General features: G+C 63.2%; 84 protein-coding genes and 4 tRNA genes. 39 read left to right on the forward strand and 49 right to left on the reverse strand.

Features of this window, described 5'->3' with window-relative positions:
- Positions 1-136 precede the first annotated feature (136 nt).
- From IAE33_RS14145 to IAE33_RS14155, 3 genes are all read right to left on the reverse strand, one after another.
- A complete protein-coding gene (locus IAE33_RS14145; protein ID WP_201163958.1) occupies positions 137-1,000 on the reverse strand; it encodes a carboxylate/amino acid/amine transporter in 864 nt (287 codons plus the stop codon).
- A gap of 203 nt (positions 1,001-1,203) precedes the next feature.
- Entirely contained in the window at positions 1,204-1,803 is a 600-nt protein-coding gene (locus tag IAE33_RS14150; protein WP_201163959.1) for an FMN-dependent NADH-azoreductase, read from the reverse strand.
- 108 nt (positions 1,804-1,911) lie between these two features.
- Positions 1,912-2,226, reverse strand: a complete 315-nt coding sequence (locus tag IAE33_RS14155) for a hypothetical protein (RefSeq protein WP_028635455.1) — start codon at positions 2,224-2,226, stop codon at positions 1,912-1,914.
- Between the two features lie 47 nt (positions 2,227-2,273).
- Between IAE33_RS14155 and IAE33_RS14160 the strand changes: the two genes are divergently transcribed.
- The 4 genes from IAE33_RS14160 to IAE33_RS14175 all read left to right on the forward strand — a co-directional run bounded on the left by IAE33_RS14160 (position 2,274) and on the right by IAE33_RS14175 (position 6,468).
- A complete protein-coding gene (locus tag IAE33_RS14160; RefSeq protein ID WP_201163960.1) occupies positions 2,274-3,197 on the forward strand; it encodes a LysR family transcriptional regulator in 924 nt (307 codons plus the stop codon).
- Positions 3,198-3,210: 13 nt separating this feature from the next.
- On the forward strand, positions 3,211-4,023 hold the full coding sequence (locus IAE33_RS14165) for an alpha/beta fold hydrolase (RefSeq protein WP_201163961.1): 813 nt from the start codon (positions 3,211-3,213) through the stop codon (positions 4,021-4,023).
- A complete protein-coding gene (locus IAE33_RS14170; protein ID WP_201163962.1) occupies positions 4,017-4,574 on the forward strand; it encodes a peptidylprolyl isomerase in 558 nt (185 codons plus the stop codon). Before IAE33_RS14165 ends, IAE33_RS14170 begins: the two co-directional genes overlap by 7 nt.
- A gap of 61 nt (positions 4,575-4,635) precedes the next feature.
- The gene (locus tag IAE33_RS14175) at positions 4,636-6,468 is read left to right on the forward strand and encodes an ABC transporter ATP-binding protein (RefSeq protein ID WP_201163963.1); all 1,833 of its coding nucleotides are present in this window, start codon (positions 4,636-4,638) and stop codon (positions 6,466-6,468) included.
- A gap of 5 nt (positions 6,469-6,473) precedes the next feature.
- On the opposite strand, the gene IAE33_RS14180 is transcribed toward IAE33_RS14175, so the two are convergent.
- Positions 6,474-7,601 carry a GNAT family N-acetyltransferase gene (locus IAE33_RS14180; RefSeq protein ID WP_201163964.1) on the reverse strand — a complete coding sequence of 376 codons (1,128 nt, stop codon included), beginning with the start codon at positions 7,599-7,601 and terminating at the stop codon, positions 6,474-6,476.
- A gap of 262 nt (positions 7,602-7,863) precedes the next feature.
- Here IAE33_RS14180 and IAE33_RS14185 point away from each other — a divergent pair, with 262 nt between their 5' ends.
- A complete protein-coding gene (locus tag IAE33_RS14185) occupies positions 7,864-9,108 on the forward strand; it encodes a putative porin (protein WP_201163965.1) in 1,245 nt (414 codons plus the stop codon).
- A gap of 104 nt (positions 9,109-9,212) precedes the next feature.
- On the opposite strand, the gene IAE33_RS14190 is transcribed toward IAE33_RS14185, so the two are convergent.
- On the reverse strand, positions 9,213-10,334 hold the full coding sequence (locus tag IAE33_RS14190; RefSeq protein ID WP_201163966.1) for a beta-ketoacyl-ACP synthase III: 1,122 nt from the start codon (positions 10,332-10,334) through the stop codon (positions 9,213-9,215).
- A 153-nt stretch (positions 10,335-10,487) separates the two neighbouring features.
- Positions 10,488-14,393, reverse strand: coding sequence for an ATP-dependent RNA helicase HrpA (hrpA, locus tag IAE33_RS14195; protein WP_201163967.1), 3,906 nt, complete (start codon positions 14,391-14,393; stop codon positions 10,488-10,490).
- Between the two features lie 228 nt (positions 14,394-14,621).
- Here hrpA and IAE33_RS14200 point away from each other — a divergent pair, with 228 nt between their 5' ends.
- From IAE33_RS14200 to IAE33_RS14210, 3 genes are all read left to right on the forward strand, one after another.
- Positions 14,622-14,786, forward strand: coding sequence for a hypothetical protein (locus tag IAE33_RS14200; RefSeq protein WP_201163968.1), 165 nt, complete (start codon positions 14,622-14,624; stop codon positions 14,784-14,786).
- A gap of 85 nt (positions 14,787-14,871) precedes the next feature.
- Positions 14,872-16,236 carry a glutamine synthetase family protein gene (locus tag IAE33_RS14205; RefSeq protein WP_201163969.1) on the forward strand — a complete coding sequence of 455 codons (1,365 nt, stop codon included), beginning with the start codon at positions 14,872-14,874 and terminating at the stop codon, positions 16,234-16,236.
- 24 nt (positions 16,237-16,260) lie between these two features.
- Entirely contained in the window at positions 16,261-17,568 is a 1,308-nt protein-coding gene (locus IAE33_RS14210) for an NAD(P)/FAD-dependent oxidoreductase (protein ID WP_201163970.1), read from the forward strand.
- Between the two features lie 81 nt (positions 17,569-17,649).
- On the opposite strand, the gene fadD1 is transcribed toward IAE33_RS14210, so the two are convergent.
- Together fadD1 and fadD2 are read right to left on the reverse strand one after the other, a co-directional pair.
- Positions 17,650-19,347, reverse strand: a complete 1,698-nt coding sequence (gene fadD1, locus IAE33_RS14215; protein ID WP_201163971.1) for a long-chain-fatty-acid--CoA ligase FadD1 — start codon at positions 19,345-19,347, stop codon at positions 17,650-17,652.
- A 285-nt stretch (positions 19,348-19,632) separates the two neighbouring features.
- A complete protein-coding gene (gene fadD2, locus IAE33_RS14220; protein ID WP_201163972.1) occupies positions 19,633-21,321 on the reverse strand; it encodes a long-chain-fatty-acid--CoA ligase FadD2 in 1,689 nt (562 codons plus the stop codon).
- Positions 21,322-21,613: 292 nt separating this feature from the next.
- Between fadD2 and IAE33_RS14225 the strand changes: the two genes are divergently transcribed.
- Positions 21,614-22,084, forward strand: coding sequence for a MaoC family dehydratase (locus tag IAE33_RS14225; RefSeq protein ID WP_028635442.1), 471 nt, complete (start codon positions 21,614-21,616; stop codon positions 22,082-22,084).
- Between the two features lie 51 nt (positions 22,085-22,135).
- Here the strand turns inward: IAE33_RS14225 and IAE33_RS14230 are convergent, their stop codons facing one another.
- A complete protein-coding gene (locus IAE33_RS14230) occupies positions 22,136-22,777 on the reverse strand; it encodes a LysE family translocator (RefSeq protein ID WP_201163973.1) in 642 nt (213 codons plus the stop codon).
- A 129-nt stretch (positions 22,778-22,906) separates the two neighbouring features.
- Complete coding sequence (locus tag IAE33_RS14235) at positions 22,907-23,164, reverse strand: DUF2790 domain-containing protein (protein ID WP_028635440.1); 258 nt, start codon at positions 23,162-23,164, stop codon at positions 22,907-22,909.
- Positions 23,165-23,459: 295 nt separating this feature from the next.
- On the opposite strand from IAE33_RS14235, the gene IAE33_RS14240 reads away from it, so the two are divergent.
- Positions 23,460-23,861 (forward strand): GNAT family N-acetyltransferase, encoded by a 402-nt coding sequence (locus IAE33_RS14240; RefSeq protein ID WP_268933260.1) that lies wholly within the window; start codon positions 23,460-23,462, stop codon positions 23,859-23,861.
- On the opposite strand, the gene IAE33_RS14245 is transcribed toward IAE33_RS14240, so the two are convergent.
- A complete protein-coding gene (locus IAE33_RS14245; RefSeq protein WP_201163975.1) occupies positions 23,836-24,795 on the reverse strand; it encodes a YihY/virulence factor BrkB family protein in 960 nt (319 codons plus the stop codon). The two genes, IAE33_RS14240 and IAE33_RS14245, sit on opposite strands and share 26 nt — an antisense overlap.
- 157 nt (positions 24,796-24,952) lie before the next feature.
- Positions 24,953-25,141 carry a CsbD family protein gene (locus IAE33_RS14250; RefSeq protein ID WP_028635438.1) on the reverse strand — a complete coding sequence of 63 codons (189 nt, stop codon included), beginning with the start codon at positions 25,139-25,141 and terminating at the stop codon, positions 24,953-24,955.
- A 204-nt stretch (positions 25,142-25,345) separates the two neighbouring features.
- Here IAE33_RS14250 and IAE33_RS14255 point away from each other — a divergent pair, with 204 nt between their 5' ends.
- The gene (locus tag IAE33_RS14255; RefSeq protein WP_201163976.1) at positions 25,346-25,726 is read left to right on the forward strand and encodes a hypothetical protein; all 381 of its coding nucleotides are present in this window, start codon (positions 25,346-25,348) and stop codon (positions 25,724-25,726) included.
- Here the strand turns inward: IAE33_RS14255 and IAE33_RS14260 are convergent, their stop codons facing one another.
- Entirely contained in the window at positions 25,727-26,563 is an 837-nt protein-coding gene (locus IAE33_RS14260; RefSeq protein WP_028635436.1) for a CvfB family protein, read from the reverse strand. It abuts the gene before it with no gap.
- 164 nt (positions 26,564-26,727) lie between these two features.
- Between IAE33_RS14260 and IAE33_RS14265 the strand changes: the two genes are divergently transcribed.
- Entirely contained in the window at positions 26,728-27,588 is an 861-nt protein-coding gene (locus tag IAE33_RS14265; RefSeq protein WP_201163977.1) for a DUF6279 family lipoprotein, read from the forward strand.
- A 14-nt stretch (positions 27,589-27,602) separates the two neighbouring features.
- On the opposite strand, the gene aceK is transcribed toward IAE33_RS14265, so the two are convergent.
- Positions 27,603-29,312: a bifunctional isocitrate dehydrogenase kinase/phosphatase gene (gene aceK / locus IAE33_RS14270; RefSeq protein ID WP_201163978.1), complete on the reverse strand. Its 1,710-nt coding sequence runs from the start codon at positions 29,310-29,312 to the stop codon at positions 27,603-27,605.
- 168 nt (positions 29,313-29,480) lie between these two features.
- Here aceK and IAE33_RS14275 point away from each other — a divergent pair, with 168 nt between their 5' ends.
- Together IAE33_RS14275 and IAE33_RS14280 are read left to right on the forward strand one after the other, a co-directional pair.
- Positions 29,481-30,356 (forward strand): DMT family transporter, encoded by an 876-nt coding sequence (locus tag IAE33_RS14275; protein ID WP_060481352.1) that lies wholly within the window; start codon positions 29,481-29,483, stop codon positions 30,354-30,356.
- Positions 30,353-30,811: a DUF4265 domain-containing protein gene (locus IAE33_RS14280; protein ID WP_201163979.1), complete on the forward strand. Its 459-nt coding sequence runs from the start codon at positions 30,353-30,355 to the stop codon at positions 30,809-30,811. The genes IAE33_RS14275 and IAE33_RS14280 overlap by 4 nt, the downstream gene beginning before the upstream one ends.
- A gap of 48 nt (positions 30,812-30,859) precedes the next feature.
- On the opposite strand, the gene IAE33_RS14285 is transcribed toward IAE33_RS14280, so the two are convergent.
- Both IAE33_RS14285 and cysK read right to left on the reverse strand, forming a co-directional pair.
- Entirely contained in the window at positions 30,860-31,795 is a 936-nt protein-coding gene (locus tag IAE33_RS14285) for an aspartyl/asparaginyl beta-hydroxylase domain-containing protein (RefSeq protein ID WP_028635431.1), read from the reverse strand.
- A gap of 171 nt (positions 31,796-31,966) precedes the next feature.
- The gene (cysK, locus tag IAE33_RS14290) at positions 31,967-32,941 is read right to left on the reverse strand and encodes a cysteine synthase A (protein ID WP_201163980.1); all 975 of its coding nucleotides are present in this window, start codon (positions 32,939-32,941) and stop codon (positions 31,967-31,969) included.
- 132 nt (positions 32,942-33,073) lie between these two features.
- Here cysK and IAE33_RS14295 point away from each other — a divergent pair, with 132 nt between their 5' ends.
- The 3 genes from IAE33_RS14295 (at position 33,074) to IAE33_RS14305 (ending at position 36,324) form a co-directional block, all read left to right on the forward strand.
- Entirely contained in the window at positions 33,074-34,147 is a 1,074-nt protein-coding gene (locus IAE33_RS14295; protein WP_201163981.1) for a DUF748 domain-containing protein, read from the forward strand.
- Between the two features lie 140 nt (positions 34,148-34,287).
- Positions 34,288-35,133: an AAA family ATPase gene (locus tag IAE33_RS14300; protein WP_028635428.1), complete on the forward strand. Its 846-nt coding sequence runs from the start codon at positions 34,288-34,290 to the stop codon at positions 35,131-35,133.
- A gap of 12 nt (positions 35,134-35,145) precedes the next feature.
- A complete protein-coding gene (locus IAE33_RS14305) occupies positions 35,146-36,324 on the forward strand; it encodes a vWA domain-containing protein (RefSeq protein ID WP_201163982.1) in 1,179 nt (392 codons plus the stop codon).
- Positions 36,325-36,488: 164 nt separating this feature from the next.
- Here the strand turns inward: IAE33_RS14305 and IAE33_RS14310 are convergent, their stop codons facing one another.
- Genes IAE33_RS14310 through IAE33_RS14335 form a run of 6 tightly spaced genes read right to left on the reverse strand, consistent with a single transcriptional unit; the run spans position 36,489 to position 40,667 of the window.
- A complete protein-coding gene (locus tag IAE33_RS14310; protein WP_201163983.1) occupies positions 36,489-37,406 on the reverse strand; it encodes a biotin-dependent carboxyltransferase family protein in 918 nt (305 codons plus the stop codon).
- Positions 37,403-38,089, reverse strand: coding sequence for a 5-oxoprolinase subunit PxpB (pxpB, locus tag IAE33_RS14315; protein WP_201163984.1), 687 nt, complete (start codon positions 38,087-38,089; stop codon positions 37,403-37,405). The genes IAE33_RS14310 and pxpB overlap by 4 nt, the downstream gene beginning before the upstream one ends.
- On the reverse strand, positions 38,086-38,829 hold the full coding sequence (locus IAE33_RS14320; RefSeq protein ID WP_201163985.1) for a 5-oxoprolinase subunit PxpA: 744 nt from the start codon (positions 38,827-38,829) through the stop codon (positions 38,086-38,088). The genes pxpB and IAE33_RS14320 overlap by 4 nt, the downstream gene beginning before the upstream one ends.
- Positions 38,830-38,853: 24 nt before the next feature.
- Complete coding sequence (locus tag IAE33_RS14325; RefSeq protein WP_028635423.1) at positions 38,854-39,375, reverse strand: DUF2937 family protein; 522 nt, start codon at positions 39,373-39,375, stop codon at positions 38,854-38,856.
- A gap of 9 nt (positions 39,376-39,384) precedes the next feature.
- On the reverse strand, positions 39,385-40,158 hold the full coding sequence (locus IAE33_RS14330) for a class II glutamine amidotransferase (protein WP_028635422.1): 774 nt from the start codon (positions 40,156-40,158) through the stop codon (positions 39,385-39,387).
- Positions 40,159-40,172: 14 nt separating this feature from the next.
- Complete coding sequence (locus tag IAE33_RS14335; protein ID WP_201163986.1) at positions 40,173-40,667, reverse strand: MFS transporter; 495 nt, start codon at positions 40,665-40,667, stop codon at positions 40,173-40,175.
- Between the two features lie 91 nt (positions 40,668-40,758).
- Here IAE33_RS14335 and IAE33_RS14340 point away from each other — a divergent pair, with 91 nt between their 5' ends.
- Positions 40,759-42,798 carry a S9 family peptidase gene (locus IAE33_RS14340; RefSeq protein ID WP_201163987.1) on the forward strand — a complete coding sequence of 680 codons (2,040 nt, stop codon included), beginning with the start codon at positions 40,759-40,761 and terminating at the stop codon, positions 42,796-42,798.
- Between the two features lie 22 nt (positions 42,799-42,820).
- Here the strand turns inward: IAE33_RS14340 and IAE33_RS14345 are convergent, their stop codons facing one another.
- Complete coding sequence (locus tag IAE33_RS14345; RefSeq protein WP_028635419.1) at positions 42,821-43,099, reverse strand: hypothetical protein; 279 nt, start codon at positions 43,097-43,099, stop codon at positions 42,821-42,823.
- 132 nt (positions 43,100-43,231) lie between these two features.
- Here IAE33_RS14345 and IAE33_RS14350 point away from each other — a divergent pair, with 132 nt between their 5' ends.
- From IAE33_RS14350 to IAE33_RS14360, 3 genes are all read left to right on the forward strand, one after another.
- Positions 43,232-43,600 (forward strand): YajD family HNH nuclease, encoded by a 369-nt coding sequence (locus IAE33_RS14350; RefSeq protein WP_028635418.1) that lies wholly within the window; start codon positions 43,232-43,234, stop codon positions 43,598-43,600.
- A 66-nt stretch (positions 43,601-43,666) separates the two neighbouring features.
- Positions 43,667-44,137, forward strand: a complete 471-nt coding sequence (locus IAE33_RS14355; protein WP_028635417.1) for an RNA methyltransferase — start codon at positions 43,667-43,669, stop codon at positions 44,135-44,137.
- A gap of 95 nt (positions 44,138-44,232) precedes the next feature.
- Positions 44,233-44,574 (forward strand): YgaP family membrane protein, encoded by a 342-nt coding sequence (locus IAE33_RS14360; RefSeq protein WP_201163988.1) that lies wholly within the window; start codon positions 44,233-44,235, stop codon positions 44,572-44,574.
- Between the two features lie 19 nt (positions 44,575-44,593).
- Here the strand turns inward: IAE33_RS14360 and IAE33_RS14365 are convergent, their stop codons facing one another.
- The 6 genes from IAE33_RS14365 to IAE33_RS14390 form a co-directional block, all read right to left on the reverse strand.
- Complete coding sequence (locus IAE33_RS14365) at positions 44,594-45,802, reverse strand: hypothetical protein (protein WP_201163989.1); 1,209 nt, start codon at positions 45,800-45,802, stop codon at positions 44,594-44,596.
- A gap of 39 nt (positions 45,803-45,841) precedes the next feature.
- Complete coding sequence (locus tag IAE33_RS14370; protein WP_201163990.1) at positions 45,842-46,291, reverse strand: YcgN family cysteine cluster protein; 450 nt, start codon at positions 46,289-46,291, stop codon at positions 45,842-45,844.
- 112 nt (positions 46,292-46,403) lie between these two features.
- A complete protein-coding gene (locus tag IAE33_RS14375; RefSeq protein ID WP_201163991.1) occupies positions 46,404-47,336 on the reverse strand; it encodes a D-2-hydroxyacid dehydrogenase in 933 nt (310 codons plus the stop codon).
- Between the two features lie 2 nt (positions 47,337-47,338).
- Positions 47,339-47,632 carry a YcgL domain-containing protein gene (locus IAE33_RS14380; protein ID WP_028635412.1) on the reverse strand — a complete coding sequence of 98 codons (294 nt, stop codon included), beginning with the start codon at positions 47,630-47,632 and terminating at the stop codon, positions 47,339-47,341.
- The gene (gene rnd, locus IAE33_RS14385; protein ID WP_201163992.1) at positions 47,629-48,762 is read right to left on the reverse strand and encodes a ribonuclease D; all 1,134 of its coding nucleotides are present in this window, start codon (positions 48,760-48,762) and stop codon (positions 47,629-47,631) included. Before rnd ends, IAE33_RS14380 begins: the two co-directional genes overlap by 4 nt.
- An 89-nt stretch (positions 48,763-48,851) precedes the next feature.
- Entirely contained in the window at positions 48,852-50,495 is a 1,644-nt protein-coding gene (locus tag IAE33_RS14390; RefSeq protein WP_201163993.1) for a phosphoethanolamine transferase, read from the reverse strand.
- A 246-nt stretch (positions 50,496-50,741) separates the two neighbouring features.
- On the opposite strand from IAE33_RS14390, the gene IAE33_RS14395 reads away from it, so the two are divergent.
- Positions 50,742-50,978 carry a YdcH family protein gene (locus IAE33_RS14395; protein ID WP_201163994.1) on the forward strand — a complete coding sequence of 79 codons (237 nt, stop codon included), beginning with the start codon at positions 50,742-50,744 and terminating at the stop codon, positions 50,976-50,978.
- Between the two features lie 67 nt (positions 50,979-51,045).
- Here IAE33_RS14395 and IAE33_RS14400 read toward each other — a convergent pair whose 3' ends face one another.
- A complete protein-coding gene (locus IAE33_RS14400; protein ID WP_201163995.1) occupies positions 51,046-51,480 on the reverse strand; it encodes an MAPEG family protein in 435 nt (144 codons plus the stop codon).
- Positions 51,481-51,522: 42 nt separating this feature from the next.
- Complete coding sequence (locus IAE33_RS14405; RefSeq protein ID WP_060481336.1) at positions 51,523-52,704, reverse strand: trans-sulfuration enzyme family protein; 1,182 nt, start codon at positions 52,702-52,704, stop codon at positions 51,523-51,525.
- A gap of 92 nt (positions 52,705-52,796) precedes the next feature.
- On the opposite strand from IAE33_RS14405, the gene IAE33_RS14410 reads away from it, so the two are divergent.
- The gene (locus tag IAE33_RS14410) at positions 52,797-53,258 is read left to right on the forward strand and encodes an Lrp/AsnC family transcriptional regulator (RefSeq protein WP_201163996.1); all 462 of its coding nucleotides are present in this window, start codon (positions 52,797-52,799) and stop codon (positions 53,256-53,258) included.
- Positions 53,259-53,289: 31 nt separating this feature from the next.
- Here the strand turns inward: IAE33_RS14410 and IAE33_RS14415 are convergent, their stop codons facing one another.
- The gene (locus tag IAE33_RS14415) at positions 53,290-55,620 is read right to left on the reverse strand and encodes an FdhF/YdeP family oxidoreductase (RefSeq protein WP_201163997.1); all 2,331 of its coding nucleotides are present in this window, start codon (positions 55,618-55,620) and stop codon (positions 53,290-53,292) included.
- A 213-nt stretch (positions 55,621-55,833) separates the two neighbouring features.
- Between IAE33_RS14415 and moaA the strand changes: the two genes are divergently transcribed.
- Together moaA and IAE33_RS14425 are read left to right on the forward strand one after the other, a co-directional pair.
- On the forward strand, positions 55,834-56,838 hold the full coding sequence (moaA, locus tag IAE33_RS14420) for a GTP 3',8-cyclase MoaA (protein ID WP_028635405.1): 1,005 nt from the start codon (positions 55,834-55,836) through the stop codon (positions 56,836-56,838).
- Positions 56,839-56,858: 20 nt separating this feature from the next.
- On the forward strand, positions 56,859-57,758 hold the full coding sequence (locus IAE33_RS14425) for a bestrophin family protein (protein WP_201163998.1): 900 nt from the start codon (positions 56,859-56,861) through the stop codon (positions 57,756-57,758).
- A gap of 40 nt (positions 57,759-57,798) precedes the next feature.
- Here IAE33_RS14425 and moaB read toward each other — a convergent pair whose 3' ends face one another.
- Positions 57,799-58,338 carry a molybdenum cofactor biosynthesis protein B gene (moaB, locus tag IAE33_RS14430; protein ID WP_028635403.1) on the reverse strand — a complete coding sequence of 180 codons (540 nt, stop codon included), beginning with the start codon at positions 58,336-58,338 and terminating at the stop codon, positions 57,799-57,801.
- Between the two features lie 140 nt (positions 58,339-58,478).
- On the opposite strand from moaB, the gene IAE33_RS14435 reads away from it, so the two are divergent.
- On the forward strand, positions 58,479-59,366 hold the full coding sequence (locus tag IAE33_RS14435; RefSeq protein ID WP_060481332.1) for a LysR family transcriptional regulator: 888 nt from the start codon (positions 58,479-58,481) through the stop codon (positions 59,364-59,366).
- Here IAE33_RS14435 and IAE33_RS14440 read toward each other — a convergent pair.
- On the reverse strand, positions 59,354-60,136 hold the full coding sequence (locus tag IAE33_RS14440) for an AraC family transcriptional regulator (protein WP_201163999.1): 783 nt from the start codon (positions 60,134-60,136) through the stop codon (positions 59,354-59,356). The genes IAE33_RS14435 and IAE33_RS14440 overlap by 13 nt on opposite strands.
- Before the next feature lie 242 nt (positions 60,137-60,378).
- Between IAE33_RS14440 and IAE33_RS14445 the strand changes: the two genes are divergently transcribed.
- Genes IAE33_RS14445 through IAE33_RS14465 form a run of 5 tightly spaced genes read left to right on the forward strand, consistent with a single transcriptional unit; the run spans position 60,379 to position 66,842 of the window.
- The gene (locus tag IAE33_RS14445; protein WP_201164000.1) at positions 60,379-61,995 is read left to right on the forward strand and encodes an APC family permease; all 1,617 of its coding nucleotides are present in this window, start codon (positions 60,379-60,381) and stop codon (positions 61,993-61,995) included.
- 51 nt (positions 61,996-62,046) lie between these two features.
- Positions 62,047-62,973, forward strand: coding sequence for a 4-hydroxyproline epimerase (locus IAE33_RS14450; RefSeq protein WP_201164001.1), 927 nt, complete (start codon positions 62,047-62,049; stop codon positions 62,971-62,973).
- 44 nt (positions 62,974-63,017) lie between these two features.
- Positions 63,018-63,965: a dihydrodipicolinate synthase family protein gene (locus IAE33_RS14455; RefSeq protein WP_201164002.1), complete on the forward strand. Its 948-nt coding sequence runs from the start codon at positions 63,018-63,020 to the stop codon at positions 63,963-63,965.
- 49 nt (positions 63,966-64,014) lie between these two features.
- Positions 64,015-65,592 (forward strand): aldehyde dehydrogenase (NADP(+)), encoded by a 1,578-nt coding sequence (locus IAE33_RS14460; RefSeq protein ID WP_201164003.1) that lies wholly within the window; start codon positions 64,015-64,017, stop codon positions 65,590-65,592.
- Positions 65,593-65,594: 2 nt separating this feature from the next.
- A complete protein-coding gene (locus IAE33_RS14465; RefSeq protein ID WP_201164004.1) occupies positions 65,595-66,842 on the forward strand; it encodes an NAD(P)/FAD-dependent oxidoreductase in 1,248 nt (415 codons plus the stop codon).
- 19 nt (positions 66,843-66,861) lie between these two features.
- On the opposite strand, the gene IAE33_RS14470 is transcribed toward IAE33_RS14465, so the two are convergent.
- The 5 genes from IAE33_RS14470 to pcaQ form a co-directional block, all read right to left on the reverse strand.
- Positions 66,862-67,230: a hypothetical protein gene (locus IAE33_RS14470; protein ID WP_028635395.1), complete on the reverse strand. Its 369-nt coding sequence runs from the start codon at positions 67,228-67,230 to the stop codon at positions 66,862-66,864.
- Complete coding sequence (locus IAE33_RS14475; RefSeq protein ID WP_201164005.1) at positions 67,227-67,571, reverse strand: helix-turn-helix domain-containing protein; 345 nt, start codon at positions 67,569-67,571, stop codon at positions 67,227-67,229. Before IAE33_RS14475 ends, IAE33_RS14470 begins: the two co-directional genes overlap by 4 nt.
- A gap of 121 nt (positions 67,572-67,692) precedes the next feature.
- Positions 67,693-68,133 (reverse strand): YkvA family protein, encoded by a 441-nt coding sequence (locus IAE33_RS14480; protein ID WP_201164006.1) that lies wholly within the window; start codon positions 68,131-68,133, stop codon positions 67,693-67,695.
- Positions 68,134-68,430: 297 nt separating this feature from the next.
- On the reverse strand, positions 68,431-69,195 hold the full coding sequence (locus IAE33_RS14485; RefSeq protein ID WP_028635392.1) for an FKBP-type peptidyl-prolyl cis-trans isomerase: 765 nt from the start codon (positions 69,193-69,195) through the stop codon (positions 68,431-68,433).
- A 235-nt stretch (positions 69,196-69,430) separates the two neighbouring features.
- A complete protein-coding gene (gene pcaQ / locus IAE33_RS14490) occupies positions 69,431-70,363 on the reverse strand; it encodes a pca operon transcription factor PcaQ (RefSeq protein WP_201164007.1) in 933 nt (310 codons plus the stop codon).
- Positions 70,364-70,483: 120 nt separating this feature from the next.
- Between pcaQ and map the strand changes: the two genes are divergently transcribed.
- Positions 70,484-71,263, forward strand: coding sequence for a type I methionyl aminopeptidase (map, locus tag IAE33_RS14495; RefSeq protein ID WP_201164015.1), 780 nt, complete (start codon positions 70,484-70,486; stop codon positions 71,261-71,263).
- A gap of 91 nt (positions 71,264-71,354) precedes the next feature.
- Here the strand turns inward: map and IAE33_RS14500 are convergent.
- The 4 genes from IAE33_RS14500 to IAE33_RS14515 form a co-directional block, all read right to left on the reverse strand.
- A tRNA-Asp gene (locus IAE33_RS14500) sits at positions 71,355-71,431 on the reverse strand.
- 13 nt (positions 71,432-71,444) lie between these two features.
- Positions 71,445-71,520, reverse strand: a tRNA-Val gene (locus tag IAE33_RS14505).
- 169 nt (positions 71,521-71,689) lie between these two features.
- Positions 71,690-71,766: transfer RNA gene (locus IAE33_RS14510), tRNA-Asp, on the reverse strand.
- A gap of 13 nt (positions 71,767-71,779) precedes the next feature.
- A tRNA-Val gene (locus IAE33_RS14515) sits at positions 71,780-71,855 on the reverse strand.
- A 216-nt stretch (positions 71,856-72,071) separates the two neighbouring features.
- Between IAE33_RS14515 and rdgC the strand changes: the two genes are divergently transcribed.
- From rdgC to sugE, 3 genes are all read left to right on the forward strand, one after another.
- Positions 72,072-72,992 carry a recombination-associated protein RdgC gene (gene rdgC, locus IAE33_RS14520; RefSeq protein WP_028633683.1) on the forward strand — a complete coding sequence of 307 codons (921 nt, stop codon included), beginning with the start codon at positions 72,072-72,074 and terminating at the stop codon, positions 72,990-72,992.
- 110 nt (positions 72,993-73,102) lie between these two features.
- Positions 73,103-74,065 (forward strand): bile acid:sodium symporter family protein, encoded by a 963-nt coding sequence (locus IAE33_RS14525; RefSeq protein WP_201164008.1) that lies wholly within the window; start codon positions 73,103-73,105, stop codon positions 74,063-74,065.
- A gap of 137 nt (positions 74,066-74,202) precedes the next feature.
- Positions 74,203-74,520, forward strand: coding sequence for a quaternary ammonium compound efflux SMR transporter SugE (gene sugE, locus IAE33_RS14530; protein ID WP_028633685.1), 318 nt, complete (start codon positions 74,203-74,205; stop codon positions 74,518-74,520).
- Positions 74,521-74,527: 7 nt separating this feature from the next.
- Here the strand turns inward: sugE and IAE33_RS14535 are convergent, their stop codons facing one another.
- The 4 genes from IAE33_RS14535 to IAE33_RS14550 all read right to left on the reverse strand — a co-directional run bounded on the left by IAE33_RS14535 (position 74,528) and on the right by IAE33_RS14550 (position 79,523).
- The gene (locus tag IAE33_RS14535) at positions 74,528-76,405 is read right to left on the reverse strand and encodes a 1-acyl-sn-glycerol-3-phosphate acyltransferase (RefSeq protein WP_201164009.1); all 1,878 of its coding nucleotides are present in this window, start codon (positions 76,403-76,405) and stop codon (positions 74,528-74,530) included.
- A 130-nt stretch (positions 76,406-76,535) separates the two neighbouring features.
- On the reverse strand, positions 76,536-77,369 hold the full coding sequence (locus tag IAE33_RS14540) for an amidohydrolase family protein (protein WP_201164010.1): 834 nt from the start codon (positions 77,367-77,369) through the stop codon (positions 76,536-76,538).
- Positions 77,370-77,390: 21 nt separating this feature from the next.
- Positions 77,391-78,665: an MFS transporter gene (locus IAE33_RS14545; protein WP_201164011.1), complete on the reverse strand. Its 1,275-nt coding sequence runs from the start codon at positions 78,663-78,665 to the stop codon at positions 77,391-77,393.
- 126 nt (positions 78,666-78,791) lie between these two features.
- Positions 78,792-79,523 (reverse strand): GntR family transcriptional regulator, encoded by a 732-nt coding sequence (locus IAE33_RS14550; protein ID WP_028633689.1) that lies wholly within the window; start codon positions 79,521-79,523, stop codon positions 78,792-78,794.
- Positions 79,524-79,747: 224 nt separating this feature from the next.
- On the opposite strand from IAE33_RS14550, the gene IAE33_RS14555 reads away from it, so the two are divergent.
- On the forward strand, positions 79,748-83,224 hold the full coding sequence (locus tag IAE33_RS14555; RefSeq protein ID WP_201164012.1) for a hybrid sensor histidine kinase/response regulator: 3,477 nt from the start codon (positions 79,748-79,750) through the stop codon (positions 83,222-83,224).
- Here the strand turns inward: IAE33_RS14555 and rmuC are convergent.
- Complete coding sequence (rmuC, locus tag IAE33_RS14560; protein WP_161629588.1) at positions 83,196-84,569, reverse strand: DNA recombination protein RmuC; 1,374 nt, start codon at positions 84,567-84,569, stop codon at positions 83,196-83,198. The genes IAE33_RS14555 and rmuC overlap by 29 nt on opposite strands.
- Before the next feature lie 201 nt (positions 84,570-84,770).
- Positions 84,771-85,187, reverse strand: a complete 417-nt coding sequence (locus tag IAE33_RS14565; protein WP_201164013.1) for a sel1 repeat family protein — start codon at positions 85,185-85,187, stop codon at positions 84,771-84,773.
- A gap of 948 nt (positions 85,188-86,135) precedes the next feature.
- Between IAE33_RS14565 and IAE33_RS14570 the strand changes: the two genes are divergently transcribed.
- From IAE33_RS14570 to IAE33_RS14580, 3 genes are all read left to right on the forward strand, one after another.
- Positions 86,136-86,360, forward strand: a complete 225-nt coding sequence (locus tag IAE33_RS14570; protein ID WP_028633693.1) for a hypothetical protein — start codon at positions 86,136-86,138, stop codon at positions 86,358-86,360.
- A gap of 248 nt (positions 86,361-86,608) precedes the next feature.
- A complete protein-coding gene (locus IAE33_RS14575) occupies positions 86,609-87,091 on the forward strand; it encodes a hypothetical protein (protein WP_028633694.1) in 483 nt (160 codons plus the stop codon).
- Between the two features lie 146 nt (positions 87,092-87,237).
- On the forward strand, positions 87,238-88,503 hold the full coding sequence (locus IAE33_RS14580) for an OmpP1/FadL family transporter (RefSeq protein WP_201164014.1): 1,266 nt from the start codon (positions 87,238-87,240) through the stop codon (positions 88,501-88,503).
- Positions 88,504-88,769 lie beyond the last annotated feature (266 nt).

Raw genomic sequence — 88,769 nt, forward strand, 5'->3', positions numbered from 1 at the left:
GTAGGAGCGAGCAAAGCTCGCGATGCGCCGCGCGGGCGGCGCTCGGTCTCGCAGGCGAAAAACCCCTAAAGGCGGGCACCTGCATGCCCTCACACCCTGCTCCCGCCAATCATTCAGCAAAGCGCGCGCGTAGCGCTCAAACAGGTTGATTCACCCGCCCACCAACGCGGCTCAGCCATACCGAGGCCAGAATGATCGCGCCACCAATGAACAGCCGCCCCAGCGGCTCGTGCTGGTTCCAGATCAGCAGATTCAGCAGCAGCCCCACCGGTACATGCAGGTTGTTCATCACAGCCAGCGTGCCACCGGAAACCAGGCACGCGCCCTTGTTCCACCAATAAAGGCCCAGGGCTGTCGGGCACAGGCCCAGAAACAACAGCACCAGCCACTGCACCTGGGTACCGGGCAAATGCTGAGGGTTGCCGAATAGCAGGAACGCGGGCAAGGCCACCAGCAGCGCGCCCAGGTAGAAGTAGCCGAAGCGGGCATAGTGCGGCAGGTCGCTGGGGTTGCGGGCCACCAGATGGCGATACAGCACCTGGCCAGCGGCATAGGTGAAGTTGGCCAGCTGCAGCAGCAGGAAGCCCATGAAGAACTCACCGCTGATGCTGTCGAAACGGATCACGGCAGCCCCCGCCACTGCCACCAGCGCTGCCAGCAACGCCCAAGGGTTGAAGCGCCGGTTCATGGCGTCTTCGATCAGGGTCACGTGCAGCGGCGTCAGGATGGTGAACAGCAGCACCTCCGGCACACTGAGCACGCGAAAGCTCAGGTACAGGCACACATAGGTGATGCCGTACTGCAGCGCGCCGATCAGCAGCATCGAACGCATGAAGCGTGGCGGCACCTGGCGCCAGCGGGTCAGGGGCAAAAACACCAGCCCCGCCAGCAGCACCCGGGCCAACACGGCGAAATAGCTGTCGACGTGCCCGGCCAGGTACTCGCCGATCAGGCTGAAGGAAAACGCCTGGATCAGCGCGACGATAATCAGGTAGCCCATGGTTGCCTCTCTTGGATAAGGCCGCGACCTTAGCGGCTTGCACCGGCCCAGTTCAACCACTGGGAATGGAGGGATAACCACCCTTGCGCGGGTCGCCCCCACCAGCGCCCTTTTCGCACCCCATAAAAAAGCCCGGCCAGTGGCCGGGCAGGTTCACCCAAAGGAGCTAAAAACGGGTGCAAGGGTTGGGAATTCTGTACGCCTCAGGCGATCGCGGCCATCTGGGCCTTGGCCTGGTTCAGGCCCTTTTCGTGGAAATCACCGCTCATGTTCAGGCCTTCGGCGTGGATGAAATCAACATCGTGGATACCGATGAACGCCATCACCTGGCGCAGGTAGGGCTCCTGGTGATCGCTGGTGGCGCCGGCATGAATGCCGCCACGGGCGGTGAGCACAATGGCGCGTTTGCCGGTCAGCAGGCCCTGTGGGCCGGTTGGCGTGTACTTGAAGGTGACGCCGGCGCGCAGCACGTGGTCCAGCCAGGCTTTCAGGGTGCTGGGGATGGTGAAGTTGTACATGGGCGCGGCCATGACCAGCACATCGGCAGCCAGCAGTTCATCGGTCAGCTCGTTGGAGCGTGCCAGGGCGTCGAGCTCGGCGGCGCTGCGTTGCGCTTCTGGCTTCATCCAGCCACCCAGCAGGTGGGCGTCCAGGTGCGGTACCGGGTTGGCCGCCAGGTCACGGACGGTGATCTGGTCAGAGGGGTGGGCAGCTTGCCATTGCTCGATGAAATCCCGGGTCAGCTGGCGGGAGATCGAATCCTGCTGACGTGCACTGCTTTCGATGATCAATACGCGGGACATGGGTGCCTCCATCGGCAAAAAGGGTTGCGAGTCGATGGAGGGAAGACTAAAGCTTGACCTATCGATTAAAAAGCGTAAAAAGTGGGTGTAACATATCGATTAATTTGTTTATTCAGCCGAGCAGGCAACCGTGACACGCAGCTTGATGATCTGCCGGTTGAACTTGGCAGTGACGTCGGCGCGTTTGCCTGCCGGCACATTCACACGCCGCACCCTGGGGGCCTCGGGGCCATTGCGGAAGGTGACCTTGCAGGCAGCGGGCACTTGGCCATAGTTGTCCAGGGTGATGGCGCCGATATCGTAGGCGGTGTCGTAGGCAGTGGCATCGAGCTTCACCCCGTCGATGTGTTTTTCCACCTCAATGGGGTAGGCAAACGCTGCAACCGGCAGGCACAGCAGCATTGCTGCACATAATTTTTTCATCGGCGCTCTCCTTGAAAGAGCGCAGCTTAGGACAACAGGAGCACCACATGAAAGCGCCGCGCGTGACCCTAGACCAGTGGCGGACCCTGCAGGCGGTGGTCGATCACGGCGGCTTCGCCCAGGCAGCCGACGCCCTGCACCGCTCACAGTCGTCGGTGAGCTACACCGTGGCGCGCATGCAGGAACAACTGGGCGTGCCGTTGCTGCGCATCGACGGGCGCAAGGCAGTGCTCACCGAGGCCGGCAACGTGCTGCTGCGCCGCTCGCGCCACCTGGTCAAGCAGGCCAGCCAGCTGGAAGACCTGGCCCACCACATGGAACAAGGCTGGGAAGCGGAAGTGCGCCTGGTGGTCGATGCTGCCTACCCCAGTGCCCGCCTGGTACGCGCCCTGGCTGCCTTCATGCCGCAAAGCCGGGGGTGCCGCGTGCGCCTGCGCGAGGAGGTGTTATCGGGGGTGGAGGAAGTCATGCTCGAAGGCATCGCCGACCTTGCCATCAGCAGCTACAGCATCGGGGGCTACCTGGGTGCGGAGCTGAGCGCGGTGGAGTTCGTGGCGGTTGCCCACCCAGAGCACAGCCTGCACCGGCTGGGCCGTGAACTGACCTTCCAGGACCTGGAAAGCCAGTTGCAGGTGGTGATTCGTGACTCCGGCCGTGCCCAGCCCCGTGACGTGGGCTGGCTGGGCGCCGAGCAGCGCTGGACGGTAGGCAGCCTGGGCACCGCCACCACCTTTGTCAGCAGCGGCCTGGGCTTTGCCTGGCTGCCGCGGCACATGATCGAACGCGAGCTGCGCGACGGCGTGCTGAAACCTCTGCCGCTGGACCAGGGTGGCAGCCGCCACCCGCTGTTCTACCTTTATTCGAGCAAGGAAAAGTCCCTGGGCCCGGCCACGCAGATCCTCATCGACCTGCTGCGCAATTTCGACACGGCACCACTGGACGTGCCCTTCGCCGCCCCCGCCCAAGCCTGACAGGACCGCGCCCATGGCTTATTTCGAACACGAAGGCTGTGCACTGCACTACCGCGAGTATGGCCAGGGTGAGCCACTGGTGCTGCTGCACGGCCTGGGCTCCAGCAGCCAGGACTGGGAACTGCAGGTGCCGCTGCTAAGCCAGCACTACCGGGTGATCCTGATGGACATCCGCGGCCATGGCCGGTCCGACAAGCCCCACGACGGTTACCACATCGCCACCTTCAGCGCCGACCTGCTGGCCTTGCTCGAGCACCTGCACACCGGGCCCGTGCACCTGGTGGGGCTGTCCATGGGCGGCATGGTGGGTTTCCAGTTTGCCATCGACCACCCCCAGTGGCTGCGCAGCCTGTGCATCGTCAACAGTGCGCCCGAGGTCAAGCGTCGCACGCGCAGCGACTGGCTCTGGTGGCTGAAACGCCGTGGGCTGGCCACCGTGCTCAGCGTCGAAACGGTCGGCAAGGCCCTGGCCCAACGGTTGTTCCCCAAGCCAGAGCAGGCCGCGCTGCGCCACACCATGGCGCAGCGCTGGGCCCGTAACAACAAGCGCGCCTACCTCAAGAGTTTTGACGCCATCGTGGGCTGGGGCGTACAGGAACGCATCGGGCAGATCCACTGTCCTACCCTGGTGATTGCCGCCGACCACGATTACACCCCGATACAACTCAAGGCGGCGTACGTCGCCCTGATGCCCCAGGCAACGCTGGTAGTGATCGAAGATTCCCGGCACGCTACCCCCCTTGATCAACCCCAGGTTTTCAACCAGACCCTGCTGCAGTTTCTTGCAGCGGCTTGCTCCCCTGAAGGATCTTTGCGCCCATGCTGAAAAAACTCCTGCTTACCGCTTGCTCCGTTGCTTTTGCCACCAGCGTCATGGCTTCGGACAAGACGCCGCACGTGCTGCTGGACACCAGCTTCGGCCAGGTAGAAATCGAGCTCAATGCCGAGAAAGCCCCGGTCAGTACCAAGAACTTCCTGCAGTACGTCGACAGTGGCTTTTACAACAACACCATCTTCCACCGGGTAATCCCGGGCTTCATGGTGCAGGGCGGTGGCTTCACCGAGCAGATGGTGCAAAAGCAGACCAAAGACCCGATCCACAACGAGGCCAACAACGGCCTGATGAATACCCGGGGCACGCTGTCGATGGCGCGTACCTCCGACCCGGATTCGGCCACCAGCCAGTTCTTCATCAACGTGGCTGACAACGACTTCCTCAACCCGGGGCGTGACCGCGGCTACGCCGTGTTCGGCAAGGTGACCAAGGGGATGGAGGTGGTGGACCAGATCGTCAATTCGCCCACCACCATCAAGAAAGGCATGCGTGACGTGCCTGCCGACCCCGTTTTCATCAAGTCGGCCAAACGCATCGACTGATCGCGAGTCTCACAAGGACGTGCGCCGCTTCGCGGCTGGATGAACAGGAGTTGCATCGCCCATGCTGTACCGTCGTTTCGAACAACTGATCGATATTTTCCGCGACGCCCCGAGCGAGGCACCTCCCAGCCGCGTGTGGCCCTTCTACCTGTATTACCTGCGCCAGGTCTGGCCCAGCTTCCTGGCGCTGCTGGTGGTGGGCCTGGTGGCCTCGTTGATCGAGGTGGCCATGTTCAGCTTCCTCAGCCGCATTATCGACCTGGCCCAAGGCACACCGAATACCCGTTTTTTCAGCGAACACAGCGGCGAGCTGGTGTGGATGCTGGTGGTGGTACTGGTGTTGCGCCCGCTGTTTTTCGGCCTGCATGACCTGCTGGTGCACCAGACCATCAACCCGGGCATGACCAGCCTGATCCGCTGGCAAAACCACAGCCACGTGCTCAAGCAGAGCCTGAATTTTTTCCAGAGCGACTTCGCCGGGCGCATTGCCCAGCGCATCATGCAGACCGGTAACTCGCTGCGCGATTCTGCGGTGCAGGCGGTGGACGCGCTGTGGCACGTACTGATCTACGCCATCACCTCGCTGGTGCTGTTCGCCGAGGCGGACTGGCGGCTGATGCTGCCGTTGCTGGCGTGGATCGTGGGCTATATCGCGGCGCTGTTCTACTTCGTGCCGCGGGTGAAGGAACGCTCGGTGGTTTCTTCCGATGCCCGCTCCAAACTGATGGGACGCATTGTCGACGGCTACACCAACATCGCCACCCTCAAGCTGTTCGCCCACACCGACCATGAACAGCAATATGCCCGCGAGGCCATCAGCGAACAAACCGAGAAAACCCAGCTGGCATCACGGGTGATCACCAGCATGGACGTGGTCATCACTACCCTCAACGGCCTGCTGGTGGTGGCAACCACGGGGTTGGCGCTGTGGTTGTGGAGCCAGTCGCTGATCACCGTGGGCGCTATCGCCCTGGCCACCGGCCTGGTCATCCGCATCGTCAACATGTCGGGCTGGATCATGTGGGTGGTCAATGGCATCTTCGAGAACATCGGCATGGTCCAGGACGGTTTGCAGACCATTGCCCAGCCGGTCACCGTCACCGACCGCCCCGATGCCCAGCCCCTGAAGGTTAGCCGGGGCGCCGTGCGCTTCGACAACGTGGGTTTCCACTATGCCAAGGCAGCCAATGTGATCGAGGGGCTGAACCTGGATATCCGCCCTGGTGAGAAGATCGGCCTGATTGGCCCCTCCGGCGCGGGCAAGTCGACCCTGGTCAACCTGCTGCTGCGCCTGTACGACGTGCAGGCCGGGCGCATTCTTATCGATGGCCAGGACATCGCCGAGGTCAGCCAGGCCAGCCTGCGAGCTCAGATCGGCATGATCACCCAGGACACCTCGCTGCTGCACCGCTCCATCCGCGAAAACCTGCTGTACGGCCGCCCCGAGGCGAGCGACGCCGAGCTGGACGAAGCGGTGCGCCGCGCCCGCGCCGATGAGTTCATCCCGCAACTGTCGGATGCCCAGGGGCGCACCGGGCTGGACGCGCATGTGGGCGAGCGCGGGGTGAAACTGTCTGGCGGCCAGCGCCAGCGCATTGCGATCGCTCGGGTGCTGTTGAAGAATGCGCCCATCCTCATCATGGACGAGGCCACTTCAGCGCTGGACTCGGAAGTGGAAGCGGCCATTCAGGAAAGCCTCGAAACGCTGATGCAGGGCAAAACGGTCATTGCCATTGCCCACCGCCTGTCGACCATTGCCCGCATGGATCGGCTGGTGGTGCTGGACAAGGGCCGTGTGGTCGAGGTGGGCAGCCACAGTGAACTGCTACAGCAGCGGGGCTTGTACGCGCGGCTGTGGCATCACCAGACCGGCGGGTTTGTCGGGGTCGACTGACCCCTTCACCCCTGACGATAAGGCAACATGCCTCGCGCCTCTTCGGCATAGGCCATCACACCCGCACGCTCCTGCACCAGAAACTCGTCCACCGCACGGCGCAACCCCGGGTGCAACAGGTAGTGCCACGAACGGGTCAGCACAGGCTCGAAGCCACGTATCAGTTTGTGCTCACCCTGCGCCCCGGCGTCGAAGCGTTGCAGGCCCTCGGCAATGGCGTAGTCCATGCCCTGGTAGAAACAGGTTTCAAAGTGCAGCCGGTCGAATTCGTCCAGGCAACCCCAGTAGCGGCCAAACAGGCTGCCTCCGCCCACCAGGCTCAGGGCCATGGCCACGTCCCGCCCACCTTGGCGCGCTATCACCACGCGCAGCGCCTGGGGCATGCGTGCGGCCAACAGGCTGAAGAATTCACGGGTCAGGTACGGCGCGCGGCGGCGCACTGCGTAGGTGTTGGCGTAGCACAGGAACACGAAATCCCACTGGGCTTCCGTCAGCTCATCGCCACGGTACCAGCAGAAGTCGATGCCCTGCCCTGCCACCTGCTCACGCTCCTTGCGCATCTGTTTACGCTTGCGCGAGCTGAGGCTGTCGAGAAAATCCTGAAAATCACGGTACCCCTTGTTCTGCCAATGAAACTGGCACCCCAGGCGCTCCAGCCAACCGGGCAGCCCGGCAAATTGCTCATCCAGCGCGGTGTCGGTGAAATTGACATGCGCGCTGGACAGCCCCGCCTTGCCCAGGTACTCCGGCAGCGCCTGCAACAGCAGCAAGCCGTCCGCCGCATCCGCCGCCAGCAACCGCGGCCCGCTTACCGGGCTGAACGGCACCGCGCCCAACAACTTGGGGTAGTAGGCAATGCCCGCCCGTTCGCAGGCATCCGCCCAGCCATGATCGAATACGTATTCGCCAAACGAGTGCCATTTACGGTAAGCCGGCAGCAGCGCCCGCACCTGCCCGTCCCGCTCCAGCACCACGTGTTCGGCGGCCCAGCCGGTGGCACGGGCGACACTGCCACTGTCTTCCATGGCGCTGAGAAACGCGTGGCTTAAAAACGGCTGACCATCGGGCACCAGGGCATCCCAGGTGGCCGCAGGCAGATCATGCAATTGAGCAAGGCTGTACAGGCTGGTCACGGTTTTGGCTCACGGCAGAGAGGTACCCAGTATCCCCAAGGCAGGCGGGCGACTCAAATGGTGAACGCCCGGCTGACCGTAAAACACACCATCACTTAACAACAGTGCCACCATTCCGACATTAATCTGTCACCCGCCCCCGCAATACTTGCGCCTGTTTTCCGGAACACCAGAACCTGTCTATTCAGGCCCTTTCCGGGGACATGCCAACACAAGGGCGGGCGCTTGAGCGTCCCCCATCTTATTCAGTAGGGAGAACCTTATGCGTCTTGTTTCTACACTTACCGGAGTGAGCCTCACCGGCATGATGCTGGCTCTGAGTACTCCGGCCAGTGCGGCCGTCGACGCCAAGCTGCTCGAAATGCTCCGCGCCAACGGCTCGATCAACCAGGCGCAGTACTCCGAGCTGCAGGCGGACCTGGCTCAAGAAACCAAGGAAAAGGCCGCTCAGAAAGCTCAGTCCGACCGGATGAGCTCCTTTGAACAGAAAGTGGCATGGGCCGCCAAAACCCAGGTCAAGGGTGACGTGCGCCTGCGTTACGAAGACGTCAACGTCGACCACCCGATCTCGCGCAGTGGCAACCAGGACCGTGAGCGCGTACGTGCCCGTGTCGGCTTCTACAGCGAGATCAACCCGCAAGTGGATGCAGGCGTGCGTGTGGCCACCGGCAGCAGCGCCGATGCCCGCTCCACCAACCAGAGCCTGGACAACTACTTCGAGAAGAAATCGCTGTGGGTCGACCTGGCCTACCTCGACTGGCACCCCACCGCCGTGCCTAACCTGCACCTGATCGGCGGCAAGATGATGCAGCCGTGGGTAAGCATGGGCGACATCATCTGGGACAGCGACATCAACCCAGAAGGCGTGGCCGCCACCTACAAGACCAACCTGGGCGCCGCCGAAGTGTTCGGCAGCATCGGCCACTACAACCTCAAGGACAACGTAGACGGCGACGGCGTGCAGTTCAAACACGACGCCCAACTGTACGCGGCCCAGCTGGGTACCAAGTTCAACGCGGCTGATACCGTCAAGGTCACCGTGGGCGGCAGCATCTACGGTTACGACAACGACAAGGCCTCTGCTGCCCTGCGTTCGCTGGGCAACACCACCAACGAGTTCAACCTGGTGGAAGGTTTCGGCCAGGTGGACTTCACCGGCTTCGCCATCCCGCTGTCGGCCTACGGCCAGTTCGTCAAGAACACCGAAAGCACCGATGGCAAGGACAAGGCCTGGCTGGCTGGCTTGAAGAGCAAGATCGGCGCCTGGAGCCTGGACTACAACTACCGCGACGTGCAGCGTAACGGTGTGGTGAGCCTGTTCACCGACTCGGACTTCGGCAACGGCTTCACCGGTTCCCGTGGCCACAAGTTCAAGGTGGGTTACGAAATCGACAAGAACTTCGCCCTGGGCGCGGCCTACATGATGGCCAAGACCGACTACTCCAACCTGCCCAACAGCAATGCTGATGTAGACACTCTGCAGGTAGACCTGGAAGCCAAGTTCTAAACCGTACGCCCCTCTGCTTCACTTGAAACGGGAAACACCGAACCCCATCCGGTGTTTCCCGTTTTTTTGTGTGTAACGCCTAGGCGTAGCAAGCGCAGAAAGGATCAGCGCTTGCGCAAGATCACGCTGCCAATCGAATACCCCGCCCCAAACGAACTCAACACTCCCAGAGAGCCCTTGGCCAGGTCGTCCTGGTAGAGGTGGAAGGCAATCACCGACCCTGCCGAACTGGTGTTGGCATAGCGGTCCAGGATCACCGGCGCGTCTTCTTCAGCCACTTCACGCCCCAGCAGCTTCTTGACGATCAGGTGGTTCATGCTGAGGTTGGCCTGGTGCAGCCAGAAGCGCTTCACATCGCCGGGCTGCAAGCCATTTTCCTGCAGGTGCTCCCCTACCAGCTCAGCCACTTTGGGGCAGACCTCGCGGAACACCTTGCGCCCTTCCTGGATGAACAACTTGTCGGCGGCACCCTCGCCCTCTTCAGCCGCACGGTTGAGGAAACCGAAGTTGTTGCGGATGTTGTTGGAGAACTCGGTCCACAGCTTGCTGCTGACCACATCGAACTGGTGGTTGGAACTGGCCTGGTCGGCACGCTCAAGCAGTACTGCGGTGGCCGCATCGCCAAAAATGAAGTGGCTGTCGCGATCGCGAAAGTTCAGGTGCCCGGTACACACTTCCGGGTTCACCATCAGCACGGCCCGCGCTTGCCCCAAGGCCACGCTGTTGGCTGCCGTCTGGATACCGAATGTGGCGGAGGAACAGGCCACGTTCATGTCGAAGGCAAAGCCTTGAATGCCCAGGGCCTGCTGCACCTCGATGGCGATGGCCGGGTAAGGCCGCTGCAGGTTGGAGCAGGCGACGATGACCCCGTCGACATCGGCCGGTGTACGCCCGGCACGCTCCAGTGCCTGGCGCGCTGCCGCCACCGCCATTTCGCAGAGCACCGACGGCTCGTCGTTGCTACGCTCCGGCAGGCGCGGCTTCATGCGTTGCGGGTCGAGGATGCCGGCCTTGTCCATGACGAAGCGGCTCTTGATGCCAGAGGCTTTTTCGATGAAGGCAGGGTCCGACAAGGGCGCCGCTTCGACCTCACCGCGCGCGATGGCAGCGGCGTTGTCCTGGTTGAACTGCTGCGACCAGGCATTGAAGGACGCCACCAGTTCTTCGTTGGAAATGCTCTGGGCCGGGGTGTACAGGCCGGTGCCGCTGATCACGACATTATGCACGGTGGTTCCTCTGGTCGAAGGCCACCGCCACTGGGCGCTGGCTGGAAACATGACAGGTAGTGGCACTTTAGTGCCAATTGTAAAACGAGGGCTTTGCCTCAAGGGGCCGCGGGCGGCCCCAAATTGCCTCAATAGTGCCACAAGTCTGGAAGTTTAGCCTTCCACCTGGCTCCATTGCTTGCTCAGGCGCTTGTCAGAAATCGGCACCTTGGTGCCCAACTGCTGGGCGAACAGCGACACGCGATATTCTTCCAGCCACCACCGGTAAAGCGTCAGCTGTTCGTCGCGCTTGCCTTCCTGGGCATGCTTGTCGGCCCGCGCCTTGTACTGCGCCCACAGGTTGGCCAGCTCACCGCTCCACACCCGGTCTTTCTGCACCTGCGAGCCGAGTTTCTCCAGGCGAAGTTCCACCGCCTTGAGGTACCGGGGCAGTTCCTTGAACCAGGCCGACGGTGTTTCGCGTACAAAGCCCGGGTACACCAGGTTGCCCAGTTGCTGCTTGATGTCGTTCAGCGCCACGGCCTGGCTCAGGTCAATCTTGCCCTTGAAGCGCTTCTGCAGCCCGTGCCACAGCTTCAGCACCTCCAGCGTCTGGCGTGCCAGGCGTTCGGCGTGTTCGGCCCAGTTGCCACGCTTGCGGTCGGCCAGCGCCGCCAGCGCGGCGCCATCACGCGGGAGGGCCTGCTCACCCTCAAGCACGCAGCTGTCCAGGCTCGCCAGCAGGATGTCCTCGACCAGCGCTTCCACCCGGCCCAGCTCGCGGTACAGCAAGCCCAGTTCGGTCAGCCCTGGCAGCTTGCCGCGCAGGAACTTGGCCGGCTCGGCCAGTTGCTGCAACAACAGCCGCTGCAAGGCGCGACGGTGCTGGAACTGGGCTTCGGCCTGGGTCGAGAAACGCCCTTCGCGCACCGCGCCCTGCTCCTCAACCAGCGCGGGGTAAACCGTCATCGACAGGCCGGCGATGTTCTGCTGGGCCGTTTGCTTGACCTCATTGAACGCTTTGGCCTGCACCGGTTGGTCACCCTTGGCGTCACGCGGCACGGCCAGCGCAGCCTGGCTGGCGGCGGCAAAGCGTGCCGTCAGCTCGGCCAGGTCACGGCCTTCGCCCAGGAACTTGCCCTGGCCGTCGACCACTTCGATGTTCATGCGCAAGTGGCCTTCGACCAGGTTGATCGACTCCTCCCAGGCCTCGTCCGACACCCGCGCACCGGTCATGCGCAGCAGTTCCTGGCCAAGGGCCTGGGGCAGCGCACCCTGGCCGAAGGCCATGCGCGCCAGCGCGGCCTTGACGAAGTCGGGCACCGGCACGAAGTTCTTGCGCAGGGCCTTGGGCAGGTTGCGCACCAGTGCCACGCACTTGGCCTCCAGCAAACCGGGCACCAGCCATTCCAGGCGCTCGCCCGGCAGGCTCGGCAGCAGCGGTGCCGGCACCCGCACGGTCACGCCATCGCGGGCGTGGCCCGGCTCGAAGTGGTAGCTCAGCGGCAGGCGCAATTCGCCCACCTGCAGGCTGTCGGGGTACTGCGCAGCGGTGACTTCACTGGCCTCACGGGCCAGCACGTCTTCCTCGCGCATGATCAGCAAGTTGGCATCCTTCTGGCTGCCCATGCGGTACCAGCTGTCGAACGTGGCGGCCTGGTGGATCCCGGCCGGCAGGCGCGCTTCGTAAAACGCGTACAGCGTTTCTTCGTCCGCCAGAATGTCCCGGCGCCGGGCCTTGGCTTCCAGTTCATCCAATTCTTCAAGCAGGCGCTTGTTGGCCGCCAGGCACTTGGCCCGGGACTGGATTTCGCCGCCCACCAGGCCCTCACGGATGAACAGCTCGCGCGATGCGACAGGGTCGATGGGGCCAAAGTGAACCGGCCGGCGCCCTACCAGAATCAAGCCGTACAGGGTGATCTGCTCGTAGGCCACCACTTGCCCGCGCTTCTTCTCCCAATGGGGTTCGAAGTGGTTCTTCTTGATCAGGTGCCCTGCCAGGGGCTCGATCCAGTCCGGCTCGATACGGGCAACCACCCGCGCATACAGCTTGGTGGTTTCCACCAGCTCAGCCGCCATCACCCACTGCGGGCGCTTGCGCCCCAGGCCCGAGGAAGGGTGCACCCAGAAGCGCCGCTGACGCGCGCCCTGGTAGTCACCGTCTTCGGTCTTGTGGCCAATCTGGCTGAGCAGGCCACTGAGGATGGCCTTGTGCATCTTCGGGTAGTCACAGGGTTCTTTGTTTACCGTCAATTGCAGCTCGCGGCAGATCAGCGCCAACTGCCGATGGGCATCGCGCCACTCACGCAAGCGCAGGTAATTCAGGAACTGCTTGCGGCACCAGTTGCGCAACGGATTGGCGGTCAAGGCCTGGCGTTGTTCCTCGAACCCGCGCCACAGGTTCACCAGTGCAGCAAAGTCCGAATCCACATCCTTCCACTGGGCGTGCGCCTGGTCTGCCGCTTGCTGGCGCTCGGGCGGGCGCTCGCGCGGGTCTTGTACCGACAGCGCACTGGTGACGATGAGCACTTCCTGCAAGCTACCCAGGCGTGCGCCTTCGAGCAGCATGCGGCCCAGGCGCGGGTCGATGGGCAAGCGCGCCAGCTGGCGGCCGATGGGCGTGAGCTGGTTCTCGCGGTTGACCGCCGACAGTTCCTGCAACAGGTTGAAACCGTCGCTGATGGCCTTGCCATCGGGTGGCTCGATGAACGGAAACGCATCAATGGCGCCCAGGCGCAGGTGCAGCATCTGCAGGATCACCGCCGCCAGGTTGGTGCGCAGAATCTCCGGGTCGGTAAACGCCGGCCGGCTGTTGAAATCCTCTTCGCTGTAGAGGCGCACACAGATGCCTGGTTCCACCCGGCCACAGCGGCCCTTGCGCTGGTTGGCGCTGGCCTGGGACACCGCCTCGATGGGCAGACGCTGCACCTTGGCGCGGTAGCTGTAACGGCTGATACGCGCGGTGCCGGTATCGATCACATAGCGTATGCCGGGCACGGTCAGCGAGGTTTCCGCAACGTTGGTGGCCAGTACCACCCGGCGCCCGGTGTGGGGCTGGAAGATGCGCTGCTGCTCGGCCGGCGACAGCCGGGCGTAAAGCGGCAGAATCTCGGTATGGCGTAGCTGGGCCTTGCGCAGGATCTCCGCGGCGTCGCGAATCTCCCGCTCGCCCGGCAAAAAGATCAGCACATCGCCTGGCCCCTTGCTTTCACCGCGCTCGTGCTGGGCCAACTCGTCCAGGGTGGCGAGGATGGCCTGGTCGACGGTGAGGTCGTCCTCGATCCGGTTGCCCTCCTCGTCCTGCTCACTGGTCAGCGGCCGGTACCAGGTGTCCACCGGGTAGGTGCGCCCGGACACCTCGATGATCGGCGCACCGTCGAAGTGCCTGGAGAAGCGCTCCAGGTCGATGGTCGCCGAGGTGATGATCAGTTTCAGCTCGGGGCGGCGGTGCAGCAGGGTCTTGAGGTAGCCAAGCAGGAAGTCGATGTTCAGGCTGCGTTCGTGGGCTTCGTCGACGATGATGGTGTCGTAGCGCTCCAGAAAGCGGTCATGCTGGGTTTCAGCCAGCAGAATACCGTCGGTCATCAGCTTGACCAGCGTGTTGGCATCGCTCTGGTCCTCGAACCGCACCTGGTAACCCACCAGGCCGCCCAGCGGCGTGCCGAGTTCCTCGGCCACCCGGGCCGCCACACTGCGCGCAGCGATACGGCGCGGCTGGGTGTGGGCGATCAGGCCATGGCTGCCGCGGCCCAGCTCCAGGCAGATCTTGGGTAACTGGGTGGTTTTGCCCGAACCGGTTTCGCCGGCAATCACCAGCACCTGATGCTCGGCCAGCGCCTTCTTGATTTCATCGCGCTTGGCCGCGATGGGCAGGTTGTCGTCGTAGCGCACCGTGGGCACGCTTTGCTGGCGCGCGGTGACCTGGGCGCAGGAGGCCTGCACCTTGTCCACCCATTGCGCCAGCTTTGCCTCATCGGGGCGCTTGCGCAGTTCGTGCATTTGCCGGCGCAGGCGATGGCGGTCGGCAATCATGGCGTGGTCGAGGTTTTGCAGCAGTTTATCGATGGCGTGGTCAGTCATGGGGCTTTTGAGTGATGCAGGTGAGCCTGCTTTTTCATGATCGGCATGCGGAAAGTGGGTGGATTGTCGCAGATTTGCGGGTTTTCTGCTGCCTGTGCAGGCCCTCTCGCGGGTGAACCCACCCCCGAACGGCGCCGCCCAGCCAGCCTGAATGTTTAGCCATGCCCAACGTAAAGGTCGCCATTCACTGGTTTAATCAACCCAACATCGCATGTGAGTATCCAAGGCATGACCCCGTTCCAGCCCAGCAACCCGCCATCGCCCCGCCCTTCGCTGCCGAAGGCCAGGCGCCGTGCCGGGGAAAATCCGCTGGTGCATGTCATCCTCGCCTTCTGGGCCTTGTGGCACTGCCGCCACGCCCGCCCGCCGGATACCTCGCTTACGCCGCTGTGACCCAAACCGGCCACACCCTGGCCGATTGACTCAGTTGGGCCGCTTGCCAGCGCGGCGGCCCCGTGCGCCCGCGAGCGACTTCATCATGCACTTTGCCCCTGTAGAGCAGGCCAACCGTTTTCTGGCCGACAACCCTGATATCGAACTGTTCGAGCTGTTCATCCTCGACGCCAATGGCGTGCCCCGCGGCAAGCTGCTGCACCGCGATGAACTGCTGGCCGTGTACCAGAGCGGCCGTCCGCTGCCCAGCACCATCCTGGGCCTTACCCTCAATGGCGATGACGTGGAGAACTCCGGCCTGGTGTGGGACGTGGGCGACATCGACTGCCGTGCCTACCCACTGGAGAACAGCTTGGTGCGCCTGCCTTGGCGGCGCATACCCACCGCTGCGGTGCAGGTGAGCATGCACCCCGACGAGGGCCTGCCTGCCAGCGTCGCCGACCCGCGCCATGTGCTGGTACGCACTGTCGAGGCACTCAAGGCCGACGGCTATCACCCGGTGATGGCCTGCGAACTGGAGTTCTACCTGCTCGACCAGCAGCCCGACGCCCAGGGCCGCCCCCAGCCTGCACGGGATAATGACGGTGGCCGGCCGCGCACCACGCAGGTATACGGGCTGCGCGAGCTGGAGCAGATCGAGCCGTTTCTGGCCGACCTGTATGCAGCCTGCAAGGCCCAAGGCATTCCGGCGCGTACGGCGATTTCGGAGTACGCCCCTGGGCAAGTGGAAATCACCCTGGAGCACGGTGAAGCGCTGCAGGCCATGGACCAGGCGGTACGCTACAAACGCCTGGTGAAAGGTGTGGCCCATGCCCACGGCATGCAGGCCTGCTTCATGGCCAAGCCGTTCGCGCAACTGGCCGGGACCGGCATGCACATGCACCTGAGCCTGGCCGATGACGCCGGCCGTAATCTGTTTGCCAGTGAGGACAAGGCCGGCACCCCGCTGCTGCGCCAGGCCATCGCCGGCATGCTGCGCCACCTGCGTGATTCGCTGCTGCTGTTCTGCCCCAACGCCAACTCCTACCGGCGTTTTCAGGCCAACAGCTATGCGCCGCTGGCCCCCACCTGGGGTGTCGACAACCGCACAGTGAGCCTGCGGGTGCCGGGAGGCCCTGCGGCCAGCCGGCACGTGGAGCACCGGATCTGCGGTGCCGATGCCAACCCCTACCTGGCTGCCGCGGCAATCCTGGCCGCCACCCACTGCGGTATCCGCGAGCAACTCGACCCGGGCGCGCCTGTGCAAGGCAACGGCTATGCCCAGGCCACCGAACACCTGCCTACCGACTGGCTGACCGCCCTCGAAGCCCTGCAGCATTCAGGTTGGGCCCAGCAGGCGCTTGGCGAGCAGTTCCTTGGCGTGTACCTGAAGGTCAAGCGCGCCGAGTACCGCCAGTTCATGGCCGAAGTCAGCGAGCAGGACTGGCGCTGGTACCTGCACCAGGCCTGAGCCCCCATCAAACAAGGAATTGCCATGAATGCAGCATTGAACAAGGGCCCGGCGCAGCGCGCACCGTCCTACTACAGCGCCACCCTCAACGACCACACGCAGTACCCCCAGCTTCAGGGCACGGTGCAGGTGGACGTGGCGATCATCGGCGGTGGCTTCACCGGTGTGGCCACCGCCGTGGAGCTGGCCGAGCGGGGCCTGAAGGTCGCCATCATCGAAACCCACCGCATTGGCTGGGGCGCCAGCGGGCGCAATGGCGGCCAGGTCACTGGCAGCCTGTCTGGCGACGAAGCCATGCGTTCGCAAATGCGCCAGCACCTGGGCGCCGAGGTGGACGACTTCATCTGGCACCTGCGCTGGCGCGGGCACCAGATCATCGAGCAGCGCGTGGCGCGCTATGGTATCGATTGCGACCTCAAGCATGGCCACCTGCACGCGGCCATGAAGCCCTCGCACCTGCGGGAGTTGCATGCGTTCCAGGCCGAGGCCCAGCGCCGGGGCATGGGCGAGCAGGTACACATGCTCGACCAGGCCGCCGTGGCAGACCACCTGCAAAGCCCGCTGTACCTGGGGGCGCTGAAAAACCTGCGCAACCTGCACCTGCACCCGCTCAACCTGTGCCTGGGCGAAGCACGCGCGGCCCATGGCCTGGGCGCGCTGGTGTTCGAAAACTCCGAAGTGCTGGACATCGTGCACGGCCCGCGCCCGGCAGTGGTCACCGCCCATGGCCGGGTGGAAGCCCGCCAGGTGATGCTGGCCGGGGACGTGTACCACACGCTTGAAAAGCGCCAGCTCAAGGGCAAGATTTTCCCGGCCATGGGCGGCATCGTCACCACGGCGCCGCTGGGCGAGCTGGCCGAGCAGATCAACCCGCAGGACCTGGCCGTGTATGACTGCCGCTTCGTGCTCGACTACTACCGGCTGACCGCTGACAAACGGCTGTTATTCGGCGGCGGCGCCAATTATTCCGGGCGGGACTCGCGGGATATCGAAGGTGAGTTGCGGCCTTGTATCGAGCGCACCTTCCCGGCGTTGAAAGGCGTACCCATCGATTTCCAGTGGAGCTGCGCCATGGGCATTGTGGTGAACCGCATTCCCCAACTGGGCAAGCTGTCGGGCAACGTCTGGTACTGCCAGGGGTACTCGGGGCACGGAATTGCCACCAGCCACATCATGGGTGAAATCATGGCCGAGGCGTTGACCGGGACGCTGGAGCGGTTCGATACCTTTGCCCAGTGCAAGCATGTGCGTGTGCCGATGGGGGACTTGCTGGGCAACCCGTTGCTGGCCGCAGGCATGTGGTACTACCAGATGCTGGAGAAATTGCGCTGATCGACGGGCGATGGGCTGCGGAGCAGCCCTAGATCCCCATCTGCGCCCTGAGCCGTCCGCCCTGCCAACGGCGGACAGGGCTCAGGCAGTCTTCTTCAGACCTTGCTTTTTCAACTCTTCGTCACGCAACTCGCGGCGCAGGATCTTGCCCACGTTGGTGGTAGGCAGCACATCGCGGAACTCGATCTGGCGGGGCACCTTATAGCCGGTGACATTGGCGCGCATGTGCTCCATCACCTGCTCCTTGGTCAGGGTCATGCCCGGCTTGACCACGATGAACATCTTGATCACCTCCCCGGACTTCTCGTCCGGTATACCGATGGCCGCGCACTGGGACACGCCCGGCAACGCCACCAGCACGTCCTCCAGCTCGTTGGGGTAGACGTTGAAACCCGAGACCAGAATCATGTCTTTCTTGCGGTCAACGATACGCATGTAGCCATCTGGCTGGATCAAGGCGATGTCGCCGGTTTTCAGCCAGCCTTCGCTGTCCAGTATTTCGGCAGTGGCGTCTTCGCGCTGCCAGTAGCCCTTCATTACCTGCGGGCCCTTTACGCACAACTCCCCCACCTCGCCCAGCGGCAACTCATTGCCCGCGTCGTCGATGATCTTGCACAGGGTGGACGGTACCGGAATGCCAATGGTGCCCACCTGGTTGGCCTGGGCCGGGTTCACCGCCGCCACGGGGCTGGTTTCGGTCATGCCGTAACCCTCGCAAATGGCGCAACCTGTAACGGCCTTCCAGCGCTCGGCCACGCTCAGTTGCAAGGCCATGCCGCCAGACAGGGTAATTTTCAGGGCAGAGAAGTCCAGGCTGCGGAAGGCATCACTGTTGCACAGGGCCACGAACAGGGTATTGAGGCCGACAAAACCGGTGAACTTCCATTTGCCCAGCTCCTTGACCATCGCCGGCAAATCCCGTGGGTTGCTGATCAGCACGTTGTGGTTGCCGATGAGCATCATGGCCATGCAATGGAAGGTAAAGGCGTAGATGTGGTACAGCGGCAGCGGGGTGATGAGGATCTCGCAGCCTTCATGCAGGTTCGCCCCCATCAGGGCCCTGCACTGCAGCATGTTGGCCACCAGGTTGCGGTGGGTGAGCATCGCACCCTTGGCCACGCCCGTGGTACCGCCGGTATACTGCAGCACCGCCACGTCATGGGCCTGCGGGTTGGCTTCAACCACCGGCTGGCCCTTGCCCAGGGCGATGGCGTCGTTGAAGCGCACGGCCTGAGGCAGGTGGTAGGCCGGCACCATCTTCTTCACATACTTGATGACGCTGTTGATCAGCAGCCGCTTGATCGGTGGCAGCAGGTCGGCCACCTCGGTGACGATCACGTGCCTGACCTGGGTCTTGGTCACCACCTTCTCGGCCAGGTGGGCCATGTTGGCCAGGCATACCAGCGCCTTGGCACCGGAATCATTGAACTGGTGTTCCATTTCACGCGCGGTGTACAGCGGGTTGGTGTTGACCACGATCAGCCCGGCACGCATGGCACCGAACACGGCCACAGGGTACTGGAGCACGTTGGGCAACTGCACGGCGATACGGTCACCGGGCTTGAGGTCGGTATGCTGTTGCAGCCAGGCCGCGAACGCACCGGACAGCGCATACATTTCGCCATAGGTGATCGTCTTGCCCAGGTTGCTGAAGGCCGGTTTGTCGGCGAAGCGCTGGCAGGATTGCTTGAGTACCGCCTGGATGTTGGGGAATTCGTCCGGATCGATATCCGCCGTTATCCCGGCTGGGTACTTATCCTGCCAAAAATGGTCGATCATTCAAGCCCACTCCTTCAGCAACAGCGAAGTTCGGTTCGCGCATCGAGGCGCTTATTATTGATATGAGATGACGGCGCGTTGCAAACCGGATCATCTGAAAACGGGGCGAGATTAGCAGCTTTGCCTGGGGTCGACCAGAGGCTACGAAAGGCCGTAAGGTCACAAAAATGACTATTTGGCTAGTTATGGTCACATCTAGAGCAAGTGACTTCAGACAGCCTTCTTAAACCTGTATGCGGCAGCCTAGAGCATCCAAGCCGCCCTAACCTGCCGCATGCCTGGGGTTCAGCCGGCGTCGCGCAGCTCCCGGCGCAAGATCTTGCCAACCGGCGTCATCGGCAGCGCGTCGCGCAGCACAATGTGCTTGGGCACCTTGTAACCGGTGAGGTTGGCCTTGCAGTAGGCCTTCAGCTCATCCACGCTCACGCCACCCTCACGGGGCACCACGAACAGCTTGACCGCCTCCCCGGAGCGCTCGTCGGGCACACCGATGGCCGCGCAGCTGGCAACCTGTGGGTGGGCCATGACCACATCCTCCACCTCGTTGGGGTACACGTTGAAACCCGAGACGATGATCATGTCCTTCTTGCGGTCGACGATGCGGGTAAAGCCGTCCGGGTCGATCACGGCAATGTCGCCTGTCTTGAACCAGCCATCGGCATCCAGCGCCTGGGCCGTGGCTTCGGGCTGCTGCCAGTAGCCCTTCATTACCTGCGGCCCCTTGATGCACAACTCGCCCCGCTCACCCAGCGGCAGTTCGTTGCCCTCGTCGTCGATAACCTTGAATGCAGTACCTGCCACCGGGATACCCACTGTCCCCAGGCGCGCCAGTTGACCATAAGGGTTGGTACTGGCTACAGGAGAGGTTTCGGTAAGGCCGTAGCCTTCGACGATGCGACACCCGGTCAGTTGCTCCCAGCGCTCGGCCGTGGCCTTGACCAGGGCAGTGCCGCCAGAGTTGGTGACTTTCAGCGCCGAGAAGTCCAGTTGGCGGAACCCAGGGTGGTCCATCAGGGCAACGAACAGGGTGTTGAGGCCCAGCAATGCGGAAAACCGCCACTTGCCCAACTCCTTGATGAAGCCGGAAATGTCCCGTGGGTTGGTGATGAGTACGTTGTGGTTGCCGGTTACCATCATGCACATGCAGTTCGCTGTGAACGCATAGATGTGGTACAGCGGCAAGGGGGCGATCATCACTTCCTCGCCGTCCTTGAGCAGCTTCTGGCCATCTGGCCCATGCTGTGAGAAGCACGCCAGTACCTGCAGCATGTTGGCAACCAGGTTGCCGTGGGTGAGCATGGCCCCCTTGGCCAGGCCCGTGGTGCCGCCTGTGTACTGCAGCACCGCGATGTCGTCCAGGCCAAGCGGCACAGCCTTCGGTGAACCACCGCGCCCTTGGCGCAGCGCCTGTTTGAATGACAGGGCCTGGGGCAGATGGTAGGCCGGCACCATCTTCTTCACCTTGTCCACCACGGTATTCACCAGCCACCCCTTGGCCGTAGGCAACAGGTCGCCCATCTTCGCCTCGATCAGGTATTCGATACCGGTATCGGGCAACACCGCCTGAACCCGCTGGCCAAACATGTTCAGGTACACCAGCGCGCGGGCACCGCTGTCCTTGAACTGGTGGCGCATCTCGCGTTCGGTGTACAACGGGTTGGTATTGACCACGATCAGCCCGGCGCGCATGGCGCCGAACACGGCGATCGGGTACTGCAACACGTTGGGCATCTGTACAGCGATACGGTCGCCAGGTTTCAGGCGGGTGTGTTGCTGCAGCCAGGTGGCGAATGCCGCCGATAGCCGCTCCAGGTCGCCGTAGGTCAGCGTCACCCCCAGGTTGCTGAAGGCGGGGCGATCGGCAAAGCGCTTGCAGGAGCGCTCGAAGACTTCGACCACGGAGCTGTAGGCCTGAAGATCGATGGTGGAGGGCACGCCCGCCGGGCGTTTGTCGTTCCAGAAGTCGGCTTGCATTTATTATTGTTCCTCTGCCGGGACCTGCACTGCGTCCTTTTATCCAGGTGCCCGGGCGCGTAGCGGCCAGGCGTTGATTCGACGTTAGCAGGTAAGCGCAGCGCGGCCCACACGCCTGACACCGCCATTAACATTGTGAATCTTATTTGTGCCCTTCCTGCAATCTGGCCCGCTGGGCATACACTGTGTTGGGCGCGAATGTGATCCGGTCGACACCGGCAAGCGTCTCACCCGTCTTGGCCGACGCCCCGTGCGCGACCACCACCGACATGTACTGCTTAAGGAAGCCCCGATGTCCCAGGTCAGCAACACGCCTTACGAAGCCCTAGAAGTCGGCCAGAAGGCCGAATACAAGAAGTCTGTGGAAGAGCGCGATATCCAGCTGTTCGCCGCCATGTCCGGCGACCACAACCCGGTGCACCTGGACGCCGAATTCGCCGCCAAGAGCATGTTCCGCGAGCGCATCGCCCACGGCATGTTCAGCGGCGCACTGATCAGCGCGGCAGTGGCGTGCACCCTGCCCGGCCCTGGCACCATCTATCTGGGGCAGCAGATGAGCTTCCAGAAACCGGTGAAAATCGGCGACACCCTGACCGTGCGCCTGGAGATTCTCGAAAAACTGCCCAAGTTCAAGGTGCGTATCGCCACCAACGTGTTCAATCAGAACGACGAACTGGTCGTTCAGGGCGAGGCCGAGATCCTGGCACCGCGCAAGCAACAGACCGTAGAACTGGTATCGCCACCGAATTTCGTTGCCAGCTGAACCTGGCTTGCGGCATGGCCGGGGCTGCCTGCGCAGCCCCTGCAAGCGCGCTTACGCTGCGCGCCCGAGGATGAATTCCTGGTAACCCGATACGATCACGTACACTGCGAAATAACAGAAGATCAGCGCAGACAGCACGTACGACCACGTCAGCAAGCGATCACCCAGCAGGCGCCCGCCGTGGCTGGCAATGCCGCAGAGGCTCATGCACCACACCAGCCCGGCCACGAAGAACCCTGCCAGAAACAACCCCGCGTCCACCAGGCTGCCGCCGCCAGAGCGGGATATCAGCACGCCCCCTACTGCCGCGAACCACAAGATGGCGCTGGGTGAGGACATCGCCAGGAAGATGCCGCGTAAAAACTCGCGCCAACCAGATTCCACGGCCACGTTGGCGCTCGCCTGCATATGCCCGCCGCGCCAGGCGGCCAGCACCATCTTGATGGCAAACCACACCAGCAGCGCCGAACCGCCCAGCCACAAGGCCCAGCGCACGGCTTCGAATTGCAGCAACACGGTCATGCCTGCTAACGCGGCGATGGCATACAGCAAATCACCCACACACGTGCCAAGGCCAAGCCAGAACCCTTGCAGAAAGCCACGCTGCATGGCCAGCGTAATCATGGCGATGTTGGCTATACCGATGTCCAGGCACAGGGACAGGCTGAGGAGAAAACCATTGGAAAAAGGCATTGGAAGCTCTGCGACGGTGTAAATGGGCGGCGTAGAGCCTGCCACGACTGCGCAGTAGCTGGGAAGAGTCAACCCGTGGGCCGGGCGCTGCCGCCCCACGGGTCGACGCCAAGGCGTATACCTGAGCCGTCATCCCTGCTGGCAGCCGCCGCCCATGGCACGGTATTGAACGGTGTGCACCTGGCCTTGGTGGTCTTCGTAGGTCATGGTGGCAGGCACCACTTCGCACACGTTGGGGATGGTCGACAGGTTGATGACACGCTTGATGTCGAGGTTCATGGAGTAGTCATACTGCTGCGCCACCGGCTCATTGGAAGCAGGCGCAGAAGGGTCTGCGAGGGCGAACGAGGACATACCGACCAACGCAAGTATCAGTAGTGGTTTCATGTTGAATGCCTTCATGTTTCAAGCTGATCGATTGACTTCTGATGCCGTCGCCGGCCCGGAGAAGTTGCCATCGGGCTACCGATGGCACGAAGTACCGATCCCGCTTCTTACTACAGGGGGGATGAGGAAATTCTACGCCTGCCAGGTAATAGTTGAACCCCGCAGTCGGATATTCACCCTTGCCGTATTTGCAACAATCTGCGACAACGTACGCGCCATCCGTCATCGCCATTTCCAGGAGCGCGCTATTTCACAGCCTCTTGCTTGCACACAGCTTTGCCACACGCAACACCGGCTGCTCGACCATTTCTACCGCCAGCAGGGGTCCCGCATGCGTGCCTCTGGCGACGGTCAACTGTGGGTGGCGAGGGCGCCAGAGATCGTTGCGGGCCTAAGCCTGTCCTGTATCGAGGGTGGCTGGTGGCTGACTGGCCTGTTCGTGGCGCCACAACGGCGAGGTACGGGAATCGCACGTGCGCTGATCGAAGCAGCATTGTGCCAACCGTATGGTACGGCCTGGCTGTTCTGCCACCCGACACTGCAGCCGTTCTATGCAAGTGTTGGCTTTGGCCCTGCCGATCACCTGCCCCAGGCGCTGGCCAGCCGGCTGCAGCGCTACCAGCGCAGCAAGGCGCTGGTAGCGCTGCAACGCCGCCAGTATGGCGATGCTGTCAGCGTGGTTGAGGCTCGGCAGTAGCAGGCTCTGTGGGCGCCGGGTGCTCATGCCCCAGCACTTTTACATTCTCTTGCGACTTCTCACCGTCGAAGTCCTTCTCCCCAGGGTCCTTGCCCTCGGCAGACATGTGCTCGATTACCGCATTCATTTCAGCGCCAAGCAGCAGCACGGCGGCTGAAATGTAGAAGTACAGCAGCAGCACGATGATTGCCCCGATGCTCCCGTACATGGCGTTGTAGTCGGCAAACGTTTTCACGTAGTAGGCAAAGCCCAACGAAGCCACGATCCACACCACCACCGCCAGTACCGAGCCTGGGGTAATGAAGCGAAACTTCTGTTTCACATCCGGCATCACGTAGTAGATAAGCGCCACCGCCACCATCAGCAGAATGACGATCACCGGCCAGCGCAGAATGGTCCACAGCGTAACGATGAACTCCTGCATACCGATTTGCGAGGCGATCCACTCCATCACCTGCGGCCCCAGTACCATCAGTGCTGCTGCGGCCAGCAGCATGCCGGCCAAGCCGACGGTATAGAAGATCGACAGCGGGATACGCTTCCATACCGGCCGCCCCTCGGGCACATCATAGGCGGCGTTCATGGCGCTCATCATCAGCCGCACACCGGCCGAGGCGGTCCACAAGGCAATCACGATACCCACCGACAGCAAGCCACCCTTCGACTGCTGCAACTGGTCGATCACCGGGTTGACCTGTTCCAGTGCCTGCGGAGGCAGCACCAGCTCGGACTGCAAGCGCAGCCACGAGAAAAAGTCAGGCAGGTGCAGGAAGCCGATGAGGGCGATCAGGAACAGCAGGAAGGGGAATAACGAGAAAAGCGCCTGATAAGCCAGCGCGGAGGCGTAGGTGGACATTTCGTCATCAAGGAACTCCTTGACGGTGCGCACCAACACGCGGTGCAGGGGCAGGCCCTGCAGGGCGGAAAAAATCATAGCGTCTCCTTTCGCCGCTCTATCGATGTGACTGTTAAGTCTAATAGACCATGCGCTGAGCGCGCTGCTCCCGGCAGTGTTACAAAAAATGCAAAAAACTCACGCAGCTTGTTGCCGCCCTCTGCGCACGGGCATGAAGGCGGCCAAGCATCGGGCATTACTTGTCGGTTGCCTTTTTAACAGCGTCCTTCACATCGCCTTTGACCTGCTGCGCTTCACCCTTGAGTTCCTGCGCCTTGCCTTCGGCCTTGAGCTTGTCGTTGTCGGTCACCTTGCCGATGCCCTGCTTGACGTTGCCCATCGCTTCGTTGGCCAAGCCTTTCGCTTTATCTCCAGTACCGCTCATGGCAAAACTCCTGTGATGTGACACGCGTATCGTGCCGACAAAGGGTGGACTCGGCCGCTTGCGCAAGAGTTTCAAGAAATTTTGCACACAATGCCAAGCGGTAGGCGCAGCGCACCTGCACCACACCACAGCCCCAAGCCTTGCCGCGCCCGGTGCCACCCCTCACAATGCAGGCTTTGAAGGCTTCAACCCGCAGGAACCTGCATGAAACTCGACAAACCCGCCGCCATTGCGCGGCGCAACGATGCACTGGCCCGGCCAGTGCTGACCAGCGCCAACACCCTGTTCGCCATCCTCGACCACAAGCGCAACCTGTGGTGGTTCGACGTGCCGGTGGCACTACTGCGCAAGGGCCAGCCAGATTGGGTCAACCTGTTGCTTCACACCCCGGAAAGCGACGAGTTGCAACACCTGAAAGTGCCCGTCAACTTCCTGCGCGCGCACCAGGAGCAGATGGAGGTGCGCAACCCTGGCAAGCGCCGCTCCACCATCAGCCTGGCCCTGAGCGCCGACCGCGACTCACTGCTGCGCGACACCCGCCCAGGCGGCGAGCACCTGGATTTCCGCAGCTTCGTACAGGGCTGATCAGGCCTTCTCGATGCGGTCGTCATGGATGACGATGCGGCCCTGCTTGAACAGGCCACCAATGGCTTTCTTGAAGTTGCCCTTGCTGACATTGAACAGCTTGCTGATCAGCGCCGGGTCGCTCTTGTCAGACACGCCCAGCACCCCACCTTCGGCCTCCAGGCGGGCCATGATCTGCGCCTGCAGGTCGTCGGACAGCGCCGCCCCCACCGGCTGCAGGCTCAGGGAGATCTTGCCGTCGGCACGTATTTCCTTGATGAAGCCTTTCTCGTGCATGCCAGAGCGCAGGAACTTGAACACCTCATTCTTGTGGATCAAGCCCCAATGGCGGTTGTTGATGATTGCCTTGAACCCCATGGGCGTTTCACCGGCAACCAGCAACTCCACCGGCTGGCCTGGCTTGTAGTCCGCAGGCGCAACGTCCAGGTAGCGGTCCAGGCGTGAGGTGGCGGTGATGCGCCGGGTGCGTTTGTCGAGGTAGACGTGCACCACACAGTAGTCGCCGATCTTCAGCGGGCGGGCTTCTTCGGAGTACGGCATCAGCAGGTCCTTGGACAGACCCCAGTCCAGGAAGATACCCGCACCGTTGATGTCCTTGACCTTGAGGCTGGCGAACTCGCCCACCTGCACCTTGGGCTTTTCGGTGGTCGCGATCAGTTGGTCTTCGCTGTCCAGGTAGATGAACACGTTGAGCCAGTCGTCCACCTCGGTTTCTGCGCCTTTCGGGATGTAGCGCCCTGGCAGCAGAATTTCCCCGTCGGCACCGCCGTCCAGGTACAACCCGAAGTCCACGTGTTTCACAATTTGCAAACTGTTGTAACGCCCAAGCAGAGCCATTTCGGTACATCCTCAAGTCAAGGGGGCTATTTTCCGGATAGACAGCGGGTGGTGTCAAAGCTTCCGGACGGTTACCGGCCTCCCATGCTACAGGCAGATGACCCGGTTGAACCGTCGCCACCCTGCTGCGTCTACCGATTGGCCGCCACTGCAAGGAACAGCTTATGCCGCTTCGCCTGCTCAAGACCGCGCTTGTCACGCTGGGGGTGGTTCTGGCCCTGGGCGCCTGCAGCCGGATCGACCTGGCCTACCGCAACCTCGACCGCCTGGTGCCGTGGTCGCTGGGCGACTACCTGGACATGAACCGTGACCAGAAGGCCCTGCTCGACGATCGGCTCAGGGAGCACCTGGCGTGGCACTGCAAGACCCAGCTGCCTGGCTACCTCGACTGGCTCGACCGGCTGCGCGACATGGTGGCCAACAATCAGGTCACCGACCAGGCCTTGCAGCAGCGTACCCATGAGGCCCGCGAGGCGATTGGCCGGGTGGCAGCCGAAATTACCCCGTCCGCCACTGAACTGCTGCGCGGCATGAGCGATGCGCAGGTAGCAGAGATGCGCGAGGCTTTTCGTGATGACATCGCCGAGCGCCGCAAGGAATACGTAGATACTCCCCTGCCCCAGCAAATTGCCGAGCGGGCCGAACGTATGCAGAAACGCCTGAAACCGTGGCTGGGTGAACTGAGCCCCGGCCAGAAGCAGCGCGTGGTCGCCTGGTCGCAAGCGCTGGGGGACCAGAACCGCGAATGGATTGCCAACCGCGCCCACTGGCAACAGCAACTGCTGTTGGCGGTGAACCAACGCAGCGATGCCAGCTTCCCGGCCCGCATGGCCACGCTGCTGCAGAGCAAGGAGAGCCTATGGACGCCTGAATACCGCCAGGCCTTCCAGAACACCGAACAACAGGCCCGCAGCCTGTTGGTAGACCTGCTACAGCAGAGCACGCCGCAGCAGCGCCAGGTGCTGCAGGCACGGCTGGCAAAAGTGCGCACCGATTTCAGCACGCTCAAGTGCCTGAAGGACTAAGGGCCAGGCGATGTTCAACGTGCCTTGCGCCGATAGGGGAACACGTCGATCACCTTGCCACCGCGTATCGCCGCCTGCAGGCCTTGCCAATAGCTGGCATCGAACAGCTCGCCATGCAGGCGGGTGAACAGGCGCCGCTGGCCCAGGTCGGCAAACAGAAAGGGCGGGAATTCCTCGGGGAACACGTCATGGGGCCCAATGGAGTACCACGGCTCGCCTGACAGTTCGTCTTCCGGGTAGCGCGGCGGCGGGATATGGCGGAAGTTAACCTCCGTCAGATAGCTGATCTCGTCGTAGTCGTAGAACACCACCCGGCCATGACGCGTCACACCGAAGTTCTTCAGCAGCATGTCGCCAGGGAAGATGTTCGCCGCCGCCAGCTGCTTGATGGCCAGGCCGTAATCCTCCAATACCTCCAGCACCTGGGCCTCGCTGGCCTGTTCCAGGTAAAGGTTCAACGGTGTCATGCGCCGCTCGGTCCAGCAATGGCGGATCAGCACCGTATCGCCCTCAAGCACCACGGTGGAGGGCGCCACCTCGAGCAACTCGGCCAGGCACTGCGGCGCGAACCTCGCCACGGGGAAGCGGAAGTCGGCAAAGGCCTGGGTATCGGCCAGGCGCCCTACCCGGTCGATGCTCTTCACCAACCGGTACTTGTCGATCACGGTGGCGCGGTCGACGGTTTTTGACGGCGAGAAACGGTCCTTGATGACTTTGAACACGGTGTTGAAGCCCGGCAGGGTAAACACGCTCATCACCATGCCACGCACCCCGGGGGCCATGACGAAGCGGTCGTCACTGCCAGCCAGGTGGTTGATCAGGGCGCGGTAGAACTCGGACTTGCCCTGCTTGTAGAAACCAATGGAGGTATACAGCTCGGCCACATGCTTGCCCGGCAGAATGCTTTTGAGAAAGCCCACGAACTCACCCGGCACCGGCACATCAGCCATGAAATAGGAGCGGGTGAAGGAGAAGATGATCGAGACTTCAGCCTCGTCGGTGATCAAGGCATCGGCCTCGATGCCCTGCCCCTCCCGGTGCACCAGGGCAATTACCAGCGGCCATTGTTCGTCGCCGTTGTATAACCGGCCGACCAGGTAAGCGCCCTTGTTGCGGTACAGCACCGGCACGAACAGCTCCACCGCCAGCGCTGGGTCGCGGCACACCCAATCGGGCAGGCATTCACGAAGCTGCGCTTCCAGCCGCAGCAGGTCGCCGTCGAGGTCGGCGTAAGGGATGTGGAACCGGTAGTCGGCGAAGATGGCCTGCAACAGCCCGGCAAGGCCGCCGTCGGGGCGATAGGTACGGGTTTGTGCGGCGCGCCGGCGCAACGTTGGGCGTGTGCTGTGGATGAACATGCATTGGTCGCTGATCAGGTCATGGCTGAACAGGCTGCAGAACACCGAGTTGTACCAGGTTTCGGCCAGTTCATCGTCCAGCCGCGGGTCAATCAGCTGGATATAGGCGTTTTTAACCTGCGGCCACTGTGCCACGTCCAGCAGCACCTCGGCGGCAAAGCTCTCGCGCAGCCGCTGGTTGGCCACAGCGACCTGTTCCTCGTAGAGGGTGATGCGCGCAGCGGCCGTGTGCTGGATCTCCTGCCAGCGTGCCTGTTCAAAGCGCTCACGTGCGCCTAGGGTGATGCGCTGGAAATGCTCGCGATAGCCGTCGAAGCCGGTGAGCATCAAGCGGGCAATGGCGGCTGCAGGCCAGGGATGGGGCATACCGGGCACCTCGGTGGCGGGCGGAGATACACAGCTTAGCCGCTCGCCCTGGCGTGTGAGGCCCCTGCCTGCAAATGTAGCTGCCCAGGTTGCAGCGCAAGAAAGCACAAGAAACCCCCTGCTGCCTCGCGTACACTCGCGCCCCCAGCCACGCCCCCGGAGACTGCCATGAGCCCCATCGCTCTAGCCCGCCTGCTAACCCTTGCCGCCGTCTGGGGCGCGAGCTTCCTGTTCATGCGTATCATCGCGCCCGAACTGGGCACGGTGCCCACGGCGTTTTTCCGCGTGTCCATCGCCTGCCTGGGGCTGATCGCGATTGTGGCCGCTGCAGGTGTGCGCTGGGATTTCCAAGGCAAGCTGGGCGCTTGCCTGGTGCTGGGCATGATCAACTCCGGCATCCCGGCAACCTTCTACTCGGTCGCAGCTCAAGTGCTGCCAGCCGGCTATTCAGCCATTTTCAATGCCACGACACCGTTGATGGGTGTACTGATCGGCGTGCTGTTCTTCAAAGAGCCCATGACCCTCGCCAAGCTGTGCGGCATTTTCCTGGGCCTGTTTGGCGTCGCCATTTTAAGTGGCGCCGGGCCGGTGGCACTGGACGCGGCCCTGCTGCAAGGTGCGCTGGCCTGCCTGGCGGCGACCACCTGCTATGGGTTTGCCGGTTTTCTGGCCCGGCGCTGGGTCGGCGGCCTGGACAGCCGCCTGTCGGCGCTGGGCAGCATGCTCGGCGCCACTTTGCTGCTCAGCCCTGTATTCGCCTGGAGCGCGCTCAGCCAGCCACCTGCCAGTTGGGGAGGCTGGCAGGTGTGGCTGTCGCTGCTGGGCCTGGGGCTGCTGTGCACCGCCTTCGCCTACATCCTGTACTTCCGGCTGCTGGCGGAAATCGGCCCGGTCAAGGCCAGCACCGTGACCTTCCTGATCCCGGCGTTCGGTGTGCTGTGGGGGGCATGGCTATTGGATGAGCCGCTGTCCATGGCGCACCTGTACGGCGGCCTGCTGATCGGCGCGGCGCTGTGGCTGGTGCTGCGCCCGGCCCGCCGATGAGCAGCGGCTACCGCAAGGTGCTGTTCCGCCTGGCACAGGACGAGAGCGGCTACCCACCGGCCTCGGTGGAAGGGCTGTGGGCACGGCCAGAACAGGGTGGCTACCGGGTCGACAGCATCCCTTTTCATGTCTACGGCGTCGCACCGGGCGACCTGGTCGCCGCCCGCGAGGAAGGGGCAGAAGCCTGGTTCCAGGGCGTCCTGCACAGTGGCGGTAGCTCGGTGTTCCGGGTAATTGTGAGGCCGCCGGAAAGCCTGCAGCAGGTGCAGGCCGCACTGGTGGAGTTCGGTTGCGTGTGCGAGGCGGAGAAGGCCGTGAGGATGCTGGCGGTGCACGTGTTGCCGGAGCAGGTGCCCGATACTCTGCTGTACTACCTGGTGACCCAGCGCGAAGCCGGCGTGCTCGATTTCGAAGAAGGCGTACTGCGCCATCGCATCCCTGACGATTTGCGCTAACCGCCGGCCCTGGCCATCAGGTGTGGCCTGGGCCGGCTGCGCGAGGGCTTAGAACAACCAGCGGTACAGCAGGTAGGCCACCACCACCGCCAGTACCGGCCGCAGAATGCGGTAGGCCTTGGGGTTGGCGCGTTTGAACTGCTTCACACGGGTGCTGATGCGGTTGCTGAAGCGCTTGCTCCAGGCGTAGGCCTGGTTGATCCCGCCTACGCGCTCTTCATCGGTGTTTTGCGGCGCAGTGGCACGGCCCAGGAAAGCACTGACCTTGCGGTTGATACGCACCATCAGCGGGCTGCTGAGCGGGCGTTCGATGTCGCAGAACAGGATCACCCGGGTGACGTCGGTTTCGTTCTTGACCCAGTGCACATAGGTTTCATCGAACATGACGTCCTGGCCATCACGCCAGGCGTAAGGCTCGCCATCGACGTAGATGCGGCAGGCATCGGAATTGGGCGTGGACAGCCCCAGGTGGTAGCGTAGCGAGCCGGCAAACGGGTCGCGGTGCGGGTTGAGGTGGCTGCCACCCGGCAACAGGGCGAACATGGCGCCCTTGACGTTGGGGATGCTGCTGACCAGCTCCACGGTGCGTGGGCAAAGGGCCTCGGCCGAAGGCAACGGCTTGTCGTACCACTTCAGGTAGAAGCGCTTCCAGCCTTTCTTGAAGAACGAACCGAAGCCGGCGTCGTTGTCCTTTTCGGCGGCACGGATGTAACCCTCGTCGAACAGGCGCATCGCCTCCTCGCGGATTTCCTGCCAGTTGTCCTTGAGCACGTCCAGTTCCGGGAAGCGCTGGCGGTCCAGGTACGGCTTGGATGGCACACCGGAAAACAGATACATCAGGCTGTTGTAGGGAGCAAACAGCGCCGAATGGTTGACGAACTGGCGCAGCACCGGCAGGCGCGCCTTGCCTCGCAGGTGCACGTACAGCACGCTGCCGAAGAACACCAGCAAGACACCCGCCTTGGCTGCAAAGGATAAGGTCATGCATCACTCCTAGGGGAAGGGACCGGCCCGGGCGGCCGCCCTCCTTAAAATCATCCCGCCATCATAAACCGATCCCGCCGAGGTAAAAACAACCTGGGCGGGATCTCACTCATGAAGATTGTGCAATGAAGCCCGCGAGAAAGTGTTGCGCCGGGTCAGCGCCAGGCGGCCTTACTGCTGGTTTTCCTGCTCGCTGAACATATCGCTGAACAGCATGCTGGACAGGTACCGCTCGCCGGAGTCAGGCAGGATCACGACCAGGGTCTTGCCCTGCATTTCGGGTTTTTCCGCCAGCCGCACCGCGGCAGCCATGGCGGCGCCGCAGGAGATACCACACAAGATACCCTCTTCCTGCATCAGACGAATGGCCATGGCCTTGGCTTCTTCGTCAGACACCGTCATCACCTGGTCGACGATGGACAGGTCGAGGTTCTTCGGCACGAAACCTGCGCCGATGCCCTGGATCTTGTGCGGCGTTGGGGTCAGCGCCTCACCCGCCAGCGTCTGGGTGATCAGGGGTGACGACACAGGCTCGACGGCTACAGAGGTGATGGCCTTGCCCTGGGTGTGCTTGATGTAGCGCGACACACCGGTAATGGTACCGCCCGTGCCCACGCCGGCGACGATCACATCCACGGCGCCGTCGGTGTCGTTCCAGATTTCCGGGCCGGTGGTCTTTTCATGGATGGCCGGGTTGGCGGGGTTTTCGAACTGCCCTGGCAAGAAGTACTGCGCCGGGTCCGAAGCCACGATTTCGTTGGCTTTCTCGATGGCGCCCTTCATGCCTTTTGCAGGTTCTGTCAGCACCAGCTCGGCGCCCAGCGCCTTGAGCACCTTGCGCCGCTCCAGGCTCATGGAGGCGGGCATGGTCAACATCAGTTTGTAGCCACGGGCGGCGGCGACGAAAGCAAGGCCAATGCCGGTGTTGCCGGAGGTGGGTTCGACGATGGTCATGCCGGGCTTGAGCTTGCCGGTGCTTTCAGCGTCCCAGACCATGTTGGCGCCGATGCGGCACTTGACCGAGTAACCCGGGTTGCGCCCTTCGATCTTGGCCAGGATGGTCACGCCGCGCGGGGCGATGCGGTTGATCTGCACCAGCGGCGTATTGCCGATGGAATGGGCGTTGTCTGCGTAGATACGGCTCATGGCAGGGGTCCTTGGCATGAAGAGGCACAGAAAGGCTTCAAGGGTAAGCCGGTGCCGGCAGCCCGTAAAGCCTGTTCGAACTCCCCTGCGCAGGCTGCGGTCAACCGCACATCCCGCCTTGGAGACACCGCCATGAGAGCCCGTTATCGCTGGCCGCTGATCGGCCTTGCCAGCTTCATCGTGCTGCTGGTGGCCCTGCACCTTGCCCTGCCCTATCTGGTGCGCGATTACCTCAACCAGAAACTTGCCGACATGGGCGACTACCGCGGCCAGGTGGCCGACGTGGACCTGGCCTGGTGGCGCGGTGCTTACACCATCAACGGGCTGCAGATCGTCAAGACCACCGGCAAGGTGCCGGTGCCGCTGCTAAATGCCCCGGTCATCGACCTGTCGGTAAGCTGGCATGCCCTGTGGTACGACCATGCCGTGGTGGCAGAAGTGGCGTTCGTGCGCCCCGAACTGAACTTCGTCGACGGCGGCAACAAGCAGAACTCCCAGACCGGCCAGGGCACCGACTGGCGCCAGCAGTTGGAAAAGCTGCTGCCGATCACCCTCAACGAAGTGCGCATCAACGACGGCGTGCTGACCTTCCGCAATTTCAATTCCAAACCCCCGGTCACCCTCAAGGCCACAGACCTGCAGGCCAGCGTGCGCAACCTCACCAATATTCGCGACGAAGCCGGCCGGCGGGATGCCAGTTTCCAGGCCACGGCGCTGATTGCAGGGGATGCCAAGGTGGAAAGCCGCGCCACGTTCGACCCCTTCAGCGACTTTGACGATTTCGAATTCCGCCTGCGGGCTACCGGCATCGAGCTGCGCAAGCTCAACGACTTCGCCAGTGCCTACGGCAAGTTCGACTTCAAGGCCGGGCGCGGTGACGTGGTGATCGAGGCCCAGGCCACCAATGGCCGGCTGAGCGGGTACATCAAGCCGCTGCTGCGCGATGTGGAGGTGTTCGACTGGCAACAAGACGTGCAGAACAAGGACAAAGGGGTGCTGCGCTCGGTATGGGAAGCGCTGGTCGGTGCCACGCAGACCGTGCTGAAAAACCAACCCAAGAACCAGTTCGCCACCCGCGTGGAGTTGAGCGGCAGCGTGCGCAAACAAGACATAAGCGCGTTCGAGGCGTTTCTGCAGATTCTGCGCAACGGCTTTGTCCAGGCATTCAACGCGCGCTACGAACGTGGCGCTCCGGATACCGACTGAGCGCCCGTGACTGGGCATTCAAGGGCTGAATACCGGGTGTGCATTTGCAGCCGGGTAGCCCCGCGTTATAGTCGAGGGCTAATCAAATATTGGTGTTGCCGGTACCAACACGGGGCCGGCCACCCGCAGAGGACAACCCCATGAAGTTCGAAGGCACCCGCGATTACGTCGCCACTGACGACCTGAAACTGGCCGTGAACGCGGCGATTACCCTCGAACGCCCGCTGCTGGTCAAGGGCGAGCCGGGCACCGGCAAGACCATGCTCGCCGAGCAACTGGCGGCTTCATTCGGTGCGCGCCTGATTACCTGGCACATCAAGTCCACCACCAAGGCCCAACAGGGCCTGTACGAGTATGACGCGGTCAGCCGCCTGCGCGACTCGCAACTGGGCGTGGACAAGGTCCACGATGTGCGCAATTACCTGAAGAAGGGCAAGCTGTGGGAGGCATTCGAGGCCCAGGAGCGGGTCATTCTGCTGATCGATGAAATCGATAAGGCTGACATCGAGTTCCCCAACGATCTGCTGCAAGAACTCGACAAGATGGAGTTCTACGTCTACGAGACGGATGAGACGATCAAGGCCACGCAGCGGCCGATCATCATCATTACCTCGAACAACGAAAAAGAACTGCCTGACGCCTTTCTGCGTCGCTGCTTCTTCCATTACATCGCCTTCCCCGACCGCAGCACCCTGCAGCAGATCGTCGATGTGCACTACCCCAACATCAGCCAGTCGCTGGTCAGCGAAGCGCTGGATGTGTTCTTCGACGTGCGCAAGGTGCCAGGGCTGAAAAAGAAGCCGTCCACCTCCGAACTGGTGGACTGGCTGAAGCTGCTGATGGCTGACAACATCGGCGAAGCCGTGTTGCGCGAGCGTGACCCCACCAAGGCCATCCCGCCGCTGGCCGGTGCGCTGGTCAAGAACGAGCAGGACGTGCAACTGCTGGAGCGCCTGGCCTTCATGAGCCGGCGCGGCAACCGCTGACGGAGCCGGGCCATGCTGCTCAACCTGTTCAATGAAATGCGCGCGGCCAAGGTGCCCGTTTCGGTACGCGAACTGCTCGACCTGCACCAGGCCCTGCAGCGGCACGTGGTGTTCGCCGACATGGACGAATTCTACTACCTGGCCCGCGCCATTCTGGTGAAGGACGAGCGCCATTTCGACAAGTTCGACCGCGCCTTCGCCGCCTACTTCAACGGCCTTGAGAACCTCGACAGGCACATCGAGGCGCTGATCCCCGAAGATTGGCTGCGCAAGCAATTCGAGCGTTCGCTGAGCGACGAGGAACGCGCGCAAATCCAGTCGCTCGGTGGCCTGGACAAGCTGATTGAAGCGTTCAAGCAGCGCCTTGAAGAGCAAAAGGAGCGCCACGCCGGCGGCAACAAGTGGATCGGCACTGGTGGCACCAGCCCGTTCGGCTCGGGTGGCTACAACCCCGAAGGCATCCGCGTGGGCGATGCCGGCAAGCGCCAGGGCAAGGCCGTGAAGGTGTGGGACCAGCGCGAGTACCGCAACCTGGACGACCAGGTGGAACTGGGCACCCGCAACATCAAGCTGGCCCTGCGGCGGCTGCGCAAGTTTGCCCGGGAAGGTGCTGCAGAAGAGCTGGATATCGACGGCACCATCGACCACACCGCCCGCGATGCCGGCCTGCTGAACATCCAGATGCGCCCGGAGCGGCGCAATACGGTGAAGCTGCTGTTGCTGTTCGACATCGGTGGGTCGATGGATGCCCACGTCAAAGTGTGCGAGGAGCTGTTCTCGGCGTGCAAGACCGAGTTCAAGCACCTGGAGTACTACTACTTCCACAATTTCGTCTACGAGTCGGTGTGGAAGAACAACCTGCGCCGCACCTCGGAGCGGTATTCAACCTTTGATGTGCTGCACAAGTACGGCGATGACTACAAGGTGGTGTTCGTGGGGGACGCCGCCATGGCGCCTTATGAAATCACTCAGCCCGGCGGTAGCGTGGAGCACTGGAACGAAGAGGCCGGCTATGTGTGGATGCAGCGCTTCATGGAGAAATTCAGGAAGATCATCTGGATCAACCCGTACCCCAGACAGGCCTGGGACTACACCGCGTCCACCCACTTGGTACGGGACTTGATCGAAGACAAGATGTACCCGCTGACCTTGCAGGGGCTGGAAGACGGGATGCGGTATTTGTCGAAGTAAGCGTTGGGGCTTGTGGCATGTGTTCGCTGCAACAGGGTTTACGCCTATGAGATCGAGCGCCGCTGCGCGGCGCATCGCGAGCTGCGCTCGCTCCTACATTTTTTGGGCCAATTACGCTGCAATAACCGTAGGAGCGAGCAAAGCTCGCGATAGGGCCTGAAGCCCTACAACCAACGGCCCAGGTAACGCTCCTGCTCACGCCAGGCCTCATCCTGCACCACCGGCCTGAACCGTACGCCCGCCCCTGGCATGCACTGCGCCAGCTGGGCCAGCGCAAGGGGCGTCAACGCCCCCAGCCGCGGATACCCGCCAATGGTCTGCCGGTCATTGAGCAACACGATCGGCTGGCCATCCGGCGGCACCTGCACCGCACCCAGCGGTATGCCTTCGGAAATCATCGGCGCGCCCTGATAGACCAGTTGCGGGCCTAACAGGCGAATACCCATGCGGTCGGCCCGGCTGTCGAGCGTCCACTCCCGGTTGAATGCCTCGAACAGGCTGGTACCACTGAAATCGCCAATTTGTGCGCCTATCACCATATCCAGCACGAGGTTTTGTGCAATGGGCGGGCGCTGCGCCAGCGGCACCTCGCGCAGCGGGGCGACAGTACCGGTAAACGTCAGGCACTGGCCTTTCACCAGTGCAGCACCCTGCCCGTCCACACCCCCCAGCCCCTCACGCACCACGGTGGCACAACTGCCCAGCACCGGCGTGCCGTGAAAACCGCCTGGGGCTGCCAGATAGGCCCGCACACCGTTCCCGGGGTGTTGGAAGCTGAGCCGCTGCCCCTTGGCCAGCGTGAAGCTGCGCCAAGGCTGCAGGGGCTCATCATCGATGCAGGCGTGCAGGTGCGCGCCGGCCAGGGCCAGTACGCAATCCTGCCGGGCCTCGACGCAGAAGCCACCCAACGCCACCTCGACCACCGGCGCGCCGAGCGCATTGCCCAGCAGCCAGTTGGCCCAGTACAGGGCCACCCAATCCAGCGCGCCGCCCTGGGTCACGCCCAGGTGGCGCACCCCGAAGCGCCCGGCGTCTTGCAACTGGCACAGTGGCGTGCTGGCCTGGATCTGCAAATGATTCATGGCTGCGCCTCGTCATCGCCGCCCAACGCCAGGAACTGGCTGCGCGAAACCGGCACGAAACGCACGCGGTCACCGGGTTGCAGCAAGCTGAAGCCTTCACGCTCGCGGTCGAACAACCGCACCGGGGTGCGCCCGATCAGGTTCCAGCCACCTGGCGATACCGCCGGGTACGCCGCCGTCTGGCGCTCAGCAATGCCCACGCTACCCGCCGCCACCTGCTTGCGCGGGGTGCTCAGGCGCGGGCTGGCCAGGCGTTCGTCCACCAGGCCCATGAAGCCGAAGCCGGGGGCAAAGCCCAGGGCGAACACAGGGTAATCACGATCGCTGTGCACGCGAACCACCTCGGCCTCGCTCAACCCACTGCGGGCTGCCAGCACGGGGAGTTCGGGGCCGACACTGGCGTGGTACCACACCGGAATTTCATGCCGGCGGCCACCACTCCCGGCGTCTGGCTGCAGGCCGTCCAGCGCCTGGGCGATCAACGCCCTCGCCTCGCTGGGTGGCAAGGCGAACTGCACCATCAAGGTGGTGTAGGAAGGCACGAGGTCCAACAGGTGCGCGCCAAATGCCGTACTCAGGCGCTGGCTGGCGGCGAGCATCCACGGCATGTTGGCCTCCTCGATACGCTGGAACAGCCGCACCATCAGGGTGTCGATGGCGACGACCTCGATGCGCGGCGTCACCGAGCCCCCAGTGCATCGAGGGCCTGACGTATCTGCCGCACCGCTGCCACCGAACTGTCGTTGTCGCCGTGCACGCAGAGCGTGGTGGCCTCCAGGCACAGGTGGCTGCCGTCGTCTGCTACCAGCGTGTCGCCCCGGGCCAGGCTAACGGCCTGCTGCACTACCCGCGCCGGGTCGTGGTGCACAGCACCGGGCAAGCGGCGCGACACCAGGTGGCCGCTGGCCGTATAGGCGCGGTCGGCGAATGCCTCGAACCACAATGGCACGCCGAGCTCATCACCCAAGGCCTGGGCGGGGCGATTGTCGGCGGTGGCCATCAGCACCAGCGGCAGGTCGCTGTTGTAGGCCGCCACAGCTTCCAGCACGGTCCGCAGAACGAGCGGGTCGGCCATCATGTCGTTGTACAGCGCGCCGTGGGGCTTCACATAGGCCACACGCCCGCCCTGCACCTTGCAGATGCCGCCCAGCGCGCCGATCTGGTAGTGCAGCAGGTCGCGGATTTCTTCCGGGCTGCAGGCCATGGAGCGGCGGCCAAAGCCGACCAGGTCCGGGTAGGCCGGGTGGGCGCCGATGCTCACCCCATGCTCCAGCGCCAGGGCCACGGTGCGGCGCATGGTGCCCGGGTCGCCAGCGTGGTAGCCGCAAGCGATGTTGGCGCAATCGATGTAAGGCATCACCTCGGCATCCAGGCCCATGCGCCATCTGCCGAAACTCTCACCCATGTCACAATTGAGCAGCATGTGAAGCCTCCCGATACCTGACCGTCAGCGCCAACTCTCCTTCACCACGCGGCGGCGCCCACCCACTATCAACCAGCCTATGCCCAGCAACACGCTTTCCACCAGGAATGCGAGCACGAACCCGCCCCCCACGCCCCAGCCGATCGCCTCAGGGACCAACACGATCTGGTAGGTGTAGCCATTGAGGGTTTCTTCGCGCAGCTGCGGGTCGGCCTGCACCAGCACATGCCAGGTGCGCTGCGCCCACGACCCTTGCAGGGCCTGCCATTCGGTTTCCAGCAACTGGTTGCGGATCATCAGGCTTTCGATGCTGTTGGCATCGCTGTTGAACACCGGGTCGTCGCTGCTGCGGTAGTGCCGCAGCAGGGCTTGCAGGTCGCCATTGAAGAAGCGCTCGGCTGTCTGGCGGAAGCCGTCCAGCGCCTCGCGGGACTCGAACAGGTGCGCCTCGACACGCTGGCTATAGTCCTTGACCAACCCCGGGACCTGGATACCGACCAGCAGGCCGAAGGTGAACAGCAGCAACCGCAGGTAACTTCTGAACATGCAGCGTCCTTAGCTTTGGCCGTGCGCGGTGCACTCTCCGTGCCGCCACAGGGCCCATTGACCTGGCTCATAACGGTTCCAGGTCTCGTTCTCGGTCAAGGCCTCGGTGGCGATCACCGTGACCACGTCGTTGGGGGTGGTTTGGGTATGGAAATCGACGATCAGGTCGACATCCTTCAACCGCGCCGCACCAAAGGGGGCCCGGCGGGTGATGTGCACCAGCTTGGTGGAGCAGAAACAGAACAGCCAGTCCCCGTCACTGAGCATGCAGTTGAACACCCCCAGGCTGCGGTAACCGGCACAGGCTTCGACCAGCACCGGCAACAGCTGTTCAACCGGCACGGGGTCGGGGAAGGCGCTGCGCACGCGGTTGAGCAGGTCGCAGAAGGCTGCTTCGCTGTCGGTGTCGCCCACAGGCCGATAGAAGCCATTGCCGCCCTTGAAATCACCCAGCTGACCGTTGTGCGCGAAGCACCAGTTGCGGCCCCACATTTCCCGCACGAAGGGGTGGGTATTGGCCAGGCAGACCTTGCCCACGTTGGCCTGGCGAATATGGCCGATCACCACCTCGCTCTTGATCGGGTAGCGCTGCACCAGGTTGGCCACCTCCGACTCGCTGCTGGCGGCCGGGTCCTGGAACAGGCGCAGGCCACGCCCTTCATAGAAGCCAATGCCCCAACCGTCACGGTGCGGGCCGGTACGCCCACCGCGCTGCATCAGGCCGGTGAAGCTGAATACGATATCGGTGGGAACGTTGGCACTCATGCCCAGCAGTTCGCACATGGCTATGTCTCCGCTTACAAACGGGGCTCGACCCGGCCACCGCCCTGTGGGGCGGCTGGCGCGGGGTCGCGGTAACGGTCGTGGCGCTCCGCAGCCAACGGTGCCTGCGCAGCAAGCTGCTCGTCTTCAGCCGCCTCGCGCTGGGCGGCCGCTTCTGCGCGCAGGCGGCGCTCACGGGCGCGTTTTTCCAGCGGCCAGCGCAGCAGCACGAAGACGCCATACAGGATAAAGGCGATGAGCCCGTACATGGCGAAGTCCGACACCGCCCGCCAGGCGTTGTTGCCGACCTTGAAGGCGACGTCCAGGGCGGTGATGGCGATGGCCGGGGCGAAGTTGTCCTTCACCGGGTCGACCACGGTCGGGGTGAACAGCAACACGGCCAGTATTACCAGCAGCGGCTCGCGCAGCCAGCGCCACATCCAGGCGGTGAGCTTGAAGCCCACCAGCAGGCAACCCAGGGCCGCCACTGCGTAAAGGCCCCAGGCAAGGGTGTAGTCGTTCTCGATCATGGTGTGGGTGCAAGCCAGGCAAATAGATGCCTATGATAAACACTTTTCCGGGCGCAGACAGCGTCTCCCTGTTTCGGCCAAGAGATCCCCAATGCCCAGCAAGCCACAGCCGCCCATCGCCCGCGCCGACCATGCCGCCGACCCGTACGCCTGGCTGCAACAGCGCGACACCCCTGAAGTGCTCGCCTACCTGCACGCCGAAAACGACTACCAGCAAGCCTGCCTGGCAGACCAGGCGCCCCTGCGCGAGCAGCTGTTCGAAGAAATAAAGGGCCGCATCCAGGAAACCGACCTGTCGCTGCCCACCCCTTGGGGGCCGTACCTGTACTACACCCGCACCACGGCGGGGGATGAATACCCACGCCACTACCGCTGCCCGCGCCCTGCCGACGATTCCAACACCGTCGACCAGGCCCAGGAGCAACTGCTGCTCGACCCCAACGCCCTGGCAGACGGCGGCTTCCTGTCGCTGGGCGCCTTCAGTGTCAGCCCGGACCACCGCCTGCTGGCCTACAGCCTGGACACCAGCGGCGACGAAATCTACACCCTCTACGTGAAGGACCTCGCCACCGGCGCGCTCACCACCCTGCCCTTCGAAGAGTGCGATGGCAGCCTGACCTGGGCCAACGACAGCCAGACGCTGTTCTTCGCCGAGCTTGACGACACCCATCGCCCCTGGCGCCTGCGCCGCCACACGCTGGGTAGCGATGTGGCGCACACGGTGTTCGAAGAGCCAGACGGGCGGTTCTTCCTGCATTGCTACCGCACCAGTTCCGAACGCCAGCTGGTGCTGCTGCTGGGCAGCAAGACCACCAGCGAAGCCTGGGTGCTGGATGCCGATACCCCGCAGCAGCCGTTCACCTGCCTGGCATCGCGCGAGGAAGGCCACGAGTACTTCCCCGACCACGGCCAGCTGGACGGTGAGTGGCGCTGGTTCATCCGCACCAACCAGGACGGCATCAACTTCGCCCTGTACCACGCCCCGTCCATGCCGGTGCCAGGCCGTGACGCCTGGCAGCAACTGGTCGCGCACCGTGACGACATCATGCTGGAGGGGCTGAGCCTGAATGCCGAGGCGCTCACCCTGAGCCTGCGCGAGGGTGGCTTGCCCATCATCGAAGTACGCCCTCAGGGCCTGCCTGCCTACCGGGTGCAGTTGCCTGACGCTGCCTATAGCCTGTACGTGCAGGACAGCCTGGAATTCGCCAGCCCGCGCCTGCGCTTGCGCTACGAAGCACTCAACCGCCCGGCCCAGGTACGCCAGCTGGAACTGGCCGACGGTGCCCAGGTGGTGCTCAAGCAAACCCCGGTACTGGGGCCCTTCGATGCTGACGACTATGTCAGCGAACGCCTGTGGGCCACCGCGGCGGACGGTACCCGGGTGCCGATCAGCCTGGTGCGTCGCCGTCAGGACCTGGGCCGCACGGTACCGTTGTACCTGTATGGTTATGGCGCCTACGGCGAGAGCCTGGATCCGTGGTTTTCCCACGCGCGGCTGAGCCTGCTCGAGCGCGGCGTGGCCTTTGCCATTGCCCACGTGCGCGGCGGCGGTGAACTGGGTGAGGCCTGGTACCGCGCCGGCAAGCAGGCGCACAAGCACAACACCTTCAGTGACTTCATTGCCTGTGCCGAACACCTGATTGGCGAAGGCGTGACGGCCAGCGACCGGCTGGCCATCAGTGGCGGCAGTGCGGGTGGCTTGTTGATCGGCGCTGTGCTGAACCTGCGCCCCGACCTGGTGCGTTGCGCCATTGCCGAGGTGCCGTTCGTCGACGTGCTCAACACCATGCTCGACCCCGAGCTGCCGCTGACGGTGACCGAGTACGATGAATGGGGCAACCCGCAGGAGCCGCAGGTGTACGAGCGGATCAAGGCCTATGCCCCCTACGAGAACGTGAAGGCACAAGCCTACCCCGCCATGCTGGTGGTGGCCGGCTACAACGACAGCCGCGTGCAATATTGGGAGGCGGCCAAATGGGTGGCGCGCCTGCGTACTTGCAAGACCGACAGCCACCTGCTGCTGCTCAAGACCGAGATGGGCGCTGGCCACGGCGGTATGAGCGGGCGCTACCAGGGGCTGAAGGACGTGGCGCTGGAATATGCGTTCGTGCTCGGTGAGCTGGGGGTATAGCCGGCACCTGCCGGCGGTGTGATCACTTCCCGGGCGTCACGGGTTTGTCTGCCTCCTGGCGCAAACCTGGCAGCGGTTGGTCCTTCGGCGGCCCGGGCACGGGCATCGGCGGCAGCAGCGGCGCCCCTGGTTCAGGGTCGTAGGCCTTGGGCGGGCTGCTTGGGGTGATCTGCGGGTAGGGCGTTGGGGTTGGCGTGCCGGGTGCGCCGGGCACCGGCGTGCTCAACCTGGGCGGCGTGCTGGCGGCTTCGGCCAACGGCACGCCTGCCAGCATTGTCATGGCGAGGATCGCAGCGAGCATCAGCAACCTCCTGTCTAGAAACTTCCTACAGGCTACGCTGATATTGCGGTTTGTGCCTGTCCGTCAGCCCCGCAAGCGCGCTAGACTCGATGGCATAACCGTCACCTGCCTGATCAGAACGAAGGAAACACCATGACCTCCTCCACTTCCGCCGCCACTGCGCGCCTGGACCGTATTCTGGCCGATGCCAAGCGTGACAAGGAAATGGGCTACCGCGACAAGGCCCTGAGGATGTACCCCCACGTGTGCGGCCGCTGCGCCCGGGAATTTGCCGGCAAGCGCCTGAGCGAGCTGACGGTGCACCACCGCGACCACAACCACGACAACAACCCGCAGGACGGCTCCAACTGGGAACTGTTGTGCCTGTACTGCCACGACAACGAACATTCGCGCTACACCGACCAGCAATACTTCAGCGAAGGCTCCACCAGTACCCCCAGCATCGCCAAGGCCACCCACAACCCGTTCGCCGGCCTTGCTGGCCTGCTGAAGAAGGACTGACCATCGAGCCCCCGCTACGGCCGGGCAGCCCGTATAATCGCGCTTTTTTGCGAAGGGCCCCGGTACGTGGCTAACAAACGATACAGTTGCATTGGCCTGTTCAACCCCAAGTCGGCCGAGAACGTTGGCTCGGTCATGCGCGCAGCAGGCTGCTACGGGGTCAACTCGGTGTTCTATACCGGCAAGCGCTACGAGCGCGCCCGTGACTTCGTCACCGACACCAAGCGTGTGCACTACGACATCCCGCTGATCGGCATCGACGACCTGCAACGCATCATCCCGCTAGGCTGCACGCCTGTGGCGGTCGAACTGGTGGAGGGCGCCCGCCCGCTGCCCGAATACACCCACCCAGACCGCGCCCTCTACATCTTTGGCCCCGAAGACGGCAGCCTCAGTGCCGAGGTACGTGCATGGTGCGAAGAAACCATCTACATCCCTACCGAAGGCTGCATGAACCTGGCAGCGACCGTGAACGTGGTGCTGTATGACCGCCTGGCCAAAGGGCTCAACACCCGCTCGGGGCCCAAGTTCAAGTAGGCGCACGTGCCGCTGGCGAGGCTGCCCGGCAACCCGACTGAACGACGCCAAGGGCAGGCGGGTCAGCTGCATACACTTCACAAGGAGGGCTTGCCATGCTTGATAACCATGCTATTGCGCCATCAAAGGGCCAGAACGTTCACGGCATCGAGCGCGTCAGCTCGCTGGCGGGTGGGGCGCTGATGGTTACCCGAGGGCTGCGTCAGGGCGGTGTGCTTGGGCTGCTGAAGGTGGCTGTGGGCGGCCTGGCGCTGGCCCGGGGCCTGAGCGGCCACTGCGCCACCAAGGCCTGGCTGCAGCGCAACCGCCAGGAATACAACCGGCTGCGTACAGACCTGCAACGCAGCGGTGCTGAGCTGGAGGCCTTGAAAGACAGCGCCAAAGCGGCTACTGAAGGTGTCACGGTCACCGGCAAGGACCCTGTGGCTGATACCTGACGCGTCGGGCGTGGTGCCTTTAACGCAAGGCCTTGCTCTGTAACACGTCGGAGCTGCGCCCCAGCACGTTCTCGCTGATCTTCACGAACTCCTCCGTGCTGACGCTTGGCAGGCGCATCAAACCGCGCGCCACGTCATCGAGAGAACGCTTGGCCTGGGTGTGGATGCGGATTTCCTTGTCCAGGGCCTGCAGCAACATCACGCCCCGCGCTACCTGGGCGGGGCTGGCCTGGTCGCCCTTGAGTGTGGTGACCTTGGCGCCCTGCTTGCTCAGCCGCGCCTGCCAGGCCTGATAACGGTCGTCGCTCATGCCACCAGAGCGGCGCAGCAGTTCGCTGGCGTAGTAATCCGTCAGGCTCTCCACCAGCCAGTCACTGCCGTCGCGTGCGCGAATCTGGGTAAACAGCTGCACGACCTCGCGCAACAATGGACTGCTGCCGTTCTCGCTGACCATCGGCCTGGCGCTGTGCAGGTACAACGAGCCATGGGCCGCCATTGGCCCGCGCCACATGCCGTCCCGCGCACCGACCACCAACAGTTTGGGCGGGTTGCGCGGGAACGTCGCCTGCAGCTGTGGCCATACATAGGTGAGCAAGGTCAGGCTGTCCATGCGCCGCATACCCTGCCCCACGGGCGCTGCCACGGTCACATCGGTGTTGCCCAGGCGGGCGCGGCGGCTGCCCAGGTCACCGGCCAGTACCCAGCCCGTCGGGCGGTCGAACAGCCGCGAACTGTCGTCGATACGGAATTTGTGCTTGCCAATACGCGGCCAGGCGGTTTCGACGCTCTTCCAGCCCTCGGGCAGGTCGAAGGTGAGCCGCGCGACCAGTTCGGTGCCGTCCTGCTGGTCGAGATGCGCCGGGGGAACCAGCTGATCGCCCTGAAACAGCGCCCAGTGCGGGGTGATCCTGGCACCATAGGCGCCGTTGCTGTGCTTCTGGTCCAGTTGCACGCGGTAGCTGAGGCTGGTCTTGCCGGAGGCCGGTTGCCACACACCGTGCTCGCCACGCAGCTGCCACTGGCCGTCGGCCTGGAAACCGCTATACGCGCCGAGCTTGCCCAGGTCGAAATCCAGGCTGCGCACAGCACTGCCGTCAGCCAGGGTGACGCGAACTTCGGCCTGGCCGCTGGCGGGCATCAAGCGTACCTGGTAGTCCAGGTCGACCTTTTTCGCCCAGGCGGGTGAGGCGGCCAGCAGGCCCAACAGCAACAACGGGTGGCAACGCATAACACAACTCCTTGTCCCCCGCCGCAGCGAGGCGCGCCGTTAACTGGCGCGGAAAATCAGGTGGTTTTCCCAGTCATCTTCGTGCACGGCCTGCTCACTGAGCATACGCCCACCCCGGGAGATGCGCTGTTCGTGCACCTGTTGGCGGTCGCCGCAAACCAGGTGGTGCCAGGCCGGCAGGTCCTTGCCTTCGCTGACCAGCCGGTAACCGCAGGTGCTGGGCAGCCAGCGGAACTGGTCGGCCTTGCCAGGGGTAAGCTGGATGCAATCGGGTACGTGGGCGAAGCGGTTGGGGTAGTCGCTGCACTGGCAGGTGTTCAGGTCCAGCAACTTACAGGCGATGCGCGTGTAATAGACGCTGTTGTCGTCTTCATCCTCAAGCTTTTGCAGGCAGCACAGCCCGCAGCCATCGCACAGCGATTCCCACTCTTGCAGGCTGAGTTGTTCAAGGGTTTTACCACGCCAGAACGGCGCGTTTTCAGCGTTCATCCCACGGTTTTCCTGCATTAGGGCAGCTACAAGCTGCAAGCTAGAAGCTGCAAGCAAAGGCAGCGCGCACGGCTTTGTCTTGCCGCTTGCAGCTTGTAGCTTGCAGCTATCCTTAGTAGCCGCGAGCGAAGTCGACTTCACCGCGCAGCGCCTGGCCGGTGCCATAAGCTCGCACATTTTCGACGAACAACCGCACCATCGCGGCAGGCGAGGTCGGCGCCGAGCTGTGGCCGGTCAGCAACAGGCCCCAGGCGGTCCAGAATGGGTGCTGCCGGGGCAACGGCTCCTGGCGGCACACATCGATCACCGCACCGGCCAGGTGGCCCTGCTTCAAGGCCTCCACCAGGTCGCCATCAACCACCGACACACCGCGCCCGGCATTGATGAACAACGCCGTGGGCCGGAAGCGCCTGAACATGGCCGCGTCATAGATATCATGGGTGGCCGGTGTATCGGGCAGCAAGTTCAATACATAGTCCACCTCGCCCACCAGGCGTGGCAGGTCCTCAAGCGCCGCAACCTCGACGAACGGCGCCTGCTCCCGGGCGCTACTCGCCACGCCATAGAGCACCACACCAAACGGCTGTAGAAACGCCGCCACACGCTGGCCGATATCACCGGTGCCCACCACCAGCACCTTGCGCCCTTCGAGGGAACAGCCCTGACGGTCATCCCAGCGCCGCTCCACCTGGCTGACCAGGCGCGACAACACCTCCCGCTCATGCCCCAGCATGTAGGTCAGCATGTACTCAGCCATCACCTGGCCGAAAATGCCCACTGCCCGGGTGAGGCGGTAGCTGCGTGGCAGGCCCGGCGCCAGCAGCGGCGTGATCCCGGCCCAGGTGGTCTGCACCCATTGCGGCACATGACCCTGGCGCAGCAGGCTGGCCAGCAGGTCCGGCTGGCCCAGCCACACCGGGCACTGCGCAGCAAAGCGCGACAGTTGCGCGGAGTCACCGCTGGTCAGCACTTCAAGGTCAGGTGCGGCCTGGGCCAGCAGTTCGGCATAACGCGCATGCTTATGCTCGGCAATCAGTACACGCATGATCAGGCCGGGTCGTTACGGCGCAGCAACTCTTCGGGCAGGTGCTCGATGTAGTCGTCGTCCGGTGGCGGCATTTGCAGGTGATAGCCCTGGTTTTCCAGGTTCTCCAGCACCTTGGCGATGTCTTCACGGGCCAGCTTGCGCTCTGGGGTCAACACCAGGTCAAAGGCATGCTGGGGCGTGCCGAAAAACGGCAACAGGGCTTCGGGCACGCGCTCCAGGCCATCGGCCTTGAGCAGGTACAGGTACATTTCGCGCTTGCGCGGGCTCTTGTAGATGGAGCAGATACGTTTCATCGGGTTTCTCCGGCGCCTGCCAGGCTGTTCAGCAGGGCCTGGCCCATGCGCTCGCGACGCCAGCCGCGCAGCGAATCGGGCAATTGATAAGGGCCATTGGGGTAGCCGCTCTTGAGCAACGCCTCAAGGGTTTTCTTGCGCAGCATCAGCTCGGGCGCAATGCCCAGGCGCTCACCTTCGGCCTGCCCTACCGCGCGCAGCTGTTTCAAAATGCCGGAGGCTTCGATGGGCAACGGCTCGGGCAGTACCGGCGGCCACTGTTCCGGGGGCAGGCTGGCCGCACGCTTGATCAGCTGGACGAGAAACTCGCCGTCCTGGCGAATGGTACGTGGGTGCATCTCGTCGATGCGAGCCAGGGCTGCCAGGTTTCCGGGCTGGCTCTTGGCCATGGGCCACAGCGAGTGCTCCTTGAGGATGCGGTTGCGGGGCACGTCACGCTGGCGCGCCTCGCGCTCGCGCCAGGCGCACAGCTCGCGCAGCACCGCCAACTGCTGGGGCGCCAACTTCCAGGCCAGCTTCACATCGCGGTACAGGCCCTCGGGCTCCACGTCGCGGCGCAGCTGGGCCACCAGCTCAGCACCGTCCTCCAGTACCCACGCATATTTGTCGTCAGACAGGCGCGGGCGCACGGCACTGAACAGCTCCGCCAAGTGCACGGCATCTTCGGCGGCATAGCTGACCTGGGTATCGGAGAGCGGACGCTGCAGCCAGTCGGAGCGCGTCTCGCCTTTCGGCAAGTCGATGCCGAGTACCTCCTGCACCAGCCGCGAATAGCCCATGGAGAAACCCAGGTTCAGGTAACCCGCCGCCAGCTGGGTGTCGAACAACGGCTGCGGCAAACGCCCGGTCAGACGCAGCAGCACCTCGAGGTCTTCGCTGCAGGCATGCAGTACCTTGACCACACCGTTGTCTTCGAGCAGGTCGGCAAGGGGTTGCCAGTTGCCGATGAGCAGCGGATCGATCAGGAAGGCGCGCTTGCCGTCACCAATCTGGATCAGCCCGGCCTTGGGGTAGAAGGTGTCGACGCGCATGAATTCGGTGTCGACGGCGACGAAAGGCAGTTGGCGCCAGTCGCTGCAATGTGCGGCCAGGCTCTGGTCGTCACGGATCCAGTGTATTTCGATGGCCACGAGGCTCTCCCACTAACATTGGCGCGCAGTATATACGGCGCGGGCACTGCGGGTGAAACCCAGGCCATCGTCATTACCGACCAAGGGTGCTATTGGCCGTTGGCAGCGGCAAGCCAGGGGCGGCAGCCGGCAAACAGGTCCAGGGACCGCTGATACACCCCGGTATGCACCTGCAACAGGCCGAGCATCGAGTGGAACAGGTTGTCCTGGGACAACGGCGCATCGCCCAGCTTGGCCAGGCAACCGGTGTCCACGCCGAAGTCCTGCTGGTAACTGTCGGAGAACCAGGCCAGCAACGGTACGTGCTTTTGCTGCTCGGGGGCGATGGCGTAAGGGGTGCCATGCAGGAACAGGTTGTACTCGCCCAGCGACTCGCCATGGTCCGACAGGTAGATCATGGCCGTGTCCACCTTGTCCTGCTTGCTGCGCAGGGTATCGATGAGCGACGCCAGCACACGGTCGGTATAGGCCAGGGTGTTGTCGTAGCCGTTGATGATCTCCTGCTGGCTGCACTGGTCCAGGGCGTTGCTCTGGCACACCGGGGTGAAGCGCTGGTCGGCTTGCGGGTAGCGTTTGAAGTAGTCGGGGCCGTGGCTGCCCATCTGGTGCAGCACCAGCACGGTGTCTTTGTCGAGGTTGTCGATCAGCTCGCCCAGCCCTTGCAGCAGCACCTGGTCGTGGCATTCGCCGCCTGCGCACAATTGCGGGTCTTTCAGGTTGGTGAGGTTGACGTACTGCACACGGTCGCAGGTGCCTTTGCAGCCGGACTGGTTGTCGCGCCACTGCACGTCCAGGCCGGCACGTTTGAGGATGTCCAGCAGCCCTTCACGGTTTTTTGCCACGCGGGCGTCATAGTCCTTGCGCGCCATGCCAGAGAACATGCACGGCACCGACACTGCCGTTTCGGTCCCACACGAGTGCACATCGGAAAACGCCAGCAGGCCCTGTTCCTTCGCCAGGTTCGGCGTAGTGTCGCGGTCGTAGCCCAACACCCCAAAGTGGTCTGCACGGGCGCTCTCCCCGACCACCAGCACGGTCAGCGACTTGCGCTGGTGGCTGTGCCAGGCAGCGTCGCGGCTGGCATCTTCACCATACAGCTGGAACGGCCGCGAGGCTGTGGACACGCGCTCGCTCACATAAGTCATGGATGCGCCGACGATATTGCTGGGCGTCAGCATCAGGCGCAATTCATGGTGGTTGCGCAGCAGCGACGACAGGCCCTGGTAGTTGGCCAGGCCCACCGAGCCCAACCCCACCACGCACGCCGCGCTGATCACCAGCTTGCCCAGCAGCTCACGCTGCCAGGTGCGGTACACAACAGGCGCTTTCCACAGCAGCAGCGAAGGCACCACACCCAGCCCGAGTATGTACAGGGCGAACTTCAGCGACATCAGGTCGCGGACCTCGGCCACGTTGGTTTCGGCCATGTTGGCGAACATGCCGGCGTCGATCAGCACACCGTAACGGTTCATGAAGTACGCCACACCCGCGCCGCTCATGAACAACACGATCAGCAACGGCTTGAGCACGTAGCGGAAGGCGCACAGGGTCAGTATCAGGTTGAAGGCGAACAGCATCAGCACGGCGAACGCAAGGCTCAGCCACAAGCCCGGCAAGCCAGGCGGCACCACTTGTTCGAGGTGCTGCCAGAGAAAGAAGTTGAAGCCGATCAGCAGGTACAGGCTGGCCAGCAGCGTGACCCATTCGGTCCGCAGGGGTTTGATGTTGGGCATGGGCGTTCACAACCAGGCATGAGACCTCCCGGGCCGGATGGCGCCGGGAGCAAACTGCGCGAACTCTAGAAAGCGTGCCATCAATTTTATGTGAAAAATAACGTTACAATTCCGTGAGTCGCCTGTTTTCATGTGCCGAATGCAACTTGTTCAGCTGGCGTTCAGCCAACCCCGGCCGCCAGACCCGGCCAAAGGCAGCTATCCTCAGTGGTCAGGACCTTCGACCAACCTGACCGAGGTGAAGAAATGCCAGTTCCGCATGACCTGCTCGCTGACTTGCACGTAACCGCCGATGCCTTCCAGGCGCTCATTGACAAGGACCAGACGCTGCACGCACTGCACAAGGAATACAACGCCAAGGACAAGGAGGTGCTCGCTGCAGAAAGCAATGGCACCAATGACGATGTGGTCAACCGGCTGCGCAAGGAGCGGCTGTTGATCAAGGACAAGATCGAGCGCGCCATTCACGCACCGGGGGCATGACCCCTCCCGGCGCTTGAACCTTTTCGCCCATACCCATAGCAGTGTCGCCCATGCCAGCAGCCGTGTCTCAACGGCTGCTGGTCACCAATTGGGTGGTGATCAGACCTGCCAGCCAAAGCAGACATATCGTCCCCACGGCATAAGACAACGTACGCCATGGTTGCCAGTGCCCCAAGTAGGTAACCGTATGCATGATGCGCGCGACCGTGAATGCGCCAAATAACCAGGGTGCGGGACCGGCCGGCCCGTCCAGCGCTACATAGAGCCCCCCGAGAACGAAGAACAAGGGAATATTCTCCAAATCGTTCGACCAAGCCTGCGACGCCCGGGCCACCTGCGGAAGCTCTTCTGCGCTCGCTGCGCGACCAACCAGGCGTGCATCCTCAGCATTTTTGAAGGTCATGCGCCCGATGCGGTAAAACCCTTGGTAGCACGATATCGCCAACATCTTGCCGAACAACACCAGTACGCACAGGGTATAGCTGTAGAGAACGACGCTCATATCTACTCCTTTAGATGGGCATCAAGGTTTACGCCAAGGTGGCTACCGGGTAATCAGGGCGCCGAGGGCGTTTTCAAGGTCCTCGATCAGATCAGCGCTGTCCTCGATCCCCACCGACAGCCGTAGCAGGTTTTCGCTGATCCCCATCACACCCTTCTGCTCGGGGCTGAGGGAGCAGTGGGACATGCTCCACGAATGGTTGATCATGCTTTCCACCCCGCCCAGCGAATCGGCCAGCACAAAAATCTGCAACGCCTCCACCAGGCGGTTCATGGCAGCTCGGTCGCCTTTTACCTTCATGGCCACCACTGCCCCGCCACTGCGCATCTGGCGTTTGCACAGTTCATGCTGCGGGTGGCTTTCAAGGCCCGGGTAGTACACCTGCTGCACCTGGGGGTGGCGTTCGAGCATGCGCGCCACGCGCAGCGCATTGGCGCATTGGCGCTCCATACGCACGTCCAGGGTTTTCAGGCCACGCAGCGCCAGGTAGCAGTCGAACGGGCCCTGCACCGCACCGATCGCCATGCTGATACGGCGCAGGCGGTGCAGCAGTTCGTCGCTGGCGGCCACCACCACGCCGCCAGTCAGGTCGGAGTGGCCACCGATGTACTTGCTGGCCGAATGCATCACCAGGTCTACACCCAAGGTGATCGGGCGCTGGTTCCAGGGGGAGCAGAACGTGTTGTCGATGCAGGTGAGGATGCCCCGCGCGCGGGCAAGGTCGCACACCGCCTTGATATCGACCAGGTGCAGCAGGGGGTTGGTGGGCGACTCGATCCAGATCAGCCGGGTTTCCGGCTTGATGGCCGCAGCCACAGCCTGCAGGTCGTTGAGGTCGACATAGGTAGTGGTCAGGCCTGAGGTGTGGCTGCGGTAATCTTCCATGATGCGGAAGGTGCCGCCGTACACGCCGTTCATCACCACCACGTGGGCATCCTTGGGCAGCAGTTCCAGCACGGTGGCCGTGGCGTTTACCCCGGAGGCGCAGGCGACCGCGCCGGCGCCCTCTTCCAGGGCCGCCACGCAGGTTTCATAAGCGTGCCGGGTGGGGTTGCCCACGCGGCTGTAGGAGTACTCGGGCTTGTCGTCCAGGCCGCGCTTGATGAACGAGCTGGCAGTGACGATAGCCGGGAAGATGGCATTGTCGGCAACGCTGAATTGCTCGCCGGCATGGATGGTTCGGGTGGCGAAATGGCGCGGCTTGTCGGACATGGTCAGGCCCATTGGCAGAGGTGAAGCTGCCACTATCGCACAACCCCAAAGTGCTGACCTTGGGGTAACCTGTGAAAACTTCTTCGCCAAGGCCTGCGCCTGATATGGACAGCTTCGACCAACACATTCTCACCCTGCTGCAGCGCGATGCCTCGGTGTCCCTCAAGGACCTGGCCGAGGCGGTCAACCTGTCCACCACCCCCTGCTGGAAGCGCGTCAAGCGCCTGGAAGACGAGGGTTACATCGTGGGCCGCGTCGCCCTGCTGGACCCTGAACGGCTAGGGCTGGGGCTGACGGTGTTCGTGCAACTGAAAACCCAGCGGCACGACAGCGTCTGGCTGGAGCAGTTTGCGGCAACCGTGACCGCGTTCGAGGAGGTAATGGAGGTCTATCGTATGTCCGGTGATTGGGACTACATGCTGCGGGTGGTGGTGGGGGACATCGCCGCGTATGACCGGTTCTACAAGAAGCTGATCAACAGTACCGATGGGCTATCGAACATCACGTCCAGTTTTGCCATGGAGCAGATGAAGTACACCACGGCGTATCCGGTGCATCGTTCCTGATGCTGAGTGGCTGTACTGGGGCCTGCCGCCGTCAATCAGCCGCCAGCACCGCCTCGATCCGGTTGCCCGCCTTGGCCTTCTCGACCTTGATTGCCACGAACTTGGAGGTCGGCGTGTAGGTGCCCTCGCCGTAACTGTCCAGCGGCACCAGCGGGTTGGTTTCGGGGTAGTAGGCCGCGGCCTGCCCCTCAGGCACGTCATAGGCCACCAGGCGGAAGCCCGATACGCGACGCTCCACGCCATCCTCCCACAGCGACACCAGGTCTACCTGCTCACCGGGCTCGAAACCCAGGCGGCGAATGTCGGCCTCGTTGACGAAGACCACTTCACGTAGCCCGAATACACCGCGATAGCGGTCGTCCAGGCCGTACAAGGTCGTGTTGTACTGATCGTGGGAGCGCAGCGTCTGCAGAATGAGGTCAGGCGTGTCACCCCGGGCCAGCACCTTGGCGTTGACCAGTTGCTCAGGCAGTGCATGCGGGCTGAAGCGGGCCTTGCCGGTAGCCGTGCGCCAGGCGCGTTGAGCGGCGGCATTGCCCAGGTGGAAGCCGCCAGGTTCTTGCAGGCGCTCGTTGAACGCGGCAAAGCCTGGGATCACGTCGGCGATCATGCTGCGGATACGGCCGTAGTCTGCCACGGCGTATTCCCAGTCGATTGGCTGCTTGCCCAGGGTGGCCTGGGCCATGCCGGCGACAATCCAAGGCTCCGAGCGCAGGTGCGGCGAGCGCGGCCGCAGTTGCCCGTGGGAGATGTGCACCATGCTGAAGGTGTCCTCCACCGTTACCCCTTGAGGGCCGTTGGCCTGCACGTCGATTTCGGTCCGGCCCAGGCACGGCAGGATCAGCGCATCCCCCCCAGTGACCAGGTGCGAACGGTTGAGCTTGGTGGATATCTGCACGGTCAACGCGCATTTGCGCAGCGCCGCGTGGGTGCGCGGGGTGTCTGGCGTGGCTTGGGAGAAGTTCCCGCCCAAGGCGATGAATACCTTCGAGCGCCCCTCTTCCATGGCCTTGATCGCCAGCACAGCGTTGTGGCCGTGGGCACGGGGCACGCGGAACTCGAAGCGCTTCTCCAGAGCATCGAGCAACGCCGGCTTGGGCTTTTCGTCGATACCCATGGTGCGGTCACCCTGCACGTTGCTGTGACCGCGCACGGGGGAAAGCCCAGCCCCCGGTTTACCAACGTTGCCCCGCAACAACTGCAGGTTGACGATTTCCTGCACGGTGGGCACCGAATGCCGGTGCTGGGTAACGCCCATGGCCCAGCACATGATCACCCGTTCGGCCTTGCGGTACATGCGCGCAGCCAGCTCGATTTCGGCCTGGGTAAGCCCGGACTGCTCCACGATATGCGCCCAGGGCGTGGTATCCAACGCTTGCAGGTAGGCGTCCACGCCGCTGGTGTGCTCGGCGATGAACGCGTGGTCGAACACCGCCGGCGCACCGCTGGCCTGGGCCTCGCGTTCCCATTGCAACAGGTATTTGGCGATGCCGCGCATCACTGCCATGTCGCCGCCCAGGTTCGGGCGGAAATACGCCGTGTTGGTGGGCTCGGAGCCGTTGCTGAGCATTTCGAACGGGTGCTGGGGGTGCTGAAAGCGCTCCAGCCCGCGCTCCTTGAGGGGGTTGAAACACACCACCTGCGCGCCGCGTTTTACTGCCTCGCGCAACGGCTCAAGCATGCGTGGGTGGTTGGTACCGGGGTTCTGGCCGATCACGAAGATGGCGTCGGCCAGTTCCAGGTCGTGAAACACCACCGTGCCCTTGCCCACGCCGAGGGTTTCGGACATCCCCACGCCGCTGGCCTCGTGGCACATGTTGGAACAGTCGGGGAAGTTGTTGGTGCCATAGGCGCGCACGAACAGCTGGTAGAGGAAGGCGGCTTCATTGCTGGCGCGGCCTGAGGTGTAGAACTCGGCCTCATCGGCCGAACCGAGTGCGCGCAGGTGCCGGGCGATCAGGGCGAACGCCTCTTCCCAGCTGGTTTCCACGTAATGGTCAGTGGCGGCGTCGTAGCGCATGGGGTGGGTGAGCCGGCCCTGGTACTCCAGCCAGTAGTCGGTCTGTTCGGCCAGGGCGCTGACGCTGTACTTGGCAAAGAAGGCAGGGTCCACCGAACGGCCGGTGGCCTCCCAGTTGACGGCTTTGGCCCCGTTCTCGCAAAACTTGACCATATCGCTTTCCGGCGACTCGCCCCAGGCGCAGCCGGGGCAGTCGAAGCCACCGTTCTGGTTGGTCTTGAGCATGGCCCGCAGGTTCTTGAAGGCGTTTTCGCTGCCCAGCCAGCTTTTGGTGACGCTCTTGAGCGCCCCCCAGCCGGCGGCGGCGCCTTTGTAGTCCCTGATGTGGTCGTCTTGGCTCATGCGGTGAATCCTCACGCTACGGTGCTTTCATTCAGCCTACGGAGCGTGGTGCTGGGGCGTCCAATCGAAAGATCTTACGGAGTGATAAGCGGTTTCGATGATGGGCCCCAAGCCGCGATAGAGCCTGTTTATCATACGGTCGGGCAAAGCAATTTGACTGCCCTGCCCCCAGGTTATAGCTTGGAGGCGTACCCCACCCATTCGAGTGTGCACGTGGAACAGAACAGCCGGGCCCTGATCGACGGCTTCAACCGGAAAATCGACTACCTGCGGATGTCCGTGACAGACCGCTGCGATTTCCGCTGCGTGTATTGCATGGCCGAAGACATGCAGTTTCTGCCGCGCCAGCAGATCCTGAGCCTCGAGGAACTGTTCCAGGTGGCCGAGCGCTTCGTGGCACTGGGTACCCGCAAGATCCGCCTGACCGGCGGGGAGCCACTGGTACGCCAGGGCATCGTCGGCTTGTGCGAGCGCATCGCCGCCCTGCCCGGCCTGCGCGAGCTGTGCCTGACCAGCAACGGCTCGCAGTTGGGGCGCCTGGCGCAGCCGTTGTTCGACGCGGGCGTCACACGCCTGAACATCAGCCTCGACAGCCTGAATGCTGCGCGCTTCAAGCAACTGACACGTACCGGCGATCTCCACCAAGTGATTGCGGGCATAGACGCGGCGCGTCTGGCGGGCTTTCGCCGTACCAAGCTCAACTGCGTGGTGCTCAAGGGCCGCAACGACCATGAGCTGGTAGACCTGGTGCGTTTTGCCATAGACCGCGAGCTGGACATCACCTTCATCGAAGAAATGCCCCTGGGCGTGATCAACGAGCATGAGCGCGGTGAGTCGTTTTGCTCCAGCGACGAAGTGCGCGAGCGCCTGGCCGAGCACTTCAGCCTGATCGAATCTACCGAATCGTCCCAAGGCCCTGCCCGCTACTGGCGGCTGGCCGAAGCGCCGGGCACCCGGGTGGGCTTCATCTCACCCCATAGCCACAACTTCTGCGCCACCTGCAACCGGGTGCGGCTCACCGTGGAAGGCCGCCTTTTACTGTGCCTGGGCAACGAGCACTCGGTTGACCTCAAACACGTGCTGCGCGCCCACCCGGGCAACCCGCAGCGGCTGGAAACAGCCATTCGCGATTCGTTGCACCTGAAACCCTATCGCCACCATTTTGAAGTGGGTGGCGACGTACAGATCCTGCGTTTCATGAACATGACCGGCGGCTGAGCAGCCGTCTCTGGACTTCCATGATCGTTCATCCCACCCATGGTGTGCTGCGGGTGCTGTTCACCCTCAAAGGGTCAATCCTCAAGCGCATCGCCCTGCGCTGCCTGATGGTCACGCTGTTGGCGGCGCTGATTGTATTGGCCGAGCGCCATTACCCGGCATTCTTCTACCCGGTCAGCGCCACGCCCTTCACCCTGCTGGGGCTGTCGCTGTCGATCTTCATGAGTTTTCGCAACAACGCCTGCTACGACCGGTGGTGGGAGGGGCGCAAGGCCTGGGGCAAGCTGATCATCGAAACCCGCTCGTTCGTGCGTGAAAGTGTGGTGATCACCGATGCCCGGTTGCGGGCCGAGCTGCTGCGCAACCTATGCGGTTTTGCCCATGCCCTGAATGCGCGGTTGCGCGGGGAAGATGATGTGGAGGCCGCGCGCCCCTGGTTGACGCAGCCCGAACGGATCAGCGCGCATAATGTGTGCGACGGGATTCTGCGTGAGGTCGGTGCGCAGTGCTCGCACCTGGCCGAGCAACAACAGATCAGCGACTGGCGCTACAGTCTGCTGGAACAGCGGCTGGTGGGGCTGAGCGAGGTGCAGGCCACCTGCGAGCGTATCAAGGGCACGCCGTTGCCGTTCCCCTATACGCTGCTGCTGCACCGCACCATCTACATCTTCTGCCTGTTGCTGCCCTTTGCCCTGGCCGAACCGCTGGGCTGGCTGGCGCCATTGTTCACCACCATCGTGGGGTACACCTTCTTCGGGCTGGATGCCATCGGCAACGAGCTGGAAGACCCGTTCGGGCGCGATGAGAACGACCTGCCCACCGATGCCATGGTGCGGACCGTGGAGCGCGATGTGCTGGCAGGGCTGGGGGAAACACCGTTGCCACCGGCGCTGTTGCCGGTGGGGTATGTGTTGAGTTGACGGTGCATTGGCGCACGGGCGGCTACTGGGTGATTGGGGCTCAGCCGCGGGTCTCGCAGGGCGCGATCGGCTTCAGATGCTTGACGAAATTGCATGGCCGGTGGCGTGCGTCCAGCTGTTCGGCCAGGATGCCCTCCCAGGCCGTGCGGCAAGCCCCGGTTGAGCCAGGCACGCAGCACACCAGGGTACGGTTGGAAAGCCCTGCGAGGGCACGGCTCTGCACCGTGGAAGTACCGATATCCAGAATCGACAGCGCACGGAACAACTCGCCAAACCCGTCGATGCGCTTGTCCAGCAAACACTCCACCGCTTCCGGGGTGCTGTCACGCCCGGTAAAACCGGTGCCGCCCGTGATCAGCACCACCTGCACCTGCTCGTCGGCAATCCAGCTGGCGACCTGCGCACGGATCTTGTACAGGTCATCCTTCAGCAGTGCCCTCGCCACCAGGCGATGGCCAAACTCCACTGAGCGGCAGGCCAGCAGCTCACCCGAGGTATCGGTGTCGAAAGTACGGGTATCGCTGACGGTCAGCACAGCGATGTTGAGCGGTACAAAGGCCGCATCAGGTTGAACACGCACGGTAAAGCCCCCTCGAAGTCAGTATCGCCACGCTAGAGGCCGGCGCTGCAGGCGTCCAATCGATATCACGTACTGGCCGATCAATAGCATCTATCGCAGACGTGGGTTATGGTCTGCCCACCCCGTTACCAGGCAAGCGCATGGACATCAAGCAGCTGAAGTTTCTCCTCGCCCTCGACCAGACCCGCCACTTCGGGCAGGCAGCGGCGCTGTGCCACATCACCCAGCCGACCCTGTCCATGCGCTTGCGCAACCTTGAAGATGAACTGGACCTGGTGCTGGTCAAACGGGGCCAGCGATTCGAAGGCTTTACCGAGGCCGGTGAACGCATCCTGGCCTGGGCCCGCACCCTGCTCGCCGCCCACGATGGCCTGCAGGCCGAGGCGGCCAATTGCCGTGGCCAGGTGGTAGGCAGCCTGCGCCTGGGCACGGTGCCGCTGGCCAGCTTCAACCCCATGCAATTGTTGTTGCCGCTGCGGGCAAAATACCCCGGGCTGCACTTTCAACTCAGTTCGCTGAGTTCGGAGCAGGTGGTCGATGGCCTTAGCCGCAACCAGCTCGACCTGGGCATCTGTTACCTGGACCAGGTCAATACCCGGTTCTTCGAGGTCATCGAACTGGGCATCACCACCATGGGCCTGTTGCATGACACGCGGCATTTCCAGTTCACGGGCGATGCCTTGCGCTGGGACCAGCTGGGCGACACGCCCCTGGGCCTACTGAGCAAGGGCATGCACTACCGCCAATCACTGGACCTGAGCCTGCGTAGCCGGGGCCTGGAACCCAATGCCGTGCTGGAAAGCGACTCCAGCTTCCAGCTGATCCAGGCCATCAGCAGCGGCCTGTGCTGCGCAATCATGCCGCTGGGCTGCGGCCTGGAAGCCCTCAGCGAGCACTTGCGCATCCTGCCGGTGGTGGATGCCGCCATCCACAGCCCCGTGGGCCTGCTGCTGCGCCGCAGCGAACCGCGTTCGGCCATTGCCGAGCAGTGCTTTACCGAGGCGAAAGCACTGTTTCAGGCGCCCTGAACACTGGTCGCCTGGCGGTACTGGCGGGGGGTGAACCCGGTCAGTTGCTTGAACTGGCGGCTGAAGGCGCTGTGGTCGGTGTAGCCGCAGCGTAGCGCGACCTCGGTGATTGGCAGCTCGGAATGCAGTAGCCGGTGGGCCTGCTCCAGGCGCGCCTTGTGAATCATCTGCCGGGGGGTGAGGTGAAACACCCGCTTGCAGTAACGCTCCAGTTGCGCGACGGATATGCCCGCTATGCGGGTCAGCTCCCGCATGCTGATCGGCTGCTGGAAGTGGCGACGAATGTGCTCGTCCACAGCGGCCAGGCGCTGATAGGCGGGGTGTGTGTCTGCCGCTGACTGCAGGTCCACCGAAATGCCGACCAGGCCAATGATGGCCCCTTCCACGTTGTGCAAAGGGCGCTTGTGGGTCAGGCACCAGCCGGCCTCGCGGCTGCCATACAGGTGCAGCTCCAGCTGGTCTTCGAGCACCAGGCCCTCCTTCAGCACGCGGCGGTCCTGCTCGGTATAGCCCGGGCCCAGCTGCGCCGGAAACACCTCGGCGCTGGTCTTGCCCAGCAACGGCGCCAGCCCTTTGAGCCCACAGCGCTGCACCAGGGTGGTGTTGGCCAGCACATAACGGGCAGCTTCATCCTTGATGAAGATCGCCGCGTTGGGGATGGCGTCAAGGATGGGCAGCAGCAGCGATACGCCACCCAGCAGCGCCTCAAGGTTGGCCGGCCGGTACCGCTCCAGCGCCGGGCACAGGGTAGCCAGGGGGGTAGGCATCATCTCTAAAGCCCATGTTCAGTGAGGCTTCGAGCCTATCTCCACGGCCTTGCGGCACGCCAACGGTTTTTCGTGACTGTGCCGATTTCGTCATGCCCCCTGCAGAAAACCATCAAGAACCGCCCCGCCGATCGGTTCACTCTATGCCCCATGCAAGCCGCCCATGTTCCACAAAAGCGCGGCCGCAACGCCGCACCTCGTGACATCAGACCTGCCTATCCAATAACCAACAAAAAGGCGAACCCATGTCAGGCAAATTCAAGAAACAGCTGTCATTGCTGGACCTCACCTTCATCGGCCTAGGGGCCATCTTCGGCTCCGGCTGGCTGTTCGCTGCCAGCCACGTATCAGCCATTGCCGGCCCTGCGGGTATTCTGTCGTGGTTTCTGGGCGGCTTTGCCGTGCTGCTGCTGGGCATCGTGTATTGCGAGCTGGGCGCGGCCCTGCCGCGTGCCGGCGGCGTGGTGCGCTACCCGGTGTATTCCCACGGGCCACTGCTGGGCTACCTGATGGGGTTCATCACCCTGATCGCCTTTTCCAGCCTGATCGCCATCGAAGTGGTCGCCTCGCGCCAGTACGCCGCTGCCTGGTTCCCGGGGCTGACAAAGGCCGGCACCAGCGACCCGACCGTGCTTGGCTGGCTGGTGCAGTTCGCACTGTTGGGGCTGTTCTTCATCCTGAACTACCGCAGCGTGAAAACCTTCGCCAAAGCCAACAACCTGGTCAGCGTGTTCAAGTTCATCGTGCCGCTGCTGGTGATCGGGGTGCTGTTCACCTTCTTCAAACCCGAGAATTTCCAGGTACAGGGTTTTGCGCCGTTTGGCCTGTCCGGGGTGGAAATGGCGGTATCGGCCGGTGGCATCATTTTCGCCTACCTGGGCCTCACACCGATCATCTCGGTGGCCAGCGAGGTCAAGAACCCGCAACGCACCATTCCTATTGCGCTGATACTGTCGGTGCTGCTGTCCACCGCCATCTACGCCCTGCTGCAACTGGCATTTCTCGGCAGCGTGCCCACTGACATGCTGACCAATGGCTGGTCGGCGGTGACAAAGGAACTGGCCCTGCCCTACCGCGACATCGCCCTGGCCTTGGGAGTGGGCTGGCTGGCCTACCTGGTGGTGGCGGATGCGGTGATCTCCCCAAGCGGCTGCGGCAACATCTACATGAATGCCACCCCCCGCGTGGTGTATGGCTGGGCGAAGACCGGCACGTTCTTCCGCTACTTCACCCGCGTCGATGAACAGTCTGGCATTCCGCGCCCGGCCCTGTGGCTGACCTTTGGCCTGTCGGTGTTCTGGACCCTGCCATTCCCCTCGTGGGAAGCGCTGATCAACGTGGTGTCCGCTGCACTGGTGCTGAGCTACGCAGTGGCCCCGGTGACCGTCGCCGCCCTGCGCCGAAACGCTCCCGACATGCCGCGCCCGTTCCGGGTCAAGGGCATGGGTGTACTGGGCCCGCTGTCGTTCATCATCGCCGCACTGATCGTGTATTGGTCGGGCTGGGGCACGGTGTCCTGGCTGCTGGCGCTGCAAATCCTGATGTTCGTGCTGTACCTGGTGTGTGCGCGCTTCGTGCCCACCGAGCACGTGTCGCTGGCCCAGCAGGTGCGCTCGTCGGCGTGGCTGATCGGCTTCTACGCCGTGACCATCCTGCTGTCCTGGCTGGGCAGCTTTGGCGGCACCGGGGTGATCGGCCACCCGCTCGACACCGTGATCGTCGCCGCATGTGCGCTTGGCATTTACTACTGGGGTGCGCGCACCGGGGTGCCGGCACATCTGGTGCGCCTGGAGGGCGAGGATGAAAGCGAAGCCAGCCAAGCGCCGCTGGTCGCCCAAGGCCCGGCGGTAACGGCGCCCTGAGGGCCCGCATCCACAGCGCAAGACTTGGCCAACCACACTACGGACACGACCATGAAACAGATCCACATCATCGACTCGCATACCGGCGGCGAACCCACGCGCCTGGTGATGAAAGGCTTCCCGCACCTGCACGGTCGCAGCATGGCCGAGCAGCGCGACGAACTGCGCGAGCGGCACGATGCGTGGCGCCGGGCCTGCCTGCTGGAGCCGCGGGGCAACGACGTGCTGGTGGGGGCGCTGTACTGCCCACCGGTGTCGGCGGACGCCACCTGCGGGGTGATCTTCTTCAACAACGCCGGTTACCTGAACATGTGTGGCCACGGCACCATCGGCCTGGTTGCCTCGCTGCAGCACCTGGGCCTGATCGCACCGGGGGTGCACAAGATCGACACCCCGGTCGGCCAGGTCAGCGCCACCCTGCATGAAGATGGCGCCATCACCGTCGGCAACGTGCCCGCCTACCGCTACCGCCAGCAGGTGGCGGTGGATGTGCCCGGCCATGGCGTGGTGCGCGGCGATATCGCCTGGGGTGGCAACTGGTTCTTTCTGGTCAGCGAGCATGGCCAGCGCCTTGAACTGAGCAACCGCGAAGCCCTCACCGACTACACCTGGGCCATGCTCAAGGCCCTCGAAGCCCAAGGCATTACCGGTGAGCACGGTGCCCCCATCGACCACGTCGAGCTGTTTGCCGAAGACGCCGCAGCCGACAGCCGCAACTTCGTCATGTGCCCGGGCAAAGCCTACGACCGTTCGCCCTGCGGCACCGGCACCAGCGCCAAGCTGGCCTGCCTGGCGGCAGACGGCAAGCTGGCCGAGGGCCAGGCCTGGGTACAGGCCAGCATCACCGGCAGCCAGTTCACTGGCCGCTACGAGCGCGACGGGGAGCGGATTCGCCCATTCATTACCGGCCGCGCCTACATGACCGCCGACAGCACGCTGTTGATCGATGAACAGGACCCCTTCGCCTGGGGCATCTGACCCCTGCTTTCCTTTACCACCCGACACCGCCAGGAGCACTAACAATGACTGACAACATCTTCACCGGCACCATGCCCGCCCTGATGACCCCCTGCACCGCCGAGCGCAAACCGGACTACGACGCACTGGTGCGCAAGGGCCGTGAGCTGATCGAGGCTGGCATGAGCGCAGTGGTGTACTGCGGTTCGATGGGTGACTGGCCACTGCTCAGCGAGGCCGAACGCCAGGAGGGTGTGGCGCGGCTGGTGGCAGCGGGCATCCCGACCATCGTCGGCACCGGCGCGGTGAACACCCGCGAAGCCGCCGCCCACGCTGCCCACGCGGCCAAGGTGGGCGCCGCGGGCCTGATGGTCATTCCACGGGTACTCAGCCGGGGTGCATCGCTGATTGCCCAGAAACACCACTTCGCGGCGATTCTGGCCGCCGCGCCTGCGCTGCCGGCAGTGATCTACAACAGCCCGTACTACGGCTTCGCCACCCGCGCCGACCTGTTCTTCGAACTGCGCCAGCAATTCCCCAACCTGATCGGCTTCAAGGAGTTCGGCGGCGGCGCGGACCTGCGCTATGCGGCCGAGCACATCACCTCCAAGGATGACGGTGTGACGCTGATGGTGGGCGTGGATACCCAGGTGGTGCATGGCTTCGTCAACTGCAACGCCACCGGCGCCATCACCGGCATCGGTAACGCCTTGCCACGGGAGGTGCTGCAACTGGTGAGCCTGAGCAAGCAGGCCGCCAAGGGCGACGCCCGAGCCCGCCGCCTGGCCCGTGAGCTGGAAGCGGCACTGGGGGTGCTGTCGTCGTTCGATGAAGGTTGCGACCTGGTGCTGTACTACAAGCACCTGATGGTGCTCAACGGCGACACGGAGTACACCCTGCACTTCAACGAAACCGATGCCCTGACCGATGCCCAGCGCAACTATGCCGAGCAGCAGTACGCGCTGTTCCGTAGCTGGTATGCGCACTGGTCGACCGAGCAGAACGTGGCCTGACCTCAGCCGCAATCTCCCTGCACCTGCACTGCATTCACAAGGAGTCACCATGCCCCTTACAGGCAAACTGCTGATCGGCCAGACCCCGGTAGCCGGCACACGCCAAGCCCTGCACGCCATCAACCCGACCAGCGGCCAGGCACTGGAGCCGGCGTACCACGGCGGCACGGGCGAACACGTGGCCCAGGCCTGCGCGCTGGCCTGGGCGGCGTTCGACGTCTATCGCGAAACCACACTGGAACAGCGTGCCGGCTTTCTGGAAGTAATCGCCGCACACATCGAAGCCCTCGGCGATGCACTGATCGAGCGCGCCGTCGCCGAAACGGGCCTGCCCACGGCGCGTATCCAGGGCGAACGCGGCCGCACCTGCACCCAGTTGCGCGCTTTCGCCCGCGTGGTGCGGGCCGGTGAGTGGTTGGACGTGAGGGTCGACCCGGCCCTGCCGGAGCGCCAACCCCTGCCCCGCCCTGACCTGCGCCAACGGCACATCGCCCTGGGGCCGGTCGCGGTATTCGGCGCCAGCAACTTCCCGCTGGCGTTCTCGGTAGCCGGTGGCGACACCACCTCGGCGCTGGCGGCCGGCTGCCCGGTAGTGGTCAAGGTACACGGCGCTCACCCCGGCACCAGCGAACTGGTAGGCCAGGCCGTGGCAAATGCCGTCCAGCAGTGCGGGCTACCTGAAGGAGTTTTCTCGCTGCTGTACGGTTCGGGCCGTGAAGTGGGCATTGCGCTGGTCAGCGACCCCCGCATCAAGGCCGTGGGCTTTACCGGTTCACGCAGCGGCGGCCTGGCCTTGTGCCAAGCCGCCCAGGCTCGGCCCGAACCTGTTCCGGTGTATGCGGAAATGAGCTCGATCAATCCGGTGTTCCTGTTCGATGCGGCCTTGCAGGCACGCGCTGAAGCCATGGCCCAGGGGTTCATTGGCTCACTCACTCAAGGTGCAGGGCAGTTCTGTACCAACCCAGGGTTGGTGATTGCCAAGCAGGGGCCTGATTTGCAACGCTTCATCCAGGCTGCCAGCCAGCATGTGAGCCAGGCCGCAGCGCAGACCATGCTCACCCCCGGGATTTTTGCCGCCTACCAGGCAGGCATCGGCGCCCTGGCTGAAAACGGAGGTGCCTCGCAGGTAGCCAGCGGCCTTGCGGCCGAGGGCGTCAATCAAGGCCAGGCGCACCTGTTCGTGGCCGAGGCCGAGGCGTTTCTCGCCGACCCGACACTGCAGGCCGAAGTATTTGGTGCCACATCGCTGGTGGTGGCCTGTGCCAGCGACCAGCAGATGCGTGAAGTGGCCGATCACCTCGAAGGCCAGCTGACTGCCACCTTGCAATTGGACGAAGCTGACATCGCCAGCGCCCGCGCCCTGCTGCCCACCCTGGAACGCAAGGCTGGGCGGATTCTGGTCAACGGCTGGCCGACCGGTGTAGAGGTGTGTGACGCCATGGTACATGGTGGGCCATTCCCGGCCACGTCCGATGCCCGCAGCACGTCGGTGGGCACCGCGGCCATCCAGCGTTTCCTGCGACCGGTGTGCTACCAGGACTTTCCTGACGCGCTGTTGCCTGAGGCGTTGCAGCACACCAACCCGTTGCAACTGCGGCGCCTGCTCGACGGCAAGCGGGAAGGCTGAGTATGGAGCACACCCCCGCAAACGATATCGTGGTAGTGGGTGCCGGCATCATCGGTGTGGCCTGCGCCCTGCAGCTGGCACGCCAAGGCCGGCAGGTACTGCTGGTCGACCGCCAGCTCCCCGGCCAGGGGGCATCCTGGGGCAATGCGGGGCACCTGGCTACCGAGCAGGTGTTCCCCATCGCCGACCTGTCGATTCTCAAGCGCCTGCCGCGCATGCTGCTGGACCCGATGGGGCCACTGCGCCTGGACTGGAAGTACCTGCCCAAGGCGATGCCCTGGTTCACCCGCCTGCTGCTCAACCTGCGCCCGGCACCGTTCCAGCGCAGCGTCGCGGGTATTCGCGCGCTCAACGAAGCCAGCCTGGCGGCCTGGCAGCAGTTGCTGGGGTCGATCGGGCGCAGCGACCTGTTCCATCAGGATGGCTCGCTGCTGGTGTTCGAGCGGCCAGAATCCAGTGAGGCGCTGGCGGCGTTGCGCAACCGCATGCAGCAACAGGCCGTCCCGGTGGAGCTGTGGTCTGCGCGGCAGGTACAGGCCGCTGCGCCCCAGCTGAACCCAAGCCTGCTGGGCGGTTTGTTCTTCCCGTCCACTGGCCACTTCATCGACCCCTATCGGGTGCTGTGCGAGCTGTTCGAGGCGGCCCAGGCCGAGGGCGTACGCTTCATGCAGGCTCAGGTCGACGGTGGGCGGCTGCACAGCGCCGGGGTAACCCTTGCCAGCAACTGCGGTGCGCTGCATGCCCGCCAGGTGTTGCTGAGTTGTGGCGCGCATTCGGCGCACCTCACTGCTGCGCTCACGGGCAAGCAGGTGCCACTGGACACCGAACGGGGGTACCACCTGATGCTGCCGGCCGAACACCAACGCCTGCCGTTCGCCGTCACATCCCTTGAGCGCAAGTTCATCATGACGCCCATGACCGGGGGGTTACGCCTGGCCGGCACGGTCGAGTTCGCCGGCCTGCAAGCCCCCCCGAACATGCAGCGGGCGTGGCAACTGCACCGGTTGAGCAAGGGGTTGTTCAGGGAAGACTTGAGCACCGAGGGTGCGAGCACCTGGATGGGGATGCGCCCGTCGTTGCCAGACTCGTTGCCGGTGATCGACCGGGTGTGTGAAGGCCGGGTGCTGCTGGCTTTCGGGCATCAGCACCTGGGCTTGACCCAGGCGGCGGTCACAGCGCAATGGGTGGGTCGGCTGGCCGAGGCGCTTGGCGGCCCTGAAACCCGGGCATACCGCCTGGACCGCTTCTGATCACCCGATACCACTGCTGCTAAGGCGCTTCCGGGTAGCTGTACTCAAACACCCGCACCACTTCGGAAGCATGCCAGGACGCTGCTTCCATGCCATCGACCGGGCCCGAAAAGCGACCCAGTTTTTCGACGCACTCGAAAAACCCGGTACGGGGCAGCCGGCTGGCACCCTGGCTGATCACCAGCGAACTTCGCAGTGGCTGCTCGGCCCGGGCATCCAGCACGGCCAGGTACTCCAGCGCTGCGGTCAGTGTCTGCATGGCCGGGCTGGGCAATTGCAAGCGCTCGATAAGCGCACGGTAGGTCAGCAGGTGGCGTTGACGCCTGGCCAGATCTAGCTCGCCCAGCAGGTTATCCCAATGCTGGCGGCTGATCCTGACGTGGCTCATGACACCTCGCTCCAGCCAGCCACGCCCAGGTGCCACGCCAATGCGCGGCGGATGGCAGCATCAGGCTGGCGCTCGCCGGCTTCAATCATGGCCAGGTAAGCGGGGCTTACCCCTACGTTTCGGGCCAACTGTTCGGCAGCAATCCCTTTGGCTCTGCGGATATCCCCCACCTCACTGAAGGCGGGCGCGGGTGCAGGTGGCTGCTGCTCGCCGCTTTCGCCGCCTGTGACGGGGGGCGTTGCCGGGGCCTGCCCTGCAGCCTTCAGCAACGCCTGATAGTGCTCCCACGGAACGACGGCGTACTCTGGCTGACCGTCCCGGCTGATGACCTGAATACCCATTACGAACCCCTCAAGAGGATTACCGCATGTAATCCGTTGGCATAACCCTTATGCCAATTATATGACCAAGTCCGCGATCTGTGCAGCCAGGCACCTTAGCGGCCAGGCTGAGGGGCTGATATCAGGACGCAGGACGCTCCAGGCGCAGGGCTTCGGGGGTAGCTGGCAACCGCTCCACCACGCGCAAACGCTCGGGGGCCTGGCTGTCACGCCACGCCTTGAACCGCGCCAGTTCATCGGCCACGGTCTTCATTACCCAGCCCAGCACCGCAATGTCATCCAGGAAGCCCACACCCAACAACCAATCGGGGATGGCGTCGATGGGGCTTACAAAATACAGCAGACCTGCCACGATCGTGACCAGCGCTTTGGGGCTTATGGCACGGTACTCGCCGCGCCACCATGCCAGGCACAGTGACTGCATCAGCTTCACGTCTTCACGCAACTTGCCCAGCCGCGGGCCTTTGCGAGCCACAGCAAACAGCAGTGCAGGCAACCGACCGCGGCTGAGCAGGCGCTCGGCCAGCGGCAGAAAGCGAGCGAAATTCCAGGGTGCATTCATGGAGCCTCCAGGACGGAAAAGGTTATCCACATTTATTGTGGATAACCTTGTGAACAGGGCGGTGTTTCTGACGTCAGGTGCCTATCAGGCAAGGGCCAAGGTCAGATCGGGCGTTTTTTACACAGCCGTTACAGTCTCGCACACGCGTACGGGCCAAACGGCTCAGGTTAGACGCTTCCTGCTTCTACACGCTGCATGTCCTCGGACACTATCAGCACTTGCCGGTTCGACCAAGCACTCTGCACAAACACGAACGCCCCGTCGGGACGGGGCGTTCAGGGTTGCAGCAACCGGCTTTTACTTGGCAGGTGCTTCAGCCGGGGCTTCGGCTGGGGCGTCTGCTTCAGGTTCGGCGCCTTGCAGCTGAGCCGGGTCCTTGATGGCGATCAGCTCAAGGTCGAACACCAATACCGAGTTTGCCGGGATCAGCGGGCTTGGGCTCTGTGCGCCGTAGGCCAGCTCAGCCGGGATGAACAGCTTGTACTTCTCGCCCACGTGCATCAGTTGCAGGCCTTCGACCCAACCTGGGATCACGCCGCTCACCGGCAGATCGATCGGGCTGCCGCGCTCGACCGAGCTGTCGAACACCTTGCCATCGATCAGCTTGCCTTCGTAGTGAACGGTCACCACATCGGTAGGCTTGGGCTGCGGGCCGTCGGCCTTCTTCACCACTTCATACTGCAGGCCCGACGCCGTGGTAACCACACCCGGCTTCTTGGCGTTTTCTTCCAGGAACTTCTTGCCGGCAGAGGCCGCTTCTTCGCTGGCCTTGGCCAGGCGTTCTTCGGCGCGTTTCTGCAGCGCGGTGAAAGCCTCTACCAGCTCTTCGTCCTTCAGGCGCTGCTCTTTCTTGCCAACGGCGTCTTCGATACCCAGCGCGACTGCTTTCGAATCAAGGTCATCCATGCCTTCCTGAGCCAGGCTCTTGCCCATGTTCAGGCCGATACCGTAGGAGGCTTTCTGCGCGGGGGTCTTCAGTTCGGGGCTGCTGGCCTGCTGGTCGCAACCAGCCAGTACCAGGCCTACCAGGGCAACCGCAGCCGCCAAACGATGCTGTTTCATGCTATTTCCTTGTTCATGCGCCATAAGGGCAATCAGGGTGTAGGCCGCGAGCTTAGCAGGCGGTCGTCACCAATGGCTACCGGCATAGGAGCGGGTTTCACGCAATAAGTTCAGCAGCCACCCTACCGCGTCGCACGTCATCAATTCGCTCGCCAATATTGACCATCAACCGGAAAGATGCGCCTACAGGCAGGGCTTGCGGCTACAGACACTCAATGCTGGATCAGGTACAGCTTCATGGATAGGCGCGCTCCCGATACTGCGCGGCCACCTCACGCAACACGTCGCACACCCACTGCCCCGGCAGGCTCTGTGCCAGTGCAGCATTGCGGCAGATGCCCACCGAACCGCCAGGCTCGCGCACGCCCAGGTCGAGTTCGACCAGGTCGCCACGGCGCAGGTCCAGCAGCACAGCGTCGCGCGGGGCTACCCAAACCGCGTCGCTGCCCTGCACGTAACGCCGGCTCAGCACCAGCGACAAGGTTTCCAGGCGCTGTGCGGGCATCTGGATGCCGCCTTGCACGAACAGGCTGTCGGCATGCTGACGGATCGTTGTACCGGCCGGCGGCACTACCAGTGGGTACTGCCCTACACGCGCCCGTTCGAGCGGTGTAGCAGCCAGCAGCGGGTGACCGGCGCGCACCACCAGGGTCATGGACTCGCTGTACAGGTGCTCGAACGAAAGGCCCTGTATCTGCGGGCTGTCGGTCATCCGCCCCACCACCAGCTCCAGTTCACCCACGCGCAACTGGCCTAGCAATTGGGCACTCACGCCGGTCACCACGCTGATGACCAAGGCCTGGTGGCGCTGATGCAGGCGGCACAGCACCTCGGGCATCAACAGGCTTTCGACCGTGGACAACACACCGATGCGCACCTGGGACGGCACCTGCGCCTCGCCGCGCAGGCAGCTGACGCCATCGCGCAGGGCCTGCACACTGGGCCCTGCATAACGCATGAAGCGTGTACCAGCGGGGGTCAGCTCAACGCCCTGGCGGCCACGCACGAACAGCCTGGCCTGCAGTAGGTCTTCGAGTTCCCTGAGGGTCTTGGAGATCGCCGGCTGGCTGATGGCGAGCACGTCTGCCGCCCTGGCCAGGCTGCCCTGCCGGGCAATCTCCAGAAAGCACAGTAGGTGGCGGTACTTGATACGGGTGTCGAGGTTCATGGCGCCAGCTTACCGCATTGTCGGCAAGGCCGTGCCCACTGCGGCCCCGCCGCATTGGCAACCCGGGTACGGCAAGCGCTATGCTTGAGCAAATTTCCGCATGAGCAACTGCCCTTCCCCATGTCCAAGGTCATCATCAAGACCCCCGCCCAACTCGACCTGATGCGCCGCGCCGGCCAGCTTCTGGCGCAAGTGTTCGCCGATCTCGACAGCTTTATCCGCCCGGGTGTCACCACCCTGCAGATCAACGACCGGGCCGAGGCGTTCATCCTCGACACACTCAGGGCACGCCCCGCCAGCAAGGGCCAGTATGGCTTCCCCTATGCGCTCAACACCTCGGTGGATCACGTGGTGTGCCACGGTATGCCCAAGGCGGATGAGGTGCTTCAGGCGGGGTCCATCATCAATGTCGATATCACCCTGGAACAGGGTGGGTACATTGCGGACTCCTCGAAGATGTACAGCCTGGGGCCGGTAAGCGACGAGGCCCGCCATCTGGTAGCGACCACCTACGATGCGCTGTGGAAAGGCATCGCACAGGTCCGCCCGGGGGCCACGCTGGGTGATATCGGTCACGCTATCCAGGCTCACGCCGAGGGCGCAGGCTACAGTGTGGTTCGGGAGTACTGCGGCCATGGCATCGGCCAGCAGATGCACGAGGCGCCCGAAGTGCTGCACGTGGGCCAACGCGGCATGGGCATGAAGCTGAAACCTGGCATGGTGTTCACCATCGAACCGATGATCAACCAGGGTGGGCGCGGTACCCGTACGTTGAAAGATGGCTGGACGGTGATCACCCGTGACCACAGCCTCTCGGCCCAGTGGGAGCATACCGTGGCGGTAACAGAAGAGGGCTATGAAGTGCTGACCTTGCGCGATGAAGAGCGTGGCCGCCACTGAACGTGCGGCGAAAACGCCAAAACGAAAAAAGCGACCCTAAGGTCGCTTTTTTGATGCTTCAGGGTGTTCAGTGGGCCCTTGAAGCGGAATATGGCGCAGCGGACGGGACTCGAACCCGCGACCCCCGGCGTGACAGGCCGGTATTCTAACCGACTGAACTACCGCTGCGCTATACATCGAGTGGTGGGTGATGACGGGATCGAACCGCCGACCCTCTGCTTGTAAGGCAGATGCTCTCCCGGCTGAGCTAATCACCCATGTCTCTCGGTGTGGCGCGCATTCTACGGGCGAATTTCAACCCTGGCAAGTACTTATCGCATTTTTTTGCTGATTGATTGAATACCAAAAAGCGCCCACAAAAAAAGCGACCCTAAGGTCGCTTTCTCTGTTGCTTCAGGGTGTTCAGTAGGCCCTTGAAGCGGAATATGGCGCAGCGGACGGGACTCGAACCCGCGACCCCCGGCGTGACAGGCCGGTATTCTAACCGACTGAACTACCGCTGCGCTATACATCGAGTGGTGGGTGATGACGGGATCGAACCGCCGACCCTCTGCTTGTAAGGCAGATGCTCTCCCGGCTGAGCTAATCACCCTTCGTCTCGGTGTGGCGCGCATTCTACGGAGAGCATTCCACCCTGGCAAGCTCTTTTTGAAAAATATTTGAAAAAAAACGCAGGCCTTTCAATAACCTAGCGTAACCGCCGGTTTAATTGCCCCTGGAGTGACTACTGGCCCTCTGACAGGGTTGGCCTCGGGGGGCCGCTCGGAGAATAATGCCCGCCTTATGCATTAAGGAGAGATCCCCCCTCATGTGGTTCAAGAACCTGCTCACCTATCGCCTGACCCAGGATGTGCCTTTCGAGGCTGAAGCGCTGGAAGCCGCATTGGCCAGCAAGCCGGCCCGCCCCTGTGCCAGCCAGGAGCTGACCACCTATGGCTTCGTCGCCCCGTTCGGTAAAGGCGAAGACGCTCCCCTGGTGCATGTAAGCGGCGAATACCTGCTGATTGCCGCCCGCAAGGAAGAACGCATTCTGCCCAGCAGCGTGGTCAATGACGCTGTAAAGGAGAAGGTCGAAGAGATCGAAACCGAGCAGATGCGCAAGGTTTACAAAAAGGAACGCGACCAGATCAAGGACGAAATCATCCAGGCGTTCCTGCCGCGTGCGTTCATCCGCCGCTCGATGATCTTCGCCGCCATTGCCCCACGCCTGGGCATGGTGCTGGTCAACTCGGCCAGTGCCAAGCGCGCCGAAGACCTGTTGTCCACCCTGCGCGAAGTGATGGGCTCGCTGCCTGTGCGCCCGGCTACCGTCAAGATCGCCCCGGTCGCCACCATGACCGACTGGGTCAAGTCGCAGCAGGCTGCCGAAGGCTTCTATGTACTGGATGAGTGCGAGCTGCGCGACACCGCCGAAGACGGTGGCATCGTGCGCTGCAAGCGCCAGGACCTGACCGGCGAGGAGATCCAGCTGCACCTGAGCACCGGCAAGGTGGTGACCCAGCTGGCCATGGCCTGGCAAGACAAACTGTCGTTCGTACTGGACGACAAGATGGTGATCAAACGCCTGAAGTTCGAAGAGCTGCTGCAAGAGCAGGCCGAGCAGGACGGCGGTGACGAGGCCGCCCAGCAGTTCGATGCCAGCTTCCAGCTGATGATGATGACCTTCGCTGAGTTCCTGCCCACACTGTTCGAAGCCCTGGGCGGGGAAGAAATCCCCCAAGGCGTCTGACAGCGCCTGCGCAGCCTGGGCCGCAAGCTACAACAACAAGCACAACCGAGTGGCGCTGATCAAAGCGCCACTTCTTTATTACTTGCAGCTGAACCGGAGAATTCCCTGCCATGCGTGCGCTCGCCGCTCTCAGCCGTTTCGTCGGCAACACCTTTGCCCTGTGGGTGCTGGTATTTGCCGTACTGGCCTTCCTGCAACCCCAGTGGTTCATTGCCCTGAAAGTGGCCATCGTACCGCTGCTGGGGCTGGTGATGTTCGGCATGGGCCTCACCCTCAAGCTGGACGACTTTGCCGCCCTCGCCCGCCAACCCTGGCGCGTGATGCTGGGGGTGGTGGCCCATTTCGTGATCATGCCTGGCATGGCATGGCTGCTGTGCCAGGTGTTTCACCTGCCGCCTGAAATCGCCGTGGGTGTGATTCTGGTGGGCTGCTGCCCCAGTGGCACCGCGTCCAACGTCATGGTCTGGCTGTCCCGTGGCGACCTGGCGTTAGCGGTAGCCATTGCCGCAGTGACCACCTTGCTGGCGCCATTGCTGACCCCCGCGTTGATCTGGTTCCTGGCCTCGGCCTGGTTGCCGGTGTCCTTCATGGACATGTTCTGGTCGATCTTGCAGTTGGTCATGCTGCCTATCGTGCTAGGGGTGTTGGCGCAACGCTTGCTGGGCGCACGGGTACAGGCTGCGGTACAGGTGTTGCCACTGGTGTCGGTGGTGAGCATCGTCATGATCGTGTGCGCGGTGGTGGCGGCCAGCCAGGCCAAGATTGCCGAATCCGGTTTGCTGATCATGGCGGTGGTAATACTGCACAACAGCTTCGGCTACCTGCTGGGTTACCTCACTGGCAAGCTGTGCAAACTGCCGCTGGCCCAGCGCAAGTCGCTGGCCCTGGAGGTCGGCATGCAGAACTCCGGGCTGGGGGCAGCGCTGGCGGCGGCGCATTTTTCGCCACTGGCAGCGGTGCCCAGCGCGCTGTTCAGCGTTTGGCACAATATTTCCGGTGCGTTGTTGTCCACCTGGTTCCGGCGCATGGACGACGCAGGCACCGCGCCTCGGGAACCTACCGCTGGCCGCTGAGCGGCACTACGTGCCCCTGCCCTCTTGATCCGAAGCGGGCAGATCGGCACCATGCAAGCACTGTGAGGACGACCTCACGACGCCGAGCGTGATCATTCCGGGGACGGCCCCATCATCCCACCTGATGGAGACGCACCATGTCCTGGATCATCCTGTTCTTTGCCGGCCTGTTCGAAGTAGGCTGGGCCGTTGGCCTGAAATACACCGATGGTTTCAGCAAGCCCCTGCCTACTGCCCTCACCATCGCGGCCATGGCGGTCAGCCTGGGCCTGCTGGGCCTGGCCATGAAAGAGCTGCCGCTGGGCACCGCCTACGCCATCTGGACAGGCGTAGGTGCAGTGGGCACGGTAATCGCCGGCATCATCCTGTTTGGTGAGTCCATGGCCCTGGTGCGGCTGGTCAGCGTGGCACTGATCATCTGTGGCCTGGTGGGCCTCAAAGTCAGCGCCAGCTAACAGCCTGTCAGCGCATGGCGCCGCGCAAGCGGCTTACCTGCTCCCGCAACACCTCTGGCTGCGCCGCCTCCGCTGGGATGGCGGCGCCTGCCACGATGGTCACCCGCGACCACAGCCGCTTGAAAAACCCTTTGGCAGGGTCACGGCTGAAAAAGCTGCCCCACAACCCCTGCAGCGCCAACGGAATGACCGGCACCGGCGTTTGTTCCAGAATGTGACTGACGCCGCCCTTGAACACATCGATCTCCCCATCGGCCGACAGCTTGCCTTCCGGGAAGATACACACCAGCTCGCCTTCGGCCAGGTACTGGGCAATACGTGCGAACGCGCGTTCGTAAGTCGCCAGGTCTTCGCTGCGCCCGGCAATCGGGATGGCACCTGCGGTGCGGAAAATGAAGTTCAACACCGGCAGGTTGTAGATTTTGTAATACATGACAAAACGAATCGGCCGGCGGATGGCCCCGCCCAGCAGCAGCGCGTCAACGAACGACACATGGTTGCACACCAGCAATGCCGGCCCTTCGTCCGGTATACGCTCCAGGCCTTGGTGCTTTACCCGGTACATCGAGTGGCTGAGCAACCAGATGAGAAAGCGCATGGTGAATTCAGGCACGATGCTGAAGATGTAGGCGTTGACCGCAATGTTCAGCAACGACACCACCAGGAACAACTGCGGGATGGTGAACCCGGCCAGGCCTAGCAGGGCAATGGTCAGCAGCGCTGAAACCACCATGAACAACGCATTGAGAATGTTGTTGGCGGCAATCACGCGGGCGCGCTGGTCTTCGGCGGTACGGGCCTGGATCAGCGCATACAGCGGCACGATGTAGAAACCGCCGAACACGCCCAGGCCAACGATGGACAGCAGCACCCACCAGGCCTGGCTCATGCCCAGCAGTGCCAGCCAGTCGTGGGGCGCAGCGGCCGCCGGTACGTCGCCGGAGTGCCACCACCACAGCAGGCCGAACACGGTCAGCCCGAACGAGCCGAACGGCACCAGCCCGATCTCGACCTTGCGCCCGCTCAGGCGCTCGCACAGCAGCGAGCCCAGGGCGATGCCTACCGAAAACAGCGTCAGCACCAGCGTAACGACCGTGCCGTCACCGTGCAGCCAGTCCTTGGCGTAGGCCGGGATCTGGGTGAGGTAGATGGCGCCGACGAACCAGAACCAGGAGTTGCCCACGATCGACCGAGACACTGCCGGCGGCTGCCCTAGCCCCATGCGCAGAATCACCCAGGACTGCTTGAAGATGTTCCAGTCCAGCACCGCATGCGGCGACGCCGCCGCCGCGCGCGGGATCCAGCGGCTGGCCAGGTAGCCCAGTACAGCGGTGCCGACCACACCGCCGGCCACCACCCAGGCGTAGTCGTCGGAGGACATCATCACCCCGGCGCCGATGGTGCCGGCCAGGATGGCCAGGAAGGTGCCGGTTTCCACCAGCCCATTGCCACCTACCAGTTCCTGTTCGCGCAGGGCCTGGGGCAGGATGGAATACTTGACCGGCCCGAACAGCGCCGAATGGGTCCCCATCCCGAACAGGGCCACCAGCATCAGGGCCAGGTGGTTGGTGACGAAGCCCAGCGCGCCTATCGACATGATGCCGATTTCGGCAAGCTTGATCGCGCGGATAAGCGCGTCCTTGGCAAACTTCTCGCCAAACTGCCCGCCCAGCGCCGAGAACAGGAAAAACGGCAGGATGAACAGCAGGGCACACAGGTTGACCCAGATGGAGCGATCGCCATCACCCAGGCTCAACTTGAACAGAATCGCCAGGATCAGCGACTGTTTGAACAGGTTGTCGTTGAACGCACCCAGCGACTGGGTGATGAAAAATGGCAGGAAGCGCCGCTTGCCGAGCAAGGTGAATTGCGAGGAGTGACTCATCGTCCTTGGTCCTGGGTTCAGCCATGGGTGGCAGTTATCTGATTGGGATGCACGCGGCCTCTATGAAGCCACAATTGCCACCACCACGGACAGGCCTGTTTCCAGCGAGTTGCACGCCACACCCTTGGTGTCAGTCGAACCCGAACAACCGTTGCGCCGTATCGACCAACAGGGCCTGGCGCAGTGGCGCCGCGCAACCCAGTGCGTCGAACTGCCCGACCACACTGGCGAAACTCACCCCTGCCTCATGCTGGGTATGCGGCCAATCGCTGCCCCACATCAGCCGCTCGGCCCCAAAATGCGCCTCCAACGCCCCCAACGCCTGGCGGGCGAAGGCCAGGTTTTGCTGTGGGCTGCCTTCCAGACGGTAGATACCGGACACCTTCACCCAGACGTTGCCAAGCCCGCCCAGGGTCAATAGCTCGGCAAAACCGGGCTGCCCGAGACCTTGGCGCGCGTCGGGGCGGCCAAAGTGGTCAATGACCAGGTCCAGCCCATAGGGCTGCAATGCCCGAACCAGCGCGGGGATGTCTGCCACCTGTCGATGCAGTTCGAGGTGCCAGCCCTGCTCGCCAATCCGCTGGAAAAGCTGCCGCCATGCACCGGTCGAGAAGTCCGGCAACGCCTGCCCCATCAAATTGAGGCGCACCCCCCGTACGCCCAGCCGGGCCATTGCATCGAGGGTTTCGCGCTGCACGTTCGGCTCCACCATCACCACTCCGCGCAGTTGGCCAGGCGCAGCTTGCAGGGCAGCCAGCAGGTAGCTGTTGTCGGTGCCCAGAAAGCTGGGCTGCACCAGCACCCCGTGGCTGAAGCCATGGGCAAGCAACTGGCCCAGGTACTCGGCCAGTGGCGCATCGTAGTCAGGCGCGTAACGCCGTTCTTGCGCCATCGCCAGCCCACGGCTGAACACGTGGGCATGGCTGTCGATGGCAGTGATGTGTAAATCGGGTTCGTGGGGCATGGCACTCATAATAAGGTTAGGTTACTTGGCAACCGCACCGGCAGCGTCCGGCGTGATGGCGGCGTGCAGGTTGCGGCCGCGGGTTTCCGGCAGGCAAAGCGCAGCGATAACGGCCACGCCATAGGCAATGCCGGCGTCGATGCCGATGGCGGCGCCCAGCGACATGGATTCGCTCATGTGCCCGACAAGGAACGGGAACACCGCCGACAGCACGCGGCCGAAGTTGTAGCAGAAGCCTACCCCCGCACCGCGTACATCGGCCGGGTACAGCTCGTTGAAGAACGCGCCCAGGCTGGCCGGAATGCCCGCGGCGAAGAAGCCCAGCGGGAAGCCCAGGAAGAGCATCTGCGTGTTGCTCAGCGGGAAAAACACATAAGCCTGCACAGTGAGCACGCAGCACACGGCGAACAGCAGGATGTTCTTGCGCCGGCCAATGCGGTCGATCAACAGGCCACTGACCACGCACCCGCACCAGAAGGCCAGGATGATGACGGCCAGGTAGCCCCCGGAGTTGAGCACCGACAGGTTGCGCTCGGTTTTGAGGAAGGTCGGCAGCCAGGTCATCACCGCGTGGTAACCCCCATGCGCCCCCAGGCCCAGCAGCCCGCCCAACAAGGTTACCCGCAGCAGCTCAGGGCGGAAGATACCGGCCATGGACTTGAAGAAACTGCCAGGGATGACCTGTTCTTTCTGCAGCCGCTGGAAGCTGTCCGGCTCAGGCACGTTGCGGCGCACCCAGATGATCAGCAACGACGGCAACAGGCCGACGAAGAACATCACCCGCCAGGCAAATTCCTGCGGCACCAGCGAGTAGATCAGCGTGAACAGTGCCACGGCCAGGCCCCAGCCCACTGCCCAGGCGCTCTGCACGGTGCCCATGACCTTACCCCGGTACTTGGGGTTGATGGTTTCAGCCATCAGCACCGCGCCGGCAGCCCACTCGCCACCAATACCAAAGCCCTGCATGGCCTTGACGAACAGCAACGGGTAGAAGCCTGTGACGAAGGCCGAGAGGAAGGTGAAGAACGAGAACCAGAGGATCATCCACTGCAGGACGCGCACGCGCCCGTAGCGGTCGGACAACGTGCCACCCAGCCAGTCACCGATGGCCGAGGTTACCAGGGTCAGGCCGCTGATCAGGCCGGCATCACCCTTTGACAGCGAAAAGGCAGCAATAAGCGCGGGGATGGCCAGGCCGAACATCTGCACTTCCAGTGCATCCAGCGACCAGCCGCCGAAGCAGGCCCAGAACGTCTTGCGTTCCCGTGAGGTGATCTGGCGGTACCAGCTGAACATGATTGTTATCCTTCTAGTTGTGTGTGTTTCAACCGGTCACCCTTGCTGCTGCATGGGCCAACGGGCAGGCGAAACCACTGCGCCCCGGCGTGAGGGCGCAGGCAGGTAAAAGCAGGAACGACCGGCTTAACGAATGTCGATGCGGTAGCGGAAGTGCTGCGCATGGCCGCGCGAGCGGCGCCATTCAAGCGGTTTGCCGGCGTAGTCGCGGGCCAGGCGTTCGATCACCACCACCGGGCTGTCGGCCGGCAGGTGCAACAGGCGGCCATGCACCGCGTCCACCGCTTCGGCCGTCAGGGTCTCTTCGGCCGAGGCCACCACTTGGCCACACAGGTGCTCGTAGATCGGGTAAAGCAACGGCCCCTTGCTGTCCAGGTCGACCTCCAGCAGGGCCTGGAAGGGCTGGCGTGGCAGCCAGATTTCCTCGGCCAGTACCGGTTGGGCCCCCAACAGGCGAATACGCTGCATGCGGATGACTTCTGCCTGCGCGCCCAAACCCAGCGCTTGGGCCACGGCAGAAGGTGCGGGTACAGCCGTAATTGCCAGGATGCGGCTCTCGGGGACCACGCGCTCGCCATTGGCCGTTTCGAACCGGAAGAAGCGAAACAACGAAGACTGGAACTGTGGCCGCCGGATGAAGGTACCCCGGCCCTGCTGACGCTCCAGCACGCCTTCGGCAACCAGCACGTCCACGGCCTTGCGCACGGTGCCTACCGACATGTCAAATTCGGCAGCCAGCGCCGCCTCGGTGGGTATTGCCTCACCCGGGCGCCAACGGTTGTTGGCGATCTGCATGACCATGTGGTCGCGCAGTTGCTGGTAGCGAGGCAGTCGAGCATCACCGGTCAGGGGGTGCATGGGTTCGCTCTCATCTTGTTATATAGACATATATATGAATTTGGGACGAGTATTCGCTTTCGCCCGAAGGCTGTCAATCCTCCACCCGTCGGCGCCATCGGGGCCCCTGCGGCCGTGGGCTGCGACGACCTGCCACTGCGACCAATGTCGGCGCTGACGACAAGGCGCTGCCCGTGCCAGACTGACCCATCGGGCCACGTTATTTTTTTTGCTTCGGAGTCTTCATGTCGTTGTCCAGCGGGTTGATCGCCGTGGTCGCCCTCGCCTATATGGCCATCATGTTCGCCATCGCGTTCTACGGCGACCGCCGCAGCACGCCGCTGCCGCCGAAGTTGCGCGCCTGGGTGTACAGCCTGTCGCTGGCGGTGTATTGCACCAGCTGGACATTCTTCGGCGCCGTCGGCCAGGCCGCCGAGCAGTTGTGGGCGTTTTTACCCATTTACCTGGGGCCGGTGCTGCTGCTCATCTTTGCACCCTGGGTGGTGCAGAAGATGGTGCTGATCAGCAAGCAGCAGAACATCACATCGATCGCCGACTTCATCGCCGCACGTTACGGCAAGTCGCAAACCCTGGCGGTGGTGGTGGCGCTGATCTGCCTGGTGGGCGTACTGCCCTATATCGCCCTGCAATTAAAGGGCATCGTGCTGGGCGTGAACCTGCTGATCGGCGCCAATGCCGACGCCACCGGTACCCGGGTGCAGGACACCGCACTGGTAGTTTCGCTGGTGCTTGCCGTGTTCGCCATCGTGTTCGGCACCCGCAGCCTGGATGTCACCGAACACCACCGTGGCATGGTGCTGGCCATCGCCTTCGAGTCGCTGATCAAGCTGCTGGCGTTTCTGGCGGTGGGTATCTTCGTAGTCTTCAACCTTTACGACGGCTTCGATGACCTGTTCACTCAGGCGCGGCAATCCATCCACCTGCAGGACTACTGGCAAGAAACAATCAACTGGCCGTCGATGGTGGTGCAGACCGCCGTGGCGATGATGGCCATCATCTGCCTGCCGCGGCAGTTTCACGTCACCGTGGTTGAAAACATCGAACCCCAGGACATGCGCCTGGCGCGCTGGGTATTTCCGATGTACCTGGCGCTGGCCGCGCTGTTTGTGGTGCCCATCGCCCTCGCCGGGCAGATGCTGTTGCCGGGGACGGTGATGTCCGACTCGTTCGTCATCAGCCTGCCACTGGCCGAAGCCCACCCCAGCCTGGCCCTGCTAGCGTTCATCGGCGGCGCCTCTGCGGCCACCGGCATGGTGATTGTCGAGGCGGTAGCGCTGTCGACCATGGTGTCCAACGACATGCTGCTGCCGTGGCTGCTGCGGCGCAACAACGCCGAACGGCCATTCGAGGTGTTCCGCCACTGGATGCTTTCGGTACGCCGGGTGACCATCGTGGTGATCCTGCTGCTCGCTTACGTCAGCTACCGCCTGCTGGGCTCTACCGCCAGCCTGGCTACCATCGGCCAAATTGCGTTCGCCGCCGTCACCCAGCTGACGCCGGCCATGCTCGGGGCACTCTACTGGAAGCAGGCCAACCGCCGTGGCGTGTTTGCCGGGCTGGCAGCCGGCATCTTCCTGTGGTTCTACACGCTGGTACTGCCCATTGCCGCCCACAGCGTTGGCTGGTCGTTGCAACTGTTCCCGGGGCTGGCGTGGCTGCACGGCAACCCGCTGAACCTGCCGATCAGCCCGCTCACCCAGGGGGTGGTGTTGTCACTGGCCGGCAACTTCACACTGTTCGCCTGGGTGTCGGTGCTGTCGCGCACACGGGTGTCGGAACATTGGCAGGCGGGCCGTTTCATCGGCCAGCAAACCAGCGCCCGCCCCAGCAGCAAGCCCTTGCTGGCGGTGCAGATCGACGACTTGCTGACCCTGGCCTCGCGTTTTGTCGGCGAAGAGCGCGCCCGGCAGAGCTTCATCCGTTTCGCCTACCGCCAGGGCAAGGGCTTCAACCCCAACCAGAACGCCGACGGCGACTGGATCGAGCATACCGAACGCCTGCTGGCCGGGGTACTGGGCACGTCCTCCACGCGGGCGGTGGTCAAGGCCGCCATCGAAGGCCGCGACATGCAGCTGGAGGACGTGGTGCGCATTGCCGACGAGGCCAGTGAGGTGCTGCAGTTCAACCGCGCACTGTTGCAGGGCGCCATCGAGAACATCAACCAGGGCATCAGCGTTGTCGACCAGAACCTGCACCTGGTGGCCTGGAACCGCCGGTACCTGGAGCTGTTCAACTACCCAGAAGGGCTGATCAGCGTGGGCCGGCCCATCGCCGACATCATCCGCTACAACGCCGAGCGCGGCCTGTGCGGGCCCGGCGAGGCCCAGGTGCACGTGGCGCGGCGCCTGCACTGGATGCGCCAGGGCCGGGCGCACTCTTCCGAGCGGTTGTTCCCCAACGGCCGCGTGATCGAGCTGATCGGCAACCCCATGCCGGGAGGCGGGTTCGTGATGAGCTTCACCGACATCACACCGTTCCGCGAAGCCGAGCAGGCGCTGCGGGACGCCAATGAGGGCCTGGAACAGCGCGTAGCTGAGCGCACCCATGAGCTGTCGCAACTGAACCAGGCCCTGACCGAAGCCAAGAGCCATGCCGAGGCGGTCAGCCAGTCCAAGACGCGCTTCCTGGCTGCGGTCAGCCACGACCTGATGCAGCCGTTGAACGCGGCAAGGCTGTTCTCTGCAGCCCTTTCCCAGCAGGCCGAGGGCATGACTACGGAAGCCCGGCAACTGGTCCAGCACATGGACAGCTCGCTGCGCTCTGCCGAGGAACTGATCAGCGACCTGCTGGATATCTCACGGCTGGAAAACGGCAAGATCACCCCGGACGCCAAGCCATTCGCCCTTAACGAACTGTTCGACACACTGGGTGCCGAGTTCAAGGTGCTGGCTGCCGAAAAAGGCCTGGAGTTCCGTCTGCGCAGCAGCCGCCTGCGGGTGGACAGCGATATGAAACTGCTGCGCCGGGTACTGCAGAACTTCCTCACCAATGCCCTTCGCTACGGCAAAAGCCCGATCTTGCTGGGCGCCCGTCGCCAGGGCGAGCGGCTGTGGCTGGAGGTGTGGGACCGTGGCCCAGGTATCGCCGATGACAAGCTGCAGGTGATCTTCCAGGAGTTCAAGCGCCTGGACAGCCACCAGACCCGCGCCGAAAAAGGCCTGGGCCTGGGCCTGGCGATCGCCGACGGCCTGTGCCGGGTACTGGGGCACTCCCTGGAGGTGCGCTCGTGGCCTGGTAAAGGCACAGTGTTCCGAGTCAGCGTCCCCATCGCCCGCCAGGCCGCAGCGGCCACCACCGCGCCGCTGGAACAACGCAGCGAGCCGCTGGCTGGCCTGCAGGTACTGTGCGTGGACAATGAAGACAGCATTCTGATTGGCATGAACAGCCTGCTCAGCCGCTGGGGCTGCCAGGTGTGGACGGCCCGCAGCCGCGCCGAATGCGAAGCGCTGCTGGCAGACGGCATGCGGCCGCACCTGGCCTTGGTGGACTACCACCTGGATGACGGCGACACCGGCACCGGCCTAATGGGCTGGTTACGGGCGCGGCTGGGCGAACCGGTACCGGGGGTGGTGATCAGTGCCGATGGCAGCAAGGAAACCCTCGGGCTGGTGCATGCTGCGGGCCTGGACTTCCTGGCCAAGCCGGTCAAGCCAGCGGCGCTGCGGGCACTGCTCAACCGTCATCTGAGCCTGGTTCAGTAAGCGCTTCCCCTGGCACCGCCTCATCGCTCAGGGCCCGCTCCAGCAAGCTGGGTGGCAGGCTTTTGCTGGCCCTGGCGCCCAGCAACTTGAGCTGCTCGCTGCGGCTGACCAGGTTGCCGCGCCCCTCGCACAGCTTGTTGCGCGCGGCGGCGTAGGCCTTGTCCACCTGTTGCAGGCGGCTGCCCAGCTCGTCCAGGTCCTGGATGAACAGCACGAACTTGTCGTACAGCCACCCGGCGCGCTCGGCGATTTCGCGAGCGTTCTGGCCCTGACGCTCCTGCTTCCACAGGCTGTCGATGACGCGGAGGGTGGCCAGCAGGGTGGTTGGGCTGACAATCACGATCTGCCGGTCGAAGGCTTCCTGGAACAGGTTCGGCTCTGCCTGCAGGGCGGCAGAGAACGCTGCCTCGATAGGCACGAACAACAGCACGAAATCGAGGCTGTGTAAGCCTTCGAGCCGGCTGTAGTCCTTGCTGGACAACCCTTTGACGTGGCTGCGCAGAGATTGCACATGTTGCTTGAGCGCCGCTTCGTCGTTGCCAGCCACGTACTGCTGGTAGGCGGTGAGGCTGACCTTGGCATCCACCACCACCTGCTTGTCGCCGGGCAGCATGATCAGCACGTCCGGCTGAAAGCGCTCGCCATCGGCGCTCTTGAGGCTCACCTGGGTCTGGTACTCGCGGCCCTTCTCAAGGCCGGCGTGCTCCAGCACCCGCTCCAGAATCAGCTCACCCCAGTTGCCCTGGGTTTTCTGCCCTTTCAACGCCTGGGTCAGGTTGGTGGCTTCGTCTGACAGGCGCAGGTTGAGCTGTTGCAGGCGCTCCAGTTCCTTGCCAAGCGAGAAACGCTCGCGAGCTTCCTGCTGGTAGCTTTCCTCCACGCGCTTTTCGAACGACTGGATACGTTCCTTAAGCGGGTCGAGCAATTGCCCCAGGTGCTGTTGGCTGGTTTGGGCAAAACGCTGCTCGCGCTCGTCGAAAATTTTTGTGGCCATGTCGGCGAACTGGGCACGCAACGTTTCACGGGCCTCCTGCAGGTCCTCCAGGCGCTGCTGATGGCTTTCCTGCTGCTCACGCAGCTCCGCTTCCAGGCGCGCTGCCTGCGCCTCCAGGCGACGCAGCTCGGCCTCGCGGTTGGCGCGTTCCAGGTTCCAGGCATGGGAGGCATCGCGAGCGTTGTCGCGCTCGACTTGCAGCAATTCCAGCTCACGGCCCTGGGCGGCGAGCTGGGCCTGCTTGGCGGTGTTGGCTTCGCTGAGGTCGCTGACCTCGTCACGGCTGGCGTCCAGTTGCGCCTGCAGACCGGCCTGGGCCAGCTGGGCTGCGTTGAGGCGCTCTTCCAGCAGTGCCTGCGCTGCGTGCCGCGCCCCATGCCCACGCTGTAGCTGCATGGCCCACACCAGGCCAGGCACCACCCCCGCCACCAAACCCAGCAGGACACTGGCCAGATCAACTGTCATGCTTACCCCGATTACTGTTCTGGCAAAGGGGGGCAGCTTATCAGCCCGGCAGGAGGGTTGCCCGCGCTACGCGCGACCAGGCTCGCTTCAGGCGCCGAACCACTGGTGCAGCAGTGTGCGAGCCTCATGCGACCCCTGGCCTGCGGCCAGCTCCAGCCAGAACCGAGCCTGGTCCGGGGCACTGTGCTGGCAAACACGTGCGTATTCCAGCTGAGCCCGGCGATCACCGCCCCGTGCGGCCTGACGCAGCAGGTCATGACCAATGCGGCGGTCGCGTGCGTTGCCACAGTCGCGGCACAACATCTGCCCCAACCGGCTCTGCGCAACCACCACGCCTTGGCGAGCTGGCCGTTTGAGCAAGCGGCCAGCCAGGTGCTTGACCTTGGGCTTTTCATTCAGCCGTGGGTTATCCAGCAACCACAGGGCAACCTTGAGCGAGAACCTGCGGTCGGAGGGCGCAGCAGCTGTGGCGGTGTTGACGGAGGTTTTACCGAGAGACTTCATGGCAACAGGGGCAGGCAAATCGAAAAGCGCGCCACTCTACTCCTTTTCCCGACATCGGCCCAACGAGACGGCTAATTTTAAAAAAAATTTCATGTGATCGTTTCTTGACGTAGTCAGGGTAATGAGTGGAGGCCTGGGCTTACCCACCTAAACGAGTTGGAAGGCATTCTGGCCGCGCCATGCCCGGGCTAGAGCAAGCGCTTGGGACAATCCACAGTTCCTGTGGATAACTCGGTGGACAACCCCTTCCTACCCCCCTCAAAGCCGCATGGTATATGGCCTCCTGACAAACTGACGATTTTTTCACCAGTTAAAAATAGTGTTTTTTTTCATTGACTTAACTGGCCAGTCAAGTCATTGGCGAAGGCTTCGCTGCGTGTTGCGGGGGTGTTACAGCGGCCACACCGAATGTGCACAAGCCGTGCGAAAACATCCGTTCGGGTATCCGCTGTCTCGATACTGCCCCTAAAAGCAGCATGGCCGCCCCTTCACAGCCTGAGAAAATTCGAACATACTGCTCGGCTTGCTTCGCAGAAAATAATGCTTGCCAAGCTTATGACGCTCCGGTAAGGTGCCCCTCGTTAGTACCAAGCTGAAAGTCAATTCTGGCCAACAGTGTCCTTGCAGATTCGCTTCCCCAACAGCGTACTGCTGAAACCAGGACCGGCCCCTTAGATGATTCGCCCGGCAGCCAATAGGCTGTACGCCAATGAATCACATGACAGATTGATCAGGATCCCACCCGATGGCCCAGAACCCTGGCCCCGGCGTGCTGCCTGCCCTCTGAAGTACCTACCAGTCAGCCCAAGCGCCCACTACTTGATTGCGCTCCCTCTGGCTGCATTGTTCCAGTCGGGTTCTCTCGTCCCTTAATAAAGGCGTCACTGGAACGTTTCTATCATGCACGGATCCTAACCCCCGTGTTCAACGCAGGAAACTTCCAACAATATGCAAACTCATCACCAAATTCAGGCTGCCATTGGCACCCTTTCCCAAGCCTTCTCCCCACTGAAGTGCCTGATCGTGGCCCCACGCAAGGGCAGTTTCAGCTTCACTCTGGTGGACGAACATGGCATCGCCTGCCACACCGAACGCTTGTACCCTGAGCAGTACAGCCGCAGCGAGCCGCTGCAGGCAATCATTGCCCGGACCCGCCAGTCGCTCACCGCGTGAGCGGAGAATGCTCGGCCATTCAAGCGCTGAATACCCCCATCGCAAGCCTGCCTGAGCAGACATAGCGTAATTGCCTTAGGGCATATGGCTGGTCGACTCTGGCAGCAATCGATTTAAAAACAGCCCTTTACACCATGATTATCACACTACACTTCAACTCGAGCGGCGCTTGCTGCTTCCGGCGGGCCTGAACATTCACCAGCTGCCAAGCTCCAGCGCCCGTCGGTCCCTTACTGCTCGAGGGCATCATGGGTATTGCGGCGAAGGAACTCTGTCAGCATGTCATTCGGCCCACTCTGGCCTACCTGAACCGTCACTGCGCCAGCGCTGAAGCGTTGTTGCTCGGCATTGCCGCAAGCCAGTCGGCGCTCGGGTCTGCACTGCACGATCGACGTGGCCACGGGCTTTACCGTATCGGCGAGCACCGCCACCGAGCCGTGTGGGACGAATACCTGGCCCTGGACCCTGAACTCGCCAGCCTGGTACGCGGCCTGGCCAGCCAACACGCCTTTCTCGGCAGCCCGCACCTTGAACTGACCGTCAACCTGCGCTACTCCACCGCCATCGCGTGGATGCTGGTCGAGGCCCAGGCACCCCTGCTTCCTCCCGCAGACGACCTTCAAGCACTGGCGCGCATATGGCGACAGGTGTTCAGCCCTCAGGGGCGGCTGCGCGATTTTACGGAAGCGTGGGAAACCTGCATTAATCAGAAACTACCTCAGCTGTCTTGAGAAGGGTCTTACAACTTAACCAGAAAAAAAGGAATTTTGGTCGGATTGTCCTACAAAACCGCTCTATCTTCGGTGTTTGCGGCTATAGCGCGCCGCGCAATTTGTTGGTAGCTTTTCGCCTCGGAGATCCCAAGGAGTTTCTAATAATGAAAAAAGTCATGCTCAAAACCTCCCTCAGCCTCGCCGTCACGCTCGCGTCCGGCCAACTGTTCGCCAGCGGCTTCGCCTTGAACGAACAGAGCGTTAGCGGCATGGGGACAGGTTTCGCGGGACGTTCCTCATCTGCCGAAGATGCCAGCACTGTGTATGGCAACCCGGCCGGCATGTCCCGCATCAAGCGCCAGCAGGTTACCGTGGGCGGCGCGGCGGTCATCGCCAAGTCGGATATCTCAGGCCCAGGTAGCAATCTTGGGGGGGAAACCGACGGTGACATGGTACCGGTCGTCGGGGTACCCATGGGTTACTACGTCAAACCTATCGATGACCACTGGAGCGTTGGCTTCGGGGTCTACGTGCCGTTTGGCCTGGTCACCGATTACGGCAGCGACGACGCTGCACGTTACTGGGGCAAGAAGAGCCACGTGGAGGTCGTCACCTTCCAGCCAACCGTCAGCTATGCCTTCAACGACAAGGTATCGATCGGTTTCGGCCCTACCATCAACCGTATCAAGGGTGAACTGGGCTCGAACCTGATCAACCCGCGCACCCCGGGGCGCAATGATGGTGAAGTGAAGATCAAGGGCGACGATACCGCAGTCGGCTACAACATCGGCCTGCTGGTGCAGGCCACCGACCGCACGCGTATCGGCCTGACCTACCACTCGATGGTGGACTACAAGCTCGAAGGCAAGACCAAGGTCACTACCCCGCTGATCGGGCCTTACAGCGGCAGCAAGTTCGATGCAAGCCTGAAAATCAAGACACCTGAGTCGGTGGACCTGTCGGTCACCCACGAGCTGGATGACCAGTGGACCTTGTACGCGGGCAGCACCTGGACGCGCTGGAGCCGCCTGAAAGACATCACGGTGCAGAACGATGTACCCCGCCCGCTGGTGGGTTCAGCGTTCCAGACGATTTCGGAAGAGCAGAACTGGCATGACACCTGGGCGCACGCCGTGGGTGCGTCGTACAAGGTCAACAAGGAGTGGGTGCTGCGCACCGGCTTCACGGTTGACCAGTCGCCGACCAACAACCAGGACCGTTCGCCACGCATCCCTACCGGCGATCGCAAGATCTTCAGCCTGGGGGCTGGGTGGAGCCCGAGCGACGACATGACCATCGATGTGGCTTACTCCTATCTGTGGGAAGAAGACACGAAGGTTAATCAGGTGAGTGCGACGAAGGGTAGCTACCGGGCCAAGTACGAGAACAGTGCTCATGGCGTGGGGGCTTCGCTGACGTATCGGTTCTGATCGGTACGTTATGTGTGAAAAACCGCCCTTGTGGCGGTTTTTTTGTTTGGTGTGTGGGTGGGTGTGCTGAGTTAGCTTTTTTGAATGGGCTATAGAGTCTGCAGGCGTCCACTCGATGCAATTAAAGTGCTAACTGCTAACATTTTTAATGTGGGCGCGTGTTACGAGCAAACATTCTTTAGCGCAAGTGGCGCTTAGTCACCTTTCCGCCCTTCCGGCGGGTTACTTTGGTCTTGGCCAAAGTAACCAAAGCCGCCCGCTCCCGT

Origin of the sequence: Pseudomonas sp. S60 (assembly GCF_016647865.1) — a bacterium.
Taxonomy (GTDB): Bacteria; Pseudomonadota; Gammaproteobacteria; order Pseudomonadales; family Pseudomonadaceae; genus Aquipseudomonas; species Aquipseudomonas parafulva.

What these genes read in the sequence shown, in the direction of transcription:
- IAE33_RS14145 (WP_201163958.1), bottom strand. Translation starts at nt 1,000, where the DNA reads ATGGGCTACCTGATTATCGTCGCGCTGATCCAGGCGTTTTCCTTCAGC.
- IAE33_RS14150 (WP_201163959.1), bottom strand. Translation starts at nt 1,803, where the DNA reads ATGTCCCGCGTATTGATCATCGAAAGCAGTGCACGTCAGCAGGATTCG.
- IAE33_RS14155 (WP_028635455.1), bottom strand. Translation starts at nt 2,226, where the DNA reads ATGAAAAAATTATGTGCAGCAATGCTGCTGTGCCTGCCGGTTGCAGCG.
- IAE33_RS14160 (WP_201163960.1), top strand. Translation starts at nt 2,274, where the DNA reads ATGAAAGCGCCGCGCGTGACCCTAGACCAGTGGCGGACCCTGCAGGCG.
- IAE33_RS14165 (WP_201163961.1), top strand. Translation starts at nt 3,211, where the DNA reads ATGGCTTATTTCGAACACGAAGGCTGTGCACTGCACTACCGCGAGTAT.
- IAE33_RS14170 (WP_201163962.1), top strand. Translation starts at nt 4,017, where the DNA reads ATGCTGAAAAAACTCCTGCTTACCGCTTGCTCCGTTGCTTTTGCCACC.
- IAE33_RS14175 (WP_201163963.1), top strand. Translation starts at nt 4,636, where the DNA reads ATGCTGTACCGTCGTTTCGAACAACTGATCGATATTTTCCGCGACGCC.
- IAE33_RS14185 (WP_201163965.1), top strand. Translation starts at nt 7,864, where the DNA reads ATGCGTCTTGTTTCTACACTTACCGGAGTGAGCCTCACCGGCATGATG.
- hrpA (WP_201163967.1), bottom strand. Translation starts at nt 14,393, where the DNA reads ATGACTGACCACGCCATCGATAAACTGCTGCAAAACCTCGACCACGCC.
- IAE33_RS14200 (WP_201163968.1), top strand. Translation starts at nt 14,622, where the DNA reads ATGACCCCGTTCCAGCCCAGCAACCCGCCATCGCCCCGCCCTTCGCTG.
- IAE33_RS14205 (WP_201163969.1), top strand. Translation starts at nt 14,872, where the DNA reads ATGCACTTTGCCCCTGTAGAGCAGGCCAACCGTTTTCTGGCCGACAAC.
- IAE33_RS14210 (WP_201163970.1), top strand. Translation starts at nt 16,261, where the DNA reads ATGAATGCAGCATTGAACAAGGGCCCGGCGCAGCGCGCACCGTCCTAC.
- fadD1 (WP_201163971.1), bottom strand. Translation starts at nt 19,347, where the DNA reads ATGATCGACCATTTTTGGCAGGATAAGTACCCAGCCGGGATAACGGCG.
- fadD2 (WP_201163972.1), bottom strand. Translation starts at nt 21,321, where the DNA reads ATGCAAGCCGACTTCTGGAACGACAAACGCCCGGCGGGCGTGCCCTCC.
- IAE33_RS14225 (WP_028635442.1), top strand. Translation starts at nt 21,614, where the DNA reads ATGTCCCAGGTCAGCAACACGCCTTACGAAGCCCTAGAAGTCGGCCAG.
- IAE33_RS14230 (WP_201163973.1), bottom strand. Translation starts at nt 22,777, where the DNA reads ATGCCTTTTTCCAATGGTTTTCTCCTCAGCCTGTCCCTGTGCCTGGAC.
- IAE33_RS14235 (WP_028635440.1), bottom strand. Translation starts at nt 23,164, where the DNA reads ATGAAACCACTACTGATACTTGCGTTGGTCGGTATGTCCTCGTTCGCC.
- IAE33_RS14245 (WP_201163975.1), bottom strand. Translation starts at nt 24,795, where the DNA reads ATGATTTTTTCCGCCCTGCAGGGCCTGCCCCTGCACCGCGTGTTGGTG.
- IAE33_RS14250 (WP_028635438.1), bottom strand. Translation starts at nt 25,141, where the DNA reads ATGAGCGGTACTGGAGATAAAGCGAAAGGCTTGGCCAACGAAGCGATG.
- IAE33_RS14255 (WP_201163976.1), top strand. Translation starts at nt 25,346, where the DNA reads ATGAAACTCGACAAACCCGCCGCCATTGCGCGGCGCAACGATGCACTG.
- IAE33_RS14260 (WP_028635436.1), bottom strand. Translation starts at nt 26,563, where the DNA reads ATGGCTCTGCTTGGGCGTTACAACAGTTTGCAAATTGTGAAACACGTG.
- IAE33_RS14265 (WP_201163977.1), top strand. Translation starts at nt 26,728, where the DNA reads ATGCCGCTTCGCCTGCTCAAGACCGCGCTTGTCACGCTGGGGGTGGTT.
- aceK (WP_201163978.1), bottom strand. Translation starts at nt 29,312, where the DNA reads ATGCCCCATCCCTGGCCTGCAGCCGCCATTGCCCGCTTGATGCTCACC.
- IAE33_RS14275 (WP_060481352.1), top strand. Translation starts at nt 29,481, where the DNA reads ATGAGCCCCATCGCTCTAGCCCGCCTGCTAACCCTTGCCGCCGTCTGG.
- IAE33_RS14280 (WP_201163979.1), top strand. Translation starts at nt 30,353, where the DNA reads ATGAGCAGCGGCTACCGCAAGGTGCTGTTCCGCCTGGCACAGGACGAG.
- IAE33_RS14285 (WP_028635431.1), bottom strand. Translation starts at nt 31,795, where the DNA reads ATGACCTTATCCTTTGCAGCCAAGGCGGGTGTCTTGCTGGTGTTCTTC.
- cysK (WP_201163980.1), bottom strand. Translation starts at nt 32,941, where the DNA reads ATGAGCCGTATCTACGCAGACAACGCCCATTCCATCGGCAATACGCCG.
- IAE33_RS14295 (WP_201163981.1), top strand. Translation starts at nt 33,074, where the DNA reads ATGAGAGCCCGTTATCGCTGGCCGCTGATCGGCCTTGCCAGCTTCATC.
- IAE33_RS14300 (WP_028635428.1), top strand. Translation starts at nt 34,288, where the DNA reads ATGAAGTTCGAAGGCACCCGCGATTACGTCGCCACTGACGACCTGAAA.
- IAE33_RS14305 (WP_201163982.1), top strand. Translation starts at nt 35,146, where the DNA reads ATGCTGCTCAACCTGTTCAATGAAATGCGCGCGGCCAAGGTGCCCGTT.
- IAE33_RS14310 (WP_201163983.1), bottom strand. Translation starts at nt 37,406, where the DNA reads ATGAATCATTTGCAGATCCAGGCCAGCACGCCACTGTGCCAGTTGCAA.
- IAE33_RS14320 (WP_201163985.1), bottom strand. Translation starts at nt 38,829, where the DNA reads ATGCTGCTCAATTGTGACATGGGTGAGAGTTTCGGCAGATGGCGCATG.
- IAE33_RS14325 (WP_028635423.1), bottom strand. Translation starts at nt 39,375, where the DNA reads ATGTTCAGAAGTTACCTGCGGTTGCTGCTGTTCACCTTCGGCCTGCTG.
- IAE33_RS14330 (WP_028635422.1), bottom strand. Translation starts at nt 40,158, where the DNA reads ATGTGCGAACTGCTGGGCATGAGTGCCAACGTTCCCACCGATATCGTA.
- IAE33_RS14335 (WP_201163986.1), bottom strand. Translation starts at nt 40,667, where the DNA reads ATGATCGAGAACGACTACACCCTTGCCTGGGGCCTTTACGCAGTGGCG.
- IAE33_RS14340 (WP_201163987.1), top strand. Translation starts at nt 40,759, where the DNA reads ATGCCCAGCAAGCCACAGCCGCCCATCGCCCGCGCCGACCATGCCGCC.
- IAE33_RS14345 (WP_028635419.1), bottom strand. Translation starts at nt 43,099, where the DNA reads ATGCTCGCTGCGATCCTCGCCATGACAATGCTGGCAGGCGTGCCGTTG.
- IAE33_RS14350 (WP_028635418.1), top strand. Translation starts at nt 43,232, where the DNA reads ATGACCTCCTCCACTTCCGCCGCCACTGCGCGCCTGGACCGTATTCTG.
- IAE33_RS14360 (WP_201163988.1), top strand. Translation starts at nt 44,233, where the DNA reads ATGCTTGATAACCATGCTATTGCGCCATCAAAGGGCCAGAACGTTCAC.
- IAE33_RS14365 (WP_201163989.1), bottom strand. Translation starts at nt 45,802, where the DNA reads ATGCGTTGCCACCCGTTGTTGCTGTTGGGCCTGCTGGCCGCCTCACCC.
- IAE33_RS14370 (WP_201163990.1), bottom strand. Translation starts at nt 46,291, where the DNA reads ATGAACGCTGAAAACGCGCCGTTCTGGCGTGGTAAAACCCTTGAACAA.
- IAE33_RS14375 (WP_201163991.1), bottom strand. Translation starts at nt 47,336, where the DNA reads ATGCGTGTACTGATTGCCGAGCATAAGCATGCGCGTTATGCCGAACTG.
- IAE33_RS14380 (WP_028635412.1), bottom strand. Translation starts at nt 47,632, where the DNA reads ATGAAACGTATCTGCTCCATCTACAAGAGCCCGCGCAAGCGCGAAATG.
- IAE33_RS14390 (WP_201163993.1), bottom strand. Translation starts at nt 50,495, where the DNA reads ATGCCCAACATCAAACCCCTGCGGACCGAATGGGTCACGCTGCTGGCC.
- IAE33_RS14395 (WP_201163994.1), top strand. Translation starts at nt 50,742, where the DNA reads ATGCCAGTTCCGCATGACCTGCTCGCTGACTTGCACGTAACCGCCGAT.
- IAE33_RS14400 (WP_201163995.1), bottom strand. Translation starts at nt 51,480, where the DNA reads ATGAGCGTCGTTCTCTACAGCTATACCCTGTGCGTACTGGTGTTGTTC.
- IAE33_RS14405 (WP_060481336.1), bottom strand. Translation starts at nt 52,704, where the DNA reads ATGGGCCTGACCATGTCCGACAAGCCGCGCCATTTCGCCACCCGAACC.
- IAE33_RS14410 (WP_201163996.1), top strand. Translation starts at nt 52,797, where the DNA reads ATGGACAGCTTCGACCAACACATTCTCACCCTGCTGCAGCGCGATGCC.
- IAE33_RS14415 (WP_201163997.1), bottom strand. Translation starts at nt 55,620, where the DNA reads ATGAGCCAAGACGACCACATCAGGGACTACAAAGGCGCCGCCGCCGGC.
- IAE33_RS14425 (WP_201163998.1), top strand. Translation starts at nt 56,859, where the DNA reads ATGATCGTTCATCCCACCCATGGTGTGCTGCGGGTGCTGTTCACCCTC.
- IAE33_RS14435 (WP_060481332.1), top strand. Translation starts at nt 58,479, where the DNA reads ATGGACATCAAGCAGCTGAAGTTTCTCCTCGCCCTCGACCAGACCCGC.
- IAE33_RS14440 (WP_201163999.1), bottom strand. Translation starts at nt 60,136, where the DNA reads ATGATGCCTACCCCCCTGGCTACCCTGTGCCCGGCGCTGGAGCGGTAC.
- IAE33_RS14445 (WP_201164000.1), top strand. Translation starts at nt 60,379, where the DNA reads ATGTCAGGCAAATTCAAGAAACAGCTGTCATTGCTGGACCTCACCTTC.
- IAE33_RS14450 (WP_201164001.1), top strand. Translation starts at nt 62,047, where the DNA reads ATGAAACAGATCCACATCATCGACTCGCATACCGGCGGCGAACCCACG.
- IAE33_RS14455 (WP_201164002.1), top strand. Translation starts at nt 63,018, where the DNA reads ATGACTGACAACATCTTCACCGGCACCATGCCCGCCCTGATGACCCCC.
- IAE33_RS14460 (WP_201164003.1), top strand. Translation starts at nt 64,015, where the DNA reads ATGCCCCTTACAGGCAAACTGCTGATCGGCCAGACCCCGGTAGCCGGC.
- IAE33_RS14465 (WP_201164004.1), top strand. Translation starts at nt 65,595, where the DNA reads ATGGAGCACACCCCCGCAAACGATATCGTGGTAGTGGGTGCCGGCATC.
- IAE33_RS14470 (WP_028635395.1), bottom strand. Translation starts at nt 67,230, where the DNA reads ATGAGCCACGTCAGGATCAGCCGCCAGCATTGGGATAACCTGCTGGGC.
- IAE33_RS14475 (WP_201164005.1), bottom strand. Translation starts at nt 67,571, where the DNA reads ATGGGTATTCAGGTCATCAGCCGGGACGGTCAGCCAGAGTACGCCGTC.
- IAE33_RS14480 (WP_201164006.1), bottom strand. Translation starts at nt 68,133, where the DNA reads ATGAATGCACCCTGGAATTTCGCTCGCTTTCTGCCGCTGGCCGAGCGC.
- IAE33_RS14485 (WP_028635392.1), bottom strand. Translation starts at nt 69,195, where the DNA reads ATGAAACAGCATCGTTTGGCGGCTGCGGTTGCCCTGGTAGGCCTGGTA.
- pcaQ (WP_201164007.1), bottom strand. Translation starts at nt 70,363, where the DNA reads ATGAACCTCGACACCCGTATCAAGTACCGCCACCTACTGTGCTTTCTG.
- map (WP_201164015.1), top strand. Translation starts at nt 70,484, where the DNA reads ATGTCCAAGGTCATCATCAAGACCCCCGCCCAACTCGACCTGATGCGC.
- rdgC (WP_028633683.1), top strand. Translation starts at nt 72,072, where the DNA reads ATGTGGTTCAAGAACCTGCTCACCTATCGCCTGACCCAGGATGTGCCT.
- IAE33_RS14525 (WP_201164008.1), top strand. Translation starts at nt 73,103, where the DNA reads ATGCGTGCGCTCGCCGCTCTCAGCCGTTTCGTCGGCAACACCTTTGCC.
- sugE (WP_028633685.1), top strand. Translation starts at nt 74,203, where the DNA reads ATGTCCTGGATCATCCTGTTCTTTGCCGGCCTGTTCGAAGTAGGCTGG.
- IAE33_RS14535 (WP_201164009.1), bottom strand. Translation starts at nt 76,405, where the DNA reads ATGAGTCACTCCTCGCAATTCACCTTGCTCGGCAAGCGGCGCTTCCTG.
- IAE33_RS14540 (WP_201164010.1), bottom strand. Translation starts at nt 77,369, where the DNA reads ATGCCCCACGAACCCGATTTACACATCACTGCCATCGACAGCCATGCC.
- IAE33_RS14545 (WP_201164011.1), bottom strand. Translation starts at nt 78,665, where the DNA reads ATGTTCAGCTGGTACCGCCAGATCACCTCACGGGAACGCAAGACGTTC.
- IAE33_RS14550 (WP_028633689.1), bottom strand. Translation starts at nt 79,523, where the DNA reads ATGCACCCCCTGACCGGTGATGCTCGACTGCCTCGCTACCAGCAACTG.
- IAE33_RS14555 (WP_201164012.1), top strand. Translation starts at nt 79,748, where the DNA reads ATGTCGTTGTCCAGCGGGTTGATCGCCGTGGTCGCCCTCGCCTATATG.
- IAE33_RS14565 (WP_201164013.1), bottom strand. Translation starts at nt 85,187, where the DNA reads ATGAAGTCTCTCGGTAAAACCTCCGTCAACACCGCCACAGCTGCTGCG.
- IAE33_RS14570 (WP_028633693.1), top strand. Translation starts at nt 86,136, where the DNA reads ATGCAAACTCATCACCAAATTCAGGCTGCCATTGGCACCCTTTCCCAA.
- IAE33_RS14575 (WP_028633694.1), top strand. Translation starts at nt 86,609, where the DNA reads ATGGGTATTGCGGCGAAGGAACTCTGTCAGCATGTCATTCGGCCCACT.
- IAE33_RS14580 (WP_201164014.1), top strand. Translation starts at nt 87,238, where the DNA reads ATGAAAAAAGTCATGCTCAAAACCTCCCTCAGCCTCGCCGTCACGCTC.